Source organism: Magnetospirillum sp. SS-4, from assembly GCF_902729425.1.
Lineage (GTDB): Bacteria > Pseudomonadota > Alphaproteobacteria > Rhodospirillales > Magnetospirillaceae > Phaeospirillum.
Genome location: NZ_CACVCH010000070.1, coordinates 169,627 through 282,425, shown reverse-complemented (window position 1 = coordinate 282,425; position 112,799 = coordinate 169,627). Strand labels below are relative to the sequence as shown.

At 68.1% G+C, this 112,799-nt stretch carries 103 protein-coding genes and 2 riboswitches (2 of these 105 only partly in view); of the genes, 57 read left to right on the top strand and 46 right to left on the bottom strand.

Annotated elements, in window-relative coordinates:
* From MTBSS4_RS13430 to MTBSS4_RS13415, 4 genes are all read right to left on the bottom strand, one after another.
* A protein-coding gene (locus MTBSS4_RS13430; RefSeq protein ID WP_173983908.1) for a glycosyltransferase crosses the window boundary here: on the bottom strand, positions 1-465 show its start. It extends 1,362 nt beyond the left edge of the window; only the first 465 of its 1,827 coding nucleotides appear in the window; the start codon lies at positions 463-465; the stop codon falls past the left edge of the window.
* The gene (gene pseG / locus MTBSS4_RS13425) at positions 462-1,913 is read right to left on the bottom strand and encodes a UDP-2,4-diacetamido-2,4,6-trideoxy-beta-L-altropyranose hydrolase (protein WP_173983907.1); all 1,452 of its coding nucleotides are present in this window, start codon (positions 1,911-1,913) and stop codon (positions 462-464) included. Before pseG ends, MTBSS4_RS13430 begins: the two co-directional genes overlap by 4 nt.
* A 119-nt stretch (positions 1,914-2,032) precedes the next feature.
* Complete coding sequence (locus MTBSS4_RS13420; RefSeq protein ID WP_173983668.1) at positions 2,033-2,260, bottom strand: hypothetical protein; 228 nt, start codon at positions 2,258-2,260, stop codon at positions 2,033-2,035.
* A 211-nt stretch (positions 2,261-2,471) separates the two neighbouring features.
* The gene (locus tag MTBSS4_RS13415; protein WP_173983906.1) at positions 2,472-4,982 is read right to left on the bottom strand and encodes a PAS domain-containing sensor histidine kinase; all 2,511 of its coding nucleotides are present in this window, start codon (positions 4,980-4,982) and stop codon (positions 2,472-2,474) included.
* Between the two features lie 152 nt (positions 4,983-5,134).
* Between MTBSS4_RS13415 and MTBSS4_RS13410 the strand changes: the two genes are divergently transcribed.
* On the top strand, positions 5,135-5,998 hold the full coding sequence (locus MTBSS4_RS13410) for a dienelactone hydrolase family protein (RefSeq protein ID WP_173983905.1): 864 nt from the start codon (positions 5,135-5,137) through the stop codon (positions 5,996-5,998).
* Position 5,999: 1 nt separating this feature from the next.
* Here MTBSS4_RS13410 and MTBSS4_RS13405 read toward each other — a convergent pair whose 3' ends face one another.
* The 5 genes from MTBSS4_RS13405 to rpmI form a co-directional block, all read right to left on the bottom strand.
* Positions 6,000-6,584 (bottom strand): histidine phosphatase family protein, encoded by a 585-nt coding sequence (locus MTBSS4_RS13405; RefSeq protein ID WP_173983904.1) that lies wholly within the window; start codon positions 6,582-6,584, stop codon positions 6,000-6,002.
* Positions 6,585-6,628: 44 nt separating this feature from the next.
* Complete coding sequence (gene pheT, locus MTBSS4_RS13400; protein ID WP_173983903.1) at positions 6,629-9,025, bottom strand: phenylalanine--tRNA ligase subunit beta; 2,397 nt, start codon at positions 9,023-9,025, stop codon at positions 6,629-6,631.
* On the bottom strand, positions 9,022-10,098 hold the full coding sequence (gene pheS, locus MTBSS4_RS13395; RefSeq protein WP_173983902.1) for a phenylalanine--tRNA ligase subunit alpha: 1,077 nt from the start codon (positions 10,096-10,098) through the stop codon (positions 9,022-9,024). Before pheS ends, pheT begins: the two co-directional genes overlap by 4 nt.
* Before the next feature lie 87 nt (positions 10,099-10,185).
* Positions 10,186-10,542 carry a 50S ribosomal protein L20 gene (rplT, locus tag MTBSS4_RS13390; RefSeq protein ID WP_173983901.1) on the bottom strand — a complete coding sequence of 119 codons (357 nt, stop codon included), beginning with the start codon at positions 10,540-10,542 and terminating at the stop codon, positions 10,186-10,188.
* A 3-nt stretch (positions 10,543-10,545) separates the two neighbouring features.
* Complete coding sequence (gene rpmI, locus MTBSS4_RS13385) at positions 10,546-10,749, bottom strand: 50S ribosomal protein L35 (protein WP_173983900.1); 204 nt, start codon at positions 10,747-10,749, stop codon at positions 10,546-10,548.
* A 212-nt stretch (positions 10,750-10,961) separates the two neighbouring features.
* Here rpmI and MTBSS4_RS13380 point away from each other — a divergent pair, with 212 nt between their 5' ends.
* From MTBSS4_RS13380 to MTBSS4_RS13365, 4 genes are all read left to right on the top strand, one after another.
* The gene (locus tag MTBSS4_RS13380) at positions 10,962-11,756 is read left to right on the top strand and encodes a thymidylate synthase (RefSeq protein ID WP_254432537.1); all 795 of its coding nucleotides are present in this window, start codon (positions 10,962-10,964) and stop codon (positions 11,754-11,756) included.
* Positions 11,753-12,244 carry a dihydrofolate reductase gene (locus MTBSS4_RS13375; protein ID WP_173983899.1) on the top strand — a complete coding sequence of 164 codons (492 nt, stop codon included), beginning with the start codon at positions 11,753-11,755 and terminating at the stop codon, positions 12,242-12,244. Before MTBSS4_RS13380 ends, MTBSS4_RS13375 begins: the two co-directional genes overlap by 4 nt.
* A gap of 87 nt (positions 12,245-12,331) precedes the next feature.
* Positions 12,332-14,071, top strand: coding sequence for an ABC transporter permease subunit (locus MTBSS4_RS13370; RefSeq protein WP_173983898.1), 1,740 nt, complete (start codon positions 12,332-12,334; stop codon positions 14,069-14,071).
* Positions 14,072-14,084: 13 nt separating this feature from the next.
* Positions 14,085-15,425 carry an AAA-associated domain-containing protein gene (locus tag MTBSS4_RS13365; RefSeq protein ID WP_173983897.1) on the top strand — a complete coding sequence of 447 codons (1,341 nt, stop codon included), beginning with the start codon at positions 14,085-14,087 and terminating at the stop codon, positions 15,423-15,425.
* On the opposite strand, the gene MTBSS4_RS13360 is transcribed toward MTBSS4_RS13365, so the two are convergent.
* A complete protein-coding gene (locus MTBSS4_RS13360; protein ID WP_173983896.1) occupies positions 15,422-15,841 on the bottom strand; it encodes a tellurite resistance TerB family protein in 420 nt (139 codons plus the stop codon). The genes MTBSS4_RS13365 and MTBSS4_RS13360 overlap by 4 nt on opposite strands.
* A gap of 142 nt (positions 15,842-15,983) precedes the next feature.
* Here MTBSS4_RS13360 and MTBSS4_RS13355 point away from each other — a divergent pair, with 142 nt between their 5' ends.
* The 4 genes from MTBSS4_RS13355 to MTBSS4_RS13340 are packed head-to-tail and all read left to right on the top strand — an operon-like array spanning position 15,984 to position 19,894.
* On the top strand, positions 15,984-16,355 hold the full coding sequence (locus MTBSS4_RS13355) for a response regulator (RefSeq protein ID WP_173983895.1): 372 nt from the start codon (positions 15,984-15,986) through the stop codon (positions 16,353-16,355).
* Positions 16,352-16,975 carry a chemotaxis protein CheX gene (locus MTBSS4_RS13350; RefSeq protein ID WP_173983894.1) on the top strand — a complete coding sequence of 208 codons (624 nt, stop codon included), beginning with the start codon at positions 16,352-16,354 and terminating at the stop codon, positions 16,973-16,975. Before MTBSS4_RS13355 ends, MTBSS4_RS13350 begins: the two co-directional genes overlap by 4 nt.
* 7 nt (positions 16,976-16,982) lie before the next feature.
* Positions 16,983-19,493, top strand: a complete 2,511-nt coding sequence (locus MTBSS4_RS13345) for an EAL domain-containing protein (RefSeq protein WP_173983893.1) — start codon at positions 16,983-16,985, stop codon at positions 19,491-19,493.
* Entirely contained in the window at positions 19,481-19,894 is a 414-nt protein-coding gene (locus tag MTBSS4_RS13340) for a rhodanese-like domain-containing protein (RefSeq protein WP_173983892.1), read from the top strand. Before MTBSS4_RS13345 ends, MTBSS4_RS13340 begins: the two co-directional genes overlap by 13 nt.
* A 24-nt stretch (positions 19,895-19,918) precedes the next feature.
* Here the strand turns inward: MTBSS4_RS13340 and hslU are convergent, their stop codons facing one another.
* Positions 19,919-21,244 (bottom strand): ATP-dependent protease ATPase subunit HslU, encoded by a 1,326-nt coding sequence (gene hslU / locus MTBSS4_RS13335; RefSeq protein ID WP_173983891.1) that lies wholly within the window; start codon positions 21,242-21,244, stop codon positions 19,919-19,921.
* Positions 21,241-21,795, bottom strand: a complete 555-nt coding sequence (gene hslV / locus MTBSS4_RS13330; RefSeq protein WP_173983890.1) for an ATP-dependent protease subunit HslV — start codon at positions 21,793-21,795, stop codon at positions 21,241-21,243. The genes hslU and hslV overlap by 4 nt, the downstream gene beginning before the upstream one ends.
* Before the next feature lie 156 nt (positions 21,796-21,951).
* Between hslV and MTBSS4_RS13325 the strand changes: the two genes are divergently transcribed.
* Complete coding sequence (locus tag MTBSS4_RS13325; RefSeq protein ID WP_173983889.1) at positions 21,952-24,006, top strand: bifunctional aldolase/short-chain dehydrogenase; 2,055 nt, start codon at positions 21,952-21,954, stop codon at positions 24,004-24,006.
* Positions 24,007-24,096: 90 nt separating this feature from the next.
* Positions 24,097-25,419, top strand: coding sequence for a methyl-accepting chemotaxis protein (locus tag MTBSS4_RS13320; protein WP_254432536.1), 1,323 nt, complete (start codon positions 24,097-24,099; stop codon positions 25,417-25,419).
* Positions 25,420-25,425: 6 nt separating this feature from the next.
* On the opposite strand, the gene MTBSS4_RS13315 is transcribed toward MTBSS4_RS13320, so the two are convergent.
* From MTBSS4_RS13315 to MTBSS4_RS13305, 3 genes are read right to left on the bottom strand one after another with little or no spacing between them, the layout of a single operon-like run.
* Positions 25,426-26,628 carry a multidrug effflux MFS transporter gene (locus tag MTBSS4_RS13315; protein ID WP_173983888.1) on the bottom strand — a complete coding sequence of 401 codons (1,203 nt, stop codon included), beginning with the start codon at positions 26,626-26,628 and terminating at the stop codon, positions 25,426-25,428.
* Positions 26,625-27,326 (bottom strand): M48 family metallopeptidase, encoded by a 702-nt coding sequence (locus tag MTBSS4_RS13310; RefSeq protein ID WP_173983887.1) that lies wholly within the window; start codon positions 27,324-27,326, stop codon positions 26,625-26,627. Before MTBSS4_RS13310 ends, MTBSS4_RS13315 begins: the two co-directional genes overlap by 4 nt.
* Before the next feature lie 28 nt (positions 27,327-27,354).
* Complete coding sequence (locus MTBSS4_RS13305) at positions 27,355-28,380, bottom strand: polysaccharide deacetylase family protein (protein WP_173983886.1); 1,026 nt, start codon at positions 28,378-28,380, stop codon at positions 27,355-27,357.
* Between the two features lie 96 nt (positions 28,381-28,476).
* Between MTBSS4_RS13305 and MTBSS4_RS13300 the strand changes: the two genes are divergently transcribed.
* The gene (locus tag MTBSS4_RS13300) at positions 28,477-29,067 is read left to right on the top strand and encodes a malonic semialdehyde reductase (protein ID WP_173983885.1); all 591 of its coding nucleotides are present in this window, start codon (positions 28,477-28,479) and stop codon (positions 29,065-29,067) included.
* A gap of 82 nt (positions 29,068-29,149) precedes the next feature.
* Complete coding sequence (gene guaA / locus MTBSS4_RS13295) at positions 29,150-30,703, top strand: glutamine-hydrolyzing GMP synthase (protein ID WP_173983884.1); 1,554 nt, start codon at positions 29,150-29,152, stop codon at positions 30,701-30,703.
* 286 nt (positions 30,704-30,989) lie between these two features.
* On the opposite strand, the gene rnr is transcribed toward guaA, so the two are convergent.
* Together rnr and MTBSS4_RS13285 are read right to left on the bottom strand one after the other, a co-directional pair.
* Positions 30,990-33,212, bottom strand: a complete 2,223-nt coding sequence (gene rnr / locus MTBSS4_RS13290; RefSeq protein ID WP_173983883.1) for a ribonuclease R — start codon at positions 33,210-33,212, stop codon at positions 30,990-30,992.
* Positions 33,209-33,880, bottom strand: coding sequence for a DUF6134 family protein (locus MTBSS4_RS13285; protein WP_173983882.1), 672 nt, complete (start codon positions 33,878-33,880; stop codon positions 33,209-33,211). The genes rnr and MTBSS4_RS13285 overlap by 4 nt, the downstream gene beginning before the upstream one ends.
* A 52-nt stretch (positions 33,881-33,932) precedes the next feature.
* Between MTBSS4_RS13285 and MTBSS4_RS13280 the strand changes: the two genes are divergently transcribed.
* Both MTBSS4_RS13280 and MTBSS4_RS13275 read left to right on the top strand, forming a co-directional pair.
* Positions 33,933-34,409 carry a disulfide bond formation protein B gene (locus MTBSS4_RS13280; RefSeq protein ID WP_173983881.1) on the top strand — a complete coding sequence of 159 codons (477 nt, stop codon included), beginning with the start codon at positions 33,933-33,935 and terminating at the stop codon, positions 34,407-34,409.
* Positions 34,406-34,948: a demethoxyubiquinone hydroxylase family protein gene (locus MTBSS4_RS13275; RefSeq protein ID WP_173983880.1), complete on the top strand. Its 543-nt coding sequence runs from the start codon at positions 34,406-34,408 to the stop codon at positions 34,946-34,948. Before MTBSS4_RS13280 ends, MTBSS4_RS13275 begins: the two co-directional genes overlap by 4 nt.
* Positions 34,949-34,962: 14 nt before the next feature.
* Here the strand turns inward: MTBSS4_RS13275 and MTBSS4_RS13270 are convergent, their stop codons facing one another.
* The 8 genes from MTBSS4_RS13270 to MTBSS4_RS13235 form a co-directional block, all read right to left on the bottom strand.
* The gene (locus MTBSS4_RS13270; protein WP_173983879.1) at positions 34,963-35,844 is read right to left on the bottom strand and encodes a universal stress protein; all 882 of its coding nucleotides are present in this window, start codon (positions 35,842-35,844) and stop codon (positions 34,963-34,965) included.
* 91 nt (positions 35,845-35,935) lie between these two features.
* Positions 35,936-37,186 carry a glutamyl-tRNA reductase gene (hemA, locus tag MTBSS4_RS13265; protein WP_173983878.1) on the bottom strand — a complete coding sequence of 417 codons (1,251 nt, stop codon included), beginning with the start codon at positions 37,184-37,186 and terminating at the stop codon, positions 35,936-35,938.
* 16 nt (positions 37,187-37,202) lie between these two features.
* On the bottom strand, positions 37,203-38,441 hold the full coding sequence (hisS, locus tag MTBSS4_RS13260) for a histidine--tRNA ligase (protein ID WP_173983877.1): 1,239 nt from the start codon (positions 38,439-38,441) through the stop codon (positions 37,203-37,205).
* A gap of 3 nt (positions 38,442-38,444) precedes the next feature.
* Positions 38,445-39,557, bottom strand: coding sequence for a flavodoxin-dependent (E)-4-hydroxy-3-methylbut-2-enyl-diphosphate synthase (ispG, locus tag MTBSS4_RS13255; RefSeq protein ID WP_173983876.1), 1,113 nt, complete (start codon positions 39,555-39,557; stop codon positions 38,445-38,447).
* Between the two features lie 116 nt (positions 39,558-39,673).
* A complete protein-coding gene (locus tag MTBSS4_RS13250) occupies positions 39,674-40,972 on the bottom strand; it encodes a helix-turn-helix domain-containing protein (protein ID WP_254432535.1) in 1,299 nt (432 codons plus the stop codon).
* 89 nt (positions 40,973-41,061) lie between these two features.
* Complete coding sequence (gene ptsP / locus MTBSS4_RS13245) at positions 41,062-43,341, bottom strand: phosphoenolpyruvate--protein phosphotransferase (RefSeq protein WP_173983875.1); 2,280 nt, start codon at positions 43,339-43,341, stop codon at positions 41,062-41,064.
* Positions 43,335-44,375, bottom strand: coding sequence for a nitronate monooxygenase family protein (locus MTBSS4_RS13240; RefSeq protein ID WP_173983874.1), 1,041 nt, complete (start codon positions 44,373-44,375; stop codon positions 43,335-43,337). The genes ptsP (MTBSS4_RS13245) and MTBSS4_RS13240 overlap by 7 nt, the downstream gene beginning before the upstream one ends.
* 26 nt (positions 44,376-44,401) lie before the next feature.
* Positions 44,402-45,622 carry an aspartate kinase gene (locus tag MTBSS4_RS13235; protein WP_173983873.1) on the bottom strand — a complete coding sequence of 407 codons (1,221 nt, stop codon included), beginning with the start codon at positions 45,620-45,622 and terminating at the stop codon, positions 44,402-44,404.
* 169 nt (positions 45,623-45,791) lie between these two features.
* On the opposite strand from MTBSS4_RS13235, the gene ubiG reads away from it, so the two are divergent.
* Positions 45,792-46,550 (top strand): bifunctional 2-polyprenyl-6-hydroxyphenol methylase/3-demethylubiquinol 3-O-methyltransferase UbiG, encoded by a 759-nt coding sequence (gene ubiG / locus MTBSS4_RS13230; RefSeq protein ID WP_173983872.1) that lies wholly within the window; start codon positions 45,792-45,794, stop codon positions 46,548-46,550.
* On the opposite strand, the gene MTBSS4_RS13225 is transcribed toward ubiG, so the two are convergent.
* A complete protein-coding gene (locus tag MTBSS4_RS13225) occupies positions 46,551-47,948 on the bottom strand; it encodes a GNAT family N-acetyltransferase (RefSeq protein WP_173983871.1) in 1,398 nt (465 codons plus the stop codon).
* 121 nt (positions 47,949-48,069) lie between these two features.
* Positions 48,070-48,414 (bottom strand): flagellar biosynthesis regulator FlaF, encoded by a 345-nt coding sequence (locus MTBSS4_RS13220; protein WP_173983870.1) that lies wholly within the window; start codon positions 48,412-48,414, stop codon positions 48,070-48,072.
* 283 nt (positions 48,415-48,697) lie between these two features.
* Between MTBSS4_RS13220 and MTBSS4_RS13215 the strand changes: the two genes are divergently transcribed.
* Genes MTBSS4_RS13215 through MTBSS4_RS13195 form a run of 5 tightly spaced genes read left to right on the top strand, consistent with a single transcriptional unit; the run spans position 48,698 to position 54,909 of the window.
* Complete coding sequence (locus tag MTBSS4_RS13215; RefSeq protein ID WP_173983869.1) at positions 48,698-50,203, top strand: leucyl aminopeptidase; 1,506 nt, start codon at positions 48,698-48,700, stop codon at positions 50,201-50,203.
* Between the two features lie 3 nt (positions 50,204-50,206).
* Positions 50,207-51,676, top strand: a complete 1,470-nt coding sequence (locus MTBSS4_RS13210; protein ID WP_173983868.1) for a leucyl aminopeptidase — start codon at positions 50,207-50,209, stop codon at positions 51,674-51,676.
* On the top strand, positions 51,673-53,475 hold the full coding sequence (locus MTBSS4_RS13205) for a hypothetical protein (RefSeq protein WP_173983867.1): 1,803 nt from the start codon (positions 51,673-51,675) through the stop codon (positions 53,473-53,475). Before MTBSS4_RS13210 ends, MTBSS4_RS13205 begins: the two co-directional genes overlap by 4 nt.
* A gap of 58 nt (positions 53,476-53,533) precedes the next feature.
* Complete coding sequence (locus MTBSS4_RS13200) at positions 53,534-54,457, top strand: glycosyltransferase family 2 protein (RefSeq protein ID WP_173983866.1); 924 nt, start codon at positions 53,534-53,536, stop codon at positions 54,455-54,457.
* Positions 54,454-54,909: a DNA polymerase III subunit chi gene (locus MTBSS4_RS13195; RefSeq protein WP_173983865.1), complete on the top strand. Its 456-nt coding sequence runs from the start codon at positions 54,454-54,456 to the stop codon at positions 54,907-54,909. The genes MTBSS4_RS13200 and MTBSS4_RS13195 overlap by 4 nt, the downstream gene beginning before the upstream one ends.
* 2 nt (positions 54,910-54,911) lie before the next feature.
* Here MTBSS4_RS13195 and MTBSS4_RS13190 read toward each other — a convergent pair whose 3' ends face one another.
* Complete coding sequence (locus tag MTBSS4_RS13190; RefSeq protein ID WP_173983864.1) at positions 54,912-55,847, bottom strand: DUF1848 domain-containing protein; 936 nt, start codon at positions 55,845-55,847, stop codon at positions 54,912-54,914.
* A gap of 314 nt (positions 55,848-56,161) precedes the next feature.
* Between MTBSS4_RS13190 and MTBSS4_RS13185 the strand changes: the two genes are divergently transcribed.
* The 10 genes from MTBSS4_RS13185 (at position 56,162) to MTBSS4_RS13140 (ending at position 64,460) form a co-directional block, all read left to right on the top strand.
* A complete protein-coding gene (locus tag MTBSS4_RS13185) occupies positions 56,162-57,874 on the top strand; it encodes a lytic transglycosylase domain-containing protein (RefSeq protein WP_254432534.1) in 1,713 nt (570 codons plus the stop codon).
* A gap of 35 nt (positions 57,875-57,909) precedes the next feature.
* Positions 57,910-58,341, top strand: a complete 432-nt coding sequence (locus MTBSS4_RS13180) for an HPr kinase/phosphorylase (RefSeq protein ID WP_173983863.1) — start codon at positions 57,910-57,912, stop codon at positions 58,339-58,341.
* 47 nt (positions 58,342-58,388) lie between these two features.
* Entirely contained in the window at positions 58,389-59,261 is an 873-nt protein-coding gene (gene rapZ / locus MTBSS4_RS13175) for an RNase adapter RapZ (RefSeq protein ID WP_256367412.1), read from the top strand.
* A gap of 13 nt (positions 59,262-59,274) precedes the next feature.
* Positions 59,275-59,682 carry a PTS sugar transporter subunit IIA gene (locus MTBSS4_RS13170; protein WP_173983861.1) on the top strand — a complete coding sequence of 136 codons (408 nt, stop codon included), beginning with the start codon at positions 59,275-59,277 and terminating at the stop codon, positions 59,680-59,682.
* Positions 59,679-59,981: an HPr family phosphocarrier protein gene (locus tag MTBSS4_RS13165; RefSeq protein WP_173983860.1), complete on the top strand. Its 303-nt coding sequence runs from the start codon at positions 59,679-59,681 to the stop codon at positions 59,979-59,981. Before MTBSS4_RS13170 ends, MTBSS4_RS13165 begins: the two co-directional genes overlap by 4 nt.
* 52 nt (positions 59,982-60,033) lie before the next feature.
* Positions 60,034-61,809, top strand: a complete 1,776-nt coding sequence (gene ptsP / locus MTBSS4_RS13160; protein WP_173983950.1) for a phosphoenolpyruvate--protein phosphotransferase — start codon at positions 60,034-60,036, stop codon at positions 61,807-61,809.
* Positions 61,810-61,840: 31 nt separating this feature from the next.
* The gene (locus MTBSS4_RS13155; protein WP_173983949.1) at positions 61,841-62,359 is read left to right on the top strand and encodes an NUDIX hydrolase; all 519 of its coding nucleotides are present in this window, start codon (positions 61,841-61,843) and stop codon (positions 62,357-62,359) included.
* Positions 62,360-62,437: 78 nt separating this feature from the next.
* The gene (gene msrP, locus MTBSS4_RS13150) at positions 62,438-63,373 is read left to right on the top strand and encodes a protein-methionine-sulfoxide reductase catalytic subunit MsrP (protein WP_173983859.1); all 936 of its coding nucleotides are present in this window, start codon (positions 62,438-62,440) and stop codon (positions 63,371-63,373) included.
* Positions 63,373-64,026 (top strand): sulfite oxidase heme-binding subunit YedZ, encoded by a 654-nt coding sequence (locus MTBSS4_RS13145; protein ID WP_173983858.1) that lies wholly within the window; start codon positions 63,373-63,375, stop codon positions 64,024-64,026. The genes msrP and MTBSS4_RS13145 overlap by 1 nt, the downstream gene beginning before the upstream one ends.
* Complete coding sequence (locus tag MTBSS4_RS13140) at positions 63,990-64,460, top strand: hypothetical protein (RefSeq protein WP_173983857.1); 471 nt, start codon at positions 63,990-63,992, stop codon at positions 64,458-64,460. The genes MTBSS4_RS13145 and MTBSS4_RS13140 overlap by 37 nt, the downstream gene beginning before the upstream one ends.
* A gap of 6 nt (positions 64,461-64,466) precedes the next feature.
* Here the strand turns inward: MTBSS4_RS13140 and MTBSS4_RS13135 are convergent, their stop codons facing one another.
* The 3 genes from MTBSS4_RS13135 to MTBSS4_RS13125 all read right to left on the bottom strand — a co-directional run bounded on the left by MTBSS4_RS13135 (position 64,467) and on the right by MTBSS4_RS13125 (position 67,188).
* Entirely contained in the window at positions 64,467-64,901 is a 435-nt protein-coding gene (locus tag MTBSS4_RS13135) for a bacteriohemerythrin (RefSeq protein WP_173983856.1), read from the bottom strand.
* Between the two features lie 86 nt (positions 64,902-64,987).
* Positions 64,988-65,377, bottom strand: coding sequence for a bacteriohemerythrin (locus tag MTBSS4_RS13130; protein WP_254432533.1), 390 nt, complete (start codon positions 65,375-65,377; stop codon positions 64,988-64,990).
* 59 nt (positions 65,378-65,436) lie between these two features.
* Positions 65,437-67,188: an EAL domain-containing protein gene (locus MTBSS4_RS13125; protein ID WP_173983854.1), complete on the bottom strand. Its 1,752-nt coding sequence runs from the start codon at positions 67,186-67,188 to the stop codon at positions 65,437-65,439.
* 324 nt (positions 67,189-67,512) lie between these two features.
* Here MTBSS4_RS13125 and MTBSS4_RS13120 point away from each other — a divergent pair, with 324 nt between their 5' ends.
* Positions 67,513-67,758 (top strand): hypothetical protein, encoded by a 246-nt coding sequence (locus MTBSS4_RS13120; protein ID WP_173983853.1) that lies wholly within the window; start codon positions 67,513-67,515, stop codon positions 67,756-67,758.
* A gap of 26 nt (positions 67,759-67,784) precedes the next feature.
* Here the strand turns inward: MTBSS4_RS13120 and folE are convergent, their stop codons facing one another.
* The 3 genes from folE to MTBSS4_RS13105 all read right to left on the bottom strand — a co-directional run bounded on the left by folE (position 67,785) and on the right by MTBSS4_RS13105 (position 69,732).
* Positions 67,785-68,450 (bottom strand): GTP cyclohydrolase I FolE, encoded by a 666-nt coding sequence (folE, locus tag MTBSS4_RS13115; RefSeq protein WP_173983852.1) that lies wholly within the window; start codon positions 68,448-68,450, stop codon positions 67,785-67,787.
* A 69-nt stretch (positions 68,451-68,519) separates the two neighbouring features.
* Positions 68,520-68,912: a Co2+/Mg2+ efflux protein ApaG gene (gene apaG, locus MTBSS4_RS13110; protein WP_173983851.1), complete on the bottom strand. Its 393-nt coding sequence runs from the start codon at positions 68,910-68,912 to the stop codon at positions 68,520-68,522.
* A gap of 112 nt (positions 68,913-69,024) precedes the next feature.
* A complete protein-coding gene (locus MTBSS4_RS13105; protein ID WP_173983850.1) occupies positions 69,025-69,732 on the bottom strand; it encodes a DUF2786 domain-containing protein in 708 nt (235 codons plus the stop codon).
* 181 nt (positions 69,733-69,913) lie between these two features.
* On the opposite strand from MTBSS4_RS13105, the gene rfaE1 reads away from it, so the two are divergent.
* The 3 genes from rfaE1 to queG all read left to right on the top strand — a co-directional run bounded on the left by rfaE1 (position 69,914) and on the right by queG (position 72,985).
* A complete protein-coding gene (gene rfaE1, locus MTBSS4_RS13100) occupies positions 69,914-71,380 on the top strand; it encodes a D-glycero-beta-D-manno-heptose-7-phosphate kinase (protein WP_173983849.1) in 1,467 nt (488 codons plus the stop codon).
* Positions 71,381-71,383: 3 nt separating this feature from the next.
* Positions 71,384-71,833 carry a preQ(1) synthase gene (queF, locus tag MTBSS4_RS13095; RefSeq protein ID WP_173983848.1) on the top strand — a complete coding sequence of 150 codons (450 nt, stop codon included), beginning with the start codon at positions 71,384-71,386 and terminating at the stop codon, positions 71,831-71,833.
* Between the two features lie 111 nt (positions 71,834-71,944).
* On the top strand, positions 71,945-72,985 hold the full coding sequence (queG, locus tag MTBSS4_RS13090) for a tRNA epoxyqueuosine(34) reductase QueG (RefSeq protein WP_173983847.1): 1,041 nt from the start codon (positions 71,945-71,947) through the stop codon (positions 72,983-72,985).
* On the opposite strand, the gene MTBSS4_RS13085 is transcribed toward queG, so the two are convergent.
* Positions 72,950-73,342: a helix-turn-helix domain-containing protein gene (locus MTBSS4_RS13085; RefSeq protein ID WP_173983846.1), complete on the bottom strand. Its 393-nt coding sequence runs from the start codon at positions 73,340-73,342 to the stop codon at positions 72,950-72,952. The genes queG and MTBSS4_RS13085 overlap by 36 nt on opposite strands.
* A 354-nt stretch (positions 73,343-73,696) precedes the next feature.
* Positions 73,697-74,140 (bottom strand): hypothetical protein, encoded by a 444-nt coding sequence (locus tag MTBSS4_RS13080; protein ID WP_173983845.1) that lies wholly within the window; start codon positions 74,138-74,140, stop codon positions 73,697-73,699.
* A 140-nt stretch (positions 74,141-74,280) separates the two neighbouring features.
* Positions 74,281-74,359: riboswitch (SAM riboswitch) on the top strand.
* Between the two features lie 56 nt (positions 74,360-74,415).
* Between MTBSS4_RS13080 and metZ the strand changes: the two genes are divergently transcribed.
* A complete protein-coding gene (gene metZ, locus MTBSS4_RS13075) occupies positions 74,416-75,621 on the top strand; it encodes an O-succinylhomoserine sulfhydrylase (RefSeq protein ID WP_173983844.1) in 1,206 nt (401 codons plus the stop codon).
* Between the two features lie 62 nt (positions 75,622-75,683).
* Here metZ and MTBSS4_RS13070 read toward each other — a convergent pair whose 3' ends face one another.
* From MTBSS4_RS13070 to hemN, 3 genes are all read right to left on the bottom strand, one after another.
* Positions 75,684-76,577 (bottom strand): phosphoribulokinase, encoded by an 894-nt coding sequence (locus MTBSS4_RS13070; RefSeq protein WP_173983843.1) that lies wholly within the window; start codon positions 76,575-76,577, stop codon positions 75,684-75,686.
* A 28-nt stretch (positions 76,578-76,605) separates the two neighbouring features.
* Positions 76,606-77,982, bottom strand: a complete 1,377-nt coding sequence (locus MTBSS4_RS13065) for a ribulose-bisphosphate carboxylase (protein ID WP_173983842.1) — start codon at positions 77,980-77,982, stop codon at positions 76,606-76,608.
* Between the two features lie 135 nt (positions 77,983-78,117).
* The gene (hemN, locus tag MTBSS4_RS13060) at positions 78,118-79,473 is read right to left on the bottom strand and encodes an oxygen-independent coproporphyrinogen III oxidase (protein WP_173983841.1); all 1,356 of its coding nucleotides are present in this window, start codon (positions 79,471-79,473) and stop codon (positions 78,118-78,120) included.
* 164 nt (positions 79,474-79,637) lie between these two features.
* Here hemN and MTBSS4_RS13055 point away from each other — a divergent pair, with 164 nt between their 5' ends.
* The 13 genes from MTBSS4_RS13055 (at position 79,638) to MTBSS4_RS12995 (ending at position 97,044) form a co-directional block, all read left to right on the top strand.
* Positions 79,638-80,345, top strand: coding sequence for a glutamine amidotransferase (locus MTBSS4_RS13055; protein WP_173983840.1), 708 nt, complete (start codon positions 79,638-79,640; stop codon positions 80,343-80,345).
* 72 nt (positions 80,346-80,417) lie between these two features.
* Positions 80,418-81,533: a DUF2336 domain-containing protein gene (locus MTBSS4_RS13050; protein WP_173983839.1), complete on the top strand. Its 1,116-nt coding sequence runs from the start codon at positions 80,418-80,420 to the stop codon at positions 81,531-81,533.
* 28 nt (positions 81,534-81,561) lie between these two features.
* On the top strand, positions 81,562-82,746 hold the full coding sequence (locus MTBSS4_RS13045) for a hypothetical protein (RefSeq protein ID WP_173983838.1): 1,185 nt from the start codon (positions 81,562-81,564) through the stop codon (positions 82,744-82,746).
* A gap of 130 nt (positions 82,747-82,876) precedes the next feature.
* The gene (gene hyfB, locus MTBSS4_RS13040) at positions 82,877-84,886 is read left to right on the top strand and encodes a hydrogenase 4 subunit B (protein ID WP_173983837.1); all 2,010 of its coding nucleotides are present in this window, start codon (positions 82,877-82,879) and stop codon (positions 84,884-84,886) included.
* Positions 84,883-85,830: a respiratory chain complex I subunit 1 family protein gene (locus MTBSS4_RS13035; RefSeq protein ID WP_173983836.1), complete on the top strand. Its 948-nt coding sequence runs from the start codon at positions 84,883-84,885 to the stop codon at positions 85,828-85,830. Before hyfB ends, MTBSS4_RS13035 begins: the two co-directional genes overlap by 4 nt.
* Entirely contained in the window at positions 85,830-86,498 is a 669-nt protein-coding gene (locus MTBSS4_RS13030) for a hydrogenase-4 component E (RefSeq protein WP_173983835.1), read from the top strand. The genes MTBSS4_RS13035 and MTBSS4_RS13030 overlap by 1 nt, the downstream gene beginning before the upstream one ends.
* Positions 86,495-87,985: a hydrogenase 4 subunit F gene (locus MTBSS4_RS13025; RefSeq protein ID WP_173983834.1), complete on the top strand. Its 1,491-nt coding sequence runs from the start codon at positions 86,495-86,497 to the stop codon at positions 87,983-87,985. The genes MTBSS4_RS13030 and MTBSS4_RS13025 overlap by 4 nt, the downstream gene beginning before the upstream one ends.
* Positions 87,982-89,502, top strand: a complete 1,521-nt coding sequence (locus tag MTBSS4_RS13020) for a nickel-dependent hydrogenase large subunit (protein ID WP_368667783.1) — start codon at positions 87,982-87,984, stop codon at positions 89,500-89,502. The genes MTBSS4_RS13025 and MTBSS4_RS13020 overlap by 4 nt, the downstream gene beginning before the upstream one ends.
* Positions 89,499-90,035 carry an NADH-quinone oxidoreductase subunit B family protein gene (locus MTBSS4_RS13015; protein WP_173983833.1) on the top strand — a complete coding sequence of 179 codons (537 nt, stop codon included), beginning with the start codon at positions 89,499-89,501 and terminating at the stop codon, positions 90,033-90,035. The genes MTBSS4_RS13020 and MTBSS4_RS13015 overlap by 4 nt, the downstream gene beginning before the upstream one ends.
* Positions 90,036-90,080: 45 nt before the next feature.
* Positions 90,081-90,974 carry a DnaJ C-terminal domain-containing protein gene (locus MTBSS4_RS13010; protein ID WP_173983832.1) on the top strand — a complete coding sequence of 298 codons (894 nt, stop codon included), beginning with the start codon at positions 90,081-90,083 and terminating at the stop codon, positions 90,972-90,974.
* A 66-nt stretch (positions 90,975-91,040) separates the two neighbouring features.
* The gene (locus MTBSS4_RS13005) at positions 91,041-91,928 is read left to right on the top strand and encodes an S-methyl-5'-thioadenosine phosphorylase (protein WP_173983831.1); all 888 of its coding nucleotides are present in this window, start codon (positions 91,041-91,043) and stop codon (positions 91,926-91,928) included.
* 59 nt (positions 91,929-91,987) lie between these two features.
* Entirely contained in the window at positions 91,988-93,940 is a 1,953-nt protein-coding gene (locus tag MTBSS4_RS13000) for an ATP-dependent helicase (RefSeq protein WP_173983830.1), read from the top strand.
* A 224-nt stretch (positions 93,941-94,164) separates the two neighbouring features.
* The gene (locus MTBSS4_RS12995) at positions 94,165-97,044 is read left to right on the top strand and encodes a hypothetical protein (RefSeq protein WP_254432532.1); all 2,880 of its coding nucleotides are present in this window, start codon (positions 94,165-94,167) and stop codon (positions 97,042-97,044) included.
* Positions 97,045-97,128: 84 nt separating this feature from the next.
* Here the strand turns inward: MTBSS4_RS12995 and MTBSS4_RS12990 are convergent, their stop codons facing one another.
* From MTBSS4_RS12990 to MTBSS4_RS12980, 3 genes are all read right to left on the bottom strand, one after another.
* Positions 97,129-97,311, bottom strand: coding sequence for a hypothetical protein (locus tag MTBSS4_RS12990; RefSeq protein WP_173983828.1), 183 nt, complete (start codon positions 97,309-97,311; stop codon positions 97,129-97,131).
* 111 nt (positions 97,312-97,422) lie between these two features.
* Positions 97,423-98,232, bottom strand: coding sequence for a flagellin (locus tag MTBSS4_RS12985; RefSeq protein WP_173983827.1), 810 nt, complete (start codon positions 98,230-98,232; stop codon positions 97,423-97,425).
* A gap of 30 nt (positions 98,233-98,262) precedes the next feature.
* The gene (locus tag MTBSS4_RS12980; protein WP_254432531.1) at positions 98,263-99,873 is read right to left on the bottom strand and encodes a SpoIIE family protein phosphatase; all 1,611 of its coding nucleotides are present in this window, start codon (positions 99,871-99,873) and stop codon (positions 98,263-98,265) included.
* A 190-nt stretch (positions 99,874-100,063) separates the two neighbouring features.
* Here MTBSS4_RS12980 and MTBSS4_RS12975 point away from each other — a divergent pair, with 190 nt between their 5' ends.
* Together MTBSS4_RS12975 and MTBSS4_RS12970 are read left to right on the top strand one after the other, a co-directional pair.
* Positions 100,064-102,028: a 6-hydroxymethylpterin diphosphokinase MptE-like protein gene (locus MTBSS4_RS12975; RefSeq protein ID WP_173983825.1), complete on the top strand. Its 1,965-nt coding sequence runs from the start codon at positions 100,064-100,066 to the stop codon at positions 102,026-102,028.
* Between the two features lie 27 nt (positions 102,029-102,055).
* Positions 102,056-103,015: a glycosyltransferase family 2 protein gene (locus MTBSS4_RS12970; protein ID WP_173983824.1), complete on the top strand. Its 960-nt coding sequence runs from the start codon at positions 102,056-102,058 to the stop codon at positions 103,013-103,015.
* Here the strand turns inward: MTBSS4_RS12970 and MTBSS4_RS12965 are convergent.
* Positions 102,988-103,395 (bottom strand): bacteriohemerythrin, encoded by a 408-nt coding sequence (locus tag MTBSS4_RS12965; protein ID WP_173983823.1) that lies wholly within the window; start codon positions 103,393-103,395, stop codon positions 102,988-102,990. The two genes, MTBSS4_RS12970 and MTBSS4_RS12965, sit on opposite strands and share 28 nt — an antisense overlap.
* 129 nt (positions 103,396-103,524) lie before the next feature.
* On the opposite strand from MTBSS4_RS12965, the gene MTBSS4_RS12960 reads away from it, so the two are divergent.
* Complete coding sequence (locus tag MTBSS4_RS12960) at positions 103,525-104,463, top strand: LysR family transcriptional regulator (RefSeq protein ID WP_173983822.1); 939 nt, start codon at positions 103,525-103,527, stop codon at positions 104,461-104,463.
* On the opposite strand, the gene MTBSS4_RS12955 is transcribed toward MTBSS4_RS12960, so the two are convergent.
* The gene (locus MTBSS4_RS12955; protein ID WP_173983821.1) at positions 104,415-104,624 is read right to left on the bottom strand and encodes a hypothetical protein; all 210 of its coding nucleotides are present in this window, start codon (positions 104,622-104,624) and stop codon (positions 104,415-104,417) included. The genes MTBSS4_RS12960 and MTBSS4_RS12955 overlap by 49 nt on opposite strands.
* A 63-nt stretch (positions 104,625-104,687) precedes the next feature.
* Between MTBSS4_RS12955 and MTBSS4_RS12950 the strand changes: the two genes are divergently transcribed.
* Entirely contained in the window at positions 104,688-105,440 is a 753-nt protein-coding gene (locus MTBSS4_RS12950) for an SPOR domain-containing protein (RefSeq protein WP_254432530.1), read from the top strand.
* Between the two features lie 46 nt (positions 105,441-105,486).
* Positions 105,487-105,599: riboswitch (TPP riboswitch) on the top strand.
* Positions 105,600-105,649: 50 nt separating this feature from the next.
* Positions 105,650-107,482, top strand: a complete 1,833-nt coding sequence (thiC, locus tag MTBSS4_RS12945) for a phosphomethylpyrimidine synthase ThiC (RefSeq protein ID WP_173983819.1) — start codon at positions 105,650-105,652, stop codon at positions 107,480-107,482.
* Between the two features lie 13 nt (positions 107,483-107,495).
* Here the strand turns inward: thiC and MTBSS4_RS12940 are convergent, their stop codons facing one another.
* On the bottom strand, positions 107,496-107,690 hold the full coding sequence (locus MTBSS4_RS12940; protein ID WP_173983818.1) for a DUF2934 domain-containing protein: 195 nt from the start codon (positions 107,688-107,690) through the stop codon (positions 107,496-107,498).
* 150 nt (positions 107,691-107,840) lie between these two features.
* Here MTBSS4_RS12940 and MTBSS4_RS12935 point away from each other — a divergent pair, with 150 nt between their 5' ends.
* The 3 genes from MTBSS4_RS12935 (at position 107,841) to MTBSS4_RS12925 (ending at position 112,487) form a co-directional block, all read left to right on the top strand.
* Positions 107,841-109,658 carry an extracellular solute-binding protein gene (locus tag MTBSS4_RS12935; RefSeq protein WP_173983817.1) on the top strand — a complete coding sequence of 606 codons (1,818 nt, stop codon included), beginning with the start codon at positions 107,841-107,843 and terminating at the stop codon, positions 109,656-109,658.
* 273 nt (positions 109,659-109,931) lie between these two features.
* Positions 109,932-111,206 carry a hypothetical protein gene (locus MTBSS4_RS12930; RefSeq protein WP_173983816.1) on the top strand — a complete coding sequence of 425 codons (1,275 nt, stop codon included), beginning with the start codon at positions 109,932-109,934 and terminating at the stop codon, positions 111,204-111,206.
* Between the two features lie 168 nt (positions 111,207-111,374).
* Positions 111,375-112,487, top strand: coding sequence for a microcin C ABC transporter permease YejB (locus MTBSS4_RS12925; RefSeq protein WP_173983815.1), 1,113 nt, complete (start codon positions 111,375-111,377; stop codon positions 112,485-112,487).
* 32 nt (positions 112,488-112,519) lie between these two features.
* Here the strand turns inward: MTBSS4_RS12925 and MTBSS4_RS12920 are convergent, their stop codons facing one another.
* A protein-coding gene (locus tag MTBSS4_RS12920) for an endonuclease domain-containing protein (protein WP_173983947.1) crosses the window boundary here: on the bottom strand, positions 112,520-112,799 show its 3' portion. The gene runs 92 nt beyond the window's last position; only the last 280 of its 372 coding nucleotides appear in the window; its start codon lies beyond the right edge, outside the window; it ends in the stop codon at positions 112,520-112,522.

The following is a 112,799-nucleotide window of genomic DNA, read 5'->3' as shown; positions in this document are numbered from 1 at the left end:
GGCCAGATGGCGGATCAGCCCCTGGTGGCGTTCGCTCCAGTCGTCGTCGGCCAGCAGCAGGCCTTCCAGTTCGTCCAGGGCGCCAGGGTTTGTCCGCTCCATGCCCAGCGACAGCAGCAGGGCTTCGGCGCGGGCCTGGGGTGGACCGGAAATGCCGGACAGAATCCCGCCGGCCTCGTCGGACCGGCCGATACGGTGCAGGCATTCGGCGAGGCGAAGCCGGAACAGCGGCCGGTCAGGCTCCAGCGACAGCAGCAGCCGGCAGGCCTCGGCCTCGGTGTCGAAGCAGCCGCAACGGCGCAAGGTGTCCAGAATGGGCCGCCATAGCGCCCCCAGCGGCAAGGCGCCGTCGTTTCGCCAGTGCTCGATGCGGGCCAGCAGGCCGGGATGGAGCGGCTCCGGCGTCTCGTCCTGGACCCAGCCGGCCGAGATGGCGGCCAGGGTGGCGACGTCGTTCGGAGTCATGAGCCGCCCCGCTGGACATGGATGACGCCGTCCGCCTCGTCGGTCTGGAAAAAACCGCAGGCGGTGAAAATTCGCCGGCTGGGCCGGTTGGCGGCGCGGATATCGGCGATCAGCAGGCCGGGGCCGTGGCGGCGTTCAAGAGCCTGGATGGCGAAGCCCAGCAGGGAGCGGCCGAGACCGCGGCCCCTGGCGGTTGGCGCCATGCCGATGGAGACCCGCCATTCCCCCGGACGGCAGCGGTCGAAGCGCGCCATTCCCACCTTGGTTCCGCCCAGCATCCCGATCAGCATCGTCCGCTCCGGGTCGGCAAGCACATGGCCCAGCCAATCGAAATGGCGTTCGCGGCTCACTTCGGCGGTATCGAGCGAGTTGGCGCGGCTGTCTGGATCATTGCGCCACGCCAGCAGATCCTCGCCGTCGTCGGCCGTGGCGGGGCGCAGCGTCAGATTCATGCAATCGGCCAGCCGTTCGGTTCCCAGCCCGTCGCACAGCGCCATGGCCCGTTCGGCCATGGCGCGGCGGGTCTCGTCGTTTCCGGCCAGGGCGGCAAGTCCCCTCGCCAGTTCGGTCGCGTCCAGGGAACAGGCCAGCGCCGCTCCGGCCCGTTCCAGCCCCGCCGCCACCTCCCGCTGATTGTCGGCGGTCACCAGCAGCAGGGTTGGCAGGCCGAGGCAGCAGCGCTCCAGCGCCGAGGTTCCGGCCGCCCCCACCGCCATGTCGCATTCGGCCATCAGCGCCGCCATGTCGGCCACGTCCACCAGGATGTCGGCGGGCGGCGACAGGGCGGCGGCCCTGGCGCGGACCTGCTCCAGGCGCGGCGCGGCGGCGCCCATCACCACCGTGACGGGGCGATCCGGCCTCGCCTGGGCGATGGCCTCCAGCACCACGGAGGTGGCGTCGGTTGGATCGGTGCCGCCCAGCGACACCAGCAGGCGGCGGCCGGCGGCCGGCCGAGCGCCGCGAAGCCGGGCGAAATCCGGGCGCAGCAGGGCGTGGCGGGGACCCGCCAGGATCATGGCCGGGGCCGGAACCAGTCCGGCATAGCGGTCGGCCTCGCGCCCCGGCGTCTGGTCCAGCAGCAGGTCGCAGTCGTGGCGGCGGTCGGCCAGGTCGTCGAGGACCAGGATGCGGCCGGCCCAGCCGCGCAACGCCTGCTCGTAGCTCTCGTCCAGGCCATAATGATCCACCACCAGCCAGTCGGGTGGGGCGGCGGCGGCCATCAGGGCGGCTGGCTCGCTTTCGCATCCCTCGGGCAGGGGCGCCACGTCGACCGGTCCGTTCCGCAAGGCCCCGACGACGCGGAGCGTTTCGGGTGCGCAGGCCAGCCGGCAGCCGAAACCGCGCCGACGCAGCGCCTCGGCCAGGGCGAGGCAGCGCATGACATGGCCGGTTCCAATGGTGGCGGATGCGTCGGCACGGAACACGACGGAGGGACGGCTATGGGGCATGGCCGATCATCGCCGCAATCGTCGCCGCGATCAATGCCGGGGAAAACGACGGGAGAACGACGGGGACAATCGCCTGAAGGAAGCGTGCCCCCCTTCAAGCGATCCCTGTCGCGTCCTGACTACCGCAAGCGACCGCGAACCTCGTCGATCAGGCCCTGTAGCGATTCCGGCTGCACGCCGTCGCGGGCCATCAGGCCGCGGACGATGGGATCACCCATCACCTCGGCCAGCGGAGGTTCGGTGTTGCCGACGAAGGCGGAACCGTACCGTCTGGCGTGGGATATCCTGACAGAGCCGTTGCGGAGGTCGGTCGGCGATCGGGCGGCTTCGAATGTGCTTGCCAGCATGATAGCCTCCTCCCTGTTTCCGACGTAGAAACTATACCCCACAAACTTTGGAATTGACAGTCTGGCATCGGCATGGGTCCGGCTTTGCCGAAAGCGTATACTGCACCGCACAAGTATTACTGCACTGCGGAATCGGCGGGGACTTACCAACCATTCGGATGGTATGGATGGTTGGCCATATCCATACCATCAGTTCTGCTGCGGTGCAAAATCACTCTGCCGTCGGGGTTGCCGCCGCCCCGACGGGCAGGCGGACGGTGACGGTGGTGCCCGATCCGGGAGCGGAATCCACCTCGACCCGGCCGCCGTGCAGATAGACGAAGCGTTCGACCAGGGCGAGACCCAGCCCGGCGGCGGCGGGGCCGCCGGTGGTGGCCGGCACCACATCGAAACGGCGGCGGTAGAGCGAGCCGCCGAACAGGCGGGCCTGTTCCTCCTCGGTCATGCCGGGGCCGGAATCGGCGATGGCGAAGGCGACCTCGCCGGGGCGGCGACCGGCCGCCACCGTAACCTTGCCGCCGGCCGGCGAATCCTTGACGGCGTTGCCGATCAGGTTGAACAGCACCTGGCGCAGCCGGCGTTCGTCGGCGACCAGCCAGCCGATGTCCAGCGGACAGTCGAAGTCCAGCGACAGCTTCTTTTCGCGGACCCGTTCGCGCATCAGGCCCAGCACGCCGGACAGCATGGGATGGATGTCGACGGTGTCGAGTTCCAGGGTCATCTGGCCGGCCTCGATGGCGGCGAGGTCGAGAATGTCGGAAATCAGCGTCTGCAAGCCCTGGCCGGCCTCGGTGATGCCGCGGGCATATTCGTGCTGGCGCTTGTTGAGCTTGCCGAAATACTCGGCCGACAGCATCTCGGAAAAACCGATGACGGTGGTCAGCGGCTTGCGCACCTCGGCCGAGACATTGGCGATGAACTCGCTTTTCAGCATGTCGGCGGCGGCCAGGGCCTCGTTCCTCTCGCGCAGCGCTTTTTCGACCCGGGCCGAATCGGTGACGTCCAGCCAGGTCAGCAGCATGGCTCCGTCGGGCAGCGGCACCGAGGCGAAATCGACGATGGTGTCGTCCATGCGTTCCAGCCGCCCGTCTCGGGGAACCCGGTCGTTGAACAGGGCGATCAGACGTTCCCTGATCTGCGGCCAGTCGGTGGCGCGGTCGGGACGGCCCTCGAAGAAGCGGCGATGGGCCTCGACCAGGTCGGCGAGATGGGGCTCTCCCGCCAGGTCGGCGTCGGTCAGGTTCCAGACGCGGGCGAAGGCGGGGTTGTAAAGACGCAGCCGGCCATCGCCCCTGAACACCGCCACGCCCTCGTGCAGATGGTCCAGGGTCTCGCGCTGGACCGCCAGCATGGTATTGAACGAACGTTCCAGAGCCAGGGTGTCGGTGACGTCCTCGTAGGTGAAGATCAGGCCGCCATAGGGGTGGGCGGCGATCATCCGGCGCAGCGTGCGGCCGTCGGGCAGGTGCAGCAGGGTCTCGGCCGCGTCGATCAGCGAGATGAAGCGCTTCAGCTCGTCTTCCTTGTAGGCGCGGTAATCCGCCACCTCGGGCAGCAGCCGGCGTTCGCGGAGCGCGTCCAGGACCGCGCCGTAGGTGGGCTGTGCCGACAGCCAGTCGCCTTCCAGCCGCCACAGCCGGACGAAGGCGGTGTTGTGGAAGGTCAGGCGGGTGTCGGTGGAAAAGATGGCGATGGCGGTGGCCAGATGCTCCAGCACTTCGGCATGGGCGTTGGCGTGGCGTTCCAGTTCGGCCTGAAGGTCCTCGACGCGGGTGAGGTCCATGGCGAAGCCGGCGGTCAGCAATTCGCCGTCGTTGGTCTCGAACGGCGCCTCGGTGATTTCGGTGAAGCGGCGTTGCCCCCCCAGCACCAGATGGAAGGTCTCGGACCGCGATTCTCCGGCGGCCCGCGCCCGCGCCGCCAGGGCGCGGGCCTCCCGCACCGATCCGTCCGAGGCCAGCTCGATCTGTCCCGCCACCGCCGCCTGGGGCGAGGCGGCGTCCACCGCCCGGGCATAGGCGCGGTTGACGTGAACCAGCGACAGGTCGTCGTCCCTGACCCAGACCGGCACCGGCAGCACCCCCAGCAGGCCGTCCAGCCGCTCGCGCTCGGCCGCCAGTCCGTCGATGCGGCCGGCCAGTTCCTCTTCCACTGCGGCGCCCTCGGTGACGTCGTGCATCCATACCAGTTCGGCCAGGGGGGCGCCGTCGGCGTCGGAGGCGCGGACGCCGACGGCGCGGACCCTGCGGCTGCCCTCGCGCAGGCGTATTTCCAGATCGAAGCCCTGTCCCTCGGCCCTGAGCCGCCCCAGGGCGGAATGCAGTCGCGCCGCGTCGGCGGCGGCAAAGGATTCCAGCACGTCGGCGAAGGTGGATTCGGTGCCGCCGTAAAGGCTGAGCAGAACCGCCAGCCGGCGCGAGCAGATTTCGCGATCATCGATCCAGGCGTAGAAGCCGTCGGGAGCGGCCAGCAGGCATTCCTGCAACCGGTCGGCGTCAAGGGTGGCGCGGGCGGCTTCCCTCTCCCAACTGGCCATGCGCCACCGCAGCCCGGCCAGCGCCGCCACGGCCGGCACCAGCACCAGCAGGGCGCCAAGCACCAGCGACAGGGGATCAAGCCAGTTCCCCGTCGCCGATGCGACCGCCGCCGCCACGGTCTCCTGCGCCAGGGCCGGAGCGGCGGCCACGATCAGACTCAGTCCCGCCGCCACAGGCGCGCGCATTGTCTCGACCTCCCCATTTGGCGGACAGGGTGCCGCAACGGGGAGGCGGGCGCAAGGGCGGCCGCGCCGGAGGTCTTGGATCGGCTTCCCATTGTCTCGTCGCGCCGGCGATGCCATCTTTGCTGGATCGATTCCATCCGGGAGGACAGGTAATGGATGATCATGCCAAGAGTCTGATGCCGAATGCCGACATGACCCGGCGCGGTTTCGTGTCGGCGGCGGTGCTGGCCACCGGCTACGCCATGGCGGTCAGCCCGGCCTCGGCCTCCGCCATTTCCACCGACACCACCGGGCTTGCCACCGGAGCGGTGATGATCCCGGTGGATGGCGGCGCCGCCATGCCGGCCTATGCCGCGATGCCGGGCGGCAACGGGCCGTTTCCCACCATCTTGGTGGTGCAGGAGATTTTCGGAGTTCACGAGCATATCCGCGACGTCTGTCGCCGGTTGGCCAAGCTGGGCTATCTGGCGCTGGCGCCCGAGCTTTATTTCCGCCAGGGCGATCCGTCCAGGATCGCCGACATCCCGACCATCTTGTCGTCCATCGTCGCCAAGGTGCCCGACGCCCAGGTGATGGCCGACCTGGACGCCGCCGCCGCCTGGGCGGCGGCCAACAAGGGCGATGCCAGGCGCCTCGGCATCACCGGGTTCTGCTGGGGCGGCCGCATCGTCTGGCTGTACGCCGCCCACAATCCCAGGCTGAAGGCGGGGGTGGCGTGGTACGGCAAGCTGGTCGGCGAGGCCGGCGCCAACACCCCCAGCCATCCGGTCGACGTTGCCGGTCGGCTGAAGGCGCCGGTCCTGGGCCTTTACGGCGGCGCCGACCAGGGCATTCCCCACGAGACGGTGGAAAGGATGCGCGAGGCGGCCAAGGCCGGCACCATGCCGGTGGAGATTATCGTCTATCCCGACGCGCCCCATGCCTTTCACGCCGATTACCGGCCGTCCTATCGCGAGACGCCGGCCAAGGACGGCTGGAACCGGTTGCAGAAATGGCTGAAGGGCAACGATCTGTAGATCAGCATGCCACCCGGCGGATGGCGCCGGCCTTCAGGACGAATACCGCGTCCTGGGGGCTGTCGCCTCTCAGCGCCTCGGCGGGGGACTGGCCCAGATAGAGGCCGCGCAGCACCCGGCCGGCGATGCCGTGGCTGACGCAGATCACCCGCTCGCCCGGCCGGCGTTCGGCCAGCCAGCTTGCCAGCCGCGCCGAGACGGTGGCGTGGGATTCGCCGTCGGGGCTTTTGAACACCCAGTGGTCGAGGCCGGTTCCATCCCGCAATTCCGCCGCAAGATCCGACTTCAGCCGGCCGGCGAGGCTGCCGGTGTCGACCTCCTTGAGACGGTGGTCATAGCCGACCAGGGCGGTGTCGAGGCCGGCGGCGGCGCACAGGATGGCGGTGGTCTGGACGCAGCGGCCCAGCGGGCTGGAGACCACCCGCCAGTCTCCGCCGTGATCGTCCATCAGCCGGCGAACCGTCAGGCCATGGCGGAAGGCCTGCTCGGTGCCCTTGAGGGTCAGCGGCGAATCGGCATGGCCCTGGATGCGGCCTTCCCGGTTGAACTCGGTCTCGCCGTGGCGGATCAGGATGATGGTGGGCATGGGACGAGTGCGCGGGGGGCCTCGCGACCCCCCGCATCCTTTGGTTATCCGCGCAGCTCGCCGCCGGTGGCCTTGACCACCGCCGCCACGATCCTGGCGCCCACCGCCTCGATCTCCTCGTCGGTGAGGGTCTTCTCGGTGGGCTGCAAGGTGACGGTGATGGCCAGCGACTTCTTGCCGGCCGCCATCTTGTCGCCCTCGTAGAGGTCGAACACCGCGACGTCGGCGACCAGCGCCTTGTCGGCGCCCTTGGCCGCCCTGACCACCGCATCGGCGGCGACGGCGCTGTCCAGGGTGAAGGCGAAGTCGCGTTCCAGCGGCTGGAAGGCCGATGCCTTCAGCAGCGGGCGGGCCTTGGTGGCCTTGGCCTTGGGTTGGGGCAGCGTCTCCAGGAACAGCTCGAAGCCCGCCACCGGCCCCTTGACGTCGAGGGTGGCAAGAATGCCTGGATGAATCTCGCCGAAACAGGCCGCCGTCTTGTTGCCCAGCTTCAGGGTGCCGGAACGGCCGGGGTGGTACCAGGAGGGCGCCTCGGCCACCACCTGAAGCGAGTCCGGATTGGCCCCGGCGGCGGCGATGGCGGCCAGGGCGTCGGCCTTGGCGTCGAAGGCGTCGACTGGGCGCGCCGGCTCGGCCCAATGGCGGCCACGGGCCTTGCCGGCGCGGATGCCGGCGGCGATCTGGCGCTGCTGGCCCGGCTCGGGACCGTCGAATTGCGGCCCGATCTCGAACAGGCCGAGGTCGCGCATGCCGCGATCGGCGTTGCGGCCGGCGGCGGTGACCAGATTGGGCAGCACCGAGGGGCGCATGACGTCCAGATCGGACGAGATCGGATTGGCTAGGTGCATCTCGGGGGCGCCGCCGCCGAACAGCCTGGCCTGGGCCTCGGGCAGGAACGACCACGTCACTGTCTCCACCAGCCCGCGCGAGGCCAGTTGGCGCCGCACCCAGCCAGCGCGGCGCTGGCCGGGGGTCAGCACCGGCTTCGGCATGGGCGAACGCGGCAGCGGCAGCGACGGAATGTTGTTGTAGCCGTTGATGCGGATGATCTCTTCCACCAGATCGTGCTCGGCGGCGATGTCGCCGCGCCAGGACGGCGGATTGACCAGCAAACCGTCCGCATGCTCGGCCACGGCGCAGCCGAGATCGTTGAGGATGGCCTCCTGGCGGGACACCTGGACCTCGACGCCGCCCAGGCCGGCGACCCGTTCGGGCCGCAGCACGATGGATTTCTGCCAGTCGGGCTCGGTGCCGGCGATGATGGCCTCCGAGGCCTCGCCGCCGCACAGATCGATGATCATGCGGGTGGCCAGTTCCATGGCCGGCACCACGAAGGCCGGATCGACGCCACGTTCGAAACGGAAGCGGGCATCGGACAGGATTTCCAGCTTGCGGCCGGTGGCGGCGGTGCGGATGGGATCGAAATAGGCGGCCTCCAGGAACACCTCGGTGGTGGATTCGGTGCAGCCGGAATGCTCGCCGCCGATGATGCCGGCCAGCGCTTCCGGCCCGGCCTCGTCGGCGATCACCGTCATGCCGGCGTCCAGGGCGTAGGTTTTGCCGTTGAGCGCCGCCAGGGTCTCGCCCGCCTTGGCCGGCCGGGCGCGGATGTCGCCCTTGACCTTGGCGGCGTCGAACACGTGCAGCGGCCGGGCGAGGTCGTAGGTGAAGAAATTGGTGATGTCCACCAGCACCGAAATGGGGCGGAGCCCGATGGCGGCAAGGCGGTCCTTCAGCCATTGCGGGCTGTCGCCATTCCTGACGCCCCGGATATGGCGGCCGGCGAACAGCGGACAGGCGCCGGCGTCCTCGGGCGCGAAGTCGAGGCGGATACCGATGGGACTCTTGAATATGCCCGGCACCGGTTCGACCTTCAGCGGCTTCAGGGTGCCGAGGCCGAAGGCGGCAAGATCGCGGGCGACGCCGCGCACACCCAGGCAATCGGCGCGGTTGGGCGTGACCGAGATCTCGATCATGGGATCGAAGCTCATGACGTCGAGCAGGCGGGCGCCCACCGCCAGTCCGACATCCAGTTCGGCGATGCCGTCGTGGTCATCGCCTAGGCTCAGCTCGCGCCACGAGCACATCATGCCCTGGCTTTCGACGCCCCGGACATTGCCCTTCTTCAGGGTTTCGCCGCTATGGGGAATATAGGTGCCGGGCTGGGCCAGGATGACCTTGAGCCCGGGCCGTGCATTGGGGGCACCGCACACCACCTGAAGAACGGCGCTGCCGGTATCGACCTTGCACAGCTTCAGCTTGTCGGCGTTGGGATGCTTGTCGGCCTCCAGCACATGGCCGACGATGAAGCCCTCCAGATGCCGGGACGGGTCTTCGACGCCCTCGACCTCCAGGCCGACGGCGGTCAGCCCGGTCTCGATCTCGGCGAGGGTGGCATCGGTCTCAAGGTGGTCCTTGAGCCAGTCGAGCGTGAATTTCATCGGGTCAGCCCTCCCGAGAGCGTGGGAACGTCCAGCGGCACGAAGCCGTAATGCTTCAGCCAGCGCAGGTCGGAATCGAAGAAGGTGCGCAGATCGGGAATGCCGTATTTCAGCATGGCGACGCGCTCGACCCCCATGCCGAAGGCGAAGCCCTGGTAGCGGTCGGGGTCGATGCCGCAATTCCTCAGCACGTTGGGATGGACCATGCCGCAGCCGAGGATTTCCAGCCAGCCGGCGCCGGGGCCGATTTTCAATTCCCCGCCTTCGCGGGAACAGCCGATGTCGACCTCGGCCGAGGGCTCGGTGAACGGGAAGAAGCTGGGGCGGAAGCGCACCGGCACGTCGTCGACCTCGAAGAAGGCGCGGACGAACTCGATCAGGCAGCCCTTGAGATGGCTCATGTTGGTGGCTTCGTCGATGACGAGCCCCTCGACCTGATGGAACATCGGGGTATGGGTCATGTCGGAATCGCAGCGATAGGTGCGGCCCGGCACCAGGACCCGGATGGGCGGCTTGTCGGACAGCATGGTCCTGATCTGCACCGGGCTGGTATGGGTGCGCAGCAGATGGCGGCCGCCTTCCACCCTTTCCCCGAAATAGAAGGTGTCGTGCATCTGCCGCGCCGGATGCTCGGGCGGAATGTTGAGCGCGGTGAAATTGTGGAAGTCGTCCTCGATGTCGGGACCTTCCGCCACGGTGAAGCCCATCTGGGCGAAGATGGCGGTGATTTCCTCGATGGTCTGGCTGATGGGGTGGATGCGGCCCAGGCTCTCGGGCCGGGCCGGCAGGGTGACGTCGATGCGCTCGCGCGACAGGCGCTGCTCCAGCGCCTTGGCGTCGAGGACGGCCTTGGCCCCGTCCAGGGCGGCGGCGACCTCGTCCCTGACCGCGTTCATGGCGGCGCCGGCGGCCTTGCGGGCCTCGGGGTCCATGGCGCCCAGATTTTTCATCAGGCCCGAGATGGTGCCCTTCTTGCCCAGCGCGGCGACGCGGGCGGCGTCCAGTTGCTCCGGCGTCGTGGCGGCGGCCACGGCGGCCAGGGCTTCGGCGCGGATTCTGTCGAGGTCCTGCATGGGTTCGTCCTATCCCCTAGAACAGGAAAAGGGGCCGCCCCGATCGGGCCGGCCCCTCTCCATCACAATGCTTCCGCGAGGGAAGTCCTACCGGAGGGCGGCCTGGGCCTTGTCCACCAGCGACTTAAACGCTTCCGGCTCGCGGATGGCGATGTCGGACAGCACCTTGCGGTCGAGCGCGATGTTGGCCTTCTTCAGGCCGTCCATGAAGCGCGAATAGGGCATGCCGTGGGCGCGGGCGCCGGCATTGATGCGCTGAATCCACAGGGCGCGGAAATTGCGCTTCTTGGCGCGGCGGTCGCGGTAGGCGTAGCGCAGGGCCTTTTCCACCTTCTGGATGGCGATCCGGAAGCAGGTGGAGGAACGGCCGCGGTAACCCTTGGCGAGCTTGAGAATCTTCTTGTGACGGGCGTGGGTGGTCACGCCCCGCTTGACGCGAGCCATGGATCAGCCTCCGTTCGGCAGGTAGAACTTCTTGACGTTGTCGCTGTCGGTCTTGAACAGCATGAAGGTGCCGCGCGCCTGGCGCTTCATCTTCGACGTCTTGGCGGTCAGGCAGTGGCGCTTGAAGGCGACATTGCCCTTCACCTTGCCGGTGCCGGTGAGCTTGAACCGCTTCTTGGCGGAGCTCTTGGTCTTCATCTTGGGCATTTTCGCTTGTCCTTACGGTCTGGGTGGTTCAGCGAGAACGAACGGCAAGGCAGCCCTGACAGCCCTGTCCGCTCGGGAAGGGCACGCTTATAGCTCGCGGGGTCGGGGAATGCAAGGGGCAGGCGAACGCTTGTCCTCCATCGTTCTCCGGCGTGATGACAGCGACGAGGACGCGAGATAGAGTGCGGACAGCGCGAGAGCGGAGAGTCGTCGTGATTGAATATCTTGATCTGTTGCGGCGCATCCGCCGCGAAGGCGCGGTCAAGGCCGACCGGACCGGCACCGGCACCACCAGCGTGTTCGGCCACCAGATGCGGTTCGACCTGTCCTCGGGCTTTCCCCTGGTGACCACCAAGAAGCTGCACACCCGCTCGATCTTCGTCGAGCTGCTGTGGTTCCTGCGCGGCGACACCAACATCGCCTGGCTCAATGACAACAAGGTCTCCATCTGGGACGAATGGGCCGACCGGGCCGGCGAACTGGGGCCGGTCTACGGCAAGCAATGGCGGTCGTGGGCCTGTCCCGACGGCCGGACCGTCGACCAGATATCCCAGGTGGTGGAGATGATCCGGACCAATCCGGATTCGCGCCGCCTGATCGTCTCGGCCTGGAACCCGGCCGACGTGGATCGCATGGCGCTGCCGCCCTGCCACTGCCTGTTCCAGTTCTACGTCGCCGAGGGGCGGCTGTCGTGCCAGCTTTACCAGCGCTCGGCCGACGCGTTCCTGGGGGTGCCGTTCAACATCGCCTCCTACGCCCTGCTGACCCACATGATCGCCCAGGTGACCGGGTTGCTGCCCGGCGAGTTCATCCATACCCTTGGCGACGCCCATCTTTATTCCAACCACATGGAGCAGGCGGAACTGCAACTGTCGCGCCAGCCCCTGCCGCTGCCGGTTCTCCGCCTCAATCCCGGAATCACCGATCTGTTTGCCTTCACCCTGGACGACATCGTGGTGGAGAACTATCAGTCCCATCCCCATATCGCCGCCCCGGTGGCGGTATGACCCCTCCGCTGGCGATCATCGCCGCCGTCGCCGCCAACGGCGTGATCGGCCGGGACAACGCGCTGCCCTGGCGCATTCCCGAAGACCTGAAATGGTTCAAGCGCCACACCCTGGGCAAGCCGGTGATCATGGGACGCAAGACCTGGGACTCCATCGGCCGGCCGCTGCCGGGGCGTCCGAACATCGTGGTGACGCGGCAGGCGGACTGGCGGGCCGGCGGCGCCCATGCCGCCCACTCCCTGGACGGGGCGCTGGCCCTGGCGGCGCGGCTGGCGCCCGAGGCGGCCGAGGCGATGGTGATCGGCGGTTCGATCCTGTATGCCGAGGCCCTGGCGCGGGCGTCCCGCTTCTATCTGACCGAGATCGGCCGCGCCTATGACGGCGATGCCCGTTTTCCCGATTTCGACCGCGCCGCGTGGCGGGAATCCGTCCGCGAGCATCACGCCGGCGATCCCGCCTTCGATTTCGTGGTCCTGGAACGGGTGTAACCATACCGTCACCTTTCCCGGCTCGACAGCCCGGGACGGCGAGAGTATGACAGCCGCACCGACGGTATCCTCAGTCAAGGTGACGGCATGCGGTGGAGCCTGCCCACGGTCGCGGTGTCGCCCGATCTCAAGCCCAATGTTTGGGATCTGGCGCTGATTCCGGTGATCTTTGCCTTCCTGGCGCTGCTGGCCTATGGCGGGGCGCAAATGACCACGCCCTATGACGTGGGCGAGCCGCTGCCCCTGACCCTGGACCCCACCCACCTGCCCTACTACCTGATGCGCAGCGCGCTCAGGATGGCGGCGGCGCTGGCGGCCTCGCTGGCGTTCACCCTGGTCTTCGCGGTGCTGGCCGCCAAGGTGCCGGCGCTGGAAAAGGTGCTGATTCCCATCCTCGACATTCTCCAGTCCATTCCGATCCTGGGTTTTCTGTCGATCACGGTCGCCGGCTTCATCTCGCTGTTTCCCGGCAACCTGCTGGGGGTGGAATGCGCCGCCATCTTCGCCATCTTCACCTCGCAGGCCTGGAACATGGCGTTCAGCCTGTATTCTTCGCTGAAGACGGTGCCCAACGACCTGATCGAGGCGTCCAACGTCTTCCACCTGTCGGCATGGCAGCGGTTCTGGCGGCTGGAACTGCCCTGGGGCGTGCCCGGACTGGTGTGGAACATGATGATCTCGGTCTCCGGCGGCTGGTTCTTCGTGGTGGCGTCCGAGGCCATCTCGGTGGCCGGCCAGACCATCATGCTGCCCGGCGTCGGCTCCTACATCGCCCTGGCCATCGCCGCCGAGGACCTGACCGCCATCGGCTGGGCCATCCTGGCTGTGCTGGGCGGCATCGTCCTTTACGACCAGTTGTTCTTCCGGCCGCTGGTGGCGTGGACCGCCAAGTTCAAGGCGGATTCCATGCAAGGCGAGCAGCAGCCGGAATCGTGGCTGCTGACCATGCTGCAACGCGGCCGGCTGTTTCGCGCCCTGGCCAAGCTGCCGGCGGCGCTGTGGGGCGCGTTCACCATCATGCTGCGGCGGCGCGAGGCTTCCGGCGATTCCCACCGCGCCGGCGGGGCGCGCCTTGCCTTGCCGTCCTGGGCCGGGCGGGTCTGGGACGCGGTCCTGATCGCCGGGGCGATGCTGGGGGTGGTCCAGGTGGCGCTGTTCGTCCATTCCGCCGTCGGCCTGCCCGAGGTCGGCCAGGTGCTGCTGTACGGACTGGCCACCAGCACCCGGGTGGTGGTGCTGATCGCGCTGGCCTCGCTGGTCTGGGTGCCGATCGGGGTGTGGATCGGCCAGCGGCCGGTGGTGGCGCAGAACGTCCAGTGGATCGCCCAGTTCCTGGCGGCGTTTCCCGCCAACCTGATGTTTCCGGTGGCGGTGGTTCTGATCGTGCGGTTCGACCTGAACGTCAACGTCTGGACCAGTCCGCTGATGATTCTGGGCACCCAGTGGTACATCTTGTTCAACGTCATCGGCGGCGCCTCGGCCATTCCGCAGGACATGAAGGACGCCGCCGGGAATCTGGGCCTGACCGGGTGGATGAAATGGCGGCGCTTCATCCTGCCCGCCATCTTCCCGTCCTATGTGACGGGGGCGTTCAACGCGGCGGGCGGATCGTGGAACGCCGCCATCGTCGCCGAACTGGTGAGCTGGGGCGACACCAAGCTGGAAGCGACCGGCCTGGGGGCCTATATCGCCAAGGCGACCATCGACGGCGATTTCCCGCGCATCGCGCTCGGCATCGCGGTGATGTGCCTGTTCGTGATGGCGTTCAACCGCTTTCTGTGGCGGCCGCTCTACATGCTGGCGGCCGAGCGTCTGCGGCTGGATTGAGGAGGAGATCAGCATGTCCGATCCCGTTTCCGTGGCCCTGCTCGACCTCAGAGGCGTGCGCAAGACCTTCCGCACCCCCGAACGCCAGGAACGCACCGTCCTCGAAGGCGTCGATTTCCGCCTGGAGGAAGGCGAGATCGTCGCCCTGCTGGGCAAGTCTGGGTCGGGCAAGTCGACCTTGCTGCGCATCATGGCCGGTCTGATTTCCGCCAATGGCGGCGATGTGCTGTATCGCGGCCGCAAGGTCGGCGGCCCGGCCAAGGGCATCGCCATGGTGTTCCAGTCCTTCGCCCTGTTTCCCTGGCTGACGGTGCAGGAGAACGTCGAGCTGGGCCTGGAGGCCGCCGGCGTGGCCAGGGCCGAGCGGGAACAGCGGGCCGGCGACGTCATCGACCTGATCGGCCTGGGCGGCTACGAAGGCGCCTATCCGAAGGAATTGTCGGGCGGCATGCGCCAGCGCGTCGGCTTCGCCCGCGCCCTGGTGATGCGTCCCGACGTCCTGCTGCTGGACGAGCCGTTCTCGGCGCTGGACGTGCTGACATCCGAGACCCTGCGCGAGGACCTGATCGACCTGTGGGAAGAACGCAAGATTCCCACCAAGGGCATCTTGCTGGTGTCCCACAATATCGAGGAGGCGGTGTCCATCGCCGACCGGGTTCTGGTGTTCTCCAGCGATCCCGGCCGGGTGCGGGCCGAGATCAGGGTCGGCCTGCCGCGGCCGCGCGATCCGGAATCGCCGGCCTTCCGCCAGATCGTCGACGAGGTCTATACCCTGATGACCGCCAATGTCAGGGGCGGCGTCGGCGGCGCCCAGGACCAGCTGACGCTCGGCTATCGCCTGCCCGACACCACGCCGGGAAAGCTGGAGGGATTGCTGGAGACCCTGGCCGAGCCGCCGTTCAACGGCCGCGCCGACCTGCCGCAACTGGCCGAGGAAACCGAGCTGGAGGACGACATCCTGTTCCACCTGTTCGAGGGATTGCGGGTGCTGGGGCTGGCCCGCATCGCCGCCGGCGATATCTTCATCACCGCCGCCGGCCGCGCCTTCATCGATGCCGACGATTCCACCCGCAAGGAACTGTTCGCCGAGACCTTGCTACGCAACATTCCGCTGGCCGCCCATATCCGCCGGGTGCTGGACGAACGCCGGGATCACCGCGCCCCGGAAGACCGCTTTCTCCAGGAATTGCAGGACTACCTCACTGATGGCGAGGCCGAGCGCGTGCTGGAAACCGCCATCACCTGGGGCCGTTATGCCGAAATCTTCGATTACGACTACAATTCCGGCGTCCTGATGCTGCCCGAGGACGTGGTGGAGGAGATGGAGGCCGAGGACGGCCGGGCCGAGGATTAGAGTATCGGCGAGTCCCCGACGGCGAAGCGGGCGATGGCGGCGCGTTCGATGGCGGCGGCCACTAGACGGTCGATGTCGAGGCGGTGGCGGAACAGTTCCAGCAATCGCCGGACCTCCGGGTGCGGCTCGCCATCGGCGGCGGCGACGTCGCAGGCCAGGGCATAGGCGGTTTCGCGCAGCCGGGGCGGCAGCGAACGGCGGACCACGTCCAGCATGGTGTCCAGCCCGTTGTCGGAATCCAGCATCTCGGCGCAGGCGGCGGCGGAGGAGGTCAGCAGGGCGGGGTCGTAGTCGCGGAAGATGGGCAGGAAATTGACGATTTCGCCAATCATCCGCAGTTCCGCGTCGGTCATGTCGCCATCGGCGGCGGAGGTCATGACCATGACGTTGATAAGGGCCGCGTGGTGGCTGATCATTCTTGTACTCTCCCGACGGGCTGGCCTGGACTTTACCCTTGCGATGCGGCGATGCGTCAAGCATAGATTTTATCAGCCGGACCGGTGGATTCGAGCGGATCGACCCGAACACCCCTCCCCGGACGCGGCCTGGAGCGTGGTCATGACCAACACGATCATAATGCTGGTGGACGACAGCCGCGTGGCGCGAATGATGACCCGCGCCGCCATCGAGCGCCTGCGTCCCGGCTGGGACATCATCGAGGCCGCCAGCGGCGAGGAGGCGCTGACCGCCATCGCCCTCGACCGTCCCGATTTCGTGCTGATGGATGTCAACATGCCGGGCATCGACGGACTGGAGGCGGCGCGGCGCCTGCGCGAGCGCTGCCCCAGGGCGATCGTCAGTCTGCTGACCGCCAATATCCAGGACCCCATCCGCCACAAGGCGGCGGAGCTGGGGATCGGCTTCATGTCCAAGCCCCTCAAGGACGAGGCGCTGTTGGACTTTCTCGACGGTGGACACGCGACGTCATGACGGAAGCCATCGGCGACATCGAACGCGACGCCATCACCGAAATCCTCAACGTCGCCATCGGCCAGGCCGCGGCCTCGCTGTCGCAGCTGATCGAAGACGAGGTCACCCTGTCGGTTCCCTTCGTCGAATTCCTCAATCCCGCCCTGGCCGCGCTTCGCATCGACCAGGCCACCGGCCGCACGGATTCCGTGGCGGTGCGCCAGCGCTTCACCAGCGCCTTTTCCGGCGACATCCTGCTGATCTTCCCCGAAAGCAAGAGCCTGGATCTGGTCCGTTCCATGATGGGCGATTCGGTGCCGCTGGACTCGCTGACCGAGCTTGAACAGGAAGCCCTGCTCGAAGTCGGCAACATCATCCTCAATGCCTGCCTGGGCAGCCTCGCCAACCAATTGGGCATTTCCATCGAAAGCTCCCTGCCGTCCTATGTGCGCGGTCGCGGCACCCGCATTCTGGACGCCAAGCACCCCGACACCGAACTGGTGATGTTCCTCCAGGTCGATTTCAGCCTTGCCGCCAAGGGGGTGCAGGGCTACCTCGCCTTCGTGATGGACATCGATTCGGCCCGGGGATTCTCGGGGGCCGTTGCCGCCTATGTCGCCCGCAGCATGGCGGGTGAGTGACCGATTCATGCCGCTTTCCCCGCTTCTCCAGACCCTGACCGACGCCGGCGAGATCGGCCTGATCCTGGTGGACCGCGACGGCCGCGTCAGCCTGTGGAACGCCTGGATGGGGACGGCGTCGGGCATCGGCGCCGGCCGGGCGCTGGGACGGACGCTGGCCGACATTTTCCCCGGCCTGGCCGGTTCGCGCATTCTCCAGGTGGTGGATCAGGCCTTGAACCGAGGGCTGTCGGCCATGCTGTCGTCGTCGCTCAACAAGGCGCTGTTTCCCCTGACCCGCGAGGGCCGCAGCGCCGACCGGCGCGATCCCATGCATCAGATCGTGGTGGCCAAGCCCCTGGAGATGGACGGCGACCGCTGCTGCCTGATCCAGGTGTTCGACGTCACCGCCATGGCGTCGCGCGAGGCGACGCTGCGCCAGCAGGCCCGGACCATGGAGGCGCTGGCCGAGAATTACCGGCTGTCGGAACTGCATAACCGCGCCATCGTCGACAACACCGCCGACGCCATCATCACCTTCGGCGAGGACGGGGCCATCGGCACCTACAATCCGGCGGCCGAGCGCATTTTCGGCTACGCCCCGTTCGAGATCGTCGGCAAGAACATCGCCACCCTGATTCCGCAACTGGCCGATTCCAGCCGGGTTCTGGTCCTGGACGACTATCTGGAGCGCCGGACGGAGGTCACCGGACTGCGTAAGATCCGCGCCCGCTTTCCGCTGGAACTGTCGCTGTCGGCCATGGAACTGGGGGGGCAGCGCCTGTTCGTCGCCATCGGCCATGACATCACGGCGCGCAAGGCCAACGAGGAGGAACTGCGCAGCCAGAAGGAATGGCTGTCCACCCTGATCAACGCCCTGCCGGATCTGATCTGCTTCAAGGACGGCAAGGGCCGCTGGCTGGTGGCCAACCAGTTCTATCTCGATCTGGTGGGGCTGCACGATGTGGATTACGTCGGCCGCACCGCCCAGGATCTGGCGCGGTTGTCGCGCGGCCAGCAGGATTTCCTGCTGTCCACCCGCGACACCGACGAGCGGGCGTGGCGCGACGGCAAGTCGCTTTCCTACGAGAAGACCCTGACCCCGCCCGACGGCGGCGCCAAGGTCTTCGACATGATGAAGATCCCGCTGTTCAATCCGGACGGCAGCCGGCGCGGCCTGGTGCTGGTGGGGCGCGACATCACCGAGCGCAAGCTGGCCGCCGCCCGCATCCAGCATCTCGCCCACCACGATTCGCTCACCGACCTGCCCAACCGGGTCCTGTTCCAGGAGCGCCTGCGCCAGGCGCTGGCCCAGGCCAAGCGTTCGGGCTGGCGGCTGGGGCTGCTGTTCCTCGACCTGGACAAGTTCAAGGACATCAACGACACCCTGGGCCATCATGTCGGCGACATGCTGCTGAAGGCGGTGGCGCGGCGTCTGAAGCGCTGCGTGCGTGAGACCGACACCGTCGCCCGGCTGGGCGGCGACGAATTCGCCGTCATCCTGACCAACCTGGAGGACGCCGAGGGCGCCAGCCGGGTGGCGGAGAGCATCATCGCCAGCATCAACGATCCGTTCGGGCTGGAGGATCACGAGGTGCTGACCAGCACCTCCATCGGCATCACGCTCTATCCCGACGATTCCTCCGAGGCCGACCAGCTGCTGAAGAACGCCGACCTCGCCATGTTCCGCTCCAAGGCCGAGGGACGGAACAACTATCACTTCTACGTCTCGGAGATGGACGCCGAGGTCCAGGCCCGCAAGGTGGTGGAGCGCGACATGCGCCTGGCGCTTGGCACCGACCAGTTGGAACTGCATTACCAGCCGCTGGTGGAACTGTCGACCGGGCGCATCGTCGGCTGCGAGGCGCTGCTGCGCTGGCGCCATCCGACCCGGGGCTGGGTGCCGCCGGCCGAGTTCATCCCCATTGTCGAGCGCACCGACCTGATCGCGCCGCTGGGGCGCTGGATCTTGCACCGCGCCTGCCTTCAGGGCCGCGCCTGGCTGCGGGACGGGCTGGAGCCGATGAAGATCGCCGTCAACCTGTCGCCGGCCCAGTTCAAGCAGACCCAAAGCCTGATCTCCATGGTCGGCGACATCCTGGACCAGACCGGCCTGGCCCCCGACATGCTGCAACTGGAGATCACCGAGGGCATCGCCATGCAGAACGTCGAGGCCACCATCGAGGTGCTGCAAGGGCTGCGCGCCATGGGCGTGGTGATCTCGGTCGACGATTTCGGCACCGGCTATTCGTCGCTGAACTATCTGAAGCGCTTTCCGGTGGACAAGCTGAAGATCGACCGCTCGTTCGTGGTCGATATCGGCCTGCATCCCGACAACGCCGCCGTGGTCGAGGCCATCGTCAACCTGGGCCATTCGCTGGGCACCCGCGTCAACGTCGAGGGCGTCGAGACCGTCGATCAGCTCAACTTCCTGCTGGCGCACAAGGTGGACGAGGCCCAGGGCTATTATTTCAGCAAGGCCCTGCCCGCCGACGAGTTCGCAACCCTGGTCCGTGAGAAAAGCCCATGGCCGCTGTGAGAATCTGCCTGCTCGCCCTCATCCTTGCCGTCGCCGGCTTCGCCGCCCAGGCGAAGGATTCGCTGAGGCATGTCGACAATGCCGCCCTGGCCGAATTGATCGGCCGCGGCGTGCCGGTGGTGGATATCCGCACGCCGCCGGAATGGGGGCAGACCGGCATCGTCAAGGGCGCGCACCGCATCATGGCCTTCGACGAGAGGGGCAAGCTGGCGCCCGATTTCATCGAGCGGCTGGCCAAGGTGGCGGGACCGGACGATGAGGTCGTCCTGATCTGCCGCACCGGCAACCGCACCCGCCTGCTGGGCACGGCCCTGTCCGAGCAGTTGGGATATTCCAAGGTCTACAATGTCGAGAAGGGCATCGTCCGCTGGATCGGCGAGGGCCGGCCGGTGGAGAAGTAGGGGGCGGCGGCGCGCCCCCTTTCCCTACAGGATGAATTTGGCGAGATCGGCTTTCCTGGCCAGCTCGCCGACCCGTTCGCGCACCATGTCGGCGGTGATGACGATGGCGGTGCCCGGCGGCTGGTCGGGGGCGGTGAAGCTGATATCCTCCAGCAGGCGTTCCATCACCGTCTGAAGCCGGCGCGCCCCGATGTTCTCGACGCTGGAATTGATCTCGGCGGCCAGATCGGCGATGGCGTCGACGGCGCCGTCCTCGAATGACAGGGCGATTTCCTCGGTGGCGAGCAGGGCCTCGTACTGCTTGATCAGGCTGGCCTCGGGCTCGGTCAGGATGCGCACCAGATCGTCGCGGCTCAGCGCCTTCAGCTCGACCCGGATCGGCAGGCGGCCCTGGAGCTCGGGCAGCAGGTCCGACGGCTTGGCGAGGTGGAAGGCGCCCGACGCGATGAACAGCACATGGTCGGTCTTGACCGGGCCGTGCTTGGTGGCCACGGTGGTGCCCTCGATCAGCGGCAGCAGGTCGCGCTGCACGCCTTCGCGCGACACGTCGCCGCCGACGTGATGCTCGCTCGACCGGGCGCAGATCTTGTCGATCTCGTCGATGAAGACGATGCCGTTGTTCTCCACGGTCCAGATGGCGTCCTTCACCACCTTGTCCTGGTCCAGCAGCTTGTCGGATTCCTCGGCGGTGAGCAGGCTCAGCGCCTCGCCGACCGGCAGCTTGCGCGGCTTGGTGCGGCCGCCGCCCAGCGCCTTGCCCAGGATGTCGTTGAGGTTGATCATCCCCATCTGCGAGCCGGGCATGCCGGGAATGTCGAAGGTGGGCAGGGTGGCTCCGCCGGCATCGTTCAGCTGAAGCTCGACCTCCTTGCCGTCCAGGGTGCCTTCCCGCAGCATCTTGCGGAACTTCTGGCGGGTGTCGGCGCTGGCGGTCTCGCCCACCAGGGCGTCGAGCAGGCGTTCCTCGGCGGCGATCTCGGCCTTGGCCGCCACCTGCTTGCGCAAGCGCTCGCGGGTCATGGTGATGGCGATCTCGACGATGTCGCGCACGATCTGCTCGACGTCGCGGCCGACATAGCCGACCTCGGTGAACTTGGTGGCCTCGACCTTGAGGAACGGCGCCTGGGCGAGGCGGGCGAGCCGCCGGGCGATCTCGGTCTTGCCGACGCCGGTCGGGCCGATCATCAGGATGTTCTTGGGCAGCACCTCCTCGCGCAGCGCGTCCGGCAATTGCTGGCGGCGCCAGCGGTTCCGAAGCGCGATGGCGACGGCGCGCTTGGCGTCGTTCTGGCCGACGATGTAGCGGTCAAGCTCGGAGACGATCTCGCGCGGGCTGAAGGCGGGGGTCATAGGCTTTCCACGATGAAGTTGCCGTTGGTGTAGACGCAGATGCCGGCGGCGACGCGCATGGCCTTGCGGGCGATGGTCTCGGCGTCGAGGTCGTCGATGTCGATCAGGGCGCGGGCGGCGGCCAGGGCGTAATTGCCGCCCGAGCCGATGCCGATCAGGCCGTCCTCGGGCTCCAGCACGTCGCCCTGGCCGGTCAGCACCAGCGAGGCATCCTTGTCGGCCACCGCCATCATGGCCTCCAGCCGCCGCAGATAGCGGTCGGTGCGCCAGTCCTTCGCCAGCTCGACGCAGGCCCGGGTCAACTGGCCGGGATGCTTTTCCAGCTTGGCCTCCAGCCGTTCCAGCAAGGTGAAGGCGTCGGCGGTGGCGCCGGCGAAGCCCACCAGGATGGACTCGCCGCCTACCTTGCGCACCTTGCGGGCGTTGGCCTTGATCACGGTGGCACCCAGGCTGACCTGGCCGTCGCCGGCGATGACGACGCGGCCGTTCTTGCGCACCGACAAGATGGTGGTGCCGTGCCACGAGGGAAGGCGTTCGCTGTTGTGAGACATGGATGACGGACCCGACCGCGGTGAGGGGTCGGCATCATAGAGCAATTTCCATCCGGCGGTACACCTTCCGGAACCGGCTGCCGCACTTCCCTCTTTCGGCGGCGGCTCCGACAGGGTAGGAAGGCCCCTGCCGGTTCAGATTGATCAGAGGTCGCCATGAAGTCGCTGTGGTCCGATGCGGATGCGGAATCCTTCGTCGCCAGATATGCCCCCGCCGGGGTCAATCGCGATCTGGCCCAGAGGGTCTACACCACCCGGCTGCTGGGCGGCGACCCGCGTCTGGTGCTGCACGGCGGCGGCAACACGTCGTGCAAGACCACGGTGACCGACCTGCTGGGCGAATCGGTCGAGGTGCTGTGCGTCAAGGGTTCGGGCTGGGACATGGGCGACATCGAGCCGGCCGGCCTGCCCGCCGTGCGGCTGGCGCCGCTGCTGAAGCTGCGGCGACTGGAAACGCTGTCCGACGAGGACATGGTGGATTTCCAGCGCGGCAACCTGCTGGCCTCCAGTTCTCCCAATCCGTCGGTGGAAACGCTGCTGCACGCCTTCCTGCCGCACAAATTCATCGACCACACCCATTCCACCGCCGTGCTGTCGCTGACCGACCAGCCCGACGGCGATGCCATCTGCCGCGAGGTGTTCGGGGCCAAGATGGGCTATGTCCCCTACATCATGCCGGGCTTCGCCCTGGCCAAGGCGGCGGCCGAGGTCTACGAGCAGGACCCGACCGTGGACGGCCTGATCTTGTTCAAGCACGGCATCTTCACCTTCGCCGACACGGCGCGTGACGCCTATGAACTGATGATCGGCAAGGTCACCCTGGCCGAGCAGCGGCTGGAGAAGGGCCGCAAGACCCTGGTCGCCGCCGCCGGCCTGCCCAAGGCCCCCGCCGCCCTGGCCGAGGTGGCGCCCCGCCTGCGCGGCATGCTGGCGCTGGACCAGGGCGATGGGGCGTTCAAGCGCTGGGTGATGGATTTCCGCACCTCGGACGCCATCCTGGCCTATGTCAACGGGGCCGAGGTGGCGCGCTATTCCCAGCAGGGCGTCGTCACCCCCGACCACACCATCCGCACCAAGAACTGGCCGGTAGTGCTGCCGGCGCCCGAGGCCGGCCAACTGGACGAATGGACCGCCGCCGCCCAGGCCGCCATCGACTCCTTCGTCGCCCGCTATCACGCCTATTTCGCCCGCAACAACCAGCGTTCGGCGATCAGGAAGACCGAACTGGACCCCATGCCCCGCGTCGCCCTGGTGCCCGGCCTTGGCCTGTTCGGCATCGGCGCCTCGGCTTCGGCCGCCGCCATCGCCGCCGACATCGCCGTCAACACGGTGGAAAGCGTCACCGACGCCGAGGCCATCGGCAGTTTCCAGCCGGTGGCCGAGGATCATCTGTTCGACCTGGAATACTGGTCGCTGGAACAGGCCAAGCTGGGCAAGGGTGGCGAGAAGCCGCTGGCCCGCCAGATCGTGGTGGTGACCGGCGGCGGGTCCGGCATCGGCGCCGCCACCGCCCGGGCCTTCGCCCGCGAGGGCGCCGAGGTCGCGGTGCTCGACCTGGACCCCGAAGCCGCCAGGGCCGTCGCCAGGGCCTGCGGCGGCAAGGCCATCGGCCTGGGATGCGACGTCACCGACGCCGCCTCGGTACGGGCCGCCTTCGACGCCGTCGCCGAGCGCTTCGGCGGCGTCGACGTGGTGGTCAGCAATGCCGGCGCCGCCTGGCAGGGCGCGGTCGGCACGGTCGGGGACGAGGTGCTGCGCCGCTCGTTCGAGCTGAATTTCTTCGCCCATCAGAGCGTCGCCCAGAACGCCGTCCGCGTCATGACCGCCCAGGGCACCGGCGGGGCGCTGCTGTTCAACGCCTCGAAGCAGGCGGTCAATCCCGGCCGGAATTTCGGCCCCTACGGCCTGCCCAAGGCCGCCACCCTGTTCCTGATGAAGCAATACGCCCTGGACCACGGCAAGGACGGCATCCGCTCCAACGCCGTCAACGCCGACCGCATCCGCTCGGGCCTGCTGACCGGCGAGATGATCGCCAGCCGCTCCAAGGCCCGTGGCCTGACCGAGAAGGATTACATGGCCGGCAATCTGCTGGGGCGCGAGGTCGGCGCCGACGACGTCGCCGACGCCTTCGTCTGGCTGGCCAGGGCGTCCAAGGTCAGCGCCTGCACCGTCACGGTCGACGGCGGCAATATCGAGGCGTCGCTGCGCTGAACTTTAAGTAACGGCCGCCACTTTTTTATTGCTGCGATTGCACACCGCTCTATCTTGCATATTAGAGAATGGCAGGGAGGGCGGAACACGATGAGCGGCGAGATCGATGTGGACGTGTTCGAGGCGATGGTGGACCGCCTGATGGAGGGCGGCTATTGCTCGCTTCCCCAGGCCGACGGGCGGCTTCCGGCCAAGCTGAAGGCGCTGGCCGAGCGGCTGGAGGAGCGTCAGCGCGGCATCCTGGTCCAGTCGGTGGGCATGTCGATCCATCTCAACAGCACCGTCACCCAGGCGCTGCACACGCTGCGCAGCATCCGCGAGATGAGCCAGCGCATGACCACCATCTCGGCTTCGACCGAGGAACTGGTGGCGACCGTCCAGGCCATCAGCCGCACCTCGGAACTGGCCGCCAGCAACGCCCATTCGGTCCAGGGCGTGTCGGAGGACGGGGCGCGCAGCACCGAGACCGTGGTCGACACCATGCGCGCCATCGTCGACACCGTCACCGAGACGGCCAAGCGGGTGACCCATCTGGTCGAGGCCACCGCCAGCATCGGCGCCAGCGTCAAGCAGATCGAGCAGATCGCGCGGCAGACCAACATCCTGGCCATGAACGCCACCATCGAGGCGGCCCGCGCCGGCACCGCCGGCAAGGGCTTCGCCGTGGTCGCCACCGAGGTCAAGAACCTCGCCAACCAGACCGCCAGTACCACCTTGGACATCAGGAAGCGCATCGACGTCCTGAAGACCGAGACCGACGCCATCCTGGCCGGTATGACCAAGGGCGCCGACACCGTCAAGGCCGGCGAGACCGTGGTGATGGATTCGGTCGGCAAGATGCGGACCGTCAGCCAGGAAATCCGCGACGTCACCACCTTGATGCAGGAAATCTCCGACCATCTCGGCCAGCAGCGGCTGGCGGCGCAGGTCATCGCCGAGAATTTGGAGGAGGCCGCCGCCCGCTCGGCCACCGACACCGACGCCATCAACGCCATGATCGACACCTCGGCCCTGGCCAGCGCCAGCCTCGTCGACCTGCTGGCCGACGTGGCCAAGGTCGAGATGAGGAACGCCGTCATCCATCTCGCCAAGTCCGACCATATGATCTGGCGCCGCCGCCTGGCCGAGATGCTGGCCGGCCGCACCACCCTCAATCCCAACGAACTGGCCGATCACCGCTCGTGCCGGCTGGGCAAGTGGTATTACGCCGTCAAGGACCCGGCCATCACCGGCCATCCCGCCTACCTGGCCATGGAGGCGGCGCACGAAAAGGTCCACCATCTGGGCATCGAGGCGGCGAAGCTGTACCAGAACGGCGATTTCGAGGCCGCTGTCGCCGCCGTCACCGCTATCGAGGAGCCGTCGCGGGAGGTGCAAAGCCGTCTGGACGAACTGGCGGCGGCGTTCTCGTAGACCGCCCTATTTCCTTCCGACCAGGCGATAATAGACCAGCGTTCCGGTCAGGCCGAACAGCGCCATGGCGGTGGCCATGGGGCGGGCGGTCCCGTCGAAGGCGTGGCCGACGACCCAGCCCATCAGGGCGCCGCCGCCCATCTGGATGAAGCCCACCGCCGCCGAGGCGGTGCCGGCCATCTCGGGGAACGGCGCGATGGCTCCGGCGGTGGCGTTGGGCAGCACCAATCCGCTGGCGATGAAGAACAGCATCACCGGCACCACCACCGAGATCACCTCGGGCAATCCCGGCGGAATCATCTTGGACCATGCCAGCGCCGCCATGATCGTCCCGGCCAGGGTGCAGCCGATGGTTCCCAGCCCCACCATGCGCTCGACCCCCACCCGATGGGTGAAGCGGGCGGCGACGAAGCCGCCGATGATGTAGCCTGCCGCCGCCATGGAAAAGGCGAGGCCGAAATGGCGCGGCGGCAGCCCCAGGGCGTCGATCAGCACGAAGGACGAACTGGACAGGTAGGTGAAGACGCCGCCGAAGATCAGGGTCAGCGTCAGGGCATGGCCGAGGAAAATCCGGTCCTTGAGCAGGCGGCCGTAATTGACGAGCATGCGCCCCGGGTCGAAGGCGTTGGGGTCGGGATGGCGGTTGGTCTCGCCCAGCAATCGCCACACCATGACCAGCAGCACCGCTCCGAACACGGCCAGCAGGATGAAGTTGGACCGCCAGCCGAACCAGGTGTGGAACCAGCCGCCGATTGTCGGCGCCACCAGCGGCGCCAGCGCCATGGCCGAGGCCATGTAGCTCATCACCTTGGCCGCCTGTTCGCGCGGATAGACGTCGCGCACCACGGCGCGGCCGACCACCGGGCCGCAGCAGGCCCCCAGTGCCTGGACGAAGCGTCCGGCGATCAGGGCCTCGATGGTGGGGGCGACGACGCAGAACAGGCTGGCCGCGACATAGAGAATGATGCCGCCCAGGATGGCGCGCCGCCGGCCGAAACGGTCGGACAGCGGCCCATAGACCAGTTGCATCACCGCGAATCCGCCGACGAAGGCGGCCAGGGTCATCTGCACCGTGGCGGTGTCGGTCCTGAAATCGCGGGCCATGTCGGGCAGCGACGCCAGGTAGAGATCGGTGCAGACCGGTCCGAACGCCACCAGCAGGGTCAGCAGCACCGCCAGGGTGCGGGTGGGGGCGACGGGAGCGGTCATGACGGGCTTCCATAGCGGTGAAGGTCGGGGCCGTGCCGTTTCAGCCAGGCGCGGGCGGTGGCGGGGTCGCCGACCATGTCCTGGACCAGCCCCCAGAAACCGGGGCCGTGATTCATCTCGGCGAGGTGGGCCACTTCGTGGGCCACCACATAATCCAAAATCCACGGGGGCGCCAGAATCAGCCGCCAGGAAAACGACAGGGCGCCCGATCCCGAACAACTGCCCCAGCGCGAACGGGTGTCGCGGACCGTGACGCGGGCGGGCCTTCGGCCAATGCTTTCGGCCAGGGCGCGGGCGCGATGGGCCAGCACCAGCCGGGCCTCCTCGCGCAGGAAGGCCTTGACCCGGCGGGGAATGTGCTCCGGCCGGCCGCTGACCAGAATCTCGCCGGCCTCCGCCCAGACTCCGCGCCGGGCGTCGGGGCGGTGGCGGATGACATGGGCCAGGCCCATCAGCGGCACGTTGTCGCCGTCGTTCAGGCCGACCACGGGCGGCAAGGCGGCAAGGCGTCGCGATATCCAGTCCCGCTGCCGGCGGGCGAAGCGCTCGGCCTCGGCCATGGGCACGCCGGCCGGCAGCACCACCACCACCTCGCCGCCGGGATCGAGCCGCAGGCTCATGCGCAGCGCCCGCCCGGACCGGCGGACGGCCAGCGGCAATTGGCGGCCATCGATGTCGAGCACAAGCGGCGGCGTCATTGGGAACGTCTTACCATGAAACAGAAGGTCAAGGCGCCACGAACTGCCAGCCGAACCAGCGCCAGCGCCCCTCCAGGGTGGCGACGGTGCAGTTGAGCCGGCCGCGACCCGGCGGAAACGGCTTGGACATGCGCACCTCGATCCGCGGCCCCAGGCGTTCGACCCGCAATTGTCCCTGGTGCGAGGCGAAGCAGGTCAGGCCGTCGATGCCCGGCACATCCTCGGTCAGGGTGAAGCCGAAGGCTGGCGGATTGGCCTTCAGCGCAGGGTCGGCGGGGGTGACGTCGACCGCCGGCAGCGGCAGCGCCCGCGCCGCCAGCCGGAACCGTTCCAGGTCACCATAAGGGCCGGTGACGCCGAAGCGGGGTAGATAGAAGGCGTCGGCCATGGCCCAGGCGGCGCCGGAATGCTGGCCGAAGGCGGCGTGATAGCCGGCCCGGCGCACTTCCGCCTTGGCCTCGGCGCCGGTTTCGCCCCACGGCCAGGTGAACACGGTCGGCGTCATGCCCAGTTCCCGCTCGAACCGGGCATGGGCGCGCACCAGATCGGCGGTCACCGTGGCGCCGTCGGTTCTCGACATGCGAAGCCGGGCAGCGCCCTGGCTGGCCACGTTGGCGCCTTGGGCCACCATCTCGCGGATCTGGTTCCAGGTCAGGGTGTCGGGGCCGCCGCGATCGATCTCGTCGGTGGCGATGGACAGGGTGACCGGCAGGCCGGCCTTTCTCAGAACCGGCCATGCGCGGGAATGGATGGAGGCCGAGGCGTCGTCGATGGTGATCGCCACCGCCTTGTCCGGCAGGGGCTTGCCGGTCCGCATGGATTCGATCACCTGGGGTAGGGCCATCACGGTATGGCCGTTGCGCTTCAGCTCGGCCAGATGGGCCGCCAGCAGCTCGGAATCGGTGTTCAGCGCCGGGACGCGGTTGTCGTCGAAGCGATGGTAGACCAGCACCACGGCGGAATCGGCGGCCCGGCAGGCATCGCTCCACGCCGGACCGGCCAGGACGGCAAGCAATCCGATCAGTGCAGCCCGGGCAACACTGCGTTTCCCCATCACCCCCTGGTCCCCTCGAAGCATGTCCCCTAGGTTTAGATGATGTTTGCCGCATTCGGGCGGTGGCGTACAGGTAAAATCGAGGAGATGCAACCCATGAGCGCGGTTTTGAATCAGGACGGACTGGACCTGTTGTTTGGAGACGCTCGCACCCATTCGGCGTTTCTCGACCGTCCCGTGGACGACGAGGCGCTGCGCAAGGCCTGGGACGCCGCCCGCATGGGGCCGACCAGCGCCAATTGCCAGCCGGCCAGGATCGTGTTCGTGCGTTCGGCCGGGGCCAAGGCGCGGCTGTTGCCGGCCCTGGCTCCGGGCAATGTGGACAAGACCAGGGCGGCGCCGGTCACCGCCATCATCGGTCACGACATGGCGTTCCACGACCGGCTGCCCCGGCTGTTTCCCCATGCCGACGCCCGCGCCTGGTTCGTGGGCAACCAGGCGCTGATCGAAAGCACCGCCTTTCGCAACGGCACCCTTCAGGGAGCGTATTTCATCATGGCCCTGCGGGCCTTCGGACTGGATTGCGGTCCCATGAGCGGTTTCGACGCCGCCAAGGTGGATGCCGAATTCTTTGCCGGCACAACCATCCGCTCGAACTTCCTGATCAATATCGGCCATGGCGACGCCAGCGCCCTGTATCCCCGCGGTCCCCGGCTGGACTTCGACGAGGCCTGCTCGGTGGTTTGAGGTCCGGCGCGCCCCGGTCGGGCGTGCTTGTCCCCGGAGGCGGCAGGCGGTAAAGTCCGGCTGCCCTTTCCCCGGAGGAAGCATGTCCGACCGCGTCCTGATCATCGATTTCGGTTCACAGGTAACCCAGCTGATCGCCCGCCGGGTGCGCGAGGCCGGCGTCTATTGCGAAATCCATCCCTTCAACCGGGTCAGCGTCGAATCCATCGCCGCCTTCGGCGCCAGGGGCGTGATCCTGTCGGGCGGCCCGGCCTCGGTGGCCGATTTCGGTTCGCCCCGCGCCCCCGATGGATTGTTCGGCATGGGGCTGCCGATCCTGGGCATCTGCTATGGCCAGCAGGCCCTGTGCGAGCAACTGGGCGGCAAGGTCGAACCCGGCGACCACCGCGAGTTCGGCCGCGCCATGCTGCGGCTGGTCCAGCCCTGCGCCCTGTTCGACGGCGTCGCCGCCGCGGGCGACGAGGTCCAGGTGTGGATGAGCCACGGCGACCGCGTCACCGCCATTCCGCCGGGCTTCAAGGTGGTCGCCACCTCGGAGGGCGCGCCCTTCGCCGCCATCGCCAACGAGGACCGCCGCTTCTACGGCGTCCAGTTCCATCCCGAGGTGGTGCACACCCCGATCGGCAAGCAATTGCTGTCCAATTTCGTCCACAAGATCGTCGGCTGCGCCGGCGACTGGACCATGAAGGCCTTCCGCGCCCAGGAAATCGCCAAGGTGCGCCAGCAGGTGGGCAAGGGGCGGGTGATCTGCGGCCTGTCGGGCGGCGTCGATTCCTCGGTGGTGGCGGCGCTGCTGCACGAAGCCATCGGCGACCAGCTGACCTGCGTCTTCGTCGACACCGGCTTCATGCGGTCCGGCGAGTCCGAGCAGGTGGTCAGCGTTTTTCGCGACCGCTTCAACATCAAGCTGGTGCACAAGGACGCCTCGGACCTGTTCCTGTCCAAGCTGGCCGGCCAGACCGATCCCGAGAAGAAGCGCAAGATCATCGGCGCCACCTTCATCGACGTGTTCGAGGAGGAAGCCCGCGCCGTCGGCGGCGCCGATTTCCTGGCCCAGGGCACCTTGTATCCCGACGTGATCGAAAGCGTCAGCTTCACCGGCGGGCCCAGCGTCACCATCAAGAGCCACCACAATGTCGGCGGCCTGCCCGAACGCATGAACATGAAGCTGGTCGAGCCGCTGCGCGAGCTGTTCAAGGACGAGGTCCGGGCGCTGGGCCGCGAGCTTGGCCTGCCCGACGACATGGTGGGGCGCCATCCCTTTCCCGGTCCCGGCCTCGCCATCCGCATTCCGGGGCAGGAACTGACCCGCGAGCGCCTCGACATCCTCCGCAAGGCCGACGCCATCTATCTGGACGAAATCCGCAAGGCCGGCCTCTACGACGTCATCTGGCAGGCCTTCGCCGTGCTGCTGCCGGTGCGCACCGTCGGCGTGATGGGCGATTCGCGATCCTACGACTATGCCTGCGCGCTGCGCGCCGTCACCTCCACCGACGGCATGACCGCCGATTTCTATCCCTTCGACATGGCCTTCATCGGCCGGGTGGCGAACCGGATCATCAACGAGGTCAAGGGCATCAACCGGGTGACCTACGACATCACGTCCAAGCCGCCGGGGACGATCGAGTGGGAGTGAGTTTTCAATCACTTAGCCGATGACAGAGGGCTCCTTCGCTTGCCACGGATCAGTTTATCCACACATCTCAGAGTGGCGGCAGTGACCATAGCCGCTGAAGGCAAGTCTGGATTCGGCGGATGCCCCTGGTGAAGAAGGATGTCAGCGCTCTGACGTAGTTGCGTGGCCGCTGGTGGGGTGCGGCGGGCGTCGGCCTGTTGACCACATCCCACATGCCGGTGGAAACGGCCCAATAGAGCGCCAACGTCATCAGATTGGCGCTCCGTACCTCCGGCACGGATCTGGATCAGCGCCCCTTGTGCCGAGGCCGCATGAACGGGCCGGCGCCGCGCCGGACGGGGCGGGAGCCGCGCTCGGCCTCGCCGGCCAGGTTGAACACCATGGAGCCGGTCAGCGTGTTGGCCTCGCGCAGGTCCACGTCCAGGCGCTGGCCCAACTGGAAGGTGCGCCGGCTCCGCTTGCCCACCAGGGCGTGATGGGTCTCGTCGTGGACGTAGAAATCCTCGGGCAGCGACGAGATCGGCACCAGGCCGTCGGCGCCGGTGCCCTCCAGGGTGACGAACAGGCCGAAGCGGGTGACGCCCGACACCTTGGCCTTGAAGGTGGCCCCCACCCGGTCGGCGAGGAAGGCGGTGACGTAGCGGTCGATGGCTTCCCGCTCGGCATTGGCGGCGCGACGTTCCGTGACCGAAATGTGCTGCCCCCAGTCGTCGAAGCTTGCAACCGCATCCGCAGGCAGACCGCCGTCCCCCAGCCGCAGCCCGCTGACCAGGGCGCGGTGGACCAGCAGGTCGGCATAGCGGCGGATCGGCGAAGTGAAGTGGGCGTAGCGGGCCAGCCCCAGGCCGAAATGGCCGATGTTCCCTGGCTGATACACCGCCTGGGCCTGGCTGCGCAGGATCACCTCGTTGACCAGGTGGGCGTTGGGGGTGTCGGCCACCGCCGCCAGGATGCGGTTGAAATGTTCGGGCCGCAGCACCTGGCCCCTGGCCAGCGACAGGTCCATGCTGCTCAGGAACTCGCGCAGCCCCTCCAGCTTCTCCTGGCTGGGCAGGTCGTGGACGCGGTACATGCAGGGCTGGCGGACCTGTTCCAGGGTTTCGGCGGCGCAGACGTTGGCGCAGATCATGAAGTCCTCGACCAGCCGGTGGCTGTCGAAGCGCTCGCGCTCCTCGATCGAGGCGATCTTGCCGGCCTCGTCCAGAACCACCTTGCGCTCGGGAATGTCCAGTTCCAGAACGCCGCGCTCCTTGCGGGCCAGGAACAGGGCGTTCCAGGCACCGTAGAGCGGCCCGATCACAGGGTCCGTCAGCGGCGCTGTCCGCTCGTCGGGGCGGCCGTCCCTGGCGGCCTGGACCTGGGCATAGGTCAGCCGCGCCGCCGAGCGTATCATTGCGCGAACGAAACGATGACGCAGCTTGTTGCCGAGCTTGTCCAGCCAGAAATGCACCGCCATGGCAGGGCGGTCCTCGTCCGGCTTCAGCGAGCACCAGCCGTTGGACAGCTCCTCGGGCAGCATGGGAACGACGCGGTCGGGGAAATAGACCGAGTTGCCGCGCTTGAAGGCCTCGCGGTCCAGGGCGTCGCCGGGGCGCACGTACCAGCTGACGTCGGCGATGGCGACCACGCAATGCCAACCGCCGGGATTGGCGGGGTCGGGATCGGGTTCGGCCCACACCGCGTCGTCGAAGTCGCGGGCGTCCTCGCCGTCGATGGTGACCAGCGGAACGGCGCGCAGGTCGGTGCGGGACTCCATCGGGGCGGGGCCTTCGGCGGCGGCCTGCTTCAGGGCGTCCTCGGGGAACTCGAACGGAATGTCGTTGGCGTGGATGGCGATCAGGCTGACCGAGCGGGCCGCGCCCATCATGCCCAGCCGTTCCTTGACGCTGGCCTGACGCAGGCCGTAAAGCCGGCCCGGCATGATGTCGGCCAGCACCAGCTCGCCGGTCTTGGCCTCAAGGGTCTCGCCCCGAGGCACCACGTATTCCGCCTTTTCCTTGCGCGACGTGGGGCGCAGCCGGCCCGAGCCGTCGGGATTGGGCTCGAACACCCCCATCACCCGGGCCTTGGCCTCGCCCACCACCCGTATGGCGCGGCCTTCGTAGGTGTCGTCGCGCAGCCGTTTCAGCTTGCACAGGGCGCGGTCGCCGATGCCCAGCGCCGGTTCCCCCTGGCGGAACGGCGCCATGAAGATGCGCGGTGGCCGGCCGTCCTGTTCCCAGGCTAGCGGACGGGCCAGCAATTCGCCGTCGGAATCGGTGCCGACGATCTCGACCACCGCCGTATCGGGCAGCGAGCCGGGCCGTCCCAGGCGTTTCTTGTGGCCGCGCTCGACCGAGCCGTCGCGTTCCAGTTCGCGCAAGATGGCCTTGAGGTCGATCTTGTCCGAACCGCGCAGCCCGAAGGCGCGGGCCAGCTCGCGCTTGCCGACCCGTCCGGGCGAGGATCTGATGAAGTCGAGGACGTCCTGCTTGGACGGGATGGGGACGTGCTTGGGAGGCTTTTTCATCGTCCCAGGTTAGCAGGCTCTTTCAGGACATAATAGATGTCCGATCCGTCGCTGCCCTTCACATGGACCTGAAGCAGCCGACCCGAGTCGTCGTACCACAACTGCCGTTTCAGATCGCCGTCCCAGGTCCAGCGCTGGGCGCGGACGGGATTGCCGCGCACGGTGATGGTTTCCCAGCCGTTGTCGGCGGCGGCGATGGGGGTCGGCTTGCCGTCGGTGGGGTCCAGGACCTGGGACGCCTGGGGCGGGACCACCCGCCACAGGTTGAGGACCGGCATTTCGGAATATTCCGCGACCGTGTCGTTGGAGGTCACCCGCAGCCGGTCGCCATGGCGTTCCGCCCTCACCTTGTAGACGTCGCCGTCGTCGTCGGTGTCGGCGCTCAGCGACGTGAGGCGGTCGCCGTCCCAGACCTCGACGCCGTGCTGGTCGTAGCGATAGGCGGTGATGGACAGGATCTTGACCCGGACCCTGACCTTGAACTCCACCTCGGTGACGCCCTGGCGGGTGCTGAACGCCATCGAGTGGCTGCCGATGGTCTCGCCATGGCGGATGATGTCGAAGTCCAGGCGGCGGCTGGCGGCGCCATCGAGAAACGGCGGCAGCGCCAGGGCGGGCATGGCGGCCGGCAGCAGGACGGAGGCGACGAGCAGAAGGCGGCGGATCATGGCGAACACGGACGGTGGTCAAGGCCGAAGCCAAGCTTTATACTGCATCGCAATGAAAATTTCGACTCCCCTCCTCTCCGCCGGCCTGCTGGCCGTCTGCGTCGCGGCCCTGGCGACCGCCCTGGTCGCCGAGCACGGCTTTGGCCTCCGGCCCTGCAATCTGTGCCTGATCCAGCGGGTGCCCTTTGTCCTGGCGGCCCTGCTGGCGGCTGCGGCGTGGCTGCGGCCGGGCGCGGCGGTTTGGCTGTTGCGGCTGGCCGGCGTCGTCCTGCTGATCAATGGCGGCATCGCCGTCTATCATGTGGGGGTCGAACAGCACTGGTGGGTCTCGGCGGTGTGTCCGGCCACCGCCGGCGGCGGTCCGGTGTCGGTGGCCAATCTGCTGGAGGAGATGAACCGGCCGGTGGAGGTGTCGTGCGACACTCCGGCATGGTCGTTCATGGGCATCACCATGGCGGCGCTGAACGTGCCGTTCTCGGCCCTGCTGGGCCTCTTCGTCCTGATCTCGACGCGGGGCTCGCGGCCATGACCAGACCATTCCTTCCCGGCGACCTCGACCGTAAGGCGGTGGTGAACCGTATCCTGCGGGTCGATCAGGCCGGCGAACTGGGGGCGGTGCGCATCTACCGGGGACAGATGGCGGTGCTGGGCAAGGGAAAGGCCGGGCCGGTCATCCGCCGCATGGCCGAGCAGGAACAGGTCCATCTGGAGACCTTCAACCGCCTGATCGGCGAGCGGCGGGTGCGGCCGACCCTGCTGTCGCCGCTGTGGCATGTGGCCGGTTTCGCTCTGGGGGCCGGAACCGCGCTGCTGGGCGAGAAGGCGGCCATGGCCTGCACCGTGGCGGTGGAGGAAACCATCGACCGGCATTACGCCCGCCAGGCCGAAATCCTGGGGGACGACGAACCCGCCCTGAAGGAAACCATCCTGAAATTCCGCGACGACGAGATCGGGCACCGCGACATCGGGCTGGAGCGGGGCGCCGAGCGGGCGCCGGCCTATCCGCTGCTGTCGGCCGCCATCCGTGGCGGCTGCCGGGTCGCCATCTGGCTGAGCGAGCGGGTGTAGGCCGCACATCTAGCCTAGTGGCACATCAGGACATGAAGCGGCGCGTGGGCGATGACATGGCGGGTGACGCCGCCCAGGATCAGCTGACGCAGCCGCGAATGGGTATAGGCCCCCATCACCAGCAGGTCGGCGCCGCACAGCCGCGACTGGCGCAGCAATTCCTCGCCGGCGTGGGAGGCGCTGGCCTGAACCACGCTGGTTGCGGCGGTGACGCCGTTCCAGGCGAGATAGGCGGCCAGTTCGCCGGCGGGGGCGTCCACCGGGCGGCCGGAATGCTCGCTCACCGCCAGGACGGTGACGGTCCGGGCGTGGCGCAGCAGCGGCATGGCCCAGCCGACGGCGCGGGCGGCCTCGGCGCTGCCGTTCCAGGCGATGGCGATCGACGATCCCAGCGCCTCGGGAGGGGCGGCCGGTTCGGCCGGACACAGCAGCAGCGGCCGGCCGCTGGCCATCAGCGCATCGTTCATGGTCAGCATGGCGGGGGCTTCGGCCTCGCCGCCGGGGTGGCCGAACACCAGCAGGTCGGACAGGCGGCCGCGCCACGCGACCGTCTCGTCCTCGCGGCCCACCGTCTCGGCCCACTCCGCCGACGCTCCGGTCGCGGGCGGCTGGCCGAGGCGGGCCACTTCAAGCCGCTCGCAGGCGGCCTCGAAGGCGGCGCGGGCTTCGGCTGCGCGCTCTCCCGCTTGGGTCTCGGCCCGGCCGATCATCTCGTCGATCATGGCGCCCGACATGCCTTCGCCCACCAGCGGCACCGCCGTGGTCGGATCGAAACGCACATGCAAGGCCGTGACGTGGCTGGCGAAGCGGTTGGCCAGACGCAGGGCGGTATCCAGCGGCACCGCCGCCGATCGGGCATCGCCCACCGGCACCAGAATGGATTTGTAGGCGGACATGGCGCCTCTCCTCTCGATCTCCCCCAAGGCCACCATTATGCGCCTGAATCGGTCCTGGCGCGATAGCGAGACGTTGAAAAGGAGGCGGAGATCACTCCTCCAGCCGGAACAGGGTTCTGAGAGTCCTTTCCATGGCGCGCCAATCTGGGGAATCGGCGGCGGCGTCCTTCAAGGACTCGCTGGGAGCGTGCAGCAGGCGGTTGACCAGCAGGCGGGTGGCCTCGGCGGCATCGGTGGCGGCGGTCTCGGCCAGCACCGCGTCCCGCGCCGCCTCGAAATGGGAGCGCAGGGCGACGATGGCTGGCACGGCGGCACGGGACTGGCGGCCGCGCAGGAAGGCCTCGGTTTCGGCCTCGACGATGGCGCGGGCCTCGCGGGCGGCGGCCTCGCGGGTGGCGCGGCCGGCCAGTGCCACCTTCTCCAGGTCACCGAGATCGTAGAGGAAGGCGCCCTCCATGCGGTTGACGGCGGGCTCCACATCGCCGGGAATGCCGGCGTCGACCAGGAAGACCGGCCGGCGGCGGCGCTTCTTCAGCGCCTGCGCCACCAGGTCGGCGGTGACCGTCAGGTTGCGGCTGCCGACGCAGGTCATCACCACGTCGGCTCCGGCCAGGGAGTCCCGCATGTCCTCGAAGGCCAGGACATGGCAATTCAGGGTCTTGGCCAGGGCCTCGGCACGGCTGGCGCGCGGTCCGGTCACCGTCAGGTCGGTCAGTCCGGCCGCCAGCAGGCTTTCCGCCACCAGCTCCCCCATCTCGCCGGTGCCGATCAGCAGCGCCCGGCACTGGGCGAGGTCGCCGTGCAGGTCGCGGGCGGTCTGCACCGCCGCCGCCGCGATGCTGACCGGCCCCTCGCCGATGGCGGTCTCGGAGCGGACCCGCTTGGCGGCGGCGAAGGCGGCCTGGACGAAGGATTCCAGTTCGCCGCCCAGGGTGCCGGCCTCGCGGGCGAGGCGGTGGGCGGCCTTGACCTGGCCGGCGACGTGGGGTTCGCCGATCACCAGCGAATCCAGCGCGGCGGTGACGGCGAAGCCGTGACGCACCGCCTCGGTTCCCGACAGGACGTAAAGATGGCAGGCCAGGGCGGCGGCCTCCAGCCCGGCGCGGACCGCCAGCGCCTCACCGACCAGGCGGGCGGCATGGTCGGGGTCGGGGGCGGCGGTCCAGATTTCCACCCGGTCGCAGGTGGACAGCACCATGGCCTCGGCCAGTCCGGCCCGTTTCAACCCCTCCAGGAAGGCGGGCGCGGCGGCGTCGTCCACGAACAGGGCGTCGCGCAGCGACAGCGAGGCCGTCTTGTGGTTGGCCCCGACCAGAACCAGCCGATGGTGGGATGCCGCCAAGCGGTTCTTCCCCCTTCTACAGCAACCGGCGGAGGTGATCCTCCAGCGCCGCCAGCGGAATTTCATCCTGGGTTCCGCCATCCAGATCGCGCAGCGTGGCCGCGCCCCGGGCGGCCTCGTCCTCGCCCAGGATGACGGCGAAGCGGGCGTTGACCTTGTTGGCCCGCGCCATGCGCTTCTTCATGTTGCCGGAATAGCCCAGGTCGGCGGCAAGGCCGGCGCGGCGCAGCCGCTCGGCCACCGCCATGGCGGCAAGCGGATCGCCCATGGGGATGACGGCCACCGGGCGGGTCTGGTCGGCGACGTCGCCGGCCAGCATGGACAGGCGCTCGACACCGGCGGCCCAGCCGATCCCGGGTGTGCGGGGGCCGCCCATCTGGGCGATCAGTTCGTCGTAGCGGCCGCCGGCCAGCACGGTGCCCTGGGCGCCCAGGGCGGTGGTGGTGAACTCGAAGGCGGTATGGCAATAATAGTCGAGGCCGCGCACCAGCCGGGTATTGTGGGTGTAGGGAATGTCCAGCCGGGTCAGTCCGGCGGTGACCGCGTCGAAGAATTCGCGGGCGGACGGCGTCAGCGATTCGGTCATCAGCGGCGCGTTCTCGACGATGCGGCGGTCGCCCTCGTCCTTGGAATCCAGCACGCGCAGCGGGTTGCGGTCCAGCCGGGCGCGGCTGTCCTCGCTCAAGGACGAGCGGAACTCCGACAGATAGGCGGTCAGGGTATTGCGATAGGCGGCCCGCGATTCGGCATCGCCCAGGGTGTTGATCTCAAGCCTGACCTTGTCGGCCAGCCCCAGGTCGTTCAGCAGTCCCCAGGCCAGGGCGATCACCTCGACGTCGGCCAGCGGCGATTCGACGCCCAGCAATTCGACGCCGACCTGATGGAACTGGCGCAGGCGGCCCTTCTGCGGGCGTTCATGGCGGAACATGGGGCCGCGGTAGAACAGCTTCAGGGGCAGCGACTGGGCGAGGCCGCCCGAGATGAAGGCCCGCGCCACTCCGGCGGTGCCCTCGGGCCGTAGCGTGATGGATTCGCCGGAACGGTCGGCGAAGGTGTACATTTCCTTGGTCACCACGTCCGAGGTCTCACCCAGGGTGCGCGAGAACACCTCGGTGAACTCGAAGATGGGGGTCATGATCTCGCCGAAGCCATAGCGCCGGGCGGCGGCCAGCGCCGCCTCCTCGACCCGGCGGTGGCGGCGGGCGTCGTCGGGAAGCAGGTCGTGGGTGCCGCGCACCGGCTGAAGGCTGGACACGGTTCAGGCTTCCTTCTTCTGGGCGGCTTCGATGGCGGCGGCGCGGGCCTCGACCAGTTCGACGATGTGGTCGATCATGGAGCCGCCGTCGATGTTGTGATCGGGCGAGCCGCCGATATAGACCTTGTGGTTGTCGCTGCCGCCGCCGGTGATGCCGACCATGGTCTCGCGCGCCTCGCCGGGGCCGTTGACGACGCAGCCGAGGATGCTGACCGTGACCGGGGCGCGGACGTGGGACAGGCGGTTTTCCAGGGTCTCGACCGTCTTGATGACGTCGAAGCCCTGGCGGGCGCAGGATGGGCACGACACGATGCGCACGCCGCGATGGCGCAGATCCAGCGATTTCAGGATCTCGAATCCGACCTTGATCTCCTCGGCCACATCGGCGGACAGCGAGACCCGCAGCGTGTCGCCGATACCGGCCAGCAGCAGGTTGCCGATGCCGATGGCCGATTTCACCGTGCCGCCGATCAGGCCGCCGGCCTCGGTGATGCCGAGGTGAAGCGGATAGTCGCAGGCCTCGGCCAGCCCCCGGTAGGCCGCCACCGCCAGGAAGACGTCGGATGCCTTGACCGCGATCTTGAACTCGAAGAAATCGTTGTCCTCCAGCAGCCGGGCATGCTCCAGCGCGCTTTCCACCAGCGCCTCGGGGCAGGGCTCGCCGTACTTCTCCAGCAGATGCCTGTCCAGCGAGCCGGCGTTGACGCCGATGCGCATGGAACAGCCATGATCCTTGGCGGCCTTGACCACGTCCCGCACCCGATCATGCGAGCCGATGTTGCCGGGATTGATGCGCAGGCAGGCGGCGCCGGCCTCGGCGGCCTCGATGGCGCGCTTGTAGTGGAAGTGGATGTCGGCGATCAGCGGGACGGGAGAGCCGGCGGCGATGTGCCTGAAGGCCGCCGTCGAGTCCTCGTCCGGGCACGATACCCGCACGATGTCGGCGCCGGCCTCGGCGGCGCGGCGAATCTGCGCCAGGGTGCCTTCTACGTCGGTGGTCAGCGTGTTGGTCATGGTCTGCACCGAAATCGGCGCGCCGCCGCCAACGGCCACCGGGCCGACATGGATTTGCCGGGACTTGCGCCGGCTGATTTCGCGGTAGGGCCGCAGGCTCATGGCATCGCTCTCGCTGGGACTGGCAATATCGCCCGGACGGCCGAAGCGGTCGCCCGGAGGGTCGGGTTATAGCGCATGTGGGGACCGCTTCGAAAGCGACAACCTCCGTGCGGGTATCAGCCGCCGGTGGACAGCCTGTCGGGGTCGAGGCGGATATCGCGGCGGACCTGGCCCACCCCCCCCAGCGACGGCCCCTTGGTTCCGTCGATGGTGACCTCCAGCGCGCCGGCGTTGCCGACCATCAGGCTGAGGCCGGGGCGGTTGGGAACCTTGAAGATATCGCCCTTGCGCAGCAGCCGGCTCATCAGCAGCGAGCCGTCCATCTCGCGCACCTGAATCCAGCAATCGTCGTCGGCGGCCTTGAGGGTCACGCGGGAATTGACATGCTCGGCGCCGTAGATCTTGCCCTCGGCGGTGGTTTCGACCCTGGGCGCCTCGGTGGCCGGGGGGGACGTCGGGGCCGGGGCGGGAGCCGCTTCCGGAGGCGGAGCCTCGGCCGCCGGAGCCTCGGTCGTCGGAGCGGGGGGCGGGGGCGTGGCGGGGGCGGGCGCTTCGGCCGGAGCGGCGACGGGCGCGGGAGATGGCGGCTTCTCTTCCTCCGCCTCGGCGGGGGGGACCATGTCCTCCCTGGCCTTGGCAGGATCTTCGGCCGGCCTGGAGGTCTCGGCGGCGGGCGGCGTCGCGGCGGGCGGGGGCTTGTTCTCGCCGGTCAGGGCCGCCGGGCGGGACAGCATGTTGGACAGGCGCTCGGGCAGCGGCGGCACCATCTCGGCGACGTTGGATTCCCGCGACGACAGCATGTACCAGGCGCCATAGGCGATTCCCGCCAGGATCAGGCCCAGGAAGATGACGGCGCCGCCGGGGATGCGTCCCTCCGACGCCGGTGACGGGAACGACAGTTCGGAACGGACGGCGAAGCCGCCGGCCCCCTCCTGACGGAAACGGCGGACCAGTTCCTCGCCGTCCAGGCCGAGGAACTCGGCATAGGTGCGCAGGAAGCCGACGGCATAGGTGCCGCCGGGAAGATCGCGGTGGCGTCCGTCCTCCAGCGCTTCCAGGAAGGGCTGGCGGATGCGCAGGCGGCTGGCGCATTCGGCGACGGTGCTGCCCTTGCGCTCGCGGGCGGCGCGCAGGGTCGGTCCGACGCCATGCGGGGATTCGGGCGGCGGTGCGGTCTCGGATTCCGTGTCGGGTTCGGAAACGGGGACGGGTTCGGAAACGGGGACGGGTTCGGAAACGGGGACGGGTTCGGAAACGGGGACGGGTTCGGAAACGGGGACGGGTTCGGAAACGGGAGCGGGTTCGGAAACGGGAGCGGGTTCGGAAACGGGCATCCCGGTTTCGGGCGCGACGGCGGGTTCGCTGGGGGCGGTGGTTTCGGGTTGCTGGTTGTCAGAAACGGGGGTTTCCACCACGGCGCGTCAACCTTCTCTCAACCCCGGCCGCCCCGGGAAAGCCCGACCTGTGTAGCAAATCCCGCCGGCCGGTGGCAACCACCCGTGTCTCAAAGCGCCACGCCGTGGTCGCGGGCGAAGGCGTTGAGCTTGCCCCGCAGGCTGTGGTCGGGGGAATCCAGCAGGGTCAGCATGTAGGATTCCAGCGCCGGCAGGTCGAGGCTGCGCACCATGGTCTTGACCGGGCCGATCGCCGGCGCCGACACCGACAGCGAACGGATGCCGACGCCGATCAGCGCCATGGCCTCCAGCGGCCGTCCCGCCATTTCCCCGCATACCGACAGCGGCACGCCGTAATCGCGGCACTTGGCCCCGACATAGCGCATGAAGCGGATCATGGTGGGCGCCAGCGGGTCGTAGCGTTCCGAAATGCGCGGATTGCCGCGGTCCACCGCGAACATGAACTGAAGCAGGTCATTGGTGCCGACCGAGACGAAATCGACCAGCGGCAGCAGGGCGTCCAGTTGCAGCGCCAGGGCCGGAACCTCCAGCATGGTCCCGACCTTGACGCGGGACGGCAGGTCGTTGCCCATCTGGCGCTCGTGATTCAGTTCCAGGTCGAGGATGCGCCGGGCCTGCACCAGTTCGGCCACCTCGGCGATCATCGGGAACATCACCGACAATTCGCGTCCGGCGGCGGCGCGCAGCAGGGCGCGCAGCTGATGGCGCATCACCGCCGGGCGATCGAGGGTGATGCGGATGGAGCGCCAGCCCAGGGCGGGATTGTCCTCGTCGTAGGGATTCCAGTAGGGCAGCACCTTGTCGCCGCCCACGTCCAGGGTGCGGAACACCACCGGCTTGCCCTCGGCCTGATCCAGGATCTTGCGGTACAGCAGGGTCTGGGCGGCGACGTCGGGCAAGCTGGAGCGGGCCATAAACGGCAGTTCGGTGCGGTAAAGGCCGATGCCGTCGCAGCCGGAATCGTGCAGGTGCTGGAGGTCCAGCAACAGGCCGGCGTTCATGTGGATGGCGATGGCGACGCCCTTGCCCTCGCTGGTGACCGCCGGCAGGTCGCGCAGCCTGGCATAGACCTCCTTGCGCAACTGGCGCTGGGAGAGCGCGTCGATGAAGCTTTCGCGGATGTCCTCGGGCGGGCGGATGAACACCTGGCCGTTGTCGCCGTCGCAGATCACCGGGTCCAGCGGCTCGATCTTGTCCAGCACGTCCTTGACCCGGCCGACCACCGGAATGTCCAGCGCGCGGGCGACGATGGCGACATGGGCGGTGGCCGAGCCCTCTTCCAGGACCAGTCCGCGCAACCGCTTGGGGTCGTAGTCGAACAGCTCCATCGGCCCCATGTTGCGGCCGATCAGGATGGCGGCTTCGGGCAGGTCGGCGCGCGGGAGGTCTCCGTCCTCGCCCTCGTCCGACAGGAATTGCAGCAGGCGGTTGGCCAGATCCTCGAAATCGTGCATGCGCTCGCGCAGGTACGGGTCGGTGATCTGGCTCATGCGGGCGCGGGTGTCGTCGTGGACCTTCTGCACCGCCGCCTCGGCGGTCAGGCCGGTGCGGATGGCCTCGCTGATCTTGTTCAGCCAGCCCTTGTCCTCGGTGAACATGCGGTAGGTTTCGAGCACGTCGCGATGCTCGCCGTCGCGCATCTCGGGGCGCGAGAACAGTTCCTCCAGCGCCATCTTGATGCCGGCCAGGGCCTTTCTCAGGCGTTCCAGCTCGATGTCGGGGTCCTCGGCGACCAGGCGGCGGATGGTGATGCGCGGCCGGTGCAGCACGGCGACGCCGACGCCGACGCCGCCGTTGAGCCTGAGCCCCTCGATACGCAGCGGCAGCAGGGCGTTGCCGTCCACCGGCATCAGTTCGGCCTTGTCCACCAACTCGCCCGAGGCCACCAGTTCCGCCAGCACCATGGCGACGGTTTCCAGGGTCTCGATTTCCTCGTCGGTGTAGTGGCGCATGGTGCGGTTCTGCACCACCAGCACGCCGACGACGCGCGAACCCCGGATGATGGGCACGCCCATCAGCGAGTGGAAGATCTCCTCGCCGGTTTCGGGCCGGAAGGCGAAGTGGGGATGGGACTGGGCGTCGGCCAGGGCCAGCGGCCGGGCATGGGCGGCGACGTCGCCCACCAGGCCCTCGCCCACCCGCAGGCGGGTCATGTGGACGGCGTCCTTGCGCAATCCCTCGGTGGCGAACAGTTCCAGCACCTCGCCGGCGCGCATGACGTAGCACGAGCACACCTCGGCCACCATGTCGGCGGCGATCAGGGTCACCACCTTGTCCAGGCGTTCCTGGGCGCGGCCGCCTCCGGCCATGACGTCGCGCAGCCGGCCCAGCAGCCGCCGCGACACCGAGGTGGTGGCGGCGCTCAGCATCGGACCAGCGCCGGAACCGATCCTTCCCTGGCGTCCAGCGCGGCCAGCGCCTGATCCACCAGTTCCTGGAGAATCTCGGTGGTGGGCTGCTCCCGCGTCACCATGCCGACGCTCTGGCCTGCCATGAGGGATCCATTCTCGACGTCTCCGTCGATGACGGCGCGTTTCAGCGCCCCGGCCCAGAAATGCTCGATGCGGAGCTGGGCTTCCTTGACGTCGATCTCGCCGGCCTTGACGCGGGCGACCATGTCCAGCTGGAACAAGGTGAAGCGGCGGGTGGCGTTGTTGGCCAGGGCGCGCACCGGAATCACCTGGAACTGCGGGTCGACCTGGACGCTGGGCACCGCGTCGCGGGCGGCGGCCTTGATGAAGGCCTGCTTGAAGTTGGGATGCGCGATGCATTCGGTGGCGCAGACGAAGCGGGTGCCCAACTGGCAGCCCGACGCCCCCATCTCCAGGAACGACAGCAGCGCCTCGCCCCGGCCGATGCCGCCGGCGACGAATACCGGCACCTCGCGGACCACCGGCAGGATTTCCTGGGCCAGGACGCTGGTCGCCACCGGTCCGATATGGCCGCCGGCCTCGGTGCCCTCGATCACCAGGGCGTCGACGCCCGAGCGCAGCAGCTTCCTGGCCAGCACCATGGCCGGCGCGAAGCAGATCACCTTGGCGCCGGTGGCCTTGGCCCGCCGGATGGCGGCGGCGGACGGCAGCCCGCCGGCCAGGACGATATGGCCCACCCGCAGGTCGCCGCAGACGTCGATCAGGGTGTCGAGATCGGGATGCATGGTGATCAGGTTGACGCCGAACGGCTGGCTGGTCATCGCCTGGGTGGCCCGAACCTCCTCGGCCAGCAGGCCGGGGGGCATGGAACCGCAGGCCAGAACCCCGAACCCGCCGCCGTTGGAGATGGCGGCGACCAGATGGCGCTCGGAAATCCAGGACATGGCTCCGCCCATGACGGCGTATTCGGCGCCGAGGAACTCGCGCCCGCGATGCCACAGTCGTTCAAGCCGCGCCCTGGCCTTATCCATGCGATCCCCTGACCCGACGCCTCTGGTCAGGCGGCATCGAGACCGTAGGCGGTGTGCAGCGCCCTGAGCGCCAGTTCGGTGTACTTCTCGTCGATCAGGACGCTGATCTTGATCTCGGAGGTGGAGATGACCTGGATGTTGATGCCTTCCGACGCCAGGGTCTGGAACATCTTCTGGGCGATGCCGGCATGCGAGCGCATGCCGACGCCGATCACCGACACCTTGACCACGTTGGGATCGGACAGCAGCTTTTCGTAGCCCAGGGTGCCCTTGTTGTCCTCCAGCACCTTGCGGGCGCGCTCCAGGTCGGCGTTGCCGACCGTGAAGGTGAGGTCGGTGGACTTGCCGTCCTCGGAAACGTTCTGGACGATCATGTCCACGTTGACCGCCGCCTCGGCCAGCGGGCCGAAGATGGCGGCGGCGACGCCGGGGCGGTCGGCGACGCGAACCAGGGTGATCTTCGCCTCGTCACGGCTGTAGGCGATGCCGCTCAGCAATTCCTTTTCCACGATCTCATCCTCATCGCAAACGAGAGTACCGGGCTTGTCCTCGAAGCTGGACAGGACCTGGACGCGAACCCGGTGCTTCATGGCCATCTCGACCGAGCGGGTCTGAAGCACCTTGGCGCCGACCGAGGCCAGTTCCAGCATTTCCTCGTAGGTGATCTTGTCGAGCTTCCTCGCCTTGGCCACGATCCGGGGGTCGGTGGTGTAGACCCCGTCGACGTCAGTGTAGATGTCGCAGCGATCGGCTTTCAAGGCCGCCGCCAGCGCCACCGCCGAGGTGTCCGAGCCGCCGCGGCCCAGGGTGGAGATGCGCCGGTCCGGACCCAGTCCCTGGAAGCCGGCGACCACCGCCACCTCGCCCCGGGACATGCATCCGATCATCTCCTCGGTCTCAATGGAGAGAATGCGCGCCTTGCCGTGGACGCCGTCGGTATGGATGGGCAATTGCCAGCCGCACCACGACCGGGCGGCCTGCCCCAGTTCCTGCAACGCGATGGCCAGCAGGCCGATGGTGACCTGTTCGCCGGTGGCGACGACGGCGTCGTATTCGCGGGCGTCGTGCAGCGGCGCCACCTGGTTGCACCACGCGACCAGTTGATTGGTGGCGCCCGACATGGCCGACACCACCACCGCGACCTCGTTGCCGCTGTCGACCTCGCGCTTGACGCGGTTGGCGACGTTCTTGATCCGCTCGATATCGGCGACCGAGGTGCCGCCGAACTTCATGACGATGCGAGCCATGTGGAAACCCTTTTGGACCCTGGCGTCCGATTGCGGTGAACGCTTGCGGTCGGTTCTGGAATTCTATTGTATGCCCGGTTGCTGCCGGAAGGGCGCGTATTCATACTCTGTCGCCAATGCGGACGCAAGCGCGGCACCCGTCGCGAAGCGCCTATATGGAGAGGAATTCATGGACCTGCAAGCGTCCCCGCATTCCGGAGGGACCGCCTCCCCGGAGGAAGTCGCCCGTTTCACCGCCATGGCGGAGGCGTGGTGGGACCCCGATGGCAAGTTCAAGCCGCTGCATCGGTTCAACCCGATCCGGCTGGACTTCATGCGCCGCCACTTTGTCGCCCATTTTAGCCGCGACGAGGCTGCCATCCGCCCGTTCGAGGGGCTGAGCCTGCTTGACGTCGGCTGCGGCGGCGGCCTGCTGTCCGAGCCGCTGGCCCGCATGGGGTTCGCCGTCACCGGCATCGACGCCGGCGACCGGAACGTCGCCGTCGCCCGCCTGCACGCCGAACAATCGGGCGTCCCGGTCCAGTACCGGGTCGCCACCCCCGAGCGCCTGGACCGGGGCGAGATGTTCGACGTGGTGCTGTGCATGGAGGTGGTTGAGCATGTTCCCGACATCGCCGCCTTCCTGGCGCACGCCTGCGCCCGGCTGAAGCCCGGCGGAGCGCTGGTGGGCGCCACCCTCAACCGCACCGTGAAGGCCTGGGCCCTGGCTGTGGTCGGCGCCGAATACGTGCTGGGCTGGCTGCCCCGGGGAACCCACGACTGGAACAAGTTCGTCCGTCCGTCGGAATTCGCCGCCATGCTGCGGCCGCAGGGAATCGAGGTGGATCGCATGGCCGGCATGGCCTATTCGCCGCTGACCGATTCGTGGCGCGAGACCGAATCCCTTGACGTCAACTACATGCTGGTGGGCACGAAACGGCGGGGTTGATCACAGCCTCAGCCCGTAATGGATGATGTCCTCGGTGCGGTTGGCGAAGCCGCGTTTGTAAAGCGCGATGCTCCGGGTCTTCTCGCTGTAATTGCCGTGGGTGTCCAGCAGGCCGAAATAGAACCGCCGCTTGCCCTCGGCCCTGGCGTCCATGATGGCCTGGTGCAGCACGACGTGACCGATGGGCTTGTTGCCCACCGGCAGCTTGGCGCTGGCCCAGTAATAGGTGGTGTCGCCGTGGCGCGATGACAGCAAGGCGACCACCGGCCGGTCCTCGAAATAGCCGATATAGAGGGTCATGCGTCCCGCCAGCAGGTATTTTTCCAGCGTGGGGGCGGTCACCGCCGGCGTGCGATGGCCGGCGCGGTGGATGTGGACGTAGTCGGCGACGAGGCGGGGGGTGGGGTGGTCGGTGCGTTCGATCCGGATGTTCCTGCGGCCCCAGCGCAGGCTCTGGCGATGGGCCTCGCGGTAGTTCCGCTCGATGGCCTCCTCGCTTTCCGACAGGTCGACCCAGGCCGAGGTCATCCGGATGGGATTGGGGTCGACCTGGGCGATCCACGCCCGCAACAGGGACGGAAGCGGCTCGTTCTGCCCCCGCTCGACCATCAGGTAGTTGCAGCCCGACCATTCGAGGGCGATGCGGACCTGACGCACCGCCAGGTCGGCGGCGGCCTCGATCCGGGGATGGTCGTTGGCCAGGCGGGTGAACAGGATGGCGGTCTCGCGGCAGCCGAGGTGACGGTCTCCCATGGCGTCGGCCTCGACCAGGACCACCGGCCGGCCGTCGCCGTCCAGCACCAGGAACGAGCAATCGTCCGAGGCGGCGTCGCCCGAGGGCGGCGGGGCCAGGGAATTCTGCTTGGTGAAGGTGGGGTCGCGCAGCGGGTCGTGGCGCAGGGGATGGTCGGGCAGCGCCGTGGTCAGCCGGGAGAATTCGGCCGGGTCGAGGTGGGCGGTGACGACGTAGAGGTCGCCCTCCTCCAGTTCCAGCATGCCGCCGCCGCCGGCGTTGTCGCGCCCCATCAGGCGGTTGACCACCCTGTCGTGGGTGGCGGCGGCCCAGACCATGTTCCGGCGGCGTTCGATTTCGGCCATGCGGGTGTAATAGGGCGCGCGCCGCCGCCAGTCGGTGATGTCCAGCCCCCGCGCCAGTCCGGCCAGCCGTTCATAGGCGGTGAGCGCGGCGGCGTCGAGGCCGGCGCTGTCCAGTGCCCGCGCCAGACGTTCCCACGGTTCGATTTCGTCCGGGTCATCCAGCAGCTTCCCGAGGGTTTCCAGGGTGGCGGAATCGATGGACTCCCTGACGGGGGTCAGCGGTTCCCGCTCCCTTTGCCTCAACGCCTCGGCGATGGCCGCGTCCACGGCGTTGACCGGCCTCACCTGTTCCCGCAGCATCTGCTCACTCTCCCGGGGAGGGGGCGTCCCTCCGTTCATCTCCGGCGGGGATGATGAACCGGCCCGCCTTAAGTGGCGGTAAACGGGAGCCTCGGGAAAAGCCGCCTCCCGCGCGGGGCGGTCAGCTCCGGCCGCCTTCGAGCAGGCCTTCGGAAATCTGAAGGTTGATGTTGATGAAGGAATCGATGGTCTCGTTGGTGACGGCGTCCAGCCCGGCCAGGGTCTTGTCGGCGACGAACTGGGCGAGACGGCGGAGATTGCGCTTCACGTCCTCGGACAAGGTGCAGTCCTCGTGCGAGATGATGGTGCACAGGGCCACCCAGGTGTCCAGATTGGTCTTCAGGGCGGCGGCGAAGGGGCCGATGTTGCTGTCGCGGTCGCCGCGGGTCTGGTCAAGCATGATGGCGGCCTGGGACAACTGAAACGCCTGCTCCTCCGCGAGAGAGAGGGAAGTCTGCTGAGACATGTTTCCTCCTGATGATTACGCCAAGGATGATGTGTTCAAGACGGCTTTCGGGCGGAACATCGTGCCCCGGCGGGCTCTTTGGTCCCAGGATATCGACGCGACGAACGGAATACATCCCGTTGCAACCCGTTTCCCGATAACCCTACTGCCGATCGATGGGACATTCAACCTCGCGCTGACGGCATGTCGCCGGCGACCGGGCGCGTTGCTCTCTTCCCTTCCGCGCCAGGATCGTTAGATTGAGGGCATCCGTTCGTTTCCCGTCCTGCCCGCGAGGAATTCCATGAAGATCGCATTTTCCAAGCCGTCGCTTCCCACCGAGGGCGCCATCGTCGCCGGCGTGCTCGAAGGCAAGGCGCTGGGCGCCACGGCGCGGGCGCTGGACGAGGCCGCCGGGGGCGGCCTGTCGCGCGCCGTCGCCGCCAGCCGGTTCGAGGGCAAGAAGGGGCAATCCCTGACCATCCTCGCTCCCGCCGGCCTGGACGTCTCCCGCGTGGTGCTGATCGGCCTGGGCAAGGCCAAGGATATGGACGCCCTGGCCGCCCAGGCGTTCGGCGGCGCCGCCGTGGCCCAACTCCTGACCTCGGGCGAGACCGGCGCGGTGCTGGCGGTCGATCCGGTGGAAGGCGCGCCGCTGCCGGAGACCGAGTTCGCCGCCCAGGCCGGTTTCGGCGCCCGTCTGCGGTCGTATCGCTTCGACAAGTACATGACCAAGCGGAAGAAGGAGGACAAGCCCTCGCTGAAGCGGCTGACCGTCGCCACCGCCGACGCCGCCGGGGCCAAGACCTTCTTCGCCGTGCTGGACAAGGTGGCCGACGGCGTCGTCCTGACCCGCGACGTGGTCAGCGAGCCGGCCAACGTCATCCACCCCGAAAGCCTGGCCGAGGTGGCCGAGGGGCTGAAGGATCTCGGCGTCGAGGTCGAGGTGCTGGGCGAAAAGCAGATGAGGAAGCTCGGCATGGGCTCGCTGCTGGGTGTCGGCCAGGGCTCGGAGCGGGAATCCAGGCTGGTGGTGATGCGCTGGAACGGCTCGGCCGACAAGGATTGCGCCCCGGTCGCCTTCGTCGGCAAGGGCGTCACCTTCGATTCCGGCGGCATCTCCATCAAGCCGGGTGCCGGCATGGAGGAGATGAAGTGGGACATGGCCGGGGCCGGCGCGGTGATCGGCGCCATGGCCGCCATCGCCGGCCGCAAGGCCAAGGTGAACGCCGTCGGCGTGGTCGGGCTGGTCGAGAACATGCCGTCGGGCACCGCCCAGCGGCCGGGCGACGTGGTCACCTCCATGTCGGGCCAGACCATCGAGGTCATCAACACCGACGCCGAGGGCCGCCTCGTCCTGGCCGACGCGCTGTGGTACACCCAGGACCGCTTCAAGCCCAGGTTCATGGTGGATCTCGCCACCCTGACCGGGGCCATCGTCATCAGCCTGGGTCACGAATACGCCGGCCTGTTCGCCAGCGACGACACCCTGGCCAAGCGGCTGGACGCCGCCGGCAAGGCGGTGGGCGAGCAGTTGTGGCGCCTGCCCATGGGCGAGGCCTACGACAAGCAGATCAAATCCGACATCGCCGACATGAAGAATGTCGGCGGCCGGGAAGGCGGCTCCATCACCGCCGCCCAGTTCCTCAAGCGCTTCACCAACGACGTCGCCTGGGCGCATCTGGACATCGCCGGCATGGCCTGGTCGTCCAAGGACACCGCCACCTGCCCCAAGGGCGCCACCGCCTTCGGCGTCCGCCTGCTGGACCGGCTGGTGGCCGATTACTGCGAGGACAAGGCCGGACAATAGCCGTTGCGAATCTCCTTCCAGCCCCCCTCCGCCAACCTGTCCGGCGCCGTCGTGGTCGGACTCTGGCGGGGGCGGCGGCCGACCGCATCCTTTGGCCGCGTCGACGGCGACGGCCGGCTGCTGAAGGTGCTGAAGCGGCTGGGCTTCGACGGCGAGTCCGAGGAGACCGAATTGCTGCGCGCCCCCGCCCCGCCGCTGGATTGCCTGATCGTCGCCGGGCTGGGGCGGCCGGGCAAGCTGAAGGCCGCCCGGCTGCGGCGCATCGGCGGCGCCATTCTGGACGAACTGGACGACAGCCGCGCCGCCGCCGCCACCGTCGCCCTCGACCTGGAGCCGGAACAGGCGGCGGAACTGGCCTATGGCCTGCGGCTGAAATCCTATCGGCCGCCGCGTCAATACCGCACCAGGCTCGATCCCGACGACGAGGACGACGTCCCGCCGGTGCTGGAGGCGGTGGCGATCACCACCACCGACCCCGCCGCCGCCGCCCGCCGTTTCGCCGAGGCCGATCAGGTGGCCCAGGGGGTGTTCCTGGCCCGCGACCTGACCGCCGAGCCCGGCAACATCCTGGGGCCGGAGGAATTCGTCCGGCGCGCCCGCCTGCTGGAGCCCCTGGGGGTCGAGGTCGCCGTGCTGGACGAGACCGCCCTCCGCGAGGCGGGTTTGAACCTGCTGGCGGCGGTGGGCATGGGCAGCGACCGGCCGCCGCGTCTGGTGCTGCTGCGCTGGCGGGGCGCGGGGGGACGGCCGCTGGTGCTGGTGGGCAAGGGCATCACCTTCGATTCCGGCGGCATCACCATCAAGTTCGGTGACGACGACATGGACGCCATGAAGGGCGACATGGCCGGTGCGGCGGCGGTGATGGGGGCGATTCGCGCCCTGGCCGGCCGCAAGGCGCCCGCCCACGTCTGCGGCGTGCTGGCCCTGGCCGAGAACATGCCGTCGGGCCGGGCGCAGCGGCCGGGCGACGTGGTCCGCTCGTTTTCCGGCCTGTCGGTCGAGGTGATCGACACCGACGCCGAGGGGCGGCTGGTGCTGGCCGACGCCCTTGCCTGGGCGGCGGCGACCCTGGACCCCAGGGCCATGGTCGACATCGCCACCCTGACCGGAACGGTGGAGCTGGTGCTGGGCGACGCCTATGCCGGGCTCTACGCCAATGACGACGGGCTGGCGAAGCGGCTGCTGCGGGCGGCCAGGGCGGAGGCCGAGCCGCTGTGGCGGCTGCCGCTGACCCGATCTTGCGACGACGACGTCAAATCCGACATCGCCGACCTGAGGAACTGCGCCTGGGGCGAGGTCCCCGACAACGACGATGCCGCCCGCTTCCTGTCGCGCTTCGTGCCCAAGGGCCTGCCATGGGCGCATATCGACATGGCCGGCAAGGAATGGGCCGACGAGGACGATCCGCTGGCGCCCGAGGCGGCCAGCGGCTTCGGCGTCCGCCTGTTCGACGCCCTGGTGAGGAAACAATGACCGAGACCGTGCTGACCTACCTGCCGGGCGCCACCCAGGCGCTGGCCCTGCTCTGCCTGCTGGCGGTGGCGCTGGGCTTTACCGTCATCGGCGCCGCCCTGGGCGGCCGCGATCGCCTGCCCGAGGCCGACCTGCTGGTGGGCTGGGCGGTGGTGGCGGGGCTGTTCACCGTGGCCGGCGGCGCGCTGAACCTGCCGCTGACCCAGGTCGCCCTGGCCTGTCTGGCGCTGGCCGCGATCTCGGCGCTGGTCCTGTGGCGCCGGGTCGAGGCGCCGCTGGAGGGCGGCTTGCTCAAGGTGCTGGCCTGGATGGTTCCGATCCTGCTGGCCTCCGCCTCCATGCAGCCGTCGCAATGGGACGAATTCTCCCAGTGGCTGCCCAACGCCCGCTATCTGGCCCTGTTCGACGTCTTTCCCGGTCCCGGCAACCCCGCCAGCGACAGCGTCTTTCCCGGCTATCCGCCGGGGACCACGGTGGTGCTCTACCTGACCGGCCGGCTGGCCGGGGGCTTCGTCGATTCGGTGGCGCCGTGGTTCAACCTGCTGCTGCTGGCGGTGGCGGCCCGCCTGATGGTGCGGATGATGCGCACCGACCATCGGGCCGGATGGACGGCGGCGGCCTGGGGCGTGCTGGGCGTCACCGTGCTGGGCACCACCTTCGTGCCCAAGCTGGTCCTGTCCGCCTATGCCGACAACGCCACCGCCGTGGCGGTCGCGGCGGCGGCCGTACTCGGCCTGCGTCTGGTGGACGGGGGGCGGGGGCCGGGGCGGCTGATCCAGTTCGCGGCGGTGTTCGCCCTGCTGCCCATGATCAAGCAGGGCAATTTCGCCCTGATGGGCCTGCTGGTCCTGGCACTGGGGGCCGATGTCTGGCGGCGCGGCGGCGATCTGGGGCGGCCGGGGCTGAGGCTGGCGCTGGCGCTGGTTCCGGCGGCGGCGATGGTGCTGGCGTGGCGGCTGCATCTGTCGGAGGCCGGCGGCGAGATGGCGATTCGCGCCGTCGCCGACTGGCAATGGGACCTGCTGCCCCAGACCCTGGCCAGCATGTGGCATGTCTCCACCTCCAAGGGCGGCTATTTCGGTTTCGGCCTGCTGGTGGCGGGGCTGGCGGCGGCAGGGCGGCTGAGCGGTCCGGACCAGCGGCTGGCGCCGCTGTTCGCCCTGATGTTCCTCGGCTACAACGCCTTTCTCCTGTTCGTCTACCTGGCCATCCTGGGCGGCTACGAAAGCGCCAACGCGGCGTCGTACTGGCGCTACAACACCCATCTCGGCGTGCTGGAAATGCTGGCCCTGGCCGTCCTGGCCGGCATGGCGGCCAGGCGGGCGCGGGCGGGGGCGGCGCTGTCGCGCGCCCTGCTGGTCCTGGGGGCCGTCGCCGTGGTGGCCGGCCCCTTCGCCGGGGCGCGCTTCCTCCGTTTCGACCGTCAGCCGGCCAAGCAGCACGCGCGCGAGGCCGTCCGCGACATGGCCGCCCTGATCGGCCCCCATGCCCGGGTGATGCTGATCGACGCGCGGGGCACCGGCTTCTACGCCCATTTCACCGATTACCACCTGGGGTTCGGGCGTCAGGTGACGGGAAGCGTCAGTGCCTTCCATCCCACCGGCTTCGCCGCCAACATCGTCGCCACGCGGCCCGATTACCTGTGGGTCCGCACGCTTCAGCCGGCGACGGCGGCCGAGCTTGGCCTCGCCCTGGACGAGCGCGCCGCCCACCTGCTGGCGCGGGAGGAGGGCGGCTGGCGGCCGGTGAGGTCTTGGCCCTATCCGGACGGCCTGGACCCGGCGGCCGAGAAGGATTGACAATGGGGGGCTTTTCCAAAAGTCTGGGGCATCCCGATTCCTGGATTCGCACCGCCTCATGAAGATCGCCGTCCTGATTCCCTGCTACAACGAGGAACACTCCATCGAGCAGGTGGTGCGCGACTTCCGCGCCGCCCTGCCCGAGGCGGCGATCCACGTCTACGACAACAATTCCCGCGACCGCACGGTGGATCTGGCCCGCGCCGCCGGGGCCATCGTCCGGTCCGAGCCGCAGCAGGGCAAGGGCAACGTGGTGCGGCGCATGTTCTCGGACATCGAGGCCGACGTCTACGTGATGGTGGACGGCGACGCCACCTATCACGCCCCCAGCGCGCCGAGGATGGTGGCCCGGCTGGTGGACGAATCCCTGGACATGGTGGTCGGCACCCGCCTGCACAGCGAGGAGGAAGGCGCCTTCCGCGCCGGGCACCAGTTGGGCAACCGCATGCTGACCGGTTTCGTCGCCTGGCTGTTTGGCGACCGTTTCCAGGACATGCTGTCGGGCTACCGGGTGTTCTCGCGCCGCTTCGTCAAGTCGTTTCCCGCCATGTCCAAGGGCTTCGAGACCGAGACCGAGCTGGTGGTGCACGCGCTCAGCCTGTCCATGCCGGTGGCCGAGATCGAGACGCCCTATTTCGCCCGTCCCGAGGGGTCGGTGTCCAAGCTGAACACCTACCGCGACGGCTGGCGCATCCTGATGACCATTCTGGCCCTGCTGAAGCGGGAACGGCCGCTGGCGCTGTTCGGCGCCATCTTCGCCCTGCTGGCGCTGCTGGCGCTGATCCTGGCCGAGCCGGTGGTGGCGACCTATCTCCAGACCGGGCAGGTGCCGCGCCTGCCCACCGCGCTGCTGGCCACCGGCATCATGATCCTGGCGTTTCTCAGCCTGACCGCCGGCGTGGTGCTCGACACCGTCACCCATGGCCGGCGCGAGATCAAGCGGCTGCATTATCTCGGCCATCGGGCGCCCGGCGCCCCATGACCCAGATCGGCTTCTACCACCTGACCCGGCTGCCGCTGGAACAGGCGTTGCCGAAGCTGCTGGAAAAGGCCCTGTCCGCCGGCTTTCGGGCGGTGGTGCTGGCCGGCTCGCCCGAGCGGGTCGAGATGCTGAGCGACCGCCTGTGGACCTTCGAGCCCGAATCGTGGCTGCCGCACGGATCGCGCCGCGACGGCGACGCGGCGTTGCAGCCCGTCTGGCTCACCGACCAGGACGAGAATCCCAATCAGGCCACCATCCTGGTGATGTGCGACGGCGCCGCGTCGGAAGCGGTGGCGCCCTACGCCCGCTGCCTGGACCTGTTCGACGGCAACGATTCCGAGGCGGTCGCCGCCGCCCGCCTGCGCTGGAAGCGCTGGAAGGACGAAGGACACCAGCTCGTCTATTACCAGCAGACGGCGGCGGGCGGCTGGGAAGAGAAATCAAGGACGTAGCGTCACAGGTCCAACTGGCCGGAATCGGACGGGGGCGGCGTCCACCAGGGCGGCGTCAGCAGGAATTCCGAGCCGGGGTCGTGCTCGCCATGGCGGCGCTTGGCCAGGGTCCGCGTTCCGACGGCGTAGCAATAGACGCAGCCGTGCGGACAGGTGTCGTATTCGCCGATGTCGCGGCTTTCATAACACAGGCAGCCGGGGCGGTTGCCTTTGAGCCGGGCCGGAATCGGGCGCGGCGCGCCCCAGGCGGCGGCGACGTCCTCCAGCCGGCGGGCGTCGACGCAGCGCGACGGCTGGCATTCGGGAACCAGATAATCGGGCTGCGAGCACAAGGTGGCCTTGATGCCCCGCGCCGCCGCCAGTTCGCCCAGGCGCCGCGCCAGGGCCAGCTTGACGTCGGCCGGCGGATCGCTCCAGCCGAAGCCTCCGGCCCGCGCCGCCGCCGCCATGTTGCGCCCGGTCTTGCGATAGATGGAGGCGAACGAGACCGATACCTCGTCCACCGCCCCGGCCAGGGATCGGGCCAGGGCTTCGAAGGTGGCCAGATGCCACTCGGGCGGGGTCAGGGTGGTAATGACGACGGGGTCGTAGCGCCACACCACCGCGCGCGGCCCGAACGTCTCGGCCAGTTCCCGAATCAGGGCGACCGAGCGCTCCGCGTCGATTACCGAACTCTCCAGCGCCCGGGGATAGCCGGTCACGGTGTACTGGACCACGAAGGGCAGGGCGGCCTTGCGCACCTCGGCCAGGGCGGCGCGGAACGGACCGGCGTTGCGGGTCCAGAACACGAAGCCGTCCACCCCGGCCCGCAGTGCCACGGTCGAGACCTGCCGGCCATACGGATTGACGACGCGGACCCAGCCGGCCCGGAAGCGGTTGAGGAACCACTTGCCGTAAAATGCCGGAATATCGGTGCGATAGCTGGCCGAAACGATCATCCGGCCATTATGACGATTAGCGGCCGTGTCTGCCATCATGGCTGAGGTGTATGTTATTATCTAATTGATATTAAATGCATTTCTGCGATGCGGGATCGAATCTCGAGTCTTTTTGGGTTGCTCTGGCCGGGCTGGTCATTTATAAAACCGCTGACCGCGATTGGTATTGCCGATAACCCCTGAAGAGGAGAACAGCCTTGCGCGACAGGCTCCTCCCGGCAGCGATGCTGGCGATCTTGGCTGCGACATCCCCTTCCCTGGCCGCCGAGTCCGTCCAGTCTGCGGATGTGCGAATCGCGTCGGCCGATGGACGGATGACCGCCGCCATCCTGCCCGGAGCCAATCGCGAGGCGCGGGTCGTGCCGCTGCCGCGTCCCCTGTCCGCCGCCGATTCCGACATCTATCGCCGCGCCCTTCTGTTGCAGGCCCAGGGGCAGTTCGCCGCCGCCGACCGCGAGCTTGGCCGGGTCAGGGACGACCTGCTGAAGGGGCATGTGCTGGCCCGGCGGCTGCTGGCTCATGGCGTCAAGCCCAAGTTCCAGGAATTGCGCGCCTGGCTGGAGGATTTCTCCGACCACCCCCAGGCCGAGGCCGTCCACAAGCTGGCGACGGCGGTCAAGGGCAAGGCTTCCGGCGCCCTGCGCGCGCCGGTGCGGGGCGGGCTGAGGGGCACCGGCATCGACGCCGACGCTGACGGCGCCCGGTGGGAGGACGCGGCCTTCAACGTCGAGGATTCCTCGCCCCGGGTTCGGACCTTCAAGGCCAGGCTGCGCCAGGCCCTGCGCGACGACCAGTCCGGCCGGGCCGAGGCCATGCTGTCCTCGGCGGAGGCCGCCGCCCTGACCAGCCTGGACTTCGACCGCCTTCGCCTGATGGTCGCCGCCGATCATTTCGCCGGCGGGCGCGACGACCCGGCCGCCGCCCTGGCCGCCGCCGCCGCCGAGCGGTCCGGCGACGACTTGCCCGCCGCCCATTGGGTCAGCGGCCTGGCGCTGTGGCGCATGGGCCAGCCCGACGTGGCGCGGCGTCATTTCGAGGCCGTCGCCAACGCTCCCGAGGGGCACGAGTGGCTGTCGGCGGCCGGCGCCTTCTGGGCCGCGCGGGCCAATCTGGCGACCCGGCGTCCCGAGGCGGTCAATCACTGGCTTGAGGTGGCCGCCACCTATCCCCGCACCTTCTACGGCCTGCTGGCCAACGCCGAACTGGGCTATCAGACCCGGTTCTCGTTCGAGACCCCGCCCTTCACCGACGGCGACGCCGAGATTCTGATGCGGATTCCGGCGGCCCGGCGCGCCCTGGGCCTGCTGCAACTGGGCGAGCGCCAGGCCGCCGAGGACGAGTTGCGCAAGCTGCACCCCACCGCCAGCAAGGCCGCGCGCCAGTCCATGCTGGTCCTGGCCTATGCCGGCGACATGCCGGCCCTGGCCGTGCGCCTGGGCGGGGCGTTGCCCCGCGTCAACGGCCGCCTGCACGACGCCGCCGCCTTTCCGATGCCCAACTGGGCGCCCAAGGGCGGCTGGCAGGTGGACAAGGCGCTGATCTACGCCATGGTCCGCCAGGAATCGTCGTTCAACCCCGCCGCCCGCAGCAACGCCGGCGCCGTCGGGCTGATGCAGTTGATGCCGGCCACCGCCGCCGCCCTTGCCGGCGGCCGCCACACCCGCGACCGCCTGGGCGATCCCGAATACAATCTGGCGCTGGGCCAGGCCTACATCACCAAGCTGCTGGGCCTCGACATCGTCAACGGCAACATGATGATGATGGCGGCGGCCTACAACGCCGGTCCGGGCAATCTGTCCAAGTGGCTGAAGGCCATCCGCCACGGCGACGATCCGCTGCTGTTCGTGGAAAGCCTGCCGTCGCGGGAAACCCGTCCGTTCGTCCAGCGGGTGATGACCAGCTACTGGGTCTACCGTTCCCGCCTGGGGCAGCCGGCCGAGACGCTCGACGCCGTCGCCTCCGGGGAATGGCCGCTCTACCGCAGCCAGGACCCGCGTCCGGCGACCCTGCCCAAGACCAGGAACTGATTGACTCGGCCGGTTGGCCCCGTCACGCTTTTCCCATGCTTCTCGTCCATGCGACCACGGTGGAAATCGCCGGCCAGGGGGTGATGATCCGCGGTCCCTCGGGCGGCGGCAAGTCCGATCTGGCGTTGCGCCTGATCGATGGCGGCGCCGTTCTGGTGGCCGATGATCAGACCCGGCTTTCCACCCAGGGCGACCGGATCGTCGCCAGGGCGCCCGACGCCATCGCCGGCCTGCTGGAGATTCGCGGCCTCGGAATCGTTTCCGTGCCGCACCGGGCATGGGCGCCGCTGGCTCTGGTGGTTGACCTGGTCGCGGATGGAGGGGTCGAGCGCCTGCCCGAGCCATCCCTGGCCCATCTGCTGGGGCTTCCGGTGCCGCGCATGGACCTGGTTCCGTTCCACGCCTCGGCGGCGGCGAAGGTTCGTCTTGCGATACTTTCGGCAAAGCGGGATATAATGAGGTCGTGAATACGGATCGATCCTCTTCCCTTTCGGCGCCTCCACCGGCGGCCGCGGTGGCCGCGGGCGGCAACCGCGTCGTCATCATCACCGGCATGTCCGGCGCCGGCAAGACGCTGGCGCTGAAGGCCCTGGAGGACATGGGCTGGGAGGCGGTCGACAACATGCCGCTGTCGCTGGTGGGCAGCCTGGTGCGTCCGGGCGACGGCGTGCCCCGTCCGCTGGCCATCGGCGTCGATATCCGCACCCGCGATTTCGGGGTCGAGCCGGTGCTGGCCGCCATCGACCGCCTGATGGCCGAGCCCGGCCTGGAGGTGCGGCTGCTGTTCCTCGATTGCGGCGACGACGTGCTGTGCCGCCGCTTCACCGAGACGCGCCGGCGCCATCCGCTGGCGGTGGACCGGCCGCTGCTGGACGGCATCCGCCACGAACGCGCCCTGGTGTCGCCGCTTCGAAGCCGCGCCGACATCACCATCGACACCACCGATCAGCCGCCGGCCGAGTTCAAGCGGGTGCTGGCGGCCCATTTCGGGCTCGACCGGGAACATGGCCTGGTGGTGTTCGTCACCTCGTTCGCCTATCGCAACGGCCTGCCGCGTGAAGCCGATCTGGTGCTGGACGCCCGCTTCCTGGCCAATCCGCATTACGACCCCGTCCTGAGGCCCCTGACCGGCCGGGACGCGGCGGTGGCCGGGTTCGTCGCCGCCGACCCCGGTTTCGCCGGCTTCATGGATTCGGTGACCCGTCTGCTCGAACCGCTGTTGCCGCGCTTCGCCGCCGAGGGTAAGAGCTATCTGACCATCGCCATCGGCTGCACCGGCGGACGTCACCGCTCCGTCGCCGTCGCCGAACGCATCGCCGCCTGGCTCAAGGCCCGGGGCAGCCTGGTCGAGTTGCGTCACCGCGAACTCGACCAGGGGGGATCATGACAAGGGGATTGAGATGATCGGATTGGTTCTCGTCACCCACGGCCGGCTCGCCGACGAACTCGTCGCCGCGTTCGAGCACGTGGTCGGACCGCAACCCAATGTCGGTTCGGTCTGCATCGGCCCCGACGACGACATGGAGCAGCGCCGCAACGACATCCTGGCCAGCGTCGCCAAGTGCGACGACGGCAGCGGCGTGGTGGTGCTGACCGACATGTTCGGCGGCACGCCGTCCAACCTTGCCATTTCCATCATGGACAAGGCCAAGGTCGAGGTCATCGCCGGCGTCAATCTGCCCATGCTGATCAAGCTGGCCTCGGTCCGCCATTCCGAGCCGCTGGCCGACGCCGTCGCCAGCGCCCAGGAAGCCGGCCGCAAATACATCAACGTCGCCTCCAAGCTTCTGACCCAGGATCGGAAATGACCCCCGAAGCGCTTGACAGCCCGGACGAGACCGGCCCCCGCCGCAGCGCCACCATTGCCAACCGTCGCGGCCTGCACGCCCGCGCCGCCGCCAAGTTCGTCAAGTTGGCCGCCACCTTCGACGCCCAGGTGATCGTCGGCCATCGCGGCACCGAGGTTTCCGGCCTGTCGATCATGGGGCTGATGATGCTGGCGGCGGCTCCCGGCTGCTGCATCGACCTGCGGGCCAGCGGCAATCAGGCCGAGGCGGTGCTGGACGCCCTGTGCGACCTGATCGACCGTAAGTTCGACGAGGACTGAACCACACGAGGGGGGCGCCTTGCCTCGCGGCGGCAATAAATCACCCGGGCGAATCCTGGCGCGGCCCGAGACCGGCGGACATGATCGCGAGATCGTGCTGAGCGGGCTGGGCGTGTCGCGCGGAATCGCCATCGGGGTTCTCTATCTTCACGATTCCGGCACCATCAGCGTGCCCGAACGCCGCGTCGCCGCGTCGCTGCTGGACGCGGAATGCCTTCGCTTCACCGAGGCCGCCTCCATGGCCAGCCACCAGGTGGAGCAGTTGCAGGACAAGGCCGGGCGGCTGGGCGGCTCGGCCGGCGAGGAACTGGGCTACCTGCTGGAGGCCTATCACCAGATGCTGCGCGGCTCGCGCCTGATCCGTGGGGTCGAACGGCGCATCCGGGGCGAGCGCATCAATGCCGAGGCGGCGGTGCAGCAGGAGATAAACGAGATCGTCCACGGCTTCGAGGCCATGGACGACGCCTATCTGTCGGCCCGCGTCGCCGATATCCGCGACATCGGCCGCCGCCTGCTGCGCAACCTCACCGACACCACCTATCGCCCGTTCACCGCCCTGCCCGGCAACGCCGTCATCGTCGCCGAGGAGATGACGCCGGCCGACACCGCCTTGCTGGACCCGCGCCGGGTGGCCGGACTGGCGACGGTGATGGGCGGCGCCGAGGGCCATACCGCCATCATGGCCCGCTCGCTGAACCTGCCGTCGGTGCTGGGAATCGCCGACCTGCTGGCCGGGGTGCGGGGTGGCGAGACAATCGTGGTCGACGGCGGCAACGGCCTGGTGATCATCAACCCGCTTCCCGCCACCATCGGGCATTACCGGCGCGAACGGGCCGCCTTCCTGCGCCAGCGCCGGGTGCTGGGGCGGCTGCGCGACGTGCCGGCGGTGACCCGCGACGGCGCCCGCATCGTGCTTCAGGCCAACATGGAGCTGCCCAACGAGGTTCCGTCGGTGCTGGAGTCCGGGGCCGAGGGCATCGGCCTGCTGCGCAGCGAGTTCCTGTTCATGAACCGCGACGACGTGCCGTCCGAGGACGAGCAGTATCAGGTGCTGCGCGACGTGGTCGAGCGGATGGGCGGGCGCTGCGTCACCATTCGCACCTTCGACGCCGGCGGCGACAAGCTGGCCCCGGCCCTGGGCTGCACCATCGGCCCCAATCCGTCGCTGGGGCTGCGCGCCATCCGCCTTGGCCTTGCCCGCCAGGACCTGCTGGAGGCGCAACTGGCCGCCATCCTGCGCGCCTCGGCGCACGGACCGGTCCGTATCCTGATTCCCATGATCGCCACGGTCGGCGAGTTGCGCGTCACCCGCGAGGTGATGAACCGGGTCATCCGCCGGCTGCGCAAGGCAGGAACCGCCATGGCGGACCCGCCGCCGCCGCTGGGCGCCATGATCGAGATTCCAGGGGCGGCGCTGTCGGCCGATTCCATCGCCTGGCACGCCGATTTCTTTGCCATCGGCACCAACGACCTGACCCAGTACACCCTGGCCATCGACCGTTCGGACGAGGCGGTGGCGCATCTGTACAACCCCCTGCATCCGGCGGTGCTGCGGCTGATCCAGTTCTCGGCCGAGGCGGCGACGCGCGCCCGCATCCCGGTCTGCGTCTGCGGCGAGGTCGCCGGCGACCCGCGCTTCACCGCCCTGCTGCTGGGGCTGGGCATCCGCGACCTGTCCATGACCACCTCCAACGTGCCGGTGGTCAAGAACCGCATCCGGTCCCTCGACCTCGGCGGCGCCATCCGCTGCGCCCAGCGGATCATGGAACAGAGCGACGGCGGCCATATCGTCCGGATACTGGACGGCTTCAATGCCGGAGAAGAATGACAGCGGCCCGGATTTCGGCGAAACTGGCGCCATGAAGCTGCCCGGCCCCAATATCCGCACCATCCCCGTGGGAGACGACCGCGAGCGTCTGGTGTGCGGCGATTGCGGCTTTGTCGTTTACGACAATCCAAAGATCATCGTCGGCGCGGTCTGCACCTGGCGGGACCGCTATCTGATGGTGCGCCGGGCCATCGAGCCCCGGCTGGGATACTGGACCATGCCCATCGGTTACATGGAACTGGGCGAGACCACCGAGCAGGGCGCGCTCCGCGAGGTGTGGGAGGAGGCCCGCGCCCGCGCCCGCATCAGCGGGCTGCTGTCCATCTATTCCATTCCGGAGATCAGTCAGGTTCACATGATCTACCGGGCCGAGATGCTGTCGGATTCCTTCGAGCCGGGGCCGGAAAGCCTGGATGCCGGCCTGTTCACCTGGGACGAGATTCCCTGGGATCATCTGGCCTATCCCAATGTCGGCTGGTCGCTGAACCACGAGCGCGAGGTCAAGGGCCTGGACAGCTTTCCCCCGCGCGGCCGTCCCGAGCGCGCGTAGATTTCCACGTTTTCCGTCCCCATGTAACCGGCAGGCTCCTTGCGGCGAACCGCCGACAGGACATTCGGGAGACGAGAGATGCTGATCCGGACCGGATACAGCCCCGGCGAGGCCGAGGTTACCGACAAGGCCCTGTGGCTCGACCGCCGCCGCTTCCTGGCCCTGGGGGCCGGCGGCATGGTCGCCGCCACGGCCTGGCCGGCGCAGGCGGGGCCGCTGGCCGGGGTGGTCAAGTCGCCCCATCGGGTCGATGACGCGCTGACGCCGCTGAAGGACGTCACCCACTACAACAACTTCTACGAATTCGGCACCGACAAGGGCGACCCGGCCCAGATGGCCCCCAGCTTCTTCGGCAAGCCGCCCCGGCCGTGGACCGTCACCGTTTCCGGCGAGTGCGGCAAGCCCGGTCCCATCGGCTACGAGGACCTGATCCGGCCGCACCGGCTGGAGGAACGCATCTACCGGCTGCGCTGCGTCGAGGCGTGGTCCATGGTCATTCCCTGGGTGGGCGTGCCGCTGGCCGACGTGCTGAAGCGGTTCGAACCCAATTCCAACGCCAAGTACGTGGAATTCACCACCCTGGTCGATCCCGAGCGCTTTCCCGGCCAGCGCGGCAGAATGCTGGACTGGCCCTATGTGGAGGGGCTGCGCATGGACGAGGCCATGCATCCGCTGGCTCTGCTGGCGGTGGGGCTATATGGCGAGGAACTGCTGCCGCAGAACGGCGCGCCCATCCGGCTGGTGGTGCCGTGGAAGTACGGCTTCAAAAGCATCAAGTCCATCGTCACCATCCGCTTCACCGAAAGCCAGCCCCGCTCCACCTGGATGAAGTCGGCCCCGCGCGAGTATGGCTTTTACGCCAACGTCAACCCCAGGGTGGATCATCCGCGCTGGAGCCAGGCCAAGGAACGGCGCATCGGCGAGTTCCTCAAGCGCGACACCCTGGCCTTCAACGGCTATGCCGAGCAGGTGGCCGGCCTGTATGCCGGCATGGACCTGGCGGTCAATTACTGATGGGGCGGGCGCTCAAGCCGCTGGTCTTCGCACTCTGCCTGCTGCCGCTGGCCTGGCTGGCGGCCAGGGCCATGACCGTCGGACTGGGGGCAAATCCCATCGAGGCGCTGATCCGCTTTCTTGGCGATTGGGCGTTGCGCTTCCTGCTGATCGCCCTGGCGGTGACGCCGCTGCGCCAGCTCAGCGGATGGTCGCCGCTGGCCCGGCTGCGCCGGATGCTGGGGCTGTTCGCCTTCTTCTACGTGATCCTGCATCTGCTGGCCTATGCGGGAATCGACCAGTTCTTCGACTGGGGCGCCATCGGCCGCGACATCGCCAAGCGGACCTACATCACCATCGGCATGGCGGCGGTGCTGCTGCTGCTGCCGCTGGCGCTCACCTCCACCGATTCCATGATCCGCCGTCTGGGCGGGCGGCGCTGGCGGGCGCTGCACCGGCTGGTCTACGTCATCGCGCCACTGGGAGTGACGCACCACTGGATGATGGTGAAGAAGGATCTGACCGAACCGATGATGCACGCCACCATCCTGATAATCCTGCTGGGATGGCGGGTGCTGGCGGCGTGGCGGGCGAAGCGGCATAATGGTGGCCGAACAGAAGTCAGGCAGGCAACGCCATGCGCCGTCCGCTCATCATCGCCATCCTCGTCCTAGCCGCGTCGGCGGCCGCGCCGGCGGCGGCCAAGCCCAAGAACTGCTTCAGCGCCGCCGAGATCGGTGCCGAGCGGGAGATCCGCCACGGCATCTACCTGCGCGAGGCGGCCCGGCGCTGCGACGAGGACTATCTGAAAGGCTCGGCGGCGGCGTGGCAGAAGTTCGAAACCGCCAACGGCACCCGGTTCCGGGCCGCCAACGCCAAGCGCGTCAAGGCCTGGAAGCGGGAATTTCCCGACGACTGGCAGACCAAGATGACCCATGCCGACGGTCGCCTCGTCACCTTCGCCCGTCATCTTCCCCGCACCGGGGCCTTTTGCGACAATATCGACGGACAGTTGAAGGAAATCGGCAAGCGCGGCTATGGCGCCTTCGCCACCCAGTCGAAGCGGGTCCACAACGAGGTGATCGGCGATTACAAGGTCTGCCAGTGACGGCGGTCAGCGCTTGGGGTCCAGAACCCGTCGGGTGACGGCCCAGCGTCCCAGCGGCTGGTCGCAGTGCCGGGCGTGCTCGGTCATCCAGTGGGCGACCAGATCGTGGACCTTGCCGCCGTCGCGGTCGGCGCAGACCTGGGCGTTCAGCATCACCGACAGGCGGTCGATGAGCGTGGCGTGGTCGTCGAGGTGACGTTCGGCGGCGGGATAGCCGGCTTCGGTCATCACCCGCTCCTGGACGGCGAAATTGCGTCCCGCATAGCGCATGATCGCCTCGATGCGGGTACAGCGGCTGTGGTCGCATTCCCCCCGTCCCCCCTCGCCGCGGCGGCATTCCACCCCTGGCTGGAAGACGCGGCGCAGCAGGAAGCGCAGGCCCTCGTTGCCGGCGTCGATGGCCGGAACCCCGGTTTCCAGCTCCTGCGTCAGCGGCGCCATGATCGCATCTGCCCCGGCATCGTCACCCGTGACTCGGCAGTCTAGCAGCGGCATGCCGACACTTCAACTTAACATCGAAGCCCGGATTATTTTGCAACTGCGAGATAGGGGCGGTATTCGAAATCCTCGATCTCGATATGATGGATCAGCCAGCCGGAGAGAAAGGTTCGCAATTCCTCGGCGACGACGCCGAAATTGTCCGGGCGCAGGTTGGCGGCCATTTCGGCGACCCGCAGCGCGATGGTCTGGTGCGAGTGACGGTGAAGGTCGAGGAAGGGAAAGCCCGAGCGCTCCATCATTCCCTCTTCCTCGGCGAAATGGTAGGCCACGTAATCGGTCAGCTGGGCCAGAACCCCGGTGACGGCCTCGACGCCGATATCCGAGGCCCGGGGCAGTTCCTCCACCAGGGCGAACAGGTGGCGGTGGTGCTGGTCGAGGCTGTCGACGCCGACGCTGAGATCATCGCTCCAGGTCACCGTATCCTCCCCCATGTGCCGTCCCGGCTGTCCATACCCCCTGCCGGACATGGGATCAATCAGGAAACGCCGATGGACGGCGTGGAGGCGCCCGCCTGGGGGGCGCCGAAGAACAGCAGGCCGTTGCGCCACTGGGTCAGCGGCGTCACCCAGGGGGCCCGGCCGCCCTGATGGCGGGACGACGGCTGCATCGGCCGGCCGAAGTAATAGCCCTGGCCGTAGCGCACGTTGTAGACCCGCAGCAGATTGGCGGTGGCCTCGTCCTCGACCTGCTCGGCGATGGTGGCGACCTTCAGTTCCCGGCACAATTGGGTGATGGCGCGCAGGAAGGGCAGGCTTTCCGGCTTGCTGGCGGCCTCGCGGACATAACTGCCGTCGATCTTCACATGATCGACCTTGAGGCCGCGCAGATAGTGGAACGCCGCCGCCCCCGAGCCGAAATCGTCGATTCCCACCGGATGGCCGCGCCCCCTGATTTCCTGGATGATGGCGTTGGCCGCCACCAGATCGCTGATGGCGGCCGATTCCGTCAGTTCGAACAGCAGCCGGCCGCGCAGGTCCGACGCCTCCGAGATCATCCGCACCAGGCGGGCGGCCACGCTGGAACTGGACAGCGACCGCCCCGACAGGTTGACGGCGAAGCGCAGCGATGGTTCCGCGCCGGGGTCCTGGCGCATGAAGGCGATGGCCCGGGCCAGGATGGCGCAGTCCAGTTCGCCCACCAGGCCGGTATCCTCGGCGAAGACGACGGTGTTGTAGGGCGAGGCGCCGCTGTCGCCGAACCGGACCAGGCATTCGAAATGATGGACGGCCCCGCTCCATAGGTCGACGATGGGCTGGAAGTGGAGCTGGAAATCGCCCCGGCCGATGGTCTGCTTGATCTCGCGCATCTTGGTGACGGTCAGGGACAGGGTCGGCCGGGCCATCCTGGACAGGTCCTGGATGGTGGCGCTGCCATCCTGGGCGAAGCGGTTCAGGGTGTAGACCAGGGCGTTGGTGGCCTCTTGCGGCGAGATCTCGCCGCCGTCGAACGAAATGGTGGCGGCGTCGGGGTGGAGGTCGGCGCCCAGGATCGACTGGGCCAGCCCGGATATGGCCGTTTCGATCTGTCCGGCCGAGAGGTCGGGGCCGTGAATCAGGCCGTATTTGGAATCGCCGAGATCGGCGGCGGCTTCGCCTCCCACCGAGCACTGGCGCAGGTAATCGGTAAAGCGGGCGATGAATCCGGCGGTGGCCTCGGCGCCCACCTTGGCGCGCAGCCCGGCCAGTTCCGGCAGGTCCAGCAGGGTCATGCGATAGCTGTCGTCGGAGTCCTTGGCGCTTTCCTTGATCAGGCCGCCGGCCAGGGCCTCGAACCCCTCGCGGCCGAGCAATCCCTCGTCGTTGCGCTTCACCGTCGGCGTCATGATGGTGCCGCCGTGGGTCAGGACCAGCAGCAGGCGCCCCTCGTGATCGGGGTGGGGGTAGCCCGACAGCGCCACCGGCACGATGTCGCCGTCGGGCACCGCCACATGCAACAGGGTGTGGCGGACGCGCTCGCCCCTGGCCATCCGGCGCAGGGCGTTGCGGGTCCGCGCCATGTCCTCGGGGCGGATCAACTGCTCCAGCGTCATGGTGGCCAGCAGCCGCGCCGGCCGTCCCACCAGCGACATGGACGCGCCGACGGCGAAGATGATGCGGCCGGAATGGTCGGTCTCCATCAGCAGGTCGGCGGCGGCGAAGGCGAAGGCGACATAGGCCTCCTGCGGCCGGCCGATCCTGGCTTCGCCGCTTGCCCCCTGGTTCCGGTCCTGCCCTGGCGGCTTTTTCATGGTCTATGACATATGGCTGCGTCGAGGTGGCATTGATACACCGGCCACCATCATAAGGGAATTCCTGGTTCTTCTTATTCTTCATCTAAAAGGAACAATTTTATTCAAATTTTTTCAGGACTTGGGGCTTTTCACGCCAAGGGTGGGACGTATCGCCAACCATACGGCTAAAGGGTTAGACATTCCGGGCTGACGTCTTTCCGTTACGGTCTTTGCATATACGGATGCCCCGATACCCACAGAAACATTATGGGTCTAAGCTTTGTATATGGACGGGCTCGCCATTGGCGGAGCCCTTTTTTTATTCAGGCAGGGATATTGATCATGGGAAAATACGGCCCGCAAGAAGGCCCCTGCGACTGGGACCGGCGCAACGGCGAAATGGATGTGGAGGAACTGCACAAGGTTCTTAATTGCGCCTCGGAGCGCGGTTGCAATCAGTGCGTCAGATGCAGCGAGCGGGCGCTGGAGAAATTGCTGGTCAACGCCCGCCAACAGCGCACCTTCGGCAGCCTGGGCCTGGAGCGTCTGGAACTGGAAATGGACATGAGCGCCGCCTTCGGCATGTGACGCTCCCCCGCCCGGCGGGCGGGGCCTCACACGTTGGACAGGCCGCCGCTGTGCTGGTTGTGGATCAGGGCCATGAGTTCCCGGCGGGTGGCGGGATTGTCGCGGAATTCGCCCAGCATCCGGCTGGTCACCATGGTGACGCCCGGCTTGTGGATGCCCCGGGTGGTCATGCACTGGTGCGCGGCCTCGATCACCACCGCCACCCCCTTGGGCTGGAGCACGTCGTTGATGGTGTTGGCGATCTGGGCGGTCAGCTTCTCCTGAATCTGGAGGCGGCGGGCATGGATCTCGACGACGCGGGCCAGCTTCGAGATTCCCACCACCCGGCGGTTCGGCAGGTAGGCGACATGGGCCTTGCCGATGATGGGCACCACATGGTGCTCGCAATGGGATTCCAGGCGGATGTCGCGCAGCAACACCATCTCGTCGTAGCCGTCGGTCTCCTCGAAGGTCCGGTGCAGGATTTCGGTGGGGTCCTGGTCGTAGCCGGAGAAGAACTCCTCGTAGGCGCGGACCACCCGGTCGGGAGTACCGATCAGTCCCTCGCGGTCCGGGTCGTCGCCAGCCCAGCGCAGCAGGGTGCGGACCGCGTTCTCGGCCTCAGCGCGGCTGGGGCGCTGGACGCGCGGACGCTCCTGCGGGACAAGCTCCCTGGGAAGCGGGACCGGAAGGGTGGTGTCGTCGGACGTCATGGCGTTGTCCCTTGGCTGCGGAGTTGACCCTACCGCATGTGGGTCCGCCCCCGCCCCCGTGCAAGTGGATCAGTTCAGCATCGGGCGGTCGTGGGGGGAGTCCAGCGAGAATGCGGGGATGACGATGTCGAAGACCTCGCCCTTCTCGTCCTCCATCTCGTAGGTGCCGTGCATGATGCCCGATGGCGTCGGCAGCGGCGTGCCGCTGGTGTATTCGTAGCCGTCTCCGGGGTTCAGCACCGGCTGCTCGCCGACCACCCCCGGCCCTCTGACCTCCTGGACCCGGCCGATGGCGTCGGTGATGATCCAGTGGCGCCGCATCAGCCGCACGGTGCAGGAACCGTGGTTCTCGATGCGGACGCGGTAGGCCCAGACATAGTGGTTGTCGGCCGGCGAGGACTGGTCCTCCAGGTAGAACGGCTTGACCGTCACCACGATGTCGCGGGTTGTCTGGCTGTACATGCGGAAAGCACCCTCGGGGTTCAGTGCCCCACTCTAAGCCCGGCGGCCGCCAAGTAAAAGGATTCTAGCCGCCTTCCAGGCGGTCGTCCGTCCTTCGAGGCGGCGTTCACGCCTAGAACAGGGCGTATTGTCCCGCCGGAGCGGCCTTGCCGCGGCGGGCGGCGGCGGGCGGCGGACGTCGCGGCGACGGCTCCGGCCTCGCCATGGGTTCGGGCCGGACAATGGTTTCCGGCCGCTGGGTCGGGCTGGGCAGCGGGTGCAGGCGGTCGGCGGCACGTTCGTCCAGTTCCGCCTTCAAGGCGCCGGCCACCAGGGACAGCCGGCGGTTCTCGGCCTCCAGGCGGGCGGCGCGCCCCCTGGCCTGCTCGACCTGCTCCGTCAGGCGCCCGACCATGTCGGCGGCCTGGGCGAGGTCGGAATGGAATGCCTGGTCCCGCGCCAGTCCGTCCGCCATGGCGCGGGCGAGGTCGTCGCGGGCGGCGTCCAGTTCGGCGCGCAGGCGGATGATGTGGGCGGCATCCTGGGCGGCGCCGGCCAGGCTGGCCGCCGCCGGCGGGGGCGGCGTTTCCCGGCGCAGGCGCTCGTTCTCGGCGCGCAGGTGGCGCAGTTCGTTCCGGAGATCGAAGACGGTATCTTCCAGTTCGTCCAGGCGGCCGGCGGCGGCCGGCGGCTCCGATTCCGACAGCCGTTCGGCCAGGGCGACGAAATCGAGGCCGGCATTGTCCAGCAGCCGGGCGGCGGTGCGCAGCGCGTGCACCGCCTCGGCCTCGTTGTCCGAGGCCGCCATGGCCAGCACCTTGGCGAGTTTGTGAACGTCCATGGACAACCCCTTGAGACCGGGCGATTCTGTCCCATCGCCCCCGTGGTTTCAAACTATATTTTGTGGTCTGCTCCGGCCTTGCCGCACAAGACCGCCGGGGCGGACGGGTTTTGTCTTGCAAGCCGGCCCCCGTTGGGTTAACCGAGCCGCAAGGCCGATCCCTCTGACGATCCGGGGCTCCATGACCGAACTTTCCGCCCTTGCCGCCCGCGTCGAATTGCTGCGCGACACCCCGGTGCTGTGCATCGGCGACGCCATGCTGGACCGTTTCGTCTATGGCTCGGTCGACCGGGTCAGTCCCGAGGCCCCCATTCCGGTGCTGTTCATCGAGCGCGAGACTGCCATGCTGGGCGGGGCCGGCAACGTGGTGCGCAATCTGGTGGCGCTGGGCGCCGCGCCGGCCTTCGTGTCGGTGGTGGGCGACGACGCCGCCGGCCGCGAGATCACCCGCCTGGTGGGCGAGCATGGCGAGATCGACCCCTGCATCGTGGTCGAGCCCGGCCGCCAGACCACCATCAAGTCCCGCTTCTTCGCCTCGCACCAGCAATTGCTGCGCGCCGACCGCGAATCGCGCGCCGCCGTCAACGATTCCATCCGCGACCAGTTGCTGACCCGCGCCGACCGGCTGCTGGCCAGGGCCGGGGTGGTGGTGCTGTCCGATTACGGCAAGGGCGTGCTGGCCCCGCCGGTGGCGGGCGAACTGATCCGCCGCGCCACGGCCAAGGGCAAGATGGTGGTGGTCGATCCCAAGGGTGCCGATTACTCCATCTACGCGGGCGCCACCATCGTCACCCCCAACCGCAAGGAATTGCAGGAAGCCACCGGCATGCCGGTGGACGGTGACGACGCGGTGGTGGCCGCCGCCCGTCACCTCATCGGCACCTGCGGCCTGGAGGCGGTGCTGGTCACCCGCAGCCAGGACGGCATGACCCTGGTCACCGCCGCGGGCGAGGTTCACCATCTGCCGGCCGAGGCCCGCGAGGTGTTCGACGTATCGGGAGCCGGCGACACCGTGGTGGCGACCCTGGCGGCGGCCATGGCCTCCGGGGCCTCGCTTCTGGAAGGCGCCCGCCTCGCCAACGTCGCCGCCGGCATCGTGGTGGGCAAGGTGGGAACCGCCGTCGCCTATGCCGAGGAAGTGGTGGCGGCGCTGCATCACGACGACCTGACCGCCGGCGAATCCAAGATCCTGTCGGCGGTCGCCGCCGCCGAGATCGTCGCCCGCTGGCGCCGCAAGGGCCACAAGGTCGGCTTCACCAACGGCTGCTTCGACCTGCTGCATCCCGGCCACGTCTCGATCCTGGCCCAGGCCAGGGCCGCCTGCGACCGGTTGGTGGTGGGGTTGAACAGCGACGCCTCGGTCCAGCGTCTCAAGGGGCCGAACCGGCCGGTGCAGTCCGAGGCCTCGCGCGCCACCGTGCTGTCGTCGCTGGCGACGGTGGATCTGGTGGTGATCTTCGGCGAGGACACGCCGCTGAAGCTGATCGAGACGCTGAAGCCCGATGTGCTGGTCAAGGGCGCCGACTACACCATCGACAAGGTGGTGGGCGCCGACCTGGTCCAGTCCTGGGGCGGCAAGGTGGTGCTGGCCGGTCTGGTGGACGGCCAGAGCACCACCAACACTATCCGCCGCATGAACGGGAGCTGAGCCGTGACCGGCGGCCTCACCCAACTGGGACAAGCCACGGCGCTGCCCGCCAGCCCCGATTCGGCGGTGCTGGAGACGGTGCCCGACCCCCATCCCGGCACGCTCTATCTGGTGCGGTTCTCGGCGCCGGAATTCACCTCGCTATGCCCGGTTACCGGCCAGCCCGACTTCGCCCATCTGGTGATCGACTACGCCCCCGACGGCGCCCTGGTGGAAAGCAAGTCGCTGAAGCTGTTCCTGGGCAGCTTCCGCAATCACGGCGCCTTTCACGAGGACTGCACCATCGCCGTCGCCAAGCGGCTGGTGGAGGCCTGCAAGCCCCGCTGGCTGCGCATCGGCGGCTATTGGTATCCGCGCGGCGGCATTCCCATCGACGTGTTCTGGCAGACAGGAATCCCGCCCGAGGGGCTGTGGCTGCCCGACCAGGGCGTGCCGGGCTATCGTGGGCGGTAGGACGCCGCTCATCCTTCGAGACGCTTCGCTCCTCAGGATGAGGCCGCTTTATCCCGACCTTATCCTGAGGAGGCCCGAATGGGCCGTCTCGAAGGATGAAGTATCCTTGCCATGAAGGACGCCATCCGCGCCAAGGCGCTTGAACTGGGGTTTTCCCAGGTTGGGTTCGCCGCCGCCGCCGCTCCGCCGGGCTGGAAGGCCGATCTCGCCGCCTATGTCGCCGACGGCCGTCACGGCGACATGGGCTGGATGGCCGATACCCTGGACCGCCGCGCCGATCCCCAGGCGCTGTGGCCCGAGGTCCGCAGCGTCGTCGTGCTGGGCACCAGCTACGCCCCCAAGGGCGATCCCCTGGACCTGATCCGCCGGCCCGAACGCGGCGTCATCAGCGTCTATGCCCGCAACCGCGACTATCACGACACGGTGAAGAAGCGGCTGAAGGCGCTGGGACGCTGGCTGGCCGAAACCACCGGCTGCGCGCTGAAGGTGTTCGTCGACACCGCCCCGGTGATGGAAAAGCCCTTGGCCGGGCAATCCGGGCTGGGCTGGCGCGGCCGCCACACCAACATCGTGTCGCGCAGCTTCGGCTCGTGGCTGTTCCTGTCGGAAATCTTCACCACCCTGGAGATCGAGCCCGACCCGCCGGAACCCGACCGCTGCGGGTCCTGCCGCGCCTGCGTCGACGCCTGCCCGACGGCGGCGCTGGACGGCGACGGCCATATCGAGCCGCGCCGCTGCATCTCGTACCTGACCATCGAGACCCGGGGCGGGATTCCGGCCGAATTGCGCCCGCTGATGGGCAATCGCGTCTACGGCTGCGACGATTGCATGGCGGCGTGCCCGTGGAACAAGTTCGCCCCGCCGACCACCGAGCCCGACTTCCTGCCCAGGGTGGAACTGACGGCGCCGCTGCTGGCCGATCTGGCGCGGCTGGACGAGGCGGGGTTTCGCGAGGTGTTCACCGCGTCCCCGGTGAAGCGGGCCGGGCGGGACCGCTTCGTCGCCAGCGTGCTGGTCGCCATCGGCAACAGCGGCCGGGCCGAACTGGCGGTCCATGTCGAGCGGCTGCGGAACGACCCGTCGCCGCTGGTCCGCGCCATGGCGGATTGGGCGGCGTCAGCCCTCGCTGGCCAGGGCTCGGGCCAACTGTGACAGCGCGTCCTGATGCTTCTCGTTGGAGATGCTGGTGAAGTTGCGCGCCAGTTCCAGGCACATGCGCTGACGGGCGGAAAGATCGGCGCCGCGCCGGTTTTCCAGCCCCTCGTAGAAGAAGCCCACCGGGACCCCCAGGACCTGGGCGATCTCGAACAGCCGGCCGGCCGAGATGCGGTTGATGCCGCGCTCGTACTTGTGGGCCTGCTGGTAGGTGACTCCGATCAGGTCGGCCATCTGCTGCTGGGACAGGCCCAGCATGATGCGCCGCTCGCGGATGCGGGTTCCGACATGCCGGTCGATGTCATTGGCACGGTTGACGGGACGCGCTGCTTTCGCATTGGTCTTCTGAGGCATAATATTCAATTTATCACGAGTTGACTTACCCGATATGGGAGCCGCATCAGTCAAATCAGGCATGGCGACTCTTCCCTTCACATAGTCGGAATTGGACAGCCGGGCAACCCGAAACTTCCTTGCTTGTGGAAAACCGAATGTTTGGCTTTCAATCAACCCAAGGTACTTAATTTATAGTGATGCTAGCCTGACGCGGCTGCGTGGAATATCTTTGAAAAACCATGCGGGAGCGCCAGAATGCCGTACGGCAAGGACGTGCCGTTGCCGATACCGATCATGTGGTGGCGAGGCCGGAACCCTACCAGGGGTTCATAGGCTCATCATACGAATAGCGCCAAGGGTATATGCTTATTGCTATACGGTAAGGTCGAGAGCATGACCGGAGGATAGGGTCGGGGGGATGATTTCCACCCCGTCCTGCCCTGGCGGGCGTCCCGGCCCGGCGGCGCGGGCGTAGGCTTCGGCTCCCGCCACGATGGCCGAGGACAGGAACGCCCCCTCGTCTCCGCCCTGTTCCTGGGCGATGGACTGGACGACGAAGGCGGTGAAGGCCTGGGCGGAAGCGTCCCCGCCATCGCGAGGGACGGCGAAAGGGGGCTGCGAATGCCGGTCGGACGGCCGCTCGTCGGCGGCATCGAAGCGGTGCGACGGTGGACGCCGCGATATCTGGGGTGGATCGGGCGGAACGAAGCGTTGCTGGGCGGCCTGGGCGGCGGCGAGATTCTCCGTCCGAACCGCGGCGGCCACGCCGCGCGGGTCGATGCTCGCGCCCGATCCGCCGATGCCGTCCAGCGACACCCAAACCTCCCCGTTCGAGGAACAACCCGGCCAAGGATACGACTCCGGCCCCGCGACTCGCAATGATTTCGTCATGGACGGGCGGCGGCGGTGAATCCGGGGCGGCGATCGGGCTTGACGGCCGTCCCGGCTGGGCGCTATGTCTTGGCCGTGGTGATTTGTCCGACCGGATTGCGGCCACGTTAAACATTCCGCTAAAGAGGTTTGCGCGCTCCGTGTCCGAGCCCTGACCCCTTGTTTTCCGGGTTGGGGCTTTCGTGTTTCAGGAGACCAGCATGAGCAGCGGCGATTCCAGCACCTCCCGTCCGGCAAGATCCTGGCGCCCCCGCACCCGTCAGGTGCGCGGCGGCCTGGAGCGGACCGGCTTTTCCGAGACGTCGGAGGCCCTGTTCCTGACCTCGGGCTATGTCTACGGCAGCGCCGCCGAGGCCGAACACAGCTTCGACGGCACCCTGGACCGCATGGTCTATTCCCGCTTCAAGAATCCGACCGTGGCCATGTTCGAGCAGCGTCTGGCCGAGATCGAGGGCGCCGCCGCCTGCCGCGCCACCGCGTCGGGCATGGCCGCCGTCCATGCCGCCCTGATGTGCCAGCTCAAGGCCGGCGACCGGGTGGTGGCGTCGCGTGCCCTGTTCGGCTCGTGCCAGTGGATCATCAACGAACTGATGCCGCGCTTCGGCATCGAGCGGGTGTTCGTCGACGGCCCGGACATCGGGGCCTGGGAACGGGCGCTGTCCAAGCCCACCGCCTGCGTCTTCATCGAGACTCCGGCCAATCCCACCCTGGAAATCATCGACGTCCGGGCCGTCGCCGACCTGGTCCACAAGGCCGGCGCCCGCCTGGTGGTCGACAACGTCTTCGCCACCCCGATCCTGCAAAGCCCGCTCGATCTCGGCGCCGACATCGTGGTCTATTCCGCCACCAAGCACATCGACGGCCAGGGGCGCTGCCTGGGCGGCGCCGTGCTGGGCGATCTGGCCTTCTGCCAGGACGTTCTGGGGCCTTACCTGCGCAACACCGGCCCGGCGCTGTCGCCGTTCAACGCCTGGGTGTTGCTGAAGGGGCTGGAGACCCTGGACCTCAGAATCGAACGCCACTGCGCCAACGCGATGAAGATCGCCCGGTTCCTGGAGGGCCGCCCCGAAGTGGCCCGGGTGCTCTATCCCGGCCTGGAAAGCCATCCCCAGCACGAACTGGCGGCCCGGCAGATGCGGGGCTGGGGCTCGATCCTGGCGCTGGAGCTGAAGGGCGGCAAGGCGGCGGCCTATCGCCTGCTCGACAATCTGGAGCTGATCGACATCTCCAACAATCTCGGCGATTCCAAGAGCCTGATCACCCACCCCTGGACCACCACCCATCAGCGGCTGTCGCCCGACGACAAGCTGGCCATGGGCATCGGCGAGGGACTGGTGCGCCTGTCGGTGGGGCTGGAGGACGGCGACGATCTGGTCGAGGACCTGGAACGGGCGCTGACGGCCTGATGCCGGGGAACCAAAAAAAAGGGCCGGCGAAGTGATGCGCCGGCCCAGGTGTGGCTCCCCCGTCAGCCAAGGACGGACCTTCGGTCCTCCATGATCCGACGAAGGATCGGGGTTAGTATGAGCTCCATGGCCAGACCCATCTTGCCGCCGGGGACCACGATGGTGTTGCGCCGGCTCATCCATGAATCCTTCAGCATCTGAAGCAGGAACGGGAAATCGACCCGGAAGCGGTCGGGCTTCCGGAAGCGGATCACCACCAGGCTCTCGTCGGCGGTGGGGATGTCGCGGGCGATGATGGGGTCCGAGGTGTCGACGATGGGCACCCGCTGGAAGTTGATGTCGGTCAGCTTGAACTGCGGCACCACGTAATGGACGTAGTCGTGCATGCGGCGCAGGATGGTTTCCATCACCGCCTCTTCCGAATAGCCGCGCTGGTTGGTGTCGCGGTGGATCTTCTGAATCCATTCCAGGTTGATCACCGGCACCACGCCGATCTTCAGGTCGGCGAACTGGCCGACATTGACGTCCTTGGTGACGACGCAGCCGTGCAGTCCCTCGTAGAACAGGCAGTCGGTATCCTCGGGCACGTCCTCCCACGGGGTGAACTCGCCGGACTTGACGCCGAGATGGGCGAAGCGGGCCGCTTCCTCGTCGTTATGCATGTACAGCCGCCGGCGGCCGCGGCCGGTATCGCCGTAGCTGCCGAACAGTTCGCCCAGTTCGGCGAACAGGTTGGCCTCGGGGCCGAAATGGCTGAAATTGGTGCATCCCTTCCGTTCGGCCTCGGCCATGGCCTTCTTCATGTCGGCGCGGTTGAAGCGGTGGAACGAGTCGCCCTCGATGATGGCCGGCTTGATGCCCTCGCGCCGGAACATATGCTCGAAGGCTTCCTTGACCGTACTGGTGCCGGCCCCCGACGAACCGGTCACCGCGATGATGGGATGTTTTCTCGACATGGATTCTTCCCCCCTGTTCTCGGCCGCGTCAGGCGATCTTCAGCTTTTCGCGCCAGCCGGGATAGAGATTGTCGGCGTCGGCGGGGAAGGATTCGAACGCTCCCTTCAATTCGGGATGATCCTTGGCGTAGTCCACCAGATCGACCCCCTGGATCCAGGCCTGATGGGCCTGGCGCAGCGACAGCGCGCCGGCCACGGCGCCGTCCTTGTGGCCGAAGGCGCCGCCGCCCGAGGTCTGGATGACGTTGGAGTGGCCCAGATTGGCGAAGAAGCCGGGCAGGCGCAGCGCGTTCATGCCGCCCGAGATGATGGGGGTGCAGGCCTTCATCCCCAGCCATTCCTGGCGGAAATGGCTGCCCTCGGCCACGTCGTTCTCCAGCATGTAGGCCACCATCTTCTCGCCGGGCTCGCCCTCCATCTTGCCGTAGCCCATGGTGCCGGTGTGGATGCCCGACGCGCCTTGCAGGCGGGCCATCTTCATGTGGACCAGCACGGTGTAGCCGCGCTTGGACTGGGACGAGGTGACGGCGCCGTGGCCGGCCCGGTGATAGTGCAGGAACTGGTTGGGGAAGTTGCGCCGGCACAGCGTGATGGCGGTGGGGCCGCCCACATAGCCGTCCACCAGGAAGGCGACGTGGCTGGCGTTCTTGCCGAAGGTCTCCAGGATGTAATGGCCGCGCGCCAGCATCTCGGCCGGGTCGTCGGCGGTGATGTTGGCCGAGAACAGCTTGGGCTGGCCGGTGGCGTCCTGGGCGCGGTCCATGGCGTCGGCCACCAGCCGGATGGTCTCCTTCAGCGGGGCGAAGACCTGGTTGCCCTGGGGCTCGTCGTTCTTGATGAAGTCGCCGCCCAGCCAGAACTGGTGGCAGGCGTCGGCGAACGGCTTGGGCCGCAGGCCCAGCTTCGGCTTGATGATGGTGCCGACCACCATGCCGCCGTTCTCCTGCGGCCGGCCCAGCACCCGCCACATGTCCCTGATGTTGCAGGCGGGGCCGTCGAACAGCCGCAGATAGGCCGGCGGCACGTAGAAATCCAGCATCTTGGCGTATTCGACGTCCGACATGCCCTGGTTGTTGCCGATGGCCAGCGTCAGGAACGACACGATCATGGCGCGGCCGTCGATGATGTTGCGGTCGAACAGGTCGATGGGATAGGCGATCTTCATCAGTTCGCGCTGTTCGTCGACCTGATAGACGATGGCGTCGACGCCGCGGGTGAAGTCGTCGGTGGTGCAGACCTCCACATTGGTGCCGGTCGAGGATTCCGCGGCGAAATGGGCGGCGGTGGCGAGATAGCCGTATCCGGCCTTCGGCTTCATGCGGTAGGCGCACAGAACATGGCGTCCACCCCTGATCAGGCTGTCCTCGTCGAGGGCGAGATTGGCGTAGCGCTTGGATTGATCCATGATCCGACGTCTCCCTTTGGCTTTCTTGGCGCTCAATGTGCCTGGAATGCGGCCGGGGGAGAACACCCGTGCGGGGAGTGTTCGAAATTAGTTGGGTGGGGCAACCCCACCCCGAAGAGGTGGTGGGGGTAGGGGCTAAACCGCCTTGGAATGGCGCTGCTCGCCGGCCTTCAGGTAACGGTCGAAGGCGGCGCAGACGGCGCGGACCAGGGTGCGGCCGTCATGGGTGACGCCGATGCGCCGGCCGTCCACCGTGACCAGTCCGTCGGCCTGAAGCGGCGCCAGGGCGGCCACCTCCTCGGCGAAGCGCGCCCCGTCGACGCCATGGCGGCCGGCGACGGCGTCCAGGTCGATTTCCAGGTCGCACATCAGGCGTTCGATGATCTCGCGGCGCAGGCGGTCCTCGTCGCTGACGGCGAAGCCGCGCACGGTGGCGAGGCCGCCCTCGGCGATGGCGCGCTGATAGGCGTGGACCTCGCCCTCGTTGACCACATAACCCTGGGGCAGGGCGCCGATGCCCGAGGCGCCGAAGCCGATCAGGGTGGCGGCGCTGTCGGTGGTGTAGCCCTGGAAGTTGCGGTGCAGGCGCTTTTCCCGAAGCGCCACCGCCATGGCGTCGTCGGGCGCGGCGAAATGGTCCAGGCCGATCTGGACATAGCCGTGGGTCTCGGTCAGCAGCTTGCAACCCTGCTCGTATTGCTGCCAGCGGGTCTCGGTGTCGGGCAGGGTCTCGTCGGGGATCAGGCGCATGTGCTTTTTCATCCACGGCACATGGGCATAGCCGAACAGGGCGACGCGGCGCGGCGTGAACCCCCGGATGGCGGTGTCGATGGTTTCCAGCAGGCCGTCCACCGTCTGGTGCGGCAGGCCGTAGACCAGATCGATATTGACCTCGGGCACGCCGTGCCGGCGCAGCCAGCCCACCACCCGCTCGGTGACCTCGTAGGGCTGGATGCGGTTGATGGCCCGCTGCACCTTGGGGTCGAGATCCTGGACGCCGATGGAGGCCCGCGTCACCCCGGCCCCGGCCATGGCCTTGACATAGGCCTCGTCGGCGGTGCGAGGGTCGAGTTCCACCGCCACCTCGGCGCCGTCCTTCAGCAGGAACCGGCTTTTCAGCCGGTCGATGGTGCGGACGAAATCATCGGATTTGAGGATGGTGGGGCTGCCGCCGCCGAAATGGATGTGTCGCGCCGTCATGCGGCCGGGCAGCGCCTCGGCCACCAGATCGATCTCGCGCCACAGCGCCTCCATATAGGCGGCGACCGGACCGTACTTCTTGGTGATCTTGGTATGGCAGCCGCAGAACCAGCACATCTCGGCGCAGAACGCGATGTGCAGGTACAGCGACAGTTCCAGTTCCGGGTCGATGGCGCCCAACCATCCGCGATAGGTCTCGCCGGTCACGCCCGGATGGAAATGGGGCGCGGTGGGATACGAGGTGTAGCGGGGGACGCGAAGGTCATACTTCGCCGCGAGGTCGGGGCGCATGGGCAAGGGTCCTGTCAATCCGGGAGAGCACCCTACTCCCGTCCATGTTTGCATTGCAACGGGCTCGGTCAAGGCGTAAAGGCCCGCCGGCCGCTCCGCGTTCAATGGTCTCGACGGGATGCGGCGGCTCGGGTATGACTCGCGTCGGCCTTGGGAGGGGAGCCATGAAGACCTGCATCGCCATACGCCATGTCGCCTTCGAGGATCTCGGCAGCTTCGAGCCGGTCTTGTGGGAACGCGGCTTCGACGTCGCCTACCGCGAGGCCGGCTGGGACGAACTGGACGCGGTCGACCCGCTGGCCCCCGATCTGATGGTGGTGCTGGGCGGTCCCATCGGCGCCTATGAGGACGAATCCTATCCTTTTCTTGCCGACGAACTGAAGCTGATCGAGGCCCGTCTCAAGGCCGGGCGCCCCATCGTCGGCATCTGCCTCGGCGCACAGCTGATCGCCCGCGCCCTGGGCGCCCGCGTTTATCCCAATGGCGGCGTCAAGGAAATCGGCTGGTCGCCGCTGGACCTGACCGATGCCGGGCGGGCGTCCTGCCTGGCCGCCCTCGACGCCGTGCCGGTGCTGCACTGGCACGGCGACACCTTCGACCTGCCCGACGGCGCCACCTTGCTGGCTTCGACCCCGCTCACCCGCCACCAGGCCTTTTCGTGGGGGCGCTCCGCCCTGGGACTGCAATTCCATGTGGAGGCGACCCGCCACGGGCTGGAGCGCTGGTTCATCGGCCATGCCTGCGAGATCGCCGGGGTTCCGGGCCTGTCGGTCCGGGACCTGCGCGCCGAAACCCGGCGCCACGCCCCGCTTCTGGAGGAATGCTGTCCGGGGGTGCTGGCCGGTTTCCTGTCTGATATGATGCTTGGCTGACGCCCCGGTCTCCCGCCTGTTCACCAGGGGGAAAGGCATGTATAGTCCGGCCGAATGGTTGAGAGAACCGCCGTGGAAGAAAAGCTCAACGAGGAAGACGTCAAGCGCCTGCTCTCCAATCCGACCGGGGACACGCGCACCGAGATCGCCGACAAGATCGCCTCGCAGCATCAGGGGTTGAGCGCGGGCGAACGCAAGCTGGCCGAGGATATCTTCCGCCTGATGGTGAAGGATGCCGAGGTCAGGGTGCGCGAAGCCCTGGCCCGCCAGTTGAAGGAGAATCCGACGGTTCCCCACGACGTGGCCCTGGCGTTGGCCCGCGACGTCGAGGACGTGTCGCTGCCCATGCTCCAGTTCTCGGAGGTCCTGACCGACGAGGACCTGATCGAGATCGTCCAGAGCCAGGGACCGGAAAAGCAGGTGGCGGTGGCGTCCCGCCACTCGGTCTCCGCCGGACTGGCCGACGCCCTGGTGGAAACCGGGAACGAGGCGGCGGTGGCCACCTTGGTCTCCAACGAGGGCGCCGAGCTTACCGAGAAGACCTTACTGAACGTCGCCGACCGCTACGGCGAGAGCGAGGTGGTCGGCAAGTCGCTGGTCGAGCGCAAGGCCCTGCCGATCTCGGTGGCCGAACGGCTGATGACCAAGGTCTCGGAAAATCTGCGCCAGCACCTGATGGCCCGCCCGGACATGACGCCGGAGGCCGCCGCCGCCATGATGATCCAGGCGCGCGAACTGGCCGTGCTCGGCCTGTCCAGCTCCGACAGCGACGTCGCCGCCCTGGTCGATCATCTCTATCGCGTCGGCCGCCTGACGCCCTCCATCATGCTGCGCGCCGTCTGCATGGGCGACATGACTTTCCTGGAAGTGGCCCTGGCCAAGCTGGCCCGCATCAAGGTCGAGAATTGCCGCACCCTGATCCACGACGCCGGCAAGCGCGGCTTCGAGGCGCTGTTCGAGAAGGCCAGTCTGCCCAAGGCGTTCTATGCCGCCATGCGCGCCGCCATCGACGTGTCCTACGAGATGGAATACGACGGCAAGCCCAATGATCGCGAACGCTTCTCGCGCCGCATGATCGAGCGGATTCTGACCCAGTACGGCGATCTTGGCGTCGATTTCGAGAACGACGACCTGGAATACCTGCTGGCCAAGATGAACCAGCTTCCGACCACCGTGCTCGGCGACTGACGGACAAGAAGAAGGGGAAAGGAAGGGCATGGCCAGCAAGGCGGTAAAGCCGGCGGACAAGGGGGCGAAGCCTGTCGACAGGGATGCCGCGTTCCGCAGGGAAATCATCACCACCATCAAGGGGCCGGTCACCGACAAGGTGACCAAGCTGATTCCCGCCCTGGCGGCGTTTCCCAATCCCTACGCCTCGGTTCTGGCGACGCCCGAGCTGCTTTACGCCTGCATGCAACTGGTGCGGACCAAGCGCGAGCTGTTCGCCGAATTCCTGGTGGATGCCGTCGGCAATCCGGTGGCCGAGGACGACAAGCCGCTGCGTTGCGAGCGCAGCCTTGACCAGATCATCAGCATGGTGGTGCGGTCCGGGGCCAAGGCCTATGCCACCAAGCGCTTCGCTCCGCCCGACGCCGAGGCCCAACTGGCTGCCAAGACGGCCAAGTCGGAACCGAGGACCCTGCTGGAGAAGATCACCGCCCTGGTGTCGGGCAAGTGGGGGGACATGGAGGTTCCCAAGCCGTCGCCCACCCAGGCCGACATCTTCTACAACGCCATCAGCGATTACCTGGATTACGACTGGCAGGTGCCGTTGATCCCCTATTTCGCCGAATTGCCGGTCAAGCTGATCCGCGAGATGGGGCGCGGCGTCACCACCTTGCGCACCCCCGAGGGCATCGCCGCCCTGGCCGACATCGGTCGCCATTCCATGGATCAGGCCAAGCGCATCCTGTCCGACGACATGATGCGCGAGATGCTGGACACCCAGCCGCTGGCGGCCAAGGGTGTCGCCTTCCTGGGCAAGGAGCGCTACGACTACCTGCACGGCACCGTCTACGACAAGATGGGCGAGAAGTTCTGGGAAATGTGCGTCGACACCGACCGGCTGGAGGCCATGGAGGTCCAGAACGCCAAGGATCTGGAGCAGATGGCGTCGCACCTGCACATCCTGTCGGGCGAGGCCATCAACCAGTTCGTCCGTTTCCTCCAGTTCTCGCAGATCCCGATCATCCTGGAGGTCGGCAGCGAGAGGCTGGGCGAGGACAAGTTCGCCGAGATCTTCGGCGTGCCCGGCAACAAGAAGCTGGTCAAGATATTCTGCGAGAAGATCAAGGTCGCCAAGCTGGACCCCGACGACCCCGACGCCGACCTGCGCAAGAAACTGCCGGACATCTTCAACGCCTATCTGCGCGCCCCGGCCGATTTCGAGCGCGGCCTGTAACCTTCTGGTTGGGTGCGGCAACAACATCTCGCCGTCAATCTTGCGCGAATCGCGATAAGTGGTATGCTTCCCGGCCTCAACGGGAGGTTCCGGTGATTCCTGAGCAACGGATGTCGAGGCGGCCCGGTCCATGCTGATCGCGTCCGCCCTGTCGGCTCTTCTGGCGCTCGCCCTGCTTGGCGTGCTGGCCGGGGGCGAGATGTGGCGGCATCGCGTGGTCTATTTCTGCTGCGGCCTCGCCTCGCTGGTGCTGCTGGCCGGCGGGCTGAAGCATCTGGGAACCACGCCCGGAACCGGTCCCGAGGTGGTGCTGCCCATCGGCCTGCCGTGGATGCAGGCCCATTTCCGCCTCGACAACCTGTCGGCCCTGTTCATGGTGGTGGTCAACCTGTCCACCGCGGCGGCGTCGTTCTACGGGATCGGCTATTGCTCGCATCTGCCCGAACCCCGGCGGGTCACCCCGTTCTTTCCCCTGTTCCTGTTCGGCATGAACGCGGTGCTGATCGCCGACGACGCCTTCATGTTCCTGGTGTCGTGGGAATTCATGTCGCTGGCGTCCTGGCTGCTGGTGCTGGCCGATCACAAGAAGCCCGAGAACCGCTCGGCGGCCATGATCTATCTGATGATGGCGACATTCGGCACGTTCTGCCTGCTGACCTGCTTCGGCCTGCTGGCCGGGGCGGAGGGCGGCTATTCCTTCCCCGCCATGCGCAAGGCGACGCTGGATTCGACGGCCGGGTTCCTGGTGGTGGCGCTGGCGCTGCTGGGGGCCGGGTCCAAGGCCGGGCTGGTGCCGCTGCACGCCTGGCTGCCGCTGGCCCATCCGGCGGCGCCCAGCCACGTCTCGGCGCTGATGAGCGGGGTGATGACCAAGGTCGCCCTCTACGGCCTGATCCGGATATTGTTCGACCTGCACGGCCAGGTGCCGTGGGGCTGGGGGCCGGCGATCATGGTGATCGGCGGCGTCACCGCCGTGCTGGGCGTGTTGTACGCCGTGTTGCAGGACGACCTCAAGACGCTGCTGGCCTATTCCACCGTCGAGAATATCGGGGTGGTGATGATCGGCCTTGGCCTCGCCATCGCCTTCAAGGGCAGCGGCGAGAACATGCTGGCGGCGCTGGCGCTGGTGGCGGGGCTTTATCACATCGTCAACCACTCCATCTTCAAGACCCTGCTGTTCCTGTCGGCCGGCGCGGTGATCACCGCCACCGGCCACCGTGACCTCGGCCGGCTGGGCGGCTTGCTGAAGCGCATGCCGTGGACCGGCGCCGCCACCCTGGTCGGCGCGGCGGCGATCGCGGCGCTGCCGCCGCTCAACGGGTTCGTGTCGGAATGGCTGATCTTCCAGTCGCTGTTCAAGGGGCCGAGCCTGCCTCATTGGGCCATGAAATTCGGAGTGCCGGTGGTGGGCGCCATGCTGGCGCTGGCGGCGGCGCTGGCGGCGGCGTGCTTCGTGCGGGCGTTTGGCATCGCCTTCCTGGGGCGGCCGCGGTCGAGGGAGGCCGCCGAGGCGCACCAGTTGCCCTATTCCATGCGGCTGCCCATGGCGGCGCTGGCGGCGCTGTGCATCGTCCTGGGCGCCATGCCGGTGACGGTGACCGACGCCCTGTCCGGGGTGGTGTTTCCGCTGACCGGGGTTCACTTCGCGGTGTCGTCCGATCTGGGCTGGCCGTGGCTGTCGCCGGTCAGTTCGACCAGGGGCTCTTATTCCGGCACCGTGCTGGTGATGGTCGGCCTTGGCCTGTTCGCGGTCACCATCCTGCTGGTCCACGGTTTCGGCACCACCCGGGTGCGCCGCGCCGATGCCTGGGATTGCGGCCACCCGGAGGACATTCCCGAAAGCCAGTACACCGGCCAGAGCTTCGCCCAGCCGCTGCGCCGGGTGTTCTGCTCGTCGTTGTTCGGAGCGCGCGAGACCGTCCGGATGCCCGAGCCCGGCGACATGGCCCCGGCCAGCCTGAAGGTCCGGCTGATCGATCCCATCTGGGTCTACCTCTATCTCGGCATCGGCCGGGTGGTGGATTTCATCGCCGACCGGGTCAACCGCATGCAGTTCCTGACGGTGCGGCGCTATCTGCTGATGATGTTCGCCACCTTGGTGTTCATGCTGCTGGTGGTGGCGGTGAGGCAGCAGAAATGAACTCCCTTCTCTCTCAGATCGCCCAGATTTTCCTGGTGGTGGCGCTGGCGCCGCTGATCACCGGCTGGGTGCGGCTGGTGAAGTCGCGGCTGAACGGCCGCATCGGCGCCTCGCCGCTGCAACCCTATCGCGACATCTACCGCCTGTTGCAGAAGGAAGCCGTGGTGGCCCATTCGGCGTCGTGGGTGTTCCGCGCCGCCCCCTATGTCACCTTCGCGGCGGTGTGGCTGGCCGCCGCCATCATTCCCACCTTCACCACCGACATCGTCCTGGCGCCGGCCGCCGATCTGATCGCCCTGGTGGCCCTGCTGGCGGTGGCGCGGTTCTGGACGGCGCTGGCCGGCATGGATGTCGGAACCTCGTTCGGCGGCCTGGGCGCGTCGCGCGAGATGATGATCGCCTCGCTGGCCGAGCCGGCCATGCTGATGGTCAGCTTTTCGCTGTCGCTGATCTCGGGCACCACCTCGCCGGCCCATATCATCGGCTTCATCCTGGGCGGCGGCATCGGCATCGAGGTGTCCATGGGCCTCGCCCTGGCGGCGCTGGTCATGGTCGCCATCGCCGAGAACGGCCGCATTCCCATCGACAATCCCGCCACCCATCTGGAACTGACCATGGTGCACGAGGCCATGGTGCTGGAATATTCCGGCCGCCATCTGGCCCTGATGGAGGGCGCGGGCATGGTGCGCCTGACCTTGTTCATGGCGCTGATCGGCGGCATCTTCGCGCCGTGGGGTATCGCGACGCCGGGAGCCGGCACGGCCGGCCTCGCCCTGGGGCTGGGCGGCTTTCTCGCCAAGTGCTTCGTCCTGGCCACCGCGCTGGCGGTGTTCGAGACCATGATCGCCAAGATGCGGGTGTTCCGCTACGCCGATTTCCTGGGGGGCGCCCTGCTGCTGGGCCTGCTTGCCACCATCTTCCTCTACGTGTCGGAGGCGGTGTGATGGCCATCAGCCAGATTTCCTACGAACTGGCGCATCTGATCGGCGCCACCGTGCTGATGGCCGGTTTCCAGCTTCTGTACCAGCGCCGGCTGTTCGCGGTGCTCAACACCTTTGCCTTCCAGGCGGTGGCGCTGGCGGCGGCGGCGGCGTGGCAGGCCCACATCCAGGACGCCCCCCACCTTTACGTCACCGCCGTCATCGCCCTGGTGTTCAAGGCGATGATCGTTCCCTTCGCGCTGCACTGGCTGGTCGAGAAGCTGGGTATCCAGCGTTCGGTGGAAACCGCCATGTCCATCGGCTGGACCATGATGGCCGGGGTGGGGTTGGTGGCGCTGTCCATCCTTCTGGTGCTGCCGGTCACCGCCAACGCCGCCGCCCTGACCCGGGAAAGCCTGGCCCTGGCCATGAGCGTGGTGCTGCTGGGCCTGCTGATGATGATCACAAGGCGCAACGCGGTGTCGCAGGTGGTCGGCTTCATGGCGCTGGAGAACGGCCTGATCCTGGCTGCGGTGTCGGCCAAGGGCATGCCCCTGGTGGTGGAAATCTCCATCGCCTTCTCGGTGCTGGTGGCCATGACCCTGTTCGGCATCTTCTTCTTCCGGATTCGCGAACGGTTCGACACCTTGGATCTGCATGACCTGGAAACCTGGCGGGGCGACCGGCAATGATCGGATATCTGTCATCGCTGCCCGGTGCCGACAACCCGCTGCTGTGGATACTGGGGGTGCCGCTGGGCGCCGCCGGCTTCCTGGCGGTGCTGCGGGACTGGCGGGTGGCGACCTGGGTCAACGTGGCGGCGTCGGCCATCACCTTCGGCGCCTCGCTGCTGCTGCTGCGGTTGCGGCCGCCGCCCAACAAGCTGCTGTTCATCGACGACTTCAACATCTATCTGGTCCTGCTGACCACCTTCGTCGGCATGACCACCGCCGTCTTCTCGGCCGCCTACATCGCCCGCGAAACCGCGTCCGAGCGTCTGTCCGAACTGCATCTGCGCTTCTACCATTCCATGTACCAGGCCTTCCTGTTCACCATGCTGCTGGCGCTGACCGCCAACAACACCGGCGTCATGTGGGTGGCGGTGGAATCGGCGACGCTGACCACGGTTCTGATGGTCAGCCTGTACCGCACCAGGGAAGCCATCGAGGCGGCGTGGAAGTATTTCATCTTGTGCTCGGTCGGCATCGGGCTGGCGCTGTTCGGCACCACCTTGGTCTATCTGGCGGCGCAGCCGGTCATGGGCGACGGCGCCGAGGCCATGGCCTGGACCATGATGATCAAGCAGGCCCACGCCTTTCAGCCCGATCTGATGAATCTGGCCTTCGTGTTCGTGCTGGTGGGCTACGGCACCAAGGTCGGTCTGGCGCCGCTGCATTCCTGGCTGCCCGATGCCCATGCCGAGGGGCCGACGCCGATCTCGGCGGTGCTGTCGGGGCTGCTGCTCAACGTGGCGCTGTACGCCCTGCTGCGGTTCAAGATGCTGATCAGCGCCAACGAGAACGCCCTGACGCCGGGGCCGCTGCTGGTGATGATGGGGCTGTCGAGCCTGTTCCTGGCGGCGTTCATGCTGTACCGGCGCGGCGACATCAAGCGGCTGTTCGCCTATTCATCGATCGAGCACATGGGGGTGATCACCTTCGCCTTCGGCATGGGCGGCGCGCTCGCCAATTTCGCCGGCCTGATGCACATGACCATGCATTCGCTGACCAAGTCGGCCATCTTCTTCGCGGTCGGCATCATCAGCCAGAACGCGGGAACCAAGCGCATCGCCGACATCCGCGGCCTGACCTCGTCCCATCCGGTGCTGGGCTGGGGGTTCGTCCTGGCGGTTCTCGCCATTGCCGGCATGCCGCCCATGGGCGTCTTCATGAGCGAGTTCCTGGTGGTCAGTTCCACCTTCGCCCGCCAGCCGCTGCTGGCGATTCCGCTGGTGCTGGGATTGCTGCTGGCGTTCGGCGCCCTGGCCAGCCGCTTGCAGATGATGGCGTTCGGCGAGCCGACGAAGCCGGTCCACGCCCATGCCCGCGCCTCGACGCTGTCGAGCATCCTGGCGTTGACGCCGTTATGGGTTCACATGCTGCTGGTGCTGGTCGCCGGCCTTTACCTGCCGAGGGAACTGGTGGAGTGGTTCCAGGCGGTGGCGGGGATACTGGGATGATGGGACACGTCACCTTGCTGGACTTCCTGTCCTCGGGCCAGCCGGTGCCCGGGCACCGGCCGTTTCCGCGGTTTCGTCTCGACCTGCGCGCCTGGCGGGCCATGGTGGCGCAGATGGCCATGGCCGAGTGGTCGGTGATGGCCATGTGGGGCGAACCGGACGAGGTTCACGTCGCGCTTCGCGACGACGACAGCGGCGAGGTCGCCGTGGCCTCGCATCCCTGTCCCGAGTTCTGGTTCCCGTCGTTGAGCCGGGCGCGTCCGGCGGCGATCCGGCTGGAACGGGCCATTCACGATCTGTGGGGGCTGGCGCCGATGGGGCTGGAGGATCGCCGCCCGTGGCTGGACCACGGCCGCTGGCCGTCCCGCCTGCCGCTGGCGTCCAATCCGAAACCGGCGGCGGAAGTCCCCCACGCCTACGACTTCCTCAAGGCCGAGGGCGACGGCCTGCATCAGATTCCGGTGGGACCCGTCCATGCCGGCGTCATCGAGCCGGGGCATTTCCGCTTTCACTGCCAGGGCGAGGCGGTGGTGCGGCTGGAGGAACGGCTGGGCTATGTCCACAAGGGCATTTCCGGCCTGCTGTCCGGCCGGCCGCTGGATCAGGCCCTTCGGGTGGCCGGACGGGTGTCGGGCGACGCCACGGTGGCCCATGCCCTGGCGTTCTCGCGGGCGGTCGAGGCGGCGGTGGGCTGCGAGCCTCCCCCGCGCGCCCTCTGGCTGCGGGCGCTGATGGCCGAGCTGGAGCGCGTCGCCAACCACGTCTTCGATATCGGCGCGGTGTGCAACGACGCCGCCTTCGCCATCATGCTGTCGCACATGGGCGTGCTGCGCGAGACGGTCTTGCGCGCCAATCACGCCATGTTCGGCCATCGCCTGCTGATGGACCGGGTGGAGCCGGGCGGCGTCGCCGCCGACCTGACCGGGGACGGCGCCGAAACGTTGCGGCACCTGCTGCCCCACTTCCGCAGGGATTTCGAGCGCGCCTTCCTGATCTACGAGAACACGCCGTCGCTGTCGGACCGCACGCTGGGCACCGGGGTTGTCGCCACCTCCCTGGTCCACCGCTTCGCCGCCGGCGGCTTCGTCGGGCGGGCGTCGGGCCGCGGCCACGACAGCCGCAAGGCCCCCGGCCAAGTCCCCTACGACCAGATGGATCTGGCGGTGCCGGTCTATACTGACGGCGACGTCAACGCCCGTCTGATGGTTCGCTTCGACGAGGTGCGCGAAAGCCTACGCCTGCTCGGCCTCATCTTGCTGGAGATGCCGGACGGCGCGGTGCGCCGGCCGCTGCCCCGCGTGGCGGGCGAGGGCATGGCCATGGTGGAAAGCTTTCGCGGCGAGGTGCTGTCATGGGTTCGGATGGCCGAGGACGGCCATGTGCTGCGCGCCCACGCCCACGACCCGTCGTGGTTCCAGTGGCCGCTGCTGGAAGCCGCCATCGAGGGCAACATCGTCGCCGACTTCCCGCTGTGCAACAAGTCGTTCAATTGTTCCTATTCGGGGCACGACCTATGATTCCCCCGATCGGCAAGATCTTGTTCCGCCATCTGATCAAGGGACCGCACACCCTGCGGGACGCGCCGCCCGCCGACCCCGACGGCGTCGATGAACTGGCCCGCGCCCTGGCCGAGCGGACGCGGAACCGCCTGGGGCGCTCGCTGGCCATCCGCGAGATCGACGCCGGCTCGTGCAATGGCTGCGAGCTGGAAATTCACGCCGTCAACGGCCCGGTCTACGACCTGGAACGGTTCGGCATCCGCTTCGTCGCCAGCCCGCGTCACGCCGACGTGCTGCTGGTCACCGGCCCGGTCAGCCGCAACATGGCGGAGGCGCTGCGGCGCACCGTCGAGGCGACGCCCCAGCCGCGCTGGGTTGTGGCCATGGGCGAATGCGCCCTGGACGGCGGCTGCTTCAAGGGCTCCTACGCCGTGATGGGCGGCGTCCACGAGGTGGTGCCGGTGGATCTGCACATTCCCGGCTGCCCGCCCAGCCCCCGGCAGATCCTGGCCGGATTGCTGGCCTTGCTCGACACCGCATCCGCCAGATAGTGTGATGCCGGAGAGCGGGCCGGATTTAGCGGGAAGGCGGGTGCGGTGAAGGATCCCTATCAGGTTCTGGGCGTGGCCCGGAACGCCAGTGACGACGAGATCAAGAAGGCGTACCGGGTGCTGGCGCGCGAGCTGCATCCCGACCTCAATCCCGGCGACAAGCGGGCCGAGGACCGCTTCAAGGAAATCTCGGCCGCCTACGACTTCCTGTCCGATCCGGACCGCCGGGCCAGGTTCGATTCCGGCGAGATCGACGCCAGCGGCGCCGTCCGCCGCCGGCCGTGGCGGGCGCAGCCGGGCGAGGGACGCCGCGCCGGCGGCTCGCCGTTCGGCGGCAATGTGGACGACATCCTGGCCGAATTGCTGCGCCGCCGCGACAAGGGCCGCGCCCAGGCCTCGGGCAAGGCCGTTCGGGGCGCCGATATCCGTCACACCCTGACCATCGGTCCGGGAGAGGCGCTGATCGGCGCGACGCGGCGCGTCACCCTGGCGCCCGGCCGTACGGTCGAGGTGCGCATTCCTCCGGGTTCGACCGACGGCCAGACCCTGCGGCTGAAGGGTCAAGGCCAGTCCGGCGCCGGCGGGGCGGGGGACGCCTATATCGACCTTCGGGTGGATGGGGTTTCGCTGTTCACCCGCCGCGACCTGGACCTGCTGATCGACATTCCCGTCTCGGTGCAGGAAGCGGTCCTGGGAGGCAAGATCACCGTTCCCACCATCGACGGCAAGGTGACGCTGACGGTGCCGCCCGGGTCCAACACCGGTACGGTGCTGCGGCTGAAGGGCAAGGGCATGGCCGGCGAGGGCGGCGCCAGGGGCGACCAACTGGTGACGCTGCGGGTGATCCTGCCCGAAAACGATGCCGAGTTCAGGAAGATGGTGGAGAAATGGGGGCCGCGCCACGGCTACGATCCCCGCGCCGGCATGAAGATGGGGTGATTGCATCCAGCCGGGTTTTGCCCTAACACCGTTCCGCAATACTCTTCCTGCGGAAAGGGCGGTTTCATGGCGGATGGACATTCCACACCCGTGCTCGGCATCATCGGCGGCAGCGGCGTCTACGACATCGACGGCTTGACCAACACGCAATGGCGCCGGATCGACAGCCCGTTCGGCCCGACCTCGGACGAGTTCCTGTTCGGCGAGCTTGACGGCCAGAAGCTGGTGTTCCTGCCCCGTCACGGCCGCGGCCACCGCATTCCGCCGTCCGAGCTGAACTTCCGCGCCAATATCGACGCGATGAAGCGGGCCGGCGTCACCGAGATCCTGTCGGTGTCGGCGGTGGGGTCGCTGAAGGAGGAATTGCCGCCCGGCACCTTCGTCATCGTCGACCAGTTCATCGACCGGACCTTCGCCCGCACCAAGAGCTTCTTCGAGACCGGGCTGGTCGCCCATGTCAGCATGGCGCATCCGGTGTGCGGCCGCCTGGGCGACATGGTCGAGGCGGCGGCCAGGGCGGCCGGCATCGTCGCGGTGCGCGGCGGCACCTATCTGGTGATGGAAGGGCCGCAATTCTCGACCCAGGCCGAAAGCAACCTCTATCGCCAGTGGGGCTGCGACGTTATTGGCATGACCAACATGCCCGAGGCCAAATTGGCCCGCGAGGCCGAGATGTGCTACGCCAGCGTCGCCATGGTCACCGATTACGATTGCTGGCATCCCGATCACGACGCGGTGACGGTGGACGCCATCGTCAAGGTGCTGCTGGCCAATGCCGATCGCGCCCGCGCCCTGGTCAAGGCGGTGGCGCCCGGCGTGGCGGGGCGCGAGGGGCCGTGCGCCAAGGGTTGCCATACCGCTCTCGACAACGCCGTCATCACCCATGGCGAGGTCCGCGACCCGGCGGTGGTGGGTCGGCTCGACGCTGTCGCCGGCCGGGTGCTGAAGGGGTAGGGGACGGACCGCTTCGGCAGATGTTGTGTCCGGAGGGGCGCCCGTCTACTGTATCGGCCATGAATTCAGCACAGGCGGCGGCTCCGGTTTCCGATCCGGCCCATATTCCCCTCGATTCCGAGCAGCGTGCTGCCGCCCAGGCCTCGGCGGCCTCGGTGCTGGTCCTGGCCGGGCCGGGCACCGGCAAGACCACCACGCTGGTCGGCCGCTACCTGCATCTGCTGAACCGGGGCGAGGCGGCGCCGCGGCTGTTCGTCTCCACCTTCTCGGCCCGTGCCGCCGAGGAGATGCGGTTGCGCATCCAGGCGCGGCTGGACGGTCTCGACGGCTTCGATCCGGACCGTCTGCGCCGCCTTCCCATCGGCACCCTGCACGGCATGGCGGCGCGGCTGCTGATGCGTCATCCGCCGGCGGGCTGTCCGCGCTTTCGCATCTTCGACGACCGCGACAGCGGCCGGCTGATCGCGCGGCATCGCCTGTACCTGTCCGACGAGTCCCGCCGGCCCATGGACGTCTTCGGCGCCTACAAGGACCGGTTGATGGACCCGGCGGCGGCGCTGGCCGAGGCCCGGATCAGGAACGATGCCGACCTGCTGGAGGCGGCGCAGAAATACGCGGCCTATCAGGCGGCGCTGGCCGAGGAGGGCGGCTTCGACTTCGGCGACCTGATCATGGCGCTGGTGACGGCCATGGAGGCCGATCCGGCCTATGGCGAGCGTATCGCCGGCTTCTTCGACCACCTGCTGATCGACGAATACCAAGACATCAATCCGGCGCAGGAACGCATGCTGCGCCTGCTTCGCGGCCAGGGCGCCCGGCTGTGGGCGGTGGGTGACGACGATCAGTGCCTTTACGCCTGGCGGTCGGCCGACCCCGCCTACATCCTGGATTTCGAGACCTCCTGGCCCGATGCGGCGTTGTTCCGACTGTCGCGCAACTACCGTTCCACCGCCACCATCGTCCGGGCGGCGGCGGCGCTGATCGGCGGCAACCGCCGCCGCCATATCAAGGGACAGGACGCCAACAGCGCGTCCCGGGTGGCGGTGACGGTGGCCGGGCTGGCCGATGATCAGGACGAGGCCGCCTACGTGCTTCGCGTGGTGCGCGGCCTGGCCGGCAGCGGCATTCCCTGGCGCGAGATGGCGGTGCTCTACCGCGCCGGCCATGTGGGGTCGCGCATTCAGATCGCCCTGGCCGACGCCGGAATTCCGCTGGTGGTGCGCGGCGCCGGCGAATTCTGGCAACTGGCGCCGGTGCGGCTGACCGCGGGGCTGATCCGGCTGCTGCTGGACCCGCGCGACATGGACGCCCGCGCCATGCTGGGCCATGGCAAGCGGGTCGACAGGTTGCTGGAACAGGCACCCGACAGGATCGACATCGGCCAGCCCTGGCCGGCCCTGTGCCGCCAGGTGGGACGGCTGGTGTCGTCGACGGCGCGGCCGCCGGGAGAGGAAGGGGTGCAGTGGCGCGATCTCTGCTTCACCGCCGCCGATCTGGCCGCCGAATGCGACGGCCTGGCCGGCTTCGTCGCCCTGATGGAAGAGCAGCGCCGGTCGTTGCGCCGGGCCGAAACCGGCGGCGACGCCGTCACCTTGTCCACCATCCACGCCGCCAAGGGCCTGGAATGGGCGGCGGTGGTGGTGGCTGGATGCGAGAACGACCTGATGCCCCACGAATCCTCTCCCGATCTGGAAGAGGAGCGCCGGCTGATGTACGTGGCGGCCACCCGCGCCCGGCGCTGGCTGGTGCTGAGCTTCGCCGGCGAGCGCCGCAAGGCCGCCGGGCCGTCGCCCTACATCGCCGAGATGCTGGCCGGTCTCGACGCCGATCAGATCCGCTATCTCGACGATTCCACCCGGTGGCGGCTGTCGCAATCCTCGGTCAGGATTGCCGCTCCGCCGGAGAAGAAATCCGTCGGGAAACAGAAAGATGAGGCCGTCGCCATGAAGTCCAAAGCGCCGCGCCGCGGCGGTCGCCAGTGGAGTCGCAGTCACAAGTTGAAACATATGTAGCGCCGGCGCGAACGGGATCAGTGTTTGATTTTCCGCCTTGAAAAAGGCATTCTGCGAGGCGCTGTCCAAGGTCCGGGGGGGAAAGGGGGAGCAAGGCCCGCCTATGTCTTGGGAAAGTGGCGCGATCGCGGAAGCGATTCGCGGACGGTCGCTGTTACGGGTGGCCCGACGGTGACGGTATCTGCAATTCTGATGTTCAAGGCGGACTCATGGGCGATACGACGATGACCAGAGGCGAGACCGAGGAGCAGGGAGCGGGAGCGGCTCCGGCGGCGACGGACACGGTGTCCCCCACCATTCCGCCTTCCTCCGATTCGAGACCGGCCCCGGTGGCCTCTCTCCAGCCTTCCCCCGCCTCGGGCGGGGGGCGCGTGGTCCAGGGTGTCGCCCTGGTGCTGTCCGCGGCCTGGCTCGGGCTGTGCGGCTGGTATGGCGACACCGCCATCGGCTGGGCCAACATGGTCTTCATGCAGCCCCAGGAAGTGGGCGGGCTGGCCGGCGCCGCCTTCGTGCCGCTGGCCTTTTTGTGGCTGGTGGTGGCCTATCTCGATCGCGGGCGCGACCTGCGGTCGGCTTCCGCCGACATCAACCGGCATCTGGCCCGCCTCACCTATCCCGCCGAGGGGGCAGACGCGCGGGTTTCCGCCATCGCCGAGTCGCTGCGGTTCCAGGCCGAGGAACTGACGCGCGCCTCCGCCGGGGCCGCCGCCAAGGGCGAGGCCATCCGCGACATGCTGGCCGCCCAGGTCGAGGCCATGACCGGCGTGGTCGGCCGCGTCAACAGCGAGGCCCAGTCGGCGGTCGAGGCCCTGCGCCAGGAGGTGGTGCAACTGACCCAGGCGGCCGACACCGCCACCGCCCGCGCCCGCGAGGTCGAGCACCTGCTGCGCATTCAGACCCAGGATCTCAACACCGTCACCGAGGCCTCGGCCAATCGCATCCGCGACTTCGGCGACCTGCTGCGTGGCCAGATCGAGGCCATCGACACCACGTCGGCCCGCGCCGCCTCCCGCGCCGACGTGGTGGCCGAGCAGGTCCGCGGCCAGGCCGAGGCGCTGGACCGCACCTCGCAGGCCGCCGTGGCCCGCGCCGAGCAGGTGGTCACCATGTTCGAGCGCCAGGCCTCTCAGTTGGGCAGCGCCGCCGAGCAGGCCACCAACCGGACCGAGGTGGTCGCCACCGCCCTGGCCGAGCGCGTCGACGCGCTGGAGACGCTGTTCACCCGCCAGAACACCGATCTCGACCTCGCCGCCGAGCGTCTGGCCGAGCAGACCGGCCGCATCTCGGCGTCGTTGCAGCAGCAGGCCACCGGCCTCGACCAGATCACCGAGCGCGTGCTGTCGCGCGTCAAGATCGTCGAGGAGGCGCTGGGGGTTCAGTCGCGCGAGCTGGTCTCGGCCTCGGATCAGGCCATGGGCCGCTTCCGCGAGATCGAGGACGTGCTGGCGCGCCATACCGAGAATCTCAAGACCGCCGGCGACGACGCCACCGCCCAGATGGGTGCGGTGGGCGAGGTGTTCGCCCAGCGCCGCGACGACGTCGATGCCGCCGTCGAACGCGCCCTGGCCCGCATCCGCGAAACCGGCGAGGGCTTCCAGGCCCAGACCCGCGCCCTGTCGGCGGCATCCGACCAGATGACCGCCCGCGGCCGTGAAATCTCCGAGACCGTCCGCCTGCATATCGAGGACCTCAGCAAGGGGGCCGAGCGCGCCGCCGCCCAGGCCGAGGCCATCCGCCAGTCGCTTCGGAAGCAGGCCGACGAGCTGGCCGACGCCGCCAACGTGGTCTCGACCCAGTCCAAGCTGTCGGAAGCCTCGCTCAATCAGCAGTCGCGCCATCTTATCGCGACGTCCGACCAGGTGATGGGCAAGGTCAAGACCATCGCCGACACCCTGCGCCAGGGCACCAACGATCTTATCGCGATGTCGAGCCGGGTCGGCGTCGAACTGGAGGCGGTGGGCGAGAACCTGCGTCAGCGCGCCACCGACGTCGGCACCGCCGCCACCCACGCCATCGCCGAGACCGGCGGTGTTTCCGAGGTGCTGGAGAAGCGGTCGGAACAGTTGACCCATGTGGCCGAACAGCTCAGCTCGCGGGTGCGCGCCGCCACCGAGGTGCTGCGCAAGCAGACCGAACAGGTGGTGGTCTCCGCCGATCAGGCCGAGGCCTCGGTGGGCGGCGTCGGCGAAAGCCTGCGGGTGCAGGCCCAGTCCCTGGCCCGTGTCGCCGACGATTCCACCGACGTGCTGAAGGCGTTCGGCCAGGCCATCCAGCAGAACGCCGTCGAACTGGGCGAGGCGGCCCAGCAGGTGTTTGCCCAGTCGCAGACCGCCGGCGATTCCTTGCGCACCATCAGCCGTGATTTCGAGGAAACCTCCAACAAGACCGCGGCCCAGGTCACCGCCGCCGGCGACATGCTGCGGGCCGGCATCCGCGACCTGACCGCGTCGTCGGAGCGCATCACCGCCCAGGTGCGCGCCGCCGGCGACGGCCTGCGCCGCCACGCCACCGAATTGCAGGATTCCACCGAGCGGACCACCGCCAAGCTGGAAGCCGCCTTCGAGATGGTGCGGACCAAGTCCAACGACCTCGGCATCACCGGCGACCGCCTCTCCCAGCAGGCGGAAAGCTTCGCCGGCAGCTTCTCGCGTCAGGTGGACGAACTCGTCAACGCCTCCAAGCTGGCCGAGATCAGGGCCCAGCAGATGGAGGAGCGCCGCGCCCAGGCCTCGGTGGAGCATTTCCTCCAGAACGCCGCCTTCATCGTCGAGAAGCTGCAATCCCTGTCGGTGGATATCGGCCGCATCTTCAACGCCAATATCGACGAGAAGGCATGGCGCGATTTCCATGCCGGCGACCAGAGCATCTTCGTGCGCAAGATTCTCAAGAATCTCGACAAGCACCAGATGGCGTCCATCAAGAACAAGTTCGAGGACGACGGCGATTTCCGCGAATACGTCACCCGCTATCTGGCCGAGTTCGAATCCCTGCTGTCGCAGGCCCGCAACTCCGACCACATGGACGTGCTGACCGGGACCTTCACCTCGTCGGAGGTGGGCAAGCTCTATCTGGTTCTGGCCCGTTCGCTGGGACGTCTGGAATAAGTGGGCTCGCGGCTTCGGCCGGACGGGTAAAAGGCGCCGGAGCGATCCGGCGCCTTTTTCAATGGGATCGCCGTCGGGGCGGTATCACTCGGCGGCGGCGTCGGCCCTGGAGCGCTCGCGCCGGTGCAGGTTGGCCAGCAGCAATTCGCGCGGATTGTGGCACGATCCGCACCACACCACCGCCGTGCCGTCGCCATAGGAATGGATGCGGTGGCGGCTGGCCTCGTTGCAATGGGGACAATCGAGAATATCGCTGGGCAAGGCCATGGGGCACCCCCTGAAGAGAAGGTCCCAGGTTTACCCTGATTTCCACCGCCAGGAAAAGCGGTAAACACGCGCCCGGCGCCGGTCCCGGCGATCCGCTCGACGGGGACGGCCCTATGGGCGCGTGAACAGCCCCAGCACCGCGTCCTGGCTTTCGCCGGCGTTGCGCAGCGCCGCCAGCCCCAGCTGGCGATAGGTCTCCGCCGACTGGACGCTGGCGGCGGCCTCGTTGATATCGGCGGCGGTCAACCGGTCGGCGCCCTGGCGGGCAATGGCCGCCTGGGTCTGGACGACCTCGGCGGCGATCTGCAATCGGGTGGTGCTGCCGCCCAATTCGGAAGCGACCGAGCGCAGGGCTAGGCCGGCCTGGTCGAGACCGGCCAGATCGGCCTCGATGCCGGCGGGATTGCCGGACCAGCCCGAGGCGGCGGTGATGCCCAGCGCGGCGCTGTCCGAGGCGATACCGTCGACATCGATTCCGGCGGCGCCGATGGACAGGGTGTCGGGACCGGACTTGATCAGGTTGACGCCGTTGTAGGAGGCGTCCCCGGCGATGGCGTCGATCTGGCCGCGCAGGGTGTTGTACTGTTCCTCCAGCCGCGACTGCTCGGCCGGATCGGACGCGGCCTGGGCCTGCCGGGCGATGCCCTTCAACTGGTCGACCACGCGGGAGATGGCGTCGATGCCGTTGCCGGCGGCTTGCAGGGCGCCGATGCCCTGGCCGACGGCGGTGCCGACCTGGGACAGGTTGCCCGACCGTTCCAGCAGCCCCTGGGCCAGGACAAAGGCGCGGGCATCGCCGGTGGAGGGCGATTCGGCGGTCCGGCCGGTGGTCAGTTGGCGCTGAAAGCGATCCTGGCCCGACTGGACCCGCTGAATCGCGAACAGCGAACCGGATGTGGCGGCGGGCAGGACGGGGTCCATCGGATATCCTTTTCCGAACGAGCCCCCAGTCTAGCAAAAATTCGGGCGGAAGGCGATGAAGGTCATGTCGTCGCGCCAGCCCTGATCGCCCCGCCAGGAATCCAGGGTGGCGAACAGCCGGTCCTTCTGCTGGTCTAGCGGCAGGTGGGCATGGGCGGAAAGGCAGTCCTGCAACCGCCGCCGTCCGAACAGCCGCCGGGTATCGGCTCCCATCTGGTCGATCAGCCCGTCGGTGTAAAGGTAGAAGGTGTCGCCGGGGGCGACCGTCAGGTCGTGGCGGGTGAAATCCGCATCGGCGGGGGAATCGCGGTAGCCCAGGCTGCGGCGGTCTCCCCGGATCACCCGCATGGCGCCGTTGGACCACACCATCAGCGGCAGGTGGGCACCGGCGAAGGTCACCTTGCGGCGCGAACGGTCCAGCACGCAGATGGCGGCGTCGAGGCCGTCGTCGGCGGGGGCGTCGGCGCGGTCCTGGCGCAACGCCGCCTTCACCAGCACGTTGAGCTGCGCCAGGATCACCGCCGGATCGTCGTGCCCGTGGTGGTGCAGAACGCGGGCCAGGATCGACGAAACCACCGCCGTCATGAAGGCGCCGGGCACGCCGTGGCCGGTGCAGTCCATCACGCCGATCACCGCCTTGTCGCCGAACGTGCCGGTCCAGTAGTAATCGCCGCCGACGATGTCGAAGGGGCGCCAGCCGATGACGATGTCGTCCACCACCCCGTCCAGCGCCATGGGGTCGGGCAGCAGGGCCGTCTGAATCCGGCTGGCGTAGTGAATGCCGTCCGAGATGTGGCGGTGGGCCTTTTCCAGTTCGGCGTTGGCCCGCTCCACCACCGCCTTTTCCCGCGACAGTTCGGCGGTGCGGTCCTCGACCCGGCGTTCCAGGTCGCGGGCCAGCGCCGCCAGCTCCGCCTCGGCGGCGTCGCGCTGGCCGAGGCCGCGCTGCGATTCCGCCAGCAGGGCGTTGACGGTGTTGACCAGCAATCCCAGCTCGTCGCCCTCGTGGCGGCGCGGCAACTCGATGGGGAAGGCCCCCGGCCGGGCCGGATCGACGCGGGCGATGGCCGAGGTGATGCGCAGCAGCGGCTTGGTGATCAGGACGTAGAACACCGCCACCACCAGCAGGCACAGCAGGACGGTGCGGGCGGCGCCGGCGGTGGCGCTGGCGGCAACGTGGTCGAGATAGCGCCGCATCAGACCCCCGGCGTCCAGCCGCACCTCCAGCCGCCCGACGTCGATGGTGGTTCCGCGCTGCTGGGTTTGCAGGACCCGCGCATAGGAGACCATGTCGCCGAACAGCCGCTGGCTGAGAGCGGGAAACGACGTCGGAGTGGCGGGGCGTTCCATCCGGCCCAGCACGTCGCCGAAATTGTCGGACAGCCGTGCCTCGGCCGCCAGCGGGTCCTGCATCAGGCCGGCCACCACCTCGCCGGCGAGGTCACTGCTCAGCATGTAGGCGGATTCCACCGCCAGACCGCGCACCAGCGCCATGTTGGCGGTGGTGTGCTCCCGCACCTCGCGGCGCAGCTGGTGAAGATCGGACCACAGGTCCCAGGCCCCCGCCGCCAGCCCCAGTCCCAGGGCGATCGCCAGGGTGGCGACGGCCTGCTTGAACGACAGGCCATGAAACACCCCCACCGTTCGCGGGGGCGCCGGAGTCCTGGGAATGGGCCTGTTCGCAGGGGTGTCGCTGGACGTGGACATGAGGGGACCAATGATAAGGCCATCTGGGCCGATGTCACGCTGAAACGGCGGGATCGCTTCACCTTGATCGGAGCCGGCGAATCGCTACTCTGGCGATCTTGGACGATTTTTCCGAAAGCAGCTCATGGCCCCTTCCAGCGCCTATCAGAACCGTGACCGCGTCAAGGGCAACATCAAGGCCCTGGCCCGTGGCCATGCCTCCCTGGTCCGCGACCTGGAGAGGATCGTCCCCACCAGCCGCCTGGTGATGGATGACGGCGGCGATCTCAACATCGACATCGGCGGCGGCCGGCTGTTCTATCCGGCGGGAGGCCGCCGGGCCGCCGAGCAGCAGGTGGCCGGCTATCTGGACAATCCGTCCCGTTTCCGCCTCGCCCCCGCCGACGTCATCGAGGACTGCGTCGAGCTGAACCGGGTCACCCGGGCCTTGCGCCGGGTGGCGGACGGTTTCCCGGCGGCGGCGGAGCCGGGGCCGTTCGGCGGATTCCTGGTGGTGCTGGGGGTCGGGCTGGGGCATCACCTGCGGCTGCTGGCCGAACGCATGGCGTTCCGGACCATGATCGTGGTCGAGCCCCACGATGAATTGCTGGCTCACAGCCTGCACGCCATGGACTGGCAGCGGCTGTTTCAGGATCTGTCGCGCGACGGCCGCGAGATACGCTTCGTTCGCGGCGCCAACCCCTTCGTCCAGATCATCAAGCTGCTGCGCGGTCCCCATTACCCGTTTCTCGACGGCTCGTATTTCTATCTTCACTACCAGTCGCCGGATCTGACCGCCCTCGCCGAGCAATTGCTCAACCAGTGCCGGGCCATGTCGATGTCGTCGGGCTGGATCGAGGACCAGTTGACCATGATGGTCAACAATTCCGCCAATTTCGCCCGGCCCGGCTTCCTGCTTCAAGAAGCCCGCGTCGCCAGCAGCCGGGTGTTGCCGGCCTTCGTGGTCGGGGCCGGGCCGTCGCTGGACGCCGACATGGAGGATATCCGCCGCTGCCGCCGCGACGTGGTGCTGATTTCCGCCAGCAGCGCGCTGAAGGTGCTGCTGGAGCACGGCATCCGCCCGGACATCCACTGCGAACTGGAGAACGGCGCCGGGCTGGGGCCGGTGGCCGAGGACCTGTCGCGGCGTTTCGGCCTGTCGGACATCACCTTGTACGCCTCGCCCACCGTCGATCCGCGCATTTCCCCCTGTTTCGGCCGGACGGTCTATTTCTACCGTTCCTATGTCAGTTCGACGGTGTTCTACGCCGACGGCGCCGAAACCTCGTCCTTCGCCGAGCCGACCTCGGGCAATACGGCGGTTCATTGCGCCCTGTCGCTGGGATTTCGTGAAATCTACCTGTTCGGACTGGACTTCGGGGCCAAGGACCCCGACCGCCATCACTCGCGGCACTCGGTCTACTTCACCTACAAGGACGAGGCCGAGATGGCGACCTATACCCCCTACGACTTCGACATGCCGGTTCCCGGGAATTTCGGCGGCCAGGTGATGACCGGCTGGCTGCTGGACTGGGGGCGGGTCTCGGTCGCCAACGCCATCAAGGGGGGCGACGGGGCACGGGTGATGAACTGCTCGGACGGCGCCCTGATCGCCCAGACCACGCCGCTGTCGGCGGAGGGCATCGACCTCGCGCCGGCTCCCGTCGGCCAGGGCGAGGACCTGGAGCGGGCCCTGGCGGCGCTTACCCGCTGCGACGGCGACCGGTCGCGGCCGGCCGACCTGGTCCGGCTGGGGGAGGTCATCGCCAGCTTTCTCGACGGCTGCCAGCAGGCGCTGGCGGCCCCGCCGCCCGCCGGCGCGACGGCGCAGCGGGCGATGGCGGCGTCCTGCCTGCGGATCATCGCCCTGCTGTCGGCGCTGGAGACCGGCGACGACATTGCCAAGGCGGCCTTCCGCATCCTGGTCGGGCAGGTCCAGGGCGCCCTGGCGGCGGCCCATTACCACGCCTCGCGCCTGGACGGGGACGCGGCCGGGGCCGGGCTGGCGGCCATTCTCGCCACCTTGGCCGAATCGTTCCGGCGGCTGGGGCCGCTATGCGCCTCGATCACGCCCGGATTGCCGCCTGCCTCCGGCGGTGCCATGCTGTGAGCGGTCTGGGTCTGGGGGGGGGTGGTGATGAGCGGAACTGCGGCGGTGCCGGTCCTGTCGGTGATCATTCCTTGTTACAACGAGGGCGAGAACGTCCCGCTGCTGTTCGCTCGCCTGCTGCCGGTGCTGCGCGGGCTGGCGGTCAGCTTCGAGGTGATTTGCGTCAACGACGGCTCCAGGGACGATACGCTGGAGCGCCTGCTGGAGGTGCGCAAGGCCGAGCCGGCACTGCGGGTCATCGATCTTTCGCGCAATTTCGGCAAGGAAAAGGCCTTGTCGGCCGGCCTGTTCCATTCGCGCGGGCAGGCGGTGGTGCCCATGGACGCCGACTTGCAGCATCCGCCCGAGGCCATCGCCGACATGCTGGCCAAGTGGCGCGAAGGTTGGGACGTGGTGTTCGCCCGGCGCGACGCCCGTACCGGCCAGTCCACCTCGGAACGGCTGTTCGCCAAGGGCTTCTACTGGGTGTTCGATCATCTGTCCGATGTCAGCCTGCCGCGCGAGGTCGGCGATTTCCGCCTGATGGACCGCAAGGTGGTCGATACCATCAACCGCATGCCCGAGCGCTCCCGCTTCATGAAGGGCATCTTCGCCTGGGTCGGCTATCGCCATGCCGAGATCGTCTATCGCCAGGGCGAGCGGGCGGCGGGGACCACCAAGTTCAACGCGCTGAAACTGCTGCGTTTCGCCTTCGACGGCCTGACCTCGTTCTCCAATTTTCCGCTGCGGGTCTGGGGCGCCATCGGCGCCGTCATTTCCACCCTGGCTTTCGTCTACATCGTGATCCGCGTCGTCCGCACCCTGGTCTGGGGCGTCGACGTACCCGGCTACGAATCCATCATGGTGTCGGTGCTGTTCCTGGGCGGCATGCAATTGCTGACGCTCGGCATCATCGGCGACTATCTCGGCCGGGTGTTCGACGAGGTCAAGGGCCGGCCGCTGTTCATCGTCCGCCAGATCTACGAGCCGGAAGATTCCTCCACGTAGGAACGGTAGCGCAGGTCCTTGCCGATGATGTGACGCATCAGCCACTTGGACAGGAAGTCCAGCGCCTCGACGGCCGGCACGCTGGCGGGGTTGTCCTGGTAGCGCTGGCGCATGTCGAGCACTTCCTTGACCATGGCGCGATGGATGGCCTGGTGCTCCTCCAGGGCGGGGTAGTTGCTGGCCGCCAGCAGCTTCTCCTCCTCGGCGAAGTGATAGCGGGTGTAGTCCAGCAGGTCGCCCAGCACGGTGTCGACGGCGCGGGTGGCGTCGCCGCTCATGGCGTCGAACAGCGTGTTGATCAGTTCGACCAGCTTTTTGTGATGCTCGTCCATCCGCGCCACGCCGACGCTGAGATTCTCGGTCCATTGCAGGTAGGACATCGGCACGCTCCCCTTGGCCAGGAGGGGAAGTCTATCACGTTGGCCGGAGCCGCCGAAACAGGGGGATGGAAGTCCGTTTCCCGACACGCCATGATGCGGCCCGCGAAACCGTTATGCGGAGATGCCGGGATGACGCCGCGCTTCGATGGCCTGCAAGCCTTTGTCCGGGTGGCGGAATCCGGCAGCTTTTCCGAGGCCGCCCGCCGGCTGGGCCTGTCCAAGTCCATGGTCAGCCGACAGGTCTCGGCGCTGGAGGCCGATCTGGGAGTCCGGCTCTTGCACCGCACCACCCGGTCGCTGTCGCCCACCGAGGCCGGCCGCGCCTATCTTGAACGCTGCCAGCGCATTCTGGCCGACCTGGACGAGGCCAACCTGCTGGTCAGCCGGCTGCAAGCGGTGCCGCGCGGCAGTCTGCGGGTCACCGCGCCGCTGTCGTTCGGCACCGGCCATCTGGCCGCCGCCCTGCCGGACTTTCTCGAACGCTATCCCGAGATCGAGCTGGACATGAACATGACCGACCGCTACGTCGATCTGGTGGACGAGGGCTGGGACGTGGCGGTGCGCATCGGCCGGCTGGCCGATTCGTCGCTGATCGCCCGCCGGCTGGCGCCGATCCGTCGGGTGGTGTGCGCCGCTCCGGCCTACCTGGAACGGCACGGCGTTCCCCGGACGCCGACCGAACTGTCCGGGCACGACTGCCTGTCCCACAGCGCCGTCAATCCGTGGGAATGGCGCTTCGCCACCCCGGACGGGCCGCTGCCGCCGGTGGAGATCCGGGGACGCTTTCACGCCGACAACGGCGATGTGCTGCGGGTGATGGCCCTGGCCGGCCAGGGGCTGACGTTCCTGCCCACCTTTTTCGTCGGCGACGATATCCGGGCCGGGCGGCTGGTGCCGGTGCTGGAGGAATTCGTGCCGCTGGATGTGGCGCTTCACGCCGTCTATCCCCACAACCGGCACCTCTCGCCCAAGGTTCGCGCCTTCGTGAACCACCTGGCCGAGACCTTCGGGCCCGAACCCTATTGGGACCGGGGCATCGGCGGGCAGGGGGCGCATGGCGGGCGGTGACGGACCGGCCGCCGCCGCCGCGGCGCGTCGGTGGCGAGGACGAAGGGAGCGGCCGGTCCCGTGGCGATCTCCGGCAAAGGCGGCAGCGACGGCGGCGGGGCCGTCTTGCCGTCCAGGGCTTCCAGCAGCGCCGCCCAATCTGTAAGGTCGAACATCATCATCGCTTTTCCGTTCGGTCGGTCCTGACCATGGAACGGTTCTACGCCATTCCGGAGGAGACGTCTGTGAGCGGCTGCATAATCGGGAGATCGCTTGGGCTGGCGCTGCTGGCCGGGCTTGCCGCCTGCGGGCCGGCGCCCGACCCTCGCCAGACCATCCGCGACGGCCTGTTCTACGACGGGCTTGCCGCCTTCCACGAGGGCTATCACAAGGAAGCCGCCAGCCGCTGGGAACGGGCCGCCCATTTCGGCGACATGGACGCCGCCCGCAATCTCGGCCACCTCTACCGCCAGGGATTGGGGGTGGAGCGGGACAGCCACGCCGCCCTGGCCTGGTATCGGATGGCGGCCGATGCCGACATGCCGGCGGCCCAGTACAATCTGGGCATGCTTTACCTGAATGGCGGTCCCGACCTGCCCGCCGACCGCGACCAGGGGCTGGTCTGGCTGACCCGGGCGGCCGAGGCCGGGCTGAAGCCGGCGCGCGATGAACTGGAACGGCAGGCCGTCGCCGCCGTGTCCCCGCCCGTTCTCTCCCCGCCCGTTCCGCCTCCGTCCGGGCCGGAGGCTCCCATCGCCTATGTCGATCCGCCGGTGACGGTGCGGGCGCAGGTTGGCTCCTACCTCTCGCGCCACGACGCCGAGACCGATATCCGGCGGTTGCGGCGTCCCGGTTTCGAGTTCGAGATCGTTCCCGTGCGTTTCAGGGACGGCAAGCTGTGGTACCGCCTGATCCTGACCGGCGAGGCCGAAGCGGTGGATCGCTATTGCCGCGAGGCGGAAAAACGCCGGATCGGCTGTTGGCCCGGTGGAAAGTAAGGTCTTGCGACGCTTGACTTTCGCGGTCCAACCGCCCCACTGTTGCCCTTTGCCGAAGGGGAGTCCCGTGGAGCGGGGCTGAGAGGCCGGAATACGCCCCGGCGACCCTTGGAACCTGATCCGGGTCATTCCGGCGAAGGGATCGGAACCTTCGTTCCCGCCTTCCGTCGTCGGAATTTCCCCTCGCTCTTGGTGGAAAGAACACGACCATGTCCGATAGCGCCCTCACGATCACCTCCGGTCCCCTGCCGGGTTCGCGCAAGATTTACGTGGAGGGCTCCCGGCCCGACATCCGGGTCGCCATGCGCGAGATCGACCTGACCCCCGGTTCGGGCGAGGCGCCGGTGCGGGTCTACGATTGTTCCGGCCCCTTCACCGATCCGGCCATCAGCGTCGATATCGCCAAGGGTGTGCCGGCCATCCGCCGCCAATGGATTTTGGAGCGCGGCGACGTCGAGCATTACGAGGGCCGCGCCCACCGTCCCGAGGATGACGGGCTGAAGCCGGGCGAGACCATCTCGGTGCCGGTGTTCGACCGCGCCGGCCTCCGGCCGCTGCGCGCCAAGGCGGGCAAGGCCCCGACCCAACTGGCCTATGCCCGGGCCGGCATCGTCACGCCGGAGATGGAATACGTCGCCATCCGCGAGAACATGAAGCGGGCCGAGATGAAGGCCGCGCTGGTCCGCGATGGCGAGGATTTCGGCGCCGACATTCCCGACGAGGTGACGCCTGAATTCGTCCGCGCCGAGATCGCCAGGGGCCGCGCCGTGCTGCCGGCCAATATCAATCACCCGGAAGCCGAGCCGATGATCATCGGCCGTAACTTCCTGACCAAGATCAACGCCAATATCGGCAATTCGGCGGTGGCGTCGTCGGTGGAGGAAGAGGTCGAGAAGATGGTGTGGGCGATCCGCTGGGGCGCCGACACCGTGATGGACCTGTCCACCGGCCGGCACATCCACGCCACGCGGGAATGGATCATCCGCAATTCCCCGGTTCCCATCGGCACCGTGCCGATCTATCAGGCGCTGGAAAAGGTGGGCGGCAAGGCCGAGGACCTGAGCTGGGAAATCTTCCGCGACACCTTGATCGAACAGGCCGAGCAGGGCGTGGACTATTTCACCATCCATGCCGGCGTGCTGCTGCGCTACATCCCGCTGACCGCCAAGCGGACCACCGGCATCGTCAGCCGTGGCGGATCGATCATGGCCAAGTGGTGCCTGGCGCATCACAAGGAGAATTTCCTCTATACCCATTTCGAGGATATCTGCGAACTGCTGAAGGCCTATGACGTCGGCTTCTCGCTGGGCGACGGCCTGCGTCCCGGCTCCATCGCCGACGCCAACGACGCCGCCCAGTTCGGCGAGTTGGAGACCCTGGGCGAACTGACCCACAAGGCGTGGGCGCACGACTGCCAGGTCATCATCGAAGGTCCCGGTCATGTGCCCATGCACAAGATCAAGAAGAACGTGGAAAAGCAGATCGAGCTGTGCGGCGAGGCGCCGTTCTACACCCTGGGGCCGCTGGTCACCGACATCGCGCCCGGCTACGACCACATCACCAGCGCCATCGGCGCCGCCATGATCGGCTGGTTCGGCACCGCCATGCTGTGCTACGTGACGCCCAAGGAACATCTCGGCCTGCCCGACAAGCAGGACGTGCGCGAAGGCGTCGTCACCTACAAGCTGGCCGCCCACGCCGCCGACCTCGCCAAGGGCCATCCCGGCGCCCAGGTCCGCGACAACGCGCTTTCCCGCGCCCGCTTCGAGTTCCGCTGGAAGGACCAGTTCAACCTGTCGCTGGACCCGGAAAAGGCCTTGCAGTTCCACGACCAGCATTTGCCGGCCGAGGGCGCCAAGCTGGCCCATTTCTGCTCCATGTGCGGGCCGAAGTTCTGCTCCATGAAGATCAGCCAGGAAGTGCGCGACTTCGCCAACGCCGAGGAGGCGCGGGCCGAGGCCGGCATGGCCGAGATGAGCGAGAAATTCGTGCGCGACGGCGCCGAAATTTATCGTGCCGACAAGCCGGCGGCGGCGGAATAGCGCCGGGGCGCGCCTATTTCGTCTTGGTCTTTCTGGGGGGCGCCGCCTTTTTCGCCGCCGGGCCGGATTTGACCGGCTTGGCCGGGGGGGCGGTTCCGGTCAGGCCGGCCTCGGCCCGCAGCCAGAACTCCTGGTCGCGGCCGTCGGGGCGGCCGGCTTCCTCCCACAGGCGGTAGGCGAGGTCCTTGATCTCAGCATCGCGGTTCATCTGGCTGTCCTTTACGTCCCGTCCGATGATGGCAAACCATACCGCAGCGGCGGTGTCCGGACAATCGTCCGGCGGTCATGGGCATCCGGCGGCCATGGGGCGGCACGGCCCCCCTTGCCCTTCGCCGTCATTGTCGCCAAACTCGCGGCCATGCGCCTTCCGATTCTCGCCGCTACCGCCCTGCTGTGGATCTGTCCCGCCCTCGCCGAGACGCCGACGCTCCCATCGGCGAAGCCGGCCCACGGCGTGGCCATGCACGGCGATCTGAAATATCCCGCCGGCTTTCGCCATTTCGACTATGCCGATCCCAACGCCCCCAAGGGCGGCGAGGTGAGGCTGGCCGAGATCGGCGGCTGGGATTCGCTCAATCCCTTCATCGTCAAGGGCGAGCCGCCGGGCGGCGCCGACCTGCCGTTCGAGACCCTGCTGACCAATTCGGCCGACGAGGCGTTCTCTGAATACGGCCTGATCGCCGAATCGGTCGAGGTGCCGGCGGACCGTTCATGGGTGATCTTCAACCTGCGGCCCCGGGCGCGCTGGCATGACGGCAAGCCCATCACCGCCGACGACGTCGTGTTCTCGCTGGAGACCCTGAAGGCCAAGGGCCATCCCCGCTACCGCTTCTACTACGCGGCGGTGGACAAGGTGGAAAAGCTGGGCGAGCGCCGCGTCCGCTTCGTCTTCAAGCCGGGCGATAACCGGGAATTGCCGCTGATCGCCGGCCAGCTTCCCATCCTGCCCCGGCATTACTGGCAGGGCCGCGACTTCGCCGCCACCACCTTGGAGCCGCCGCTGGGCAGCGGCCCCTACAGAATCGTCGCCTCGGAAACCGGCCGTCATATCGTCTACGAGCGGGTCAGGGATTACTGGGGCGCCGACCTGCCGGTTCGGCGCGGCCTCTACAACTTCGACCGCATCCGCTACGACACCTACCGCGACACCACCGTGGCGCTGGAGGCGTTCAAGGCCGGCGAATACGATTGGCGGCTGGAAAACGAGGCCCGTAAATGGGCCACCGGCTACGAGGACTGGCAAGGGCTGAGGGACGGGCGCGGCCGTAAGGAGGCGATCGCCAACCAGCGCCCGGCCGGGATGCAGGCCTTCGTCTTCAACCTGCGCCGCGACCTGTTCGCCGACCCCCGCGTGCGCCGCGCCCTGGCCCACGCCTTCGATTACGAATGGACCAACAAGACCCTGTTCTATGGTCAGTACAAGCGCACCGGCAGCTTCTTCGCCAATTCGGAGCTGGCCGCCTCCGGCCTGCCGGGGCCGCTGGAGCTGACGGTGCTGGAGCCGCTGAGGGACAAGTTGCCGCCCGAGGTGTTCACCCGGGTCTACAATCCGCCGGCCACCGATGGCGACGGCAATATCCGGCCCAACCTGCGCATCGCCATGAAACTGCTGGAAGAGGCCGGCTGGCGGGTCGTCGACGGCAAGCTGGTCAAGGACGGACGGCCGTTCGCCTTCGAGATCCTGCTGGTGCAGCCGACCTGGGAGCGCATCACCCTGCCGTTCGCCCGCAACCTCGCCCGCCTCGGCATCGACGCCAGCGTGCGCACCGTCGATACCGCCCAGTACAAGAACCGGCTCGACAGCTATGATTTCGACATGGTGGTGCAGGTCTGGGGCCAGTCGCAATCGCCCGGCAACGAGCAGGCCAGCTTCTGGGGCAGCGAGTCCGCCGACCAGCCGGGCGGGCAGAATCTGGCCGGCATCAAGGACCCGGCCATCGACGCGCTGATCGAACAGGTGATCGCCGCCCCCGACAGAGAAACCCTGGTGGCCCGCACCCGGGCGCTGGATCGGGCGCTGCTGTGGAACCATTTCGTCATTCCCCACTGGCATCTCGGCCAGGACCGGCTGGCGTGGTGGGACAAGTTCGGCCGCCCGGCTGTCTCGCCGGCCAACGGGGTGCAGTTGTTCAGCTGGTGGGTCGATCCCGCCAGGGCGGGGCGACGCGAGAAATAACACGCCGTCAAGAAGACGGAGTGTCCAGCGGCAATCGACAGCGACAGTGTGAACCGCTTCACAGTCGGAACAATCAAGATCGCATGACAACCGGTCTGGGATATTCCTTGTCCTGATTCAGATGCTGCCGGAATGGCTTTGTCTATTCTGTGTCCGGCGCCACAGAAAATACCTCACCATCCAACTATGATTCGAGATCGGAACTGATCGCTTCACGCGAATCAAAGGGAACCCGAGAACCGTCCAGCAGGGGGAGCGATACCGGAGGATGCCATGAGTGCCGCCCATACCTACCCGCTTCCATCCCGCAATGGCGAAGCCGCCCGGCTTCGCGTCGGCCAGACCCTGACAGGTCCGGTGCTGGATGTGCTGACGGCGATGGTGCCGGAACTCGCCGTCCTGCCCCGCCGCACCGCCCTCGAGGCGGTTCTCAACGATCTGCCGCTGCTGCACCGCTGCTGCCTGGCGTTTCGGGCCAACCGGACGCGCTTCCGCTCCGTCCTGGTGGACGGGCGCGGTCTTCCTGTCAGCAACGACAACACGCCGCTGGCCTGCGGCCGCACCGTCAACCAGGCCGTCGCCATGATCGTCCGCTCGGCGGCCAAGCGCTATTTCCGCCTGAGGCGGGGCGGGCCGTCCTCGATGTCGGCCACCGCCCGGTCGCGGCTGGCGCCGCCGCCCGCCGTCGGCTTCGGCGGCATGCTGCGCTGGCTGATGGGGCGGTCCGAGGCGATCGCCACGGCCGGACCGGCCGCGTCCAGATCCGAGGCGGACCAGCTCTACGACGCCATCAGGCGCTACCTGCTGCACGACTGGCAGGTGCCGATCATCCCGCAATATGCCCGCATGATCCCCTCCGAGGTGCGGGGGCTGGGCGCCCGCATCCTCGATTTCCGCGACGCCGGCGATCTGGCGGCCTATATCGACGGCGGCAGTGACGTCCGCGCCGCGATGCTGTCGGGAGCGTGGAGCCGGGATGCGGCGGCCGGCGCCGGATTCCGCCCGCCGCCCGCACCCGCGCCCACGCCCGAGGCGGTCCCGGCCGAGGCGGAGGCGGAGACCACGACCGCACCGGTGGTCGGCGGGGCCGGATTGCCGACCGCGCCCCTGGGGCAGCCGGGCAAGGTCACGGCGGGGAAGATGCTGAGCCGCGACGGCCGCTTTCTCCGGATCGAGGCCGCCCTGCCGCTGCTGGCCAGTCCCGGCCTGCGGGCGGCGCTGGCGAACCCCGACGCCGCGGCCATGGCGCGGATGTCGGACAGCCTGTCCCGGACCGGGGCGGCAACGGTGCGCCGCCTGATGGTCGATCTCGACCTGTCGGCCGAGCAGATGGTGGTGATGCTGGCGGCGGCCTCCCTCGCGGTGCCGGCATCGGTGTTCGAACGGATGTTCGGCCGCGGCGGTGACGCCGCCTTGGTGCTGGCCCTGGTCCGGCGGGCGCGGGCCGCCGGCCTGGGAGCCGACAGTACGCCCGAGGATTTCGCCCGCTTCACCCGCGCCCTGTTCGGCGGCTTCATCGCCGGCGGCGGGCGGCGGCGGGAATCCTGATCGCCGGGGGGCGTCTCCTCCCAAATTTGCGATTGCGTTTGAGACGGTGATACCGCAGAGTCCGTTCATATCCGCGACGCCCGTAGGCGGGCACGTATCCAGACCCCCTCGCGGCAACGCCTGGGGGCTTTTCGTCTTGATCTGTCTTGCCATGCAGGCCCGTCCGCGATGATCGCCTATACCCTTCGCCGGCTGATGCTGATTCCGCTGACCCTGTTCGGCATCATGCTGGTCAATTTCGCGGTGGTGCAGTTCGCGCCGGGCGGTCCGGTGGAACTGATGCTGGCCAAGGTCGAGGGCACCCATGTCGAGGCCACCGCCCGCGTCTCGGGCGCCGCCGGCGGTGAAAGCGCCGCGCCCCGGGCCGTCAAGGTCCAGTCCGGCCAGTCCGGCCAGGGGGCCTATCGCGGCGCCCAGGGACTCGACCCCGCCTTCGTCAAGGAGATCGAACGGCAGTTCGGCTTCGACAAGCCGGCGCACGAGCGCTTCGTCCAGATGTTGGGGCAGTATGCCCGCTTCGATTTCGGCAAGAGTTTCTATCGCGACGTCTCGGTGGTGGGCCTGGTGATCGAGAAGATGCCGGTCTCGGTGTCGCTGGGGCTGTGGAGCACCCTGATCATTTATCTGGTTTCGATTCCGCTGGGCATCTACAAGGCGCGTCACGACGGTTCCAGGCTCGACATCGCCTCGTCCTGGGCGGTGATCGTCGGTTACGCCGTGCCCGGGTTCCTGTTCGCCATCCTGCTGATCGTGGTGTTCGCCGGCGGCAAGTATTTCGCGTGGTTCCCGCTGCGTGGCCTGACCACGCCTGGGCTGGACGGCGCCTCCTTCCTGACCCGGGCCGCCGATTACCTCTGGCATCTGGCGCTGCCGGTCACCGCCCTGGTGGTGGGCGGCTTCGCCTCGCTGACCATGCTGACCAAGAACTCGTTCCTGGAGGAGATCAACAAGCAATACGTCATCACCGCCCGCGCCAAGGGGCTGGCCGAGAACCGGGTTCTGTACGGCCATGTCTTCCGCAACGCCATGCTGCTGATCGTCGCCGGCTTTCCCCGCGCCCTGGTGGGCATCCTGTTCACCGGCTCGGTTCTGGTCGAGATCATCTTCTCGCTGGACGGCATCGGCCTGCTGGGATTCGAGGCGGTCAGCAACCGCGATTATCCGGTGATGTTCGGCACGCTGTACGCCTTCAGCCTGCTGGGCCTCGTGCTGAATCTGGTCAGCGACCTCACCTATCACTGGGTCGATCCGCGCATCGACTTCTCGGGGAGGGGGGGATGACGGCCCCGGCTCGCCATATCCCCTCTCCCGCGTCAGTGGGAGAGGGAGGGGCCCGGCCCTTCAGGGCCGGGAGGGTGAGGGGCTTCAAGGGCTGCCAGAATAGTCGCGGCGACGCCATCGATATTCGAGAGCACCTCGTTGTTCCAGAACCGGATTACGCGCCACCCCTGGCTTTCCAGCCACGCCGTCCGGCTGCGGTCGGCCTCGCTGTCTGCGTGCTGCCCGCCATCCACTTCGACGACGAGATGATGGGCCACACAGGCGAAGTCGAGGACAAAGGGGCCGAGAGGGTGCTGGCGGCAGAATTTGCAG

Coding starts and splice junctions, on each gene's coding strand:
- MTBSS4_RS13275 (WP_173983880.1), top strand. CDS start 34,406: ATGACCAGACCATTCCTTCCCGGCGACCTCGACCGTAAGGCGGTGGTG.
- MTBSS4_RS13200 (WP_173983866.1), top strand. CDS start 53,534: ATGAAGATCGCCGTCCTGATTCCCTGCTACAACGAGGAACACTCCATC.
- MTBSS4_RS12995 (WP_254432532.1), top strand. CDS start 94,165: ATGACCAGAGGCGAGACCGAGGAGCAGGGAGCGGGAGCGGCTCCGGCG.
- MTBSS4_RS13360 (WP_173983896.1), bottom strand. CDS start 15,841: ATGATCAGCCACCACGCGGCCCTTATCAACGTCATGGTCATGACCTCC.
- MTBSS4_RS13045 (WP_173983838.1), top strand. CDS start 81,562: ATGGCCAGCAAGGCGGTAAAGCCGGCGGACAAGGGGGCGAAGCCTGTC.
- hyfB (WP_173983837.1), top strand. CDS start 82,877: ATGCTGATCGCGTCCGCCCTGTCGGCTCTTCTGGCGCTCGCCCTGCTT.
- MTBSS4_RS13325 (WP_173983889.1), top strand. CDS start 21,952: ATGAAGTCGCTGTGGTCCGATGCGGATGCGGAATCCTTCGTCGCCAGA.
- MTBSS4_RS12930 (WP_173983816.1), top strand. CDS start 109,932: ATGAGTGCCGCCCATACCTACCCGCTTCCATCCCGCAATGGCGAAGCC.
- MTBSS4_RS13225 (WP_173983871.1), bottom strand. CDS start 47,948: ATGCTGCGGGAACAGGTGAGGCCGGTCAACGCCGTGGACGCGGCCATC.
- MTBSS4_RS13310 (WP_173983887.1), bottom strand. CDS start 27,326: ATGACGCCGCCGCTTGTGCTCGACATCGATGGCCGCCAATTGCCGCTG.
- MTBSS4_RS13140 (WP_173983857.1), top strand. CDS start 63,990: ATGCGCCGTCCGCTCATCATCGCCATCCTCGTCCTAGCCGCGTCGGCG.
- MTBSS4_RS13035 (WP_173983836.1), top strand. CDS start 84,883: ATGAACTCCCTTCTCTCTCAGATCGCCCAGATTTTCCTGGTGGTGGCG.
- MTBSS4_RS12940 (WP_173983818.1), bottom strand. CDS start 107,690: ATGAACCGCGATGCTGAGATCAAGGACCTCGCCTACCGCCTGTGGGAG.
- MTBSS4_RS13055 (WP_173983840.1), top strand. CDS start 79,638: ATGAAGACCTGCATCGCCATACGCCATGTCGCCTTCGAGGATCTCGGC.
- MTBSS4_RS13235 (WP_173983873.1), bottom strand. CDS start 45,622: ATGGCTCGCATCGTCATGAAGTTCGGCGGCACCTCGGTCGCCGATATC.
- rpmI (WP_173983900.1), bottom strand. CDS start 10,749: ATGCCCAAGATGAAGACCAAGAGCTCCGCCAAGAAGCGGTTCAAGCTC.
- MTBSS4_RS13365 (WP_173983897.1), top strand. CDS start 14,085: ATGTCCGATCCCGTTTCCGTGGCCCTGCTCGACCTCAGAGGCGTGCGC.
- ptsP (WP_173983875.1), bottom strand. CDS start 43,341: ATGCTGAGCGCCGCCACCACCTCGGTGTCGCGGCGGCTGCTGGGCCGG.
- queG (WP_173983847.1), top strand. CDS start 71,945: ATGAAGGACGCCATCCGCGCCAAGGCGCTTGAACTGGGGTTTTCCCAG.
- MTBSS4_RS12985 (WP_173983827.1), bottom strand. CDS start 98,232: ATGGACCCCGTCCTGCCCGCCGCCACATCCGGTTCGCTGTTCGCGATT.
- MTBSS4_RS13000 (WP_173983830.1), top strand. CDS start 91,988: ATGAATTCAGCACAGGCGGCGGCTCCGGTTTCCGATCCGGCCCATATT.
- MTBSS4_RS13070 (WP_173983843.1), bottom strand. CDS start 76,577: ATGTCGAGAAAACATCCCATCATCGCGGTGACCGGTTCGTCGGGGGCC.
- rfaE1 (WP_173983849.1), top strand. CDS start 69,914: ATGACCGAACTTTCCGCCCTTGCCGCCCGCGTCGAATTGCTGCGCGAC.
- MTBSS4_RS13305 (WP_173983886.1), bottom strand. CDS start 28,380: ATGGGGAAACGCAGTGTTGCCCGGGCTGCACTGATCGGATTGCTTGCC.
- MTBSS4_RS13215 (WP_173983869.1), top strand. CDS start 48,698: ATGAAGATCGCATTTTCCAAGCCGTCGCTTCCCACCGAGGGCGCCATC.
- MTBSS4_RS13375 (WP_173983899.1), top strand. CDS start 11,753: ATGACCCCTCCGCTGGCGATCATCGCCGCCGTCGCCGCCAACGGCGTG.
- MTBSS4_RS13155 (WP_173983949.1), top strand. CDS start 61,841: ATGAAGCTGCCCGGCCCCAATATCCGCACCATCCCCGTGGGAGACGAC.
- MTBSS4_RS13420 (WP_173983668.1), bottom strand. CDS start 2,260: ATGCTGGCAAGCACATTCGAAGCCGCCCGATCGCCGACCGACCTCCGC.
- MTBSS4_RS12925 (WP_173983815.1), top strand. CDS start 111,375: ATGATCGCCTATACCCTTCGCCGGCTGATGCTGATTCCGCTGACCCTG.
- metZ (WP_173983844.1), top strand. CDS start 74,416: ATGAGCAGCGGCGATTCCAGCACCTCCCGTCCGGCAAGATCCTGGCGC.
- MTBSS4_RS13410 (WP_173983905.1), top strand. CDS start 5,135: ATGGATGATCATGCCAAGAGTCTGATGCCGAATGCCGACATGACCCGG.
- MTBSS4_RS13405 (WP_173983904.1), bottom strand. CDS start 6,584: ATGCCCACCATCATCCTGATCCGCCACGGCGAGACCGAGTTCAACCGG.
- MTBSS4_RS12990 (WP_173983828.1), bottom strand. CDS start 97,311: ATGGCCTTGCCCAGCGATATTCTCGATTGTCCCCATTGCAACGAGGCC.
- MTBSS4_RS13145 (WP_173983858.1), top strand. CDS start 63,373: ATGGGGCGGGCGCTCAAGCCGCTGGTCTTCGCACTCTGCCTGCTGCCG.
- ubiG (WP_173983872.1), top strand. CDS start 45,792: ATGGACCTGCAAGCGTCCCCGCATTCCGGAGGGACCGCCTCCCCGGAG.
- MTBSS4_RS13340 (WP_173983892.1), top strand. CDS start 19,481: ATGGCCGCTGTGAGAATCTGCCTGCTCGCCCTCATCCTTGCCGTCGCC.
- MTBSS4_RS13005 (WP_173983831.1), top strand. CDS start 91,041: ATGGCGGATGGACATTCCACACCCGTGCTCGGCATCATCGGCGGCAGC.
- MTBSS4_RS13205 (WP_173983867.1), top strand. CDS start 51,673: ATGACCGAGACCGTGCTGACCTACCTGCCGGGCGCCACCCAGGCGCTG.
- MTBSS4_RS13320 (WP_254432536.1), top strand. CDS start 24,097: ATGAGCGGCGAGATCGATGTGGACGTGTTCGAGGCGATGGTGGACCGC.
- MTBSS4_RS13280 (WP_173983881.1), top strand. CDS start 33,933: ATGAAAATTTCGACTCCCCTCCTCTCCGCCGGCCTGCTGGCCGTCTGC.
- hslU (WP_173983891.1), bottom strand. CDS start 21,244: ATGACCCCCGCCTTCAGCCCGCGCGAGATCGTCTCCGAGCTTGACCGC.
- MTBSS4_RS13220 (WP_173983870.1), bottom strand. CDS start 48,414: ATGTCTCAGCAGACTTCCCTCTCTCTCGCGGAGGAGCAGGCGTTTCAG.
- hemN (WP_173983841.1), bottom strand. CDS start 79,473: ATGCGCCCCGACCTCGCGGCGAAGTATGACCTTCGCGTCCCCCGCTAC.
- MTBSS4_RS13240 (WP_173983874.1), bottom strand. CDS start 44,375: ATGGATAAGGCCAGGGCGCGGCTTGAACGACTGTGGCATCGCGGGCGC.
- MTBSS4_RS13170 (WP_173983861.1), top strand. CDS start 59,275: ATGATCGGATTGGTTCTCGTCACCCACGGCCGGCTCGCCGACGAACTC.
- MTBSS4_RS12935 (WP_173983817.1), top strand. CDS start 107,841: ATGCGCCTTCCGATTCTCGCCGCTACCGCCCTGCTGTGGATCTGTCCC.
- MTBSS4_RS13350 (WP_173983894.1), top strand. CDS start 16,352: ATGACGGAAGCCATCGGCGACATCGAACGCGACGCCATCACCGAAATC.
- folE (WP_173983852.1), bottom strand. CDS start 68,450: ATGACGTCCGACGACACCACCCTTCCGGTCCCGCTTCCCAGGGAGCTT.
- MTBSS4_RS13345 (WP_173983893.1), top strand. CDS start 16,983: ATGCCGCTTTCCCCGCTTCTCCAGACCCTGACCGACGCCGGCGAGATC.
- MTBSS4_RS13370 (WP_173983898.1), top strand. CDS start 12,332: ATGCGGTGGAGCCTGCCCACGGTCGCGGTGTCGCCCGATCTCAAGCCC.
- rnr (WP_173983883.1), bottom strand. CDS start 33,212: ATGAAAAAGCCTCCCAAGCACGTCCCCATCCCGTCCAAGCAGGACGTC.
- MTBSS4_RS13300 (WP_173983885.1), top strand. CDS start 28,477: ATGAGCGCGGTTTTGAATCAGGACGGACTGGACCTGTTGTTTGGAGAC.
- MTBSS4_RS13165 (WP_173983860.1), top strand. CDS start 59,679: ATGACCCCCGAAGCGCTTGACAGCCCGGACGAGACCGGCCCCCGCCGC.
- MTBSS4_RS12975 (WP_173983825.1), top strand. CDS start 100,064: ATGGCCCCTTCCAGCGCCTATCAGAACCGTGACCGCGTCAAGGGCAAC.
- rplT (WP_173983901.1), bottom strand. CDS start 10,542: ATGGCTCGCGTCAAGCGGGGCGTGACCACCCACGCCCGTCACAAGAAG.
- MTBSS4_RS13120 (WP_173983853.1), top strand. CDS start 67,513: ATGGGAAAATACGGCCCGCAAGAAGGCCCCTGCGACTGGGACCGGCGC.
- pseG (WP_173983907.1), bottom strand. CDS start 1,913: ATGCCCCATAGCCGTCCCTCCGTCGTGTTCCGTGCCGACGCATCCGCC.
- hslV (WP_173983890.1), bottom strand. CDS start 21,795: ATGTCTCACAACAGCGAACGCCTTCCCTCGTGGCACGGCACCACCATC.
- guaA (WP_173983884.1), top strand. CDS start 29,150: ATGTCCGACCGCGTCCTGATCATCGATTTCGGTTCACAGGTAACCCAG.
- MTBSS4_RS12970 (WP_173983824.1), top strand. CDS start 102,056: ATGAGCGGAACTGCGGCGGTGCCGGTCCTGTCGGTGATCATTCCTTGT.
- MTBSS4_RS12955 (WP_173983821.1), bottom strand. CDS start 104,624: ATGATGATGTTCGACCTTACAGATTGGGCGGCGCTGCTGGAAGCCCTG.
- MTBSS4_RS13025 (WP_173983834.1), top strand. CDS start 86,495: ATGATCGGATATCTGTCATCGCTGCCCGGTGCCGACAACCCGCTGCTG.
- MTBSS4_RS13270 (WP_173983879.1), bottom strand. CDS start 35,844: ATGTCCGCCTACAAATCCATTCTGGTGCCGGTGGGCGATGCCCGATCG.
- thiC (WP_173983819.1), top strand. CDS start 105,650: ATGTCCGATAGCGCCCTCACGATCACCTCCGGTCCCCTGCCGGGTTCG.
- MTBSS4_RS13105 (WP_173983850.1), bottom strand. CDS start 69,732: ATGGACGTTCACAAACTCGCCAAGGTGCTGGCCATGGCGGCCTCGGAC.
- MTBSS4_RS13195 (WP_173983865.1), top strand. CDS start 54,454: ATGACCCAGATCGGCTTCTACCACCTGACCCGGCTGCCGCTGGAACAG.
- MTBSS4_RS13315 (WP_173983888.1), bottom strand. CDS start 26,628: ATGACCGCTCCCGTCGCCCCCACCCGCACCCTGGCGGTGCTGCTGACC.
- MTBSS4_RS13190 (WP_173983864.1), bottom strand. CDS start 55,847: ATGATCGTTTCGGCCAGCTATCGCACCGATATTCCGGCATTTTACGGC.
- MTBSS4_RS13135 (WP_173983856.1), bottom strand. CDS start 64,901: ATGGCGCCGCTGACGCAGGAGCTGGAAACCGGGGTTCCGGCCATCGAC.
- MTBSS4_RS13355 (WP_173983895.1), top strand. CDS start 15,984: ATGACCAACACGATCATAATGCTGGTGGACGACAGCCGCGTGGCGCGA.
- MTBSS4_RS13185 (WP_254432534.1), top strand. CDS start 56,162: ATGACCGCCGCCATCCTGCCCGGAGCCAATCGCGAGGCGCGGGTCGTG.
- MTBSS4_RS13285 (WP_173983882.1), bottom strand. CDS start 33,880: ATGATCCGCCGCCTTCTGCTCGTCGCCTCCGTCCTGCTGCCGGCCGCC.
- MTBSS4_RS13125 (WP_173983854.1), bottom strand. CDS start 67,188: ATGAAAAAGCCGCCAGGGCAGGACCGGAACCAGGGGGCAAGCGGCGAA.
- msrP (WP_173983859.1), top strand. CDS start 62,438: ATGCTGATCCGGACCGGATACAGCCCCGGCGAGGCCGAGGTTACCGAC.
- MTBSS4_RS13030 (WP_173983835.1), top strand. CDS start 85,830: ATGGCCATCAGCCAGATTTCCTACGAACTGGCGCATCTGATCGGCGCC.
- MTBSS4_RS13065 (WP_173983842.1), bottom strand. CDS start 77,982: ATGGATCAATCCAAGCGCTACGCCAATCTCGCCCTCGACGAGGACAGC.
- ispG (WP_173983876.1), bottom strand. CDS start 39,557: ATGAGCCTGCGGCCCTACCGCGAAATCAGCCGGCGCAAGTCCCGGCAA.
- MTBSS4_RS13020 (WP_368667783.1), top strand. CDS start 87,982: ATGATGGGACACGTCACCTTGCTGGACTTCCTGTCCTCGGGCCAGCCG.
- MTBSS4_RS13180 (WP_173983863.1), top strand. CDS start 57,910: ATGCTTCTCGTCCATGCGACCACGGTGGAAATCGCCGGCCAGGGGGTG.
- MTBSS4_RS13085 (WP_173983846.1), bottom strand. CDS start 73,342: ATGCCTCAGAAGACCAATGCGAAAGCAGCGCGTCCCGTCAACCGTGCC.
- pheS (WP_173983902.1), bottom strand. CDS start 10,098: ATGCAGGACCTCGACAGAATCCGCGCCGAAGCCCTGGCCGCCGTGGCC.
- MTBSS4_RS12960 (WP_173983822.1), top strand. CDS start 103,525: ATGACGCCGCGCTTCGATGGCCTGCAAGCCTTTGTCCGGGTGGCGGAA.
- MTBSS4_RS12965 (WP_173983823.1), bottom strand. CDS start 103,395: ATGTCCTACCTGCAATGGACCGAGAATCTCAGCGTCGGCGTGGCGCGG.
- pheT (WP_173983903.1), bottom strand. CDS start 9,025: ATGAAATTCACGCTCGACTGGCTCAAGGACCACCTTGAGACCGATGCC.
- MTBSS4_RS13015 (WP_173983833.1), top strand. CDS start 89,499: ATGATTCCCCCGATCGGCAAGATCTTGTTCCGCCATCTGATCAAGGGA.
- apaG (WP_173983851.1), bottom strand. CDS start 68,912: ATGTACAGCCAGACAACCCGCGACATCGTGGTGACGGTCAAGCCGTTC.
- MTBSS4_RS13415 (WP_173983906.1), bottom strand. CDS start 4,982: ATGCGCGCGCCTGTGGCGGCGGGACTGAGTCTGATCGTGGCCGCCGCT.